110 protein-coding genes (1 of these 110 running past the window's edge) are annotated in these 110,712 nt (G+C 61.2%); 60 read left to right on the top strand and 50 right to left on the bottom strand.

Features of this window, described 5'->3' with window-relative positions; genetic code table 11:
* Positions 1 to 331, bottom strand: the 5' end (the start) of a protein-coding gene (locus ACMUVN_RS04675; RefSeq protein ID WP_063475057.1) for a D-alanine--D-alanine ligase family protein. Its footprint begins 758 nt before the window's first position; 331 of the gene's 1,089 nt are visible here — the first part of the coding sequence; it begins with the start codon at positions 329 to 331; its stop codon lies beyond the left edge, outside the window.
* Positions 332 to 364: 33 nt separating this feature from the next.
* Entirely contained in the window at positions 365 to 979 is a 615-nt protein-coding gene (locus ACMUVN_RS04680) for a C39 family peptidase (protein WP_063475056.1), read from the bottom strand.
* 175 nt (positions 980 to 1,154) lie between these two features.
* On the opposite strand from ACMUVN_RS04680, the gene ACMUVN_RS04685 reads away from it, so the two are divergent.
* Positions 1,155 to 2,045: a LysR substrate-binding domain-containing protein gene (locus tag ACMUVN_RS04685; RefSeq protein ID WP_132572022.1), complete on the top strand. Its 891-nt coding sequence runs from the start codon at positions 1,155 to 1,157 to the stop codon at positions 2,043 to 2,045.
* A 96-nt stretch (positions 2,046 to 2,141) separates the two neighbouring features.
* Here ACMUVN_RS04685 and ACMUVN_RS04690 read toward each other — a convergent pair whose 3' ends face one another.
* The gene (locus ACMUVN_RS04690; protein WP_127430945.1) at positions 2,142 to 3,185 is read right to left on the bottom strand and encodes a LacI family transcriptional regulator; all 1,044 of its coding nucleotides are present in this window, start codon (positions 3,183 to 3,185) and stop codon (positions 2,142 to 2,144) included.
* Positions 3,186 to 3,638: 453 nt separating this feature from the next.
* Between ACMUVN_RS04690 and ACMUVN_RS04695 the strand changes: the two genes are divergently transcribed.
* The 12 genes from ACMUVN_RS04695 (at position 3,639) to ACMUVN_RS04750 (ending at position 18,489) form a co-directional block, all read left to right on the top strand.
* Positions 3,639 to 4,874, top strand: a complete 1,236-nt coding sequence (locus ACMUVN_RS04695; protein WP_063475053.1) for an ABC transporter substrate-binding protein — start codon at positions 3,639 to 3,641, stop codon at positions 4,872 to 4,874.
* Positions 4,875 to 5,056: 182 nt separating this feature from the next.
* On the top strand, positions 5,057 to 5,962 hold the full coding sequence (locus ACMUVN_RS04700) for a carbohydrate ABC transporter permease (protein WP_097543698.1): 906 nt from the start codon (positions 5,057 to 5,059) through the stop codon (positions 5,960 to 5,962).
* Positions 5,955 to 6,899 carry a carbohydrate ABC transporter permease gene (locus tag ACMUVN_RS04705; RefSeq protein WP_047611637.1) on the top strand — a complete coding sequence of 315 codons (945 nt, stop codon included), beginning with the start codon at positions 5,955 to 5,957 and terminating at the stop codon, positions 6,897 to 6,899. The genes ACMUVN_RS04700 and ACMUVN_RS04705 overlap by 8 nt, the downstream gene beginning before the upstream one ends.
* Positions 6,900 to 6,903: 4 nt before the next feature.
* A complete protein-coding gene (locus ACMUVN_RS04710; protein WP_207910803.1) occupies positions 6,904 to 7,995 on the top strand; it encodes an ABC transporter ATP-binding protein in 1,092 nt (363 codons plus the stop codon).
* A gap of 125 nt (positions 7,996 to 8,120) precedes the next feature.
* Positions 8,121 to 10,583 (top strand): glycoside hydrolase family 2 protein, encoded by a 2,463-nt coding sequence (locus ACMUVN_RS04715; protein ID WP_132572019.1) that lies wholly within the window; start codon positions 8,121 to 8,123, stop codon positions 10,581 to 10,583.
* 37 nt (positions 10,584 to 10,620) lie between these two features.
* On the top strand, positions 10,621 to 11,382 hold the full coding sequence (locus tag ACMUVN_RS04720; RefSeq protein WP_132572016.1) for a sugar phosphate isomerase/epimerase family protein: 762 nt from the start codon (positions 10,621 to 10,623) through the stop codon (positions 11,380 to 11,382).
* Positions 11,383 to 11,390: 8 nt separating this feature from the next.
* Positions 11,391 to 12,524, top strand: a complete 1,134-nt coding sequence (locus tag ACMUVN_RS04725; RefSeq protein WP_063475050.1) for a Gfo/Idh/MocA family protein — start codon at positions 11,391 to 11,393, stop codon at positions 12,522 to 12,524.
* A 128-nt stretch (positions 12,525 to 12,652) separates the two neighbouring features.
* On the top strand, positions 12,653 to 13,684 hold the full coding sequence (gene mgrA, locus ACMUVN_RS04730; RefSeq protein WP_063475049.1) for an L-glyceraldehyde 3-phosphate reductase: 1,032 nt from the start codon (positions 12,653 to 12,655) through the stop codon (positions 13,682 to 13,684).
* 98 nt (positions 13,685 to 13,782) lie between these two features.
* Positions 13,783 to 15,396, top strand: a complete 1,614-nt coding sequence (locus ACMUVN_RS04735; RefSeq protein WP_132572013.1) for a glycoside hydrolase family 43 protein — start codon at positions 13,783 to 13,785, stop codon at positions 15,394 to 15,396.
* A gap of 559 nt (positions 15,397 to 15,955) precedes the next feature.
* On the top strand, positions 15,956 to 16,882 hold the full coding sequence (locus ACMUVN_RS04740; RefSeq protein WP_047610232.1) for an ABC transporter ATP-binding protein: 927 nt from the start codon (positions 15,956 to 15,958) through the stop codon (positions 16,880 to 16,882).
* Complete coding sequence (locus ACMUVN_RS04745) at positions 16,879 to 17,640, top strand: ABC transporter permease (RefSeq protein WP_047610230.1); 762 nt, start codon at positions 16,879 to 16,881, stop codon at positions 17,638 to 17,640. Before ACMUVN_RS04740 ends, ACMUVN_RS04745 begins: the two co-directional genes overlap by 4 nt.
* A 111-nt stretch (positions 17,641 to 17,751) precedes the next feature.
* A complete protein-coding gene (locus ACMUVN_RS04750; RefSeq protein WP_047610228.1) occupies positions 17,752 to 18,489 on the top strand; it encodes an SDR family oxidoreductase in 738 nt (245 codons plus the stop codon).
* On the opposite strand, the gene ACMUVN_RS04755 is transcribed toward ACMUVN_RS04750, so the two are convergent.
* Together ACMUVN_RS04755 and ACMUVN_RS04760 are read right to left on the bottom strand one after the other, a co-directional pair.
* Positions 18,452 to 19,375 (bottom strand): LysR family transcriptional regulator, encoded by a 924-nt coding sequence (locus ACMUVN_RS04755; protein ID WP_132572010.1) that lies wholly within the window; start codon positions 19,373 to 19,375, stop codon positions 18,452 to 18,454. The genes ACMUVN_RS04750 and ACMUVN_RS04755 overlap by 38 nt on opposite strands.
* Positions 19,376 to 19,501: 126 nt before the next feature.
* On the bottom strand, positions 19,502 to 19,939 hold the full coding sequence (locus ACMUVN_RS04760) for an EamA family transporter (RefSeq protein WP_047610224.1): 438 nt from the start codon (positions 19,937 to 19,939) through the stop codon (positions 19,502 to 19,504).
* A 492-nt stretch (positions 19,940 to 20,431) separates the two neighbouring features.
* On the opposite strand from ACMUVN_RS04760, the gene ACMUVN_RS04765 reads away from it, so the two are divergent.
* The gene (locus tag ACMUVN_RS04765; RefSeq protein ID WP_132572004.1) at positions 20,432 to 21,685 is read left to right on the top strand and encodes an MFS transporter; all 1,254 of its coding nucleotides are present in this window, start codon (positions 20,432 to 20,434) and stop codon (positions 21,683 to 21,685) included.
* A 17-nt stretch (positions 21,686 to 21,702) separates the two neighbouring features.
* Here ACMUVN_RS04765 and ACMUVN_RS04770 read toward each other — a convergent pair whose 3' ends face one another.
* From ACMUVN_RS04770 to ACMUVN_RS04780, 3 genes are read right to left on the bottom strand one after another with little or no spacing between them, the layout of a single operon-like run.
* A complete protein-coding gene (locus ACMUVN_RS04770) occupies positions 21,703 to 22,404 on the bottom strand; it encodes a TIGR02281 family clan AA aspartic protease (RefSeq protein ID WP_047610219.1) in 702 nt (233 codons plus the stop codon).
* Positions 22,401 to 22,619, bottom strand: coding sequence for a DUF1289 domain-containing protein (locus ACMUVN_RS04775; protein ID WP_097543691.1), 219 nt, complete (start codon positions 22,617 to 22,619; stop codon positions 22,401 to 22,403). The genes ACMUVN_RS04770 and ACMUVN_RS04775 overlap by 4 nt, the downstream gene beginning before the upstream one ends.
* An 18-nt stretch (positions 22,620 to 22,637) precedes the next feature.
* A complete protein-coding gene (locus tag ACMUVN_RS04780; protein ID WP_097543690.1) occupies positions 22,638 to 23,420 on the bottom strand; it encodes an adenosylcobinamide-GDP ribazoletransferase in 783 nt (260 codons plus the stop codon).
* Between the two features lie 155 nt (positions 23,421 to 23,575).
* On the opposite strand from ACMUVN_RS04780, the gene cobT reads away from it, so the two are divergent.
* Positions 23,576 to 24,592: a nicotinate-nucleotide--dimethylbenzimidazole phosphoribosyltransferase gene (cobT, locus tag ACMUVN_RS04785; RefSeq protein ID WP_047610212.1), complete on the top strand. Its 1,017-nt coding sequence runs from the start codon at positions 23,576 to 23,578 to the stop codon at positions 24,590 to 24,592.
* Between the two features lie 159 nt (positions 24,593 to 24,751).
* Positions 24,752 to 25,135, top strand: coding sequence for a diacylglycerol kinase (locus ACMUVN_RS04790; RefSeq protein ID WP_097543689.1), 384 nt, complete (start codon positions 24,752 to 24,754; stop codon positions 25,133 to 25,135).
* Position 25,136: 1 nt separating this feature from the next.
* On the opposite strand, the gene ACMUVN_RS04795 is transcribed toward ACMUVN_RS04790, so the two are convergent.
* Entirely contained in the window at positions 25,137 to 26,672 is a 1,536-nt protein-coding gene (locus tag ACMUVN_RS04795) for a sensor histidine kinase (protein ID WP_063475041.1), read from the bottom strand.
* Positions 26,673 to 26,778: 106 nt separating this feature from the next.
* Between ACMUVN_RS04795 and ACMUVN_RS04800 the strand changes: the two genes are divergently transcribed.
* The 5 genes from ACMUVN_RS04800 (at position 26,779) to ACMUVN_RS04820 (ending at position 31,631) form a co-directional block, all read left to right on the top strand.
* Positions 26,779 to 27,336, top strand: a complete 558-nt coding sequence (locus ACMUVN_RS04800) for a thermonuclease family protein (protein WP_097543688.1) — start codon at positions 26,779 to 26,781, stop codon at positions 27,334 to 27,336.
* A gap of 4 nt (positions 27,337 to 27,340) precedes the next feature.
* Positions 27,341 to 27,973 (top strand): uracil-DNA glycosylase family protein, encoded by a 633-nt coding sequence (locus ACMUVN_RS04805; protein WP_047610204.1) that lies wholly within the window; start codon positions 27,341 to 27,343, stop codon positions 27,971 to 27,973.
* A gap of 69 nt (positions 27,974 to 28,042) precedes the next feature.
* The gene (locus ACMUVN_RS04810; RefSeq protein WP_004678404.1) at positions 28,043 to 28,531 is read left to right on the top strand and encodes an Lrp/AsnC family transcriptional regulator; all 489 of its coding nucleotides are present in this window, start codon (positions 28,043 to 28,045) and stop codon (positions 28,529 to 28,531) included.
* A 731-nt stretch (positions 28,532 to 29,262) separates the two neighbouring features.
* Positions 29,263 to 30,285, top strand: a complete 1,023-nt coding sequence (locus ACMUVN_RS04815) for a porin (protein ID WP_047610200.1) — start codon at positions 29,263 to 29,265, stop codon at positions 30,283 to 30,285.
* Positions 30,286 to 30,734: 449 nt separating this feature from the next.
* Positions 30,735 to 31,631 carry a LysR substrate-binding domain-containing protein gene (locus ACMUVN_RS04820; RefSeq protein WP_047610198.1) on the top strand — a complete coding sequence of 299 codons (897 nt, stop codon included), beginning with the start codon at positions 30,735 to 30,737 and terminating at the stop codon, positions 31,629 to 31,631.
* Positions 31,632 to 31,666: 35 nt separating this feature from the next.
* Here ACMUVN_RS04820 and ACMUVN_RS04825 read toward each other — a convergent pair whose 3' ends face one another.
* A complete protein-coding gene (locus tag ACMUVN_RS04825; protein WP_047610196.1) occupies positions 31,667 to 32,350 on the bottom strand; it encodes a DNA alkylation repair protein in 684 nt (227 codons plus the stop codon).
* Positions 32,347 to 33,216 carry an NAD(P)-dependent oxidoreductase gene (locus ACMUVN_RS04830; protein WP_047610195.1) on the bottom strand — a complete coding sequence of 290 codons (870 nt, stop codon included), beginning with the start codon at positions 33,214 to 33,216 and terminating at the stop codon, positions 32,347 to 32,349. Before ACMUVN_RS04830 ends, ACMUVN_RS04825 begins: the two co-directional genes overlap by 4 nt.
* 162 nt (positions 33,217 to 33,378) lie before the next feature.
* On the opposite strand from ACMUVN_RS04830, the gene ACMUVN_RS04835 reads away from it, so the two are divergent.
* The 10 genes from ACMUVN_RS04835 to ACMUVN_RS04880 all read left to right on the top strand — a co-directional run bounded on the left by ACMUVN_RS04835 (position 33,379) and on the right by ACMUVN_RS04880 (position 40,436).
* On the top strand, positions 33,379 to 33,756 hold the full coding sequence (locus ACMUVN_RS04835; RefSeq protein WP_047610193.1) for a hypothetical protein: 378 nt from the start codon (positions 33,379 to 33,381) through the stop codon (positions 33,754 to 33,756).
* Between the two features lie 188 nt (positions 33,757 to 33,944).
* On the top strand, positions 33,945 to 34,910 hold the full coding sequence (locus ACMUVN_RS04840; protein WP_047610191.1) for an aliphatic sulfonate ABC transporter substrate-binding protein: 966 nt from the start codon (positions 33,945 to 33,947) through the stop codon (positions 34,908 to 34,910).
* Positions 34,911 to 35,272: 362 nt separating this feature from the next.
* A complete protein-coding gene (ssuD, locus tag ACMUVN_RS04845; protein WP_047610189.1) occupies positions 35,273 to 36,448 on the top strand; it encodes an FMNH2-dependent alkanesulfonate monooxygenase in 1,176 nt (391 codons plus the stop codon).
* 85 nt (positions 36,449 to 36,533) lie between these two features.
* A complete protein-coding gene (locus ACMUVN_RS04850) occupies positions 36,534 to 37,370 on the top strand; it encodes an ABC transporter permease subunit (RefSeq protein WP_047610188.1) in 837 nt (278 codons plus the stop codon).
* 10 nt (positions 37,371 to 37,380) lie between these two features.
* Positions 37,381 to 38,205: an ATP-binding cassette domain-containing protein gene (locus ACMUVN_RS04855; protein WP_132572001.1), complete on the top strand. Its 825-nt coding sequence runs from the start codon at positions 37,381 to 37,383 to the stop codon at positions 38,203 to 38,205.
* 247 nt (positions 38,206 to 38,452) lie between these two features.
* Positions 38,453 to 38,776 (top strand): ArsR/SmtB family transcription factor, encoded by a 324-nt coding sequence (locus tag ACMUVN_RS04860; protein WP_097543685.1) that lies wholly within the window; start codon positions 38,453 to 38,455, stop codon positions 38,774 to 38,776.
* Positions 38,773 to 39,183 carry an SRPBCC family protein gene (locus tag ACMUVN_RS04865; protein ID WP_047610183.1) on the top strand — a complete coding sequence of 137 codons (411 nt, stop codon included), beginning with the start codon at positions 38,773 to 38,775 and terminating at the stop codon, positions 39,181 to 39,183. The genes ACMUVN_RS04860 and ACMUVN_RS04865 overlap by 4 nt, the downstream gene beginning before the upstream one ends.
* Positions 39,184 to 39,242: 59 nt before the next feature.
* Complete coding sequence (locus ACMUVN_RS04870) at positions 39,243 to 39,464, top strand: hypothetical protein (RefSeq protein WP_047610181.1); 222 nt, start codon at positions 39,243 to 39,245, stop codon at positions 39,462 to 39,464.
* 11 nt (positions 39,465 to 39,475) lie between these two features.
* Positions 39,476 to 39,946 (top strand): DUF1801 domain-containing protein, encoded by a 471-nt coding sequence (locus tag ACMUVN_RS04875; RefSeq protein WP_047611631.1) that lies wholly within the window; start codon positions 39,476 to 39,478, stop codon positions 39,944 to 39,946.
* A gap of 34 nt (positions 39,947 to 39,980) precedes the next feature.
* On the top strand, positions 39,981 to 40,436 hold the full coding sequence (locus ACMUVN_RS04880; protein ID WP_063475037.1) for a DUF1801 domain-containing protein: 456 nt from the start codon (positions 39,981 to 39,983) through the stop codon (positions 40,434 to 40,436).
* 28 nt (positions 40,437 to 40,464) lie between these two features.
* Here ACMUVN_RS04880 and ACMUVN_RS04885 read toward each other — a convergent pair whose 3' ends face one another.
* The 4 genes from ACMUVN_RS04885 to ACMUVN_RS04900 form a co-directional block, all read right to left on the bottom strand.
* Positions 40,465 to 40,941, bottom strand: a complete 477-nt coding sequence (locus ACMUVN_RS04885) for an SRPBCC family protein (protein WP_047610179.1) — start codon at positions 40,939 to 40,941, stop codon at positions 40,465 to 40,467.
* Positions 40,938 to 41,279: an ArsR/SmtB family transcription factor gene (locus tag ACMUVN_RS04890; RefSeq protein WP_047610177.1), complete on the bottom strand. Its 342-nt coding sequence runs from the start codon at positions 41,277 to 41,279 to the stop codon at positions 40,938 to 40,940. Before ACMUVN_RS04890 ends, ACMUVN_RS04885 begins: the two co-directional genes overlap by 4 nt.
* Complete coding sequence (locus ACMUVN_RS04895; protein ID WP_047610174.1) at positions 41,276 to 41,962, bottom strand: glutathione S-transferase family protein; 687 nt, start codon at positions 41,960 to 41,962, stop codon at positions 41,276 to 41,278. The genes ACMUVN_RS04890 and ACMUVN_RS04895 overlap by 4 nt, the downstream gene beginning before the upstream one ends.
* A gap of 102 nt (positions 41,963 to 42,064) precedes the next feature.
* Positions 42,065 to 42,883, bottom strand: coding sequence for a methyltransferase domain-containing protein (locus tag ACMUVN_RS04900; RefSeq protein WP_132571998.1), 819 nt, complete (start codon positions 42,881 to 42,883; stop codon positions 42,065 to 42,067).
* A gap of 115 nt (positions 42,884 to 42,998) precedes the next feature.
* On the opposite strand from ACMUVN_RS04900, the gene ACMUVN_RS04905 reads away from it, so the two are divergent.
* A complete protein-coding gene (locus ACMUVN_RS04905) occupies positions 42,999 to 43,721 on the top strand; it encodes a DUF2270 domain-containing protein (RefSeq protein WP_063475036.1) in 723 nt (240 codons plus the stop codon).
* Positions 43,722 to 43,781: 60 nt separating this feature from the next.
* Here ACMUVN_RS04905 and ACMUVN_RS04910 read toward each other — a convergent pair whose 3' ends face one another.
* The 4 genes from ACMUVN_RS04910 to ACMUVN_RS04925 form a co-directional block, all read right to left on the bottom strand.
* Positions 43,782 to 44,048 (bottom strand): usg protein, encoded by a 267-nt coding sequence (locus tag ACMUVN_RS04910; protein ID WP_063475035.1) that lies wholly within the window; start codon positions 44,046 to 44,048, stop codon positions 43,782 to 43,784.
* 220 nt (positions 44,049 to 44,268) lie between these two features.
* Positions 44,269 to 45,099, bottom strand: coding sequence for an ABC transporter permease (locus ACMUVN_RS04915; protein WP_063475034.1), 831 nt, complete (start codon positions 45,097 to 45,099; stop codon positions 44,269 to 44,271).
* Positions 45,096 to 45,902: an ABC transporter permease gene (locus tag ACMUVN_RS04920; protein ID WP_047610168.1), complete on the bottom strand. Its 807-nt coding sequence runs from the start codon at positions 45,900 to 45,902 to the stop codon at positions 45,096 to 45,098. The genes ACMUVN_RS04915 and ACMUVN_RS04920 overlap by 4 nt, the downstream gene beginning before the upstream one ends.
* A 113-nt stretch (positions 45,903 to 46,015) precedes the next feature.
* Entirely contained in the window at positions 46,016 to 46,789 is a 774-nt protein-coding gene (locus tag ACMUVN_RS04925) for a transporter substrate-binding domain-containing protein (protein ID WP_047610166.1), read from the bottom strand.
* Between the two features lie 331 nt (positions 46,790 to 47,120).
* Here ACMUVN_RS04925 and ACMUVN_RS04930 point away from each other — a divergent pair, with 331 nt between their 5' ends.
* The gene (locus ACMUVN_RS04930; protein ID WP_127430941.1) at positions 47,121 to 49,313 is read left to right on the top strand and encodes an OmpA family protein; all 2,193 of its coding nucleotides are present in this window, start codon (positions 47,121 to 47,123) and stop codon (positions 49,311 to 49,313) included.
* A 166-nt stretch (positions 49,314 to 49,479) separates the two neighbouring features.
* Here ACMUVN_RS04930 and ACMUVN_RS04935 read toward each other — a convergent pair whose 3' ends face one another.
* The 11 genes from ACMUVN_RS04935 to ACMUVN_RS04985 all read right to left on the bottom strand — a co-directional run bounded on the left by ACMUVN_RS04935 (position 49,480) and on the right by ACMUVN_RS04985 (position 62,908).
* On the bottom strand, positions 49,480 to 50,568 hold the full coding sequence (locus ACMUVN_RS04935; protein WP_047610162.1) for an ABC transporter ATP-binding protein: 1,089 nt from the start codon (positions 50,566 to 50,568) through the stop codon (positions 49,480 to 49,482).
* Positions 50,569 to 50,685: 117 nt separating this feature from the next.
* A complete protein-coding gene (locus tag ACMUVN_RS04940) occupies positions 50,686 to 52,140 on the bottom strand; it encodes an ABC transporter substrate-binding protein (RefSeq protein WP_063475030.1) in 1,455 nt (484 codons plus the stop codon).
* Between the two features lie 44 nt (positions 52,141 to 52,184).
* Positions 52,185 to 53,213, bottom strand: a complete 1,029-nt coding sequence (locus ACMUVN_RS04945) for a carbohydrate ABC transporter permease (protein WP_018480741.1) — start codon at positions 53,211 to 53,213, stop codon at positions 52,185 to 52,187.
* Positions 53,210 to 54,085 carry a carbohydrate ABC transporter permease gene (locus ACMUVN_RS04950; RefSeq protein WP_028758823.1) on the bottom strand — a complete coding sequence of 292 codons (876 nt, stop codon included), beginning with the start codon at positions 54,083 to 54,085 and terminating at the stop codon, positions 53,210 to 53,212. The genes ACMUVN_RS04945 and ACMUVN_RS04950 overlap by 4 nt, the downstream gene beginning before the upstream one ends.
* Positions 54,082 to 55,014 (bottom strand): ribokinase, encoded by a 933-nt coding sequence (gene rbsK / locus ACMUVN_RS04955; protein WP_028758824.1) that lies wholly within the window; start codon positions 55,012 to 55,014, stop codon positions 54,082 to 54,084. Before rbsK ends, ACMUVN_RS04950 begins: the two co-directional genes overlap by 4 nt.
* A gap of 12 nt (positions 55,015 to 55,026) precedes the next feature.
* Complete coding sequence (locus tag ACMUVN_RS04960) at positions 55,027 to 55,482, bottom strand: RbsD/FucU family protein (protein WP_127430940.1); 456 nt, start codon at positions 55,480 to 55,482, stop codon at positions 55,027 to 55,029.
* 158 nt (positions 55,483 to 55,640) lie between these two features.
* On the bottom strand, positions 55,641 to 58,028 hold the full coding sequence (locus ACMUVN_RS04965) for an aldehyde dehydrogenase family protein (RefSeq protein ID WP_063475027.1): 2,388 nt from the start codon (positions 58,026 to 58,028) through the stop codon (positions 55,641 to 55,643).
* A 5-nt stretch (positions 58,029 to 58,033) separates the two neighbouring features.
* Positions 58,034 to 59,047 carry a deoxyribose-phosphate aldolase gene (deoC, locus tag ACMUVN_RS04970; RefSeq protein WP_063475026.1) on the bottom strand — a complete coding sequence of 338 codons (1,014 nt, stop codon included), beginning with the start codon at positions 59,045 to 59,047 and terminating at the stop codon, positions 58,034 to 58,036.
* A 179-nt stretch (positions 59,048 to 59,226) separates the two neighbouring features.
* Positions 59,227 to 59,949 (bottom strand): DeoR family transcriptional regulator, encoded by a 723-nt coding sequence (locus ACMUVN_RS04975; protein ID WP_028758701.1) that lies wholly within the window; start codon positions 59,947 to 59,949, stop codon positions 59,227 to 59,229.
* Positions 59,950 to 60,318: 369 nt separating this feature from the next.
* Positions 60,319 to 61,077, bottom strand: coding sequence for an alpha/beta fold hydrolase (locus tag ACMUVN_RS04980; protein WP_063475025.1), 759 nt, complete (start codon positions 61,075 to 61,077; stop codon positions 60,319 to 60,321).
* 55 nt (positions 61,078 to 61,132) lie between these two features.
* On the bottom strand, positions 61,133 to 62,908 hold the full coding sequence (locus tag ACMUVN_RS04985; RefSeq protein ID WP_132571992.1) for a cytochrome c biogenesis protein DipZ: 1,776 nt from the start codon (positions 62,906 to 62,908) through the stop codon (positions 61,133 to 61,135).
* Between the two features lie 357 nt (positions 62,909 to 63,265).
* Here ACMUVN_RS04985 and ACMUVN_RS04990 point away from each other — a divergent pair, with 357 nt between their 5' ends.
* The 6 genes from ACMUVN_RS04990 (at position 63,266) to maiA (ending at position 68,022) form a co-directional block, all read left to right on the top strand.
* Positions 63,266 to 64,312, top strand: a complete 1,047-nt coding sequence (locus ACMUVN_RS04990; RefSeq protein WP_047610147.1) for an alpha/beta fold hydrolase — start codon at positions 63,266 to 63,268, stop codon at positions 64,310 to 64,312.
* Positions 64,313 to 64,435: 123 nt separating this feature from the next.
* Positions 64,436 to 65,176: a response regulator gene (locus tag ACMUVN_RS04995; RefSeq protein ID WP_028758697.1), complete on the top strand. Its 741-nt coding sequence runs from the start codon at positions 64,436 to 64,438 to the stop codon at positions 65,174 to 65,176.
* Positions 65,173 to 66,495, top strand: coding sequence for an ATP-binding protein (locus ACMUVN_RS05000; RefSeq protein WP_047610146.1), 1,323 nt, complete (start codon positions 65,173 to 65,175; stop codon positions 66,493 to 66,495). Before ACMUVN_RS04995 ends, ACMUVN_RS05000 begins: the two co-directional genes overlap by 4 nt.
* 191 nt (positions 66,496 to 66,686) lie before the next feature.
* The gene (locus ACMUVN_RS05005; protein WP_028758695.1) at positions 66,687 to 67,103 is read left to right on the top strand and encodes an organic hydroperoxide resistance protein; all 417 of its coding nucleotides are present in this window, start codon (positions 66,687 to 66,689) and stop codon (positions 67,101 to 67,103) included.
* A gap of 102 nt (positions 67,104 to 67,205) precedes the next feature.
* Complete coding sequence (locus ACMUVN_RS05010) at positions 67,206 to 67,367, top strand: hypothetical protein (protein ID WP_164735947.1); 162 nt, start codon at positions 67,206 to 67,208, stop codon at positions 67,365 to 67,367.
* A 19-nt stretch (positions 67,368 to 67,386) separates the two neighbouring features.
* Positions 67,387 to 68,022, top strand: coding sequence for a maleylacetoacetate isomerase (gene maiA / locus ACMUVN_RS05015; RefSeq protein ID WP_047610141.1), 636 nt, complete (start codon positions 67,387 to 67,389; stop codon positions 68,020 to 68,022).
* A gap of 63 nt (positions 68,023 to 68,085) precedes the next feature.
* Here maiA and ACMUVN_RS05020 read toward each other — a convergent pair whose 3' ends face one another.
* A complete protein-coding gene (locus tag ACMUVN_RS05020) occupies positions 68,086 to 69,075 on the bottom strand; it encodes an aldo/keto reductase (protein ID WP_063475020.1) in 990 nt (329 codons plus the stop codon).
* A gap of 14 nt (positions 69,076 to 69,089) precedes the next feature.
* The gene (locus tag ACMUVN_RS05025; RefSeq protein WP_063475019.1) at positions 69,090 to 69,485 is read right to left on the bottom strand and encodes a cupin domain-containing protein; all 396 of its coding nucleotides are present in this window, start codon (positions 69,483 to 69,485) and stop codon (positions 69,090 to 69,092) included.
* Between the two features lie 133 nt (positions 69,486 to 69,618).
* Between ACMUVN_RS05025 and ACMUVN_RS05030 the strand changes: the two genes are divergently transcribed.
* The 3 genes from ACMUVN_RS05030 to ACMUVN_RS05040 all read left to right on the top strand — a co-directional run bounded on the left by ACMUVN_RS05030 (position 69,619) and on the right by ACMUVN_RS05040 (position 74,317).
* On the top strand, positions 69,619 to 70,512 hold the full coding sequence (locus ACMUVN_RS05030; protein WP_047610135.1) for a LysR family transcriptional regulator: 894 nt from the start codon (positions 69,619 to 69,621) through the stop codon (positions 70,510 to 70,512).
* Between the two features lie 153 nt (positions 70,513 to 70,665).
* Complete coding sequence (locus ACMUVN_RS05035) at positions 70,666 to 72,177, top strand: ATPase domain-containing protein (protein ID WP_097594323.1); 1,512 nt, start codon at positions 70,666 to 70,668, stop codon at positions 72,175 to 72,177.
* Positions 72,152 to 74,317: an ATP-binding protein gene (locus ACMUVN_RS05040; RefSeq protein WP_414814898.1), complete on the top strand. Its 2,166-nt coding sequence runs from the start codon at positions 72,152 to 72,154 to the stop codon at positions 74,315 to 74,317. Before ACMUVN_RS05035 ends, ACMUVN_RS05040 begins: the two co-directional genes overlap by 26 nt.
* Here ACMUVN_RS05040 and mobB read toward each other — a convergent pair.
* The 3 genes from mobB to ACMUVN_RS05055 are packed head-to-tail and all read right to left on the bottom strand — an operon-like array spanning position 74,249 to position 76,346.
* Positions 74,249 to 74,770, bottom strand: coding sequence for a molybdopterin-guanine dinucleotide biosynthesis protein B (gene mobB, locus ACMUVN_RS05045; protein ID WP_414814899.1), 522 nt, complete (start codon positions 74,768 to 74,770; stop codon positions 74,249 to 74,251). The two genes, ACMUVN_RS05040 and mobB, sit on opposite strands and share 69 nt — an antisense overlap.
* Positions 74,767 to 75,396 carry a molybdenum cofactor guanylyltransferase MobA gene (mobA, locus tag ACMUVN_RS05050; protein ID WP_097594426.1) on the bottom strand — a complete coding sequence of 210 codons (630 nt, stop codon included), beginning with the start codon at positions 75,394 to 75,396 and terminating at the stop codon, positions 74,767 to 74,769. The genes mobB and mobA overlap by 4 nt, the downstream gene beginning before the upstream one ends.
* A gap of 41 nt (positions 75,397 to 75,437) precedes the next feature.
* Positions 75,438 to 76,346: a DMT family transporter gene (locus ACMUVN_RS05055; RefSeq protein ID WP_097630988.1), complete on the bottom strand. Its 909-nt coding sequence runs from the start codon at positions 76,344 to 76,346 to the stop codon at positions 75,438 to 75,440.
* Positions 76,347 to 76,675: 329 nt separating this feature from the next.
* On the opposite strand from ACMUVN_RS05055, the gene ACMUVN_RS05060 reads away from it, so the two are divergent.
* On the top strand, positions 76,676 to 77,443 hold the full coding sequence (locus tag ACMUVN_RS05060) for an SDR family oxidoreductase (RefSeq protein WP_063475204.1): 768 nt from the start codon (positions 76,676 to 76,678) through the stop codon (positions 77,441 to 77,443).
* A 97-nt stretch (positions 77,444 to 77,540) separates the two neighbouring features.
* Here ACMUVN_RS05060 and ACMUVN_RS05065 read toward each other — a convergent pair whose 3' ends face one another.
* The 6 genes from ACMUVN_RS05065 to ACMUVN_RS05090 all read right to left on the bottom strand — a co-directional run bounded on the left by ACMUVN_RS05065 (position 77,541) and on the right by ACMUVN_RS05090 (position 83,012).
* Entirely contained in the window at positions 77,541 to 78,323 is a 783-nt protein-coding gene (locus ACMUVN_RS05065; protein ID WP_414814900.1) for an SDR family NAD(P)-dependent oxidoreductase, read from the bottom strand.
* A gap of 73 nt (positions 78,324 to 78,396) precedes the next feature.
* On the bottom strand, positions 78,397 to 78,579 hold the full coding sequence (locus tag ACMUVN_RS05070; RefSeq protein WP_047610125.1) for a hypothetical protein: 183 nt from the start codon (positions 78,577 to 78,579) through the stop codon (positions 78,397 to 78,399).
* Between the two features lie 32 nt (positions 78,580 to 78,611).
* Positions 78,612 to 79,400, bottom strand: coding sequence for an SDR family oxidoreductase (locus tag ACMUVN_RS05075; RefSeq protein ID WP_047610123.1), 789 nt, complete (start codon positions 79,398 to 79,400; stop codon positions 78,612 to 78,614).
* A gap of 78 nt (positions 79,401 to 79,478) precedes the next feature.
* A complete protein-coding gene (locus tag ACMUVN_RS05080) occupies positions 79,479 to 80,957 on the bottom strand; it encodes a sugar ABC transporter ATP-binding protein (RefSeq protein ID WP_414814901.1) in 1,479 nt (492 codons plus the stop codon).
* Positions 80,958 to 80,985: 28 nt separating this feature from the next.
* Complete coding sequence (locus ACMUVN_RS05085) at positions 80,986 to 81,915, bottom strand: sugar ABC transporter substrate-binding protein (protein ID WP_003579719.1); 930 nt, start codon at positions 81,913 to 81,915, stop codon at positions 80,986 to 80,988.
* Positions 81,916 to 82,031: 116 nt separating this feature from the next.
* Positions 82,032 to 83,012 carry an ABC transporter permease gene (locus ACMUVN_RS05090; protein ID WP_414814902.1) on the bottom strand — a complete coding sequence of 327 codons (981 nt, stop codon included), beginning with the start codon at positions 83,010 to 83,012 and terminating at the stop codon, positions 82,032 to 82,034.
* A 205-nt stretch (positions 83,013 to 83,217) separates the two neighbouring features.
* Between ACMUVN_RS05090 and ACMUVN_RS05095 the strand changes: the two genes are divergently transcribed.
* The 4 genes from ACMUVN_RS05095 to ACMUVN_RS05110 all read left to right on the top strand — a co-directional run bounded on the left by ACMUVN_RS05095 (position 83,218) and on the right by ACMUVN_RS05110 (position 87,491).
* Positions 83,218 to 84,027 (top strand): transketolase, encoded by an 810-nt coding sequence (locus tag ACMUVN_RS05095; RefSeq protein ID WP_047611614.1) that lies wholly within the window; start codon positions 83,218 to 83,220, stop codon positions 84,025 to 84,027.
* Positions 84,027 to 84,983: a transketolase family protein gene (locus tag ACMUVN_RS05100; protein WP_047610117.1), complete on the top strand. Its 957-nt coding sequence runs from the start codon at positions 84,027 to 84,029 to the stop codon at positions 84,981 to 84,983. The genes ACMUVN_RS05095 and ACMUVN_RS05100 overlap by 1 nt, the downstream gene beginning before the upstream one ends.
* A gap of 69 nt (positions 84,984 to 85,052) precedes the next feature.
* Complete coding sequence (locus ACMUVN_RS05105; RefSeq protein WP_132571978.1) at positions 85,053 to 86,519, top strand: FGGY-family carbohydrate kinase; 1,467 nt, start codon at positions 85,053 to 85,055, stop codon at positions 86,517 to 86,519.
* Between the two features lie 21 nt (positions 86,520 to 86,540).
* A complete protein-coding gene (locus tag ACMUVN_RS05110; RefSeq protein ID WP_047610113.1) occupies positions 86,541 to 87,491 on the top strand; it encodes a sugar-binding transcriptional regulator in 951 nt (316 codons plus the stop codon).
* 266 nt (positions 87,492 to 87,757) lie between these two features.
* Here the strand turns inward: ACMUVN_RS05110 and moaA are convergent, their stop codons facing one another.
* Complete coding sequence (gene moaA, locus ACMUVN_RS05115) at positions 87,758 to 88,804, bottom strand: GTP 3',8-cyclase MoaA (protein ID WP_047610111.1); 1,047 nt, start codon at positions 88,802 to 88,804, stop codon at positions 87,758 to 87,760.
* 136 nt (positions 88,805 to 88,940) lie between these two features.
* Between moaA and ACMUVN_RS05120 the strand changes: the two genes are divergently transcribed.
* Both ACMUVN_RS05120 and ACMUVN_RS05125 read left to right on the top strand, forming a co-directional pair.
* The gene (locus ACMUVN_RS05120; RefSeq protein WP_047611612.1) at positions 88,941 to 89,315 is read left to right on the top strand and encodes a gamma-butyrobetaine hydroxylase-like domain-containing protein; all 375 of its coding nucleotides are present in this window, start codon (positions 88,941 to 88,943) and stop codon (positions 89,313 to 89,315) included.
* A gap of 54 nt (positions 89,316 to 89,369) precedes the next feature.
* Positions 89,370 to 90,560: a low temperature requirement protein A gene (locus tag ACMUVN_RS05125; RefSeq protein WP_028759205.1), complete on the top strand. Its 1,191-nt coding sequence runs from the start codon at positions 89,370 to 89,372 to the stop codon at positions 90,558 to 90,560.
* 108 nt (positions 90,561 to 90,668) lie between these two features.
* Here ACMUVN_RS05125 and ACMUVN_RS05130 read toward each other — a convergent pair whose 3' ends face one another.
* Positions 90,669 to 91,136 (bottom strand): MarR family winged helix-turn-helix transcriptional regulator, encoded by a 468-nt coding sequence (locus tag ACMUVN_RS05130; RefSeq protein WP_028759204.1) that lies wholly within the window; start codon positions 91,134 to 91,136, stop codon positions 90,669 to 90,671.
* Between the two features lie 47 nt (positions 91,137 to 91,183).
* On the opposite strand from ACMUVN_RS05130, the gene ACMUVN_RS05135 reads away from it, so the two are divergent.
* Positions 91,184 to 92,164, top strand: coding sequence for an alpha/beta fold hydrolase (locus ACMUVN_RS05135; protein ID WP_132571975.1), 981 nt, complete (start codon positions 91,184 to 91,186; stop codon positions 92,162 to 92,164).
* Positions 92,165 to 92,200: 36 nt separating this feature from the next.
* Positions 92,201 to 92,812, top strand: coding sequence for a pyridoxamine 5'-phosphate oxidase family protein (locus ACMUVN_RS05140; protein ID WP_132571972.1), 612 nt, complete (start codon positions 92,201 to 92,203; stop codon positions 92,810 to 92,812).
* A 49-nt stretch (positions 92,813 to 92,861) separates the two neighbouring features.
* Here the strand turns inward: ACMUVN_RS05140 and ACMUVN_RS05145 are convergent, their stop codons facing one another.
* Positions 92,862 to 93,929 (bottom strand): GGDEF domain-containing protein, encoded by a 1,068-nt coding sequence (locus tag ACMUVN_RS05145; RefSeq protein ID WP_063475007.1) that lies wholly within the window; start codon positions 93,927 to 93,929, stop codon positions 92,862 to 92,864.
* A gap of 347 nt (positions 93,930 to 94,276) precedes the next feature.
* Between ACMUVN_RS05145 and ACMUVN_RS05150 the strand changes: the two genes are divergently transcribed.
* Positions 94,277 to 94,483, top strand: coding sequence for a hypothetical protein (locus tag ACMUVN_RS05150; RefSeq protein ID WP_063475006.1), 207 nt, complete (start codon positions 94,277 to 94,279; stop codon positions 94,481 to 94,483).
* A 26-nt stretch (positions 94,484 to 94,509) separates the two neighbouring features.
* On the opposite strand, the gene ACMUVN_RS05155 is transcribed toward ACMUVN_RS05150, so the two are convergent.
* Complete coding sequence (locus ACMUVN_RS05155) at positions 94,510 to 96,117, bottom strand: fumarate hydratase (RefSeq protein ID WP_097622377.1); 1,608 nt, start codon at positions 96,115 to 96,117, stop codon at positions 94,510 to 94,512.
* 246 nt (positions 96,118 to 96,363) lie between these two features.
* On the opposite strand from ACMUVN_RS05155, the gene ACMUVN_RS05160 reads away from it, so the two are divergent.
* Positions 96,364 to 97,191 (top strand): Ig-like domain-containing protein, encoded by an 828-nt coding sequence (locus ACMUVN_RS05160; protein ID WP_028758852.1) that lies wholly within the window; start codon positions 96,364 to 96,366, stop codon positions 97,189 to 97,191.
* A 186-nt stretch (positions 97,192 to 97,377) separates the two neighbouring features.
* Here the strand turns inward: ACMUVN_RS05160 and fumC are convergent, their stop codons facing one another.
* Entirely contained in the window at positions 97,378 to 98,769 is a 1,392-nt protein-coding gene (gene fumC, locus ACMUVN_RS05165) for a class II fumarate hydratase (RefSeq protein WP_063475004.1), read from the bottom strand.
* A gap of 61 nt (positions 98,770 to 98,830) precedes the next feature.
* Between fumC and ACMUVN_RS05170 the strand changes: the two genes are divergently transcribed.
* Positions 98,831 to 99,097: a hypothetical protein gene (locus ACMUVN_RS05170; protein ID WP_165932199.1), complete on the top strand. Its 267-nt coding sequence runs from the start codon at positions 98,831 to 98,833 to the stop codon at positions 99,095 to 99,097.
* 73 nt (positions 99,098 to 99,170) lie between these two features.
* Positions 99,171 to 101,081: a L,D-transpeptidase family protein gene (locus ACMUVN_RS05175; RefSeq protein WP_132571966.1), complete on the top strand. Its 1,911-nt coding sequence runs from the start codon at positions 99,171 to 99,173 to the stop codon at positions 101,079 to 101,081.
* A 143-nt stretch (positions 101,082 to 101,224) separates the two neighbouring features.
* Here ACMUVN_RS05175 and ACMUVN_RS05180 read toward each other — a convergent pair whose 3' ends face one another.
* Positions 101,225 to 101,941, bottom strand: coding sequence for an HAD family hydrolase (locus ACMUVN_RS05180; protein ID WP_207910802.1), 717 nt, complete (start codon positions 101,939 to 101,941; stop codon positions 101,225 to 101,227).
* A 246-nt stretch (positions 101,942 to 102,187) separates the two neighbouring features.
* Between ACMUVN_RS05180 and rpiA the strand changes: the two genes are divergently transcribed.
* The 3 genes from rpiA (at position 102,188) to ACMUVN_RS05195 (ending at position 103,845) form a co-directional block, all read left to right on the top strand.
* Entirely contained in the window at positions 102,188 to 102,886 is a 699-nt protein-coding gene (gene rpiA, locus ACMUVN_RS05185) for a ribose-5-phosphate isomerase RpiA (RefSeq protein ID WP_028758547.1), read from the top strand.
* A 15-nt stretch (positions 102,887 to 102,901) separates the two neighbouring features.
* Positions 102,902 to 103,465 carry a DUF2059 domain-containing protein gene (locus tag ACMUVN_RS05190; RefSeq protein WP_028758548.1) on the top strand — a complete coding sequence of 188 codons (564 nt, stop codon included), beginning with the start codon at positions 102,902 to 102,904 and terminating at the stop codon, positions 103,463 to 103,465.
* A 95-nt stretch (positions 103,466 to 103,560) separates the two neighbouring features.
* On the top strand, positions 103,561 to 103,845 hold the full coding sequence (locus ACMUVN_RS05195) for an acylphosphatase (protein WP_132571958.1): 285 nt from the start codon (positions 103,561 to 103,563) through the stop codon (positions 103,843 to 103,845).
* Between the two features lie 34 nt (positions 103,846 to 103,879).
* Here ACMUVN_RS05195 and ACMUVN_RS05200 read toward each other — a convergent pair whose 3' ends face one another.
* Positions 103,880 to 104,098, bottom strand: a complete 219-nt coding sequence (locus tag ACMUVN_RS05200) for a hypothetical protein (protein WP_047611608.1) — start codon at positions 104,096 to 104,098, stop codon at positions 103,880 to 103,882.
* Positions 104,099 to 104,368: 270 nt separating this feature from the next.
* On the opposite strand from ACMUVN_RS05200, the gene gor reads away from it, so the two are divergent.
* The gene (gene gor / locus ACMUVN_RS05205; protein WP_132571955.1) at positions 104,369 to 105,757 is read left to right on the top strand and encodes a glutathione-disulfide reductase; all 1,389 of its coding nucleotides are present in this window, start codon (positions 104,369 to 104,371) and stop codon (positions 105,755 to 105,757) included.
* 67 nt (positions 105,758 to 105,824) lie between these two features.
* Here the strand turns inward: gor and ACMUVN_RS05210 are convergent, their stop codons facing one another.
* Positions 105,825 to 107,108 (bottom strand): pilus assembly protein TadG-related protein, encoded by a 1,284-nt coding sequence (locus ACMUVN_RS05210; protein WP_063475001.1) that lies wholly within the window; start codon positions 107,106 to 107,108, stop codon positions 105,825 to 105,827.
* 218 nt (positions 107,109 to 107,326) lie between these two features.
* Between ACMUVN_RS05210 and ACMUVN_RS05215 the strand changes: the two genes are divergently transcribed.
* A complete protein-coding gene (locus ACMUVN_RS05215; RefSeq protein ID WP_097543663.1) occupies positions 107,327 to 108,700 on the top strand; it encodes a class II 3-deoxy-7-phosphoheptulonate synthase in 1,374 nt (457 codons plus the stop codon).
* Between the two features lie 74 nt (positions 108,701 to 108,774).
* On the opposite strand, the gene ACMUVN_RS05220 is transcribed toward ACMUVN_RS05215, so the two are convergent.
* The gene (locus ACMUVN_RS05220) at positions 108,775 to 110,613 is read right to left on the bottom strand and encodes an ABC transporter ATP-binding protein (protein WP_254957835.1); all 1,839 of its coding nucleotides are present in this window, start codon (positions 110,611 to 110,613) and stop codon (positions 108,775 to 108,777) included.
* Between the last annotated feature and the right edge of the window lie 99 nt (positions 110,614 to 110,712).

A 110,712-nucleotide genomic window follows, 5' to 3' on the forward strand; every position in this document is an offset into this window, starting at 1 on the left:
CTTCGCCATGCGGGCCGTGCAGCACCGGAAACAGGATATCGATCCTTGCCAACTCATGCGGCGCGCCATGGGCCGGCATTGCCAGCATCCGGCCCCGTCCGCCCGGCACGAGGCAGATTTCCGTTCCTGACGAAGGTGTCGCCAGCGTGTCGCCCTCAAAACTGCTCAGCAGCCATTGTCCATCGCGGGTGATGAAGATGGGCACGGCGTCGTATTTCTCGGGCTTGAGCGCTCCCATGACATTGGTTGCCGAGAGCACGGAGACCTCGTGCTCGGCCGAGCGGCCGCCGAAGAGCACGGCAATGCGCAGCCGGTTTGGGGAAGGGGTCATGAAAGCCTCCGAAACGATCTGGTGTTGAAAAGGTCAGGCGCTGACCGAAATGCCGCGCTTGGCGAAGAAGCGATCGAAGACGGCAGGCGGCAGCGTGACATCAGCCTGGCTCGCCGCGTCGTGGCCGGACGGGTTGTGGAAGCGGATTACCTCTTGCGAGGCCGCCGTTACCAGCACCAGATGCCCGCCCTTCGACGGTGGCTCGCGTTCCGGCCAGCGGATGCCCGAGTTCACCGATGCGATGAAAAAGCGCCGCTTCGACAGAAGCTCCGGAAGGGCCGATGTCTCGACGCCGGTCACCGTCTCCGCGCCAAGCCCGAAGTGTTCGGCGACGAATCGAACGAAGGGCGCGTAGATCAGCCCCTTGATCGAGGCGTCGATCTCGTCGACGACATAACCGCCGTGGCGAGTGCAGGCGCGAGCAAGCTCGAGGGTCGGGTGGATCTCGCCGCGCGCGGCAAGAATCATCTTCAGGCAGGCCATGCCGCAGACATTGACTGCCCAGCGCGCATATTCCTCGATCGTCGCGGCCCCCGATTGATGCCAGAGCGGGTCGCCGAGCAGGGCCTGTGGTCCCTCGGCAAGCACCGGCAGCGTCATGCCGGGTGTTTCCCATTGGCTGAAATAGGGCACGCCACTCTGCTGCATCCTGTCGATATCCCCGTGATTCACCTCATGAGATGGCTGGCAATCTTGGCTTTTTCGAGCCGATGCCCGCCTCCGAATCCGAGGGTAGGATGCGTTTTTCTGCAGGTCTACTTAATTAAAATAAGTATATAGATTAGAAAATATGGCTGATTGATACGATTGAAGGGAGCCGGATTTGGATTTTTTCCGATTGCGCACGCTTCGCGAGCTCTCACGCCGTGAGACGATGGCCGCGGTTGGCGATGCGCTCGGCATTTCGTCCTCGGCCGTTTCCCAGCAGATCGCCCAGTTGGAGGATGAAGTCGGAATTGCGCTGGTCGAGCGGCGTGGGCGAGGGGTGACGCTGACACCGGCCGGCCGGCGGCTGGTTGTGCATGCCGACCGGATATTCGCCGTTGTCGAGGAGGCCAAGACCGATATTGCCGAGCTGCAGAATATCGTCGCGGGGGACCTCAGGATCGCCGCTCAACCCTCGGCGGCGTCCTCCTTCATCCCGGCTGCGATGCGCCAACTGGCAAACGATCACCCGCATCTTGGCATGGTCATGACGACGATGGGACCTGCCGACGGGGTTGCAGCACTCAGATCCTGGCAGGCCGATATCGTCGTTGCCGACGACATCTCCTTCGATCCCCATACCTTGCAAGGCCCGTTCGATACGCTGTTCCTGTGCCGCGATCAGCTCTTCGTGCTGCTGCCCGCCGGCCACAGGCTGGAGAGCGAGCCCGTCATCGAACTCGGACAGTTGAGGGATGAACATTGGGCGCTCGACGTCGCCTCCAGCGCCTATTCCATGGCCATCCGCCAGGCCTGCCGCGATATCGGTTTCGAGCCTGTTATCAACGGCTTCAGCGACAGCTTCGAAGTGGTCTTCGCGCTTGTCGAGGCCGGCTGTTCGATTTCGGTGATGCCTGGACTGGCGCTTCGGGATTTCGGTGGATCGCTGGTCGTGAAGCCACTGTCGCCAGCCGTCTACCGCAACATCTATGCGATCACGCGGCACGGCGAGGGGCGCAATCCGAAGATTGCAGCGGTGCTTGATGCGTTGGTGACGGCCGTCGCGTGACGCCGCGTCGCGGGGTGTCTTTCGAGGCGCCGGCCTTTGGCTTACGCGTACAAGGATGCCGAGTGTCGGACGATGCCGCGCTCCATCCGCTGCCCCCTATCTCCCGCTCTCCGGCCAGGTCGGCTGACTGATGCTCTGCAGCAGCTCCGGTTCGACGCCGTCGATGCGGGCGATGACGGCTTTGGCCATTTCGCGGCCGGCTTGGCGCACGTCTTCCTGGGCGGTGATGATCTCGGGGCGGATCCAGTTGAGGATCGGCACCGATTGCTTGGAGACCATATCGAGGTCGCGGCCGAGCGCCTTGCCAGCGGCTTCAATGCCGGCATTGACGGCGATGGCTGCACTGCCGGCCGAACAGACGATGCCGTCCGGCGCATTGGCCGAGCGCATCATCACTTCGACGACGTCGCGGATGTCGGCGAGCGGGGCGTCGGTGTTGATGCGCAGCGGCACTTCCTCGGCGCCGTAATCGTGCAGGCCGGTCTGGAAGCCGATGCGGATATGGGCGTAGTAGGTGAGCTTGCTCGGCGGCTGCAGCAGGGCGATGCGGCGCCGGCCGCGCTTGACGAGCTTTTGCACCGCCTGATGGGCGAAGGCCTCGTTGTCGAAATCGTGGAAAGGGTGCGTGAGACCCGCATCGGTGCGCCCATGCGTGGCAAAGGGCATGCCGCGTTCGCTTAGCAGCCTGACGCGCGGATCGTCCGGCTCGATGCGCGAGATGATGACCCCGTCGGCCGAGCCGGTATCGAGGATATAGCGCACCGGCAGCATCGGGTCCTTGCTATGGGAATGCGGCGTGATGACGATATGATAGGGCGTTCCGGACAGTACCTCGGAGATACCGAAGACCATCTGGCTCGAGAAGCCCATGATCTCCTCGTCGATGCTGAGGACAAGGGCGATGACGTTGGTCTTGCCGGTGCGCAGGCGCACACCCGCCCTGTTCGGCTGGTAGCCCAGCTGGCGGGCGACCATGCGCACCCGCTCCTTGGTTTCCGCCCCAATGTCAGGCGCATCTTTCAGCGCGCGCGACACCGTGGTCACGCCAAGGCCGGTCATGAAGGCGATCGTCTTCAATGTCGGGCGCTCACGCGCTGCCGGCGTCGATGCCGTTTGCCCGAAATTTCCCTTGTTTTCCATCCCTTAGGCCTGCCTCGCGCGAATTGGTGTCGCTTATAGAGGCTTTTTCCAGCGCCGTAAGCCCGCCGCCTGCCAAAATCGCGCCTCCCTAAGGAATGCAATCTGTAACGATACAGTAGAAATGTCGAGTTCTTTTTCTTGTGTGCGCAGCAGCATTATAGCCATAGGTTGAATCGATGGTTTGTGGCTTGTTTTTCTGCAGTTGCGAAGGAGGTAATGCGAGAGGCGAGAATGTGTTATAAAATTTAATGTTTTCTATCAATGATATAAATCAATGACGCACATGCGAGAAAGCTTTGCTACATATCGATCCATGGAATGCATCGGTTCGGTGGAAAACAGGCAGAAGTAGCAATTTGGATGTTCGCGGAAAAATTTGCAGGCGGACAGTTGCGTGGAGAAATCGATTGATCTAAGTTTTTCCGGCAACGTTTCAGTGAGGGAGGAGAACTCATGAAAATCCGTATTATGGCAAGCCTGCTTGCCGCTTCGGTCGCGCTTCCGTTCGGCGCCGCCAACGCCACCGATCTCGAAGTCACCCATTGGTGGACTTCGGGCGGTGAATCCGCTGCCGTCGCCGAACTGGCCAAGGCATTCGACGCGACCGGCAACCACTGGGTCGACGGCGCTATCGCCGGTTCCGGCGGCACGGCCCGTCCGATCATGATCAGCCGCATCACCGGCGGCGACCCGATGGGCGCCACCCAGTTCAACCATGGCCGCCAGGCCGAGGAACTCGTTCAGGCCGGTCTGATGCGCGATCTGACCGACGTGGCGACCGCCGAGCACTGGAAGGACATCGTTCGTCCGTCGAGCCTGCTCGATTCCTGCACCATCGACGGCAAGATCTACTGCGCTCCGGTCAACATCCATTCCTGGCAGTGGTTGTGGCTTTCGAACGCCGCCTTCAAGAAGGCCGGCGTCGAAGTTCCGAAGAACTGGGACGAGTTCGTTGCCGCCGCTCCGGCGCTCGAAAAGGCCGGCATCATTCCGCTCGCCGTCGGCGGTCAGCCGTGGCAGGCGACTGGCGCCTTCGACGTGCTGATGGTTGCGGTCGCGGGCAAGGATACCTTCAACAAGGTCTTCAAGGACAAGGATGCGGAAGTTGCCGCCGGTCCTGAAATCGCCAAGGTGTTCAAGGCAGCCGACGATGCACGGCGCATGGCCAAAGGCAGCAACGTCCAGGACTGGAACCAGGCGACCAACCTCGTCATCACCGGCAAGGCCGGGGGCCAGATCATGGGTGACTGGGCGCAGGGTGAATTCGCGCTCGCCGGTCAGAAGGCCGGTACCGACTATACCTGCCTGCCGGGCCTCGGCGTGAACGAGATCATCTCGACCGGTGGCGACGCCTTCTACTTCCCGCTGCTGAAGGATGAGGAAAAGTCCAAGGCTCAGGCTGTGCTTGCCAAGACCCTGCTCGATCCCAAGACCCAGGTTGCCTTCAACCTGAAGAAGGGCTCGCTGCCGGTTCGCGGCGACGTCGATCTCGCCGCCGCCAACGACTGCATGAAGAAGGGTCTCGACATTCTGGCCAAGGGCAACGTGATCCAAGGCACCGACCAGCTGCTTTCGGCAGACAGCCAGAAGCAGAAGGAAGATCTCTTCTCCGAATTCTTCGCCAACCCATCGATGACGCCGGAAGACGCTCAGAAGCGTTTCGCCGGGATCATCGCTTCTGCTGACTGATCAGCAGATTCGCTGCCTTGCGATCCGGCTCTTGGTGAGCCGGATCGTTCCGGGCGATCGGTGATGGTCCGGTCCGCAGCGAGGTTTCTCCGGTATCTTCAGCAGGTTTCGGAGGTGGGGACGACAGGTGGCGCTTTGCTGTTCTGTCACGGGTCGCAGTCGCGATTTGAGGAGAAGTGTTCATGACGGGTCAAGCGAAAGCAGGCCGGCCAAACAAGTTACTGCGCAATCTGAATGCAAAGATTGCGTCCATCCCGATGATCCTGACAGCGCTGGTGATCTTTGTCGGCGGCACGTTCTGGACGGTGTTTTATTCCTTCACCAATTCCAAACTCCTTCCGCGGTTGAGCTTTGTCGGCATCGATCAGTACGAGCGCCTCTGGGCGGCACCCCGCTGGGTGACGGCGATCCAGAATCTGGCTGTCTATGGCATCCTCTCGCTGATCTTCAGCCTGGTCATCGGTTTCATGCTCGCCGCACTGATGGACCAGAAGATCCGTTTCGAAAACACCTTCCGCACCATCTTCCTCTATCCCTTTGCGCTGTCCTTCATCGTGACGGGCCTCGTCTGGCAATGGGTTCTGAATCCCGATTTCGGCATTCAGGCGGTGGTGCGCTCGGTCGGCTGGACGAGTTTCACCTTCAATCCGCTCTATACGCCTGAAATCGTCATCTACGGCATTCTGATCGCGGCGCTGTGGCAGGGAACGGGTCTCGTCATGTGCCTGATGCTTGCCGGCCTGCGTGGGATCGACGAGGACATCTGGAAAGCGGCGCGCGTGGACGGTATTCCGATGTGGAAGACCTATCTCTTCATCGTCATCCCGATGATGCGGCCGGTGTTCATCACGACGATCGTCATCATCGCCTCCGGCATCGTCAAGGTCTACGACCTTGTGGTCGCTCAGACGTCGGGCGGACCGGGTATTTCTTCGGAAGTGCCGGCGAAATATGTCTACGACTACATGTTCCAGGCGCAGAACCTGGGGCAGGGCTTTGCCGCCTCGACCATGATGCTCGTCACTGTCGCGATCATCATCGTTCCGTGGGCCTATCTGGAATTTGGTGGAGGGCGCAAGCGTGGCTAATATAGAAGCTCTCAACACCGTTGCTGCCGGCATCGACGCCGTTGCCCCGAAGCTTGGCGACGGCCCCAGCGGCCCGAGGCCGCGCCCGGCGCTGTCGGCGCGCAACATCATGCTCTACGGTACGCTGATCGTCGCAGCACTTTATTATCTGCTGCCGCTCTATGTGATGGTCGTGACGTCGCTGAAGGGCATGCCGGAAATCCGTCTCGGCAACATCTTCTCGCCGCCGATGGAGATCACCTTCGAGCCCTGGGTGAAGGCCTGGGCGCAGGCCTGCACCGGGCTCAACTGCGATGGCCTGTCGCGCGGCTTCTGGAATTCGGTGCGCATCACGGTGCCGTCGGTCATCATCTCGATCGCGATTGCCTCGGTGAATGGCTATGCGCTGGCCAACTGGCGCTTCCGGGGATCCGAGCTCTTCTTTTCGATCCTCATCATCGGGGCATTTATTCCCTATCAGGTGATGATCTATCCGATCGTCATTATCCTGCGCGAAATCGGCATTTACGGCACGCTGAGCGGCCTCGTCATCGTGCATTCGATTTTCGGCATGCCGATTTTGACGCTGCTCTTCCGAAACTACTTCGTGTCGCTGCCGGAGGAGCTGTTCAAGGCGGCGCGCGTCGACGGGGCCGGTTTCTGGCAAATCTTCCTGAAGATCATGCTGCCGATGTCGCTGCCGATCTTCGTCGTCGCGATGATCCTGCAGGTGACCGGCATCTGGAACGACTTCCTGTTCGGCGTGGTCTTCACCCGTCCGGATACTTATCCGATGACCGTGCAGCTCAACAACATCGTCAATTCCGTCCAGGGCGTGAAGGAATACAACGTCAACATGGCGGCAACGATTCTCACGGGTCTCGTGCCGCTCATCGTCTACTTCGTGTCGGGACGGCTTTTCGTCCGCGGCATCGCCGCTGGCGCAGTGAAGGGTTGATCTCATGAATATGAATGCAAGCGTCTCCATCAAGGATCTGTCCCTGAACTTCGGTGCGGTGAGCGTGCTGAAGGATCTCAACCTCGATATCAACGACGGCGAATTCCTCGTGCTGCTCGGCTCGTCCGGCTGCGGCAAGTCGACCTTGCTGAATTGCATCGCCGGCCTGCTCGACGCCTCGGAAGGGCAGATCTTCATCAAGGGCAAGAACGTTACCTGGGAAGAGCCGAAGGATCGCGGCATCGGCATGGTGTTCCAGTCCTATGCGCTCTATCCGCAGATGACCGTCGAGAAGAACCTGTCCTTCGGTCTTCGCGTCGCCAAGGTGCCACAGGCCGAGATCGACAAGCGCGTGGCGCGCGCCTCCGAAATCCTGCAGATCCAGCCGCTTTTGAAACGCAAGCCGGCCGAGCTTTCCGGCGGCCAGCGCCAGCGCGTGGCGATCGGCCGGGCGCTGGTGCGCGATGTCGACGTCTTCCTGTTCGACGAGCCGCTGTCCAACCTCGACGCCAAGCTCCGCTCGGAGCTGCGTGTCGAGATCAAGCGCCTGCACCAGTCGCTGAAGAACACGATGATCTACGTCACCCACGACCAGATCGAGGCGCTGACGCTTGCCGATCGCATCGCCATCATGAAGAGCGGCATCATCCAGCAGCTCGACGATCCGACGACGATCTACAACAGGCCGCGCAATCTCTTCGTCGCCGGCTTCATCGGCTCGCCTTCGATGAATTTCCTGCACGGCGAGCTGGTCAAGTCAGGCGACAGCATTGCCTTTTCTGCCAACGGCGTCATTTTCTCGCTCGCGGCTTACGACGCCAACGAGACGCTGCAGCCCGGCCGCAAGGTGGTGCTCGGCGTCCGTCCCGAACACATCAAGGTCAACGAGAATGCCGGCGGCGAAGAACATGACGCCACCGTCGATATCGAGGAGCCGATGGGCGCGGACAATCTGCTGTGGCTGAAACATGCCGGTCACACGATGTCGGTACGCGTCAACGGCGCGCGCCGCTTCAATGTCGGCGCCAAGGTGAAGCTCAGTTTCGACATGACGGTCGCCTCGGTCTTCGATGCGGAAACCGAGCTGCGTCTCTAGAGAACAATGCGGGCGGGGCCGAAATGGCGCCGCCCTATCTCCAATCGGCCGTCAGGCCAGCCAAATTCGGCCGCGGTCCGGCTTGTCCGGCGATCCCCAGGAGCGGTCCGATCGGGATACTACTAATGACATCCTTGCCGAAGAACGGTTTCAACATCGACCTTTCCGGTTCGTGGCAGCTTGCCTCCGTCGATGGCGAGATCCGCACTGCGATCATTCTGCCGGGCGACGTGCACACCGCGCTCCATCGCGCAAGCCTGATCCCCGATCCCTATTTCGGCCGCAACGAGGAAAAGGTGCAATGGGTCGCCGAGCGCGAATGGGCGGTCGAGCGCAGCTTCACGCTTCAGGAGGTCGAGGGCGACTGGTATCTCGATATCGATTATCTCGACACGGTCGCCAGCGTTCACGTCAACGGCTTCCTGGCGCTTGAGGCCGACAACAGTTTCCGCCGCTACCGGCCTGATGTCTCCAGCATGCTGAAAGCAGGCGACAACAGCATCCGCATCGTCTTTGCCTCCAGCGTCGCCGTCGCTGCTGCGCGGCAGAAGCAGCAGCCCTTCTACATTCCCTACAGCACCGGCAATTCGCCGATCCCCGACGGCAACATGCTGCGCAAGCCGCAATGCCATTTCGGCTGGGACTGGAACATCGCCATTGCGCCGCTCGGCCTTTACGGCACGATCGCGCTGAAAAAGCTCGAGACCGCGCGCATCGAGCATGTGGTCACCCGTCAGACCCACAACAATGACGGCTCGGTCGATCTCAAAGTGACCGCGACGCTGTTTTCCAAGGGGCCGAGCATTGCCCAGGTCTATTTCGAACTCGACGGCGAGCGCGTGCGCCTGGATGTCGGCGTCAACGGCGAGAGCCATGTCAACCACCTCTTCCATATCGACAATCCGCGCCTCTGGTGGCCTTCCGGCAGCGGCGAGCAGGCGCTCTACAGGCTGTCGGTCGAAACGTCGACGGATGAGGTGATCAAGCAGATCGGCCTTCGCACCGTCGAACTGATCACCACGCCGGATGCATCAGGCAGTCGCTTCGCTTTCAAGGTCAACGGCCATGAGATCTTCTGCCGCGGCGCCAACTGGATCCCGGCCGACGCGCTGTTTTCGCTGTCTTCGCCTGAGAAGACCGAGGATCTGCTGCAATCGGCCAAAGCCGCCAACATGAACATGATCCGCGTCTGGGGCGGCGGCTTCTACGAGCAGGATCATTTCTATGATCTCTGCGACCGGCTGGGTCTCATGGTCTGGCAGGACTTCATGTTCGCCTGCAACCTCTATCCCTCGACCGAGGACTTCCTCGACAATGTGACGATCGAGGTCGATTACCAGGTGCGCCGGCTCTCCTCGCATCCGTCGATCGTGCTCTGGTGCGGTGATAACGAGCTGGTGGGCGCACTCACCTGGTTCGAGGAATCCCGCAAGGATCGCGACCGCTATCTCGTCTCCTACGATCGCCTCAACCGCACCATTGAGCAAGCGGTGAAGAAGGCGCTGCCCGGCGCGCTCTGGTGGCCGTCGAGCCCGGCCTCCGGTTATCTCGATTTCGGCGATGCCTGGCATGCCGACGGATCCGGCGACATGCATTACTGGTCGGTCTGGCACGAGAACAAGTCGTTCGACAATTACCGTTCGGTGCGTCCGCGCTTCTGCTCGGAATTCGGCTTCCAGTCCTATACCTCGCTGCCCGTGATCAAGAGCTATGCCGAGGAGAAGGACATGAACGTCGCTTCTCCCGTGATGGAGCTGCACCAGAAGAATGCCGGCGGCAATGAGCGCATCGCCGGCACGATGTTCCGCTATTTCCGCTTTCCCAAGGATTTTCCGAACTTCGTCTATCTCTCCCAGATCCAGCAGGGACTCGCCATCAAGACGGCAGTGGAATACTGGCGGTCGCTCAAACCCCATTGCATGGGCACGATCTACTGGCAGCTCAATGACACCTGGCCGGTGGCCTCCTGGTCGAGCCTCGATTATGGCGGCCGCTGGAAGGCGATGCACTATCTCGTCAAGCGTTTCTTCCAGCCTGTCGCGGTCGCCGCCATTCCTTCCGACGACGGAAAGACGATCCGCTTCTCGCTGGTCAACGATACGCTTGCCGATGTCAGCATCGACCTTTCGATCTCGCTGCTGACGATGAAGGGCGAACGGCGGCACCTCAAGGACGTGCAGGCCATGTGCTCGCCGGATGCGGCGGTAACGGCCACGAGCATCGACGTCTCCGACATTCCCGACGGAACGCTGCTGGCCTGGCATTTCACCGCGTCGAACGGCACGGGCGGCGAGGGGCACTATGTCAACGGCACCTACAAGGCGCTGGAGCTGGAGCCCGCGGGGCTCACCGTCACCCACGAATATATCGAGGGGAATGGTTCGGTCGACATCAACGTCACCGCTGGGGGACTTGCGCTCTTCGTGATGATCGAGACCGAGACGGACGGCAAATATTCCGACAACGCCTTCGACCTTGCGGCCGGCGAGAGCCGCCGCATCACCTTTACCCCGGCACGGCCGCTTGATCGCGGCGCGCTTCCGGCGTTCCGGCTCTACGACCTGCATTCCTGCCAGTCGGCGGATTGATCTTGCAAGAATGGGCACGAGGCCCAAGGAGAACATGATGACGAAACTCAGCTACCAGCTTTATAGCGCCCGCAACTTCCAGCCCTATTCTGTGATTTTCGAAAAGCTCGGCAAGGCGGGTTATGCCGAAGTCGAAGGCTTCGGCGGCATTTACGCCGATCTCGACGATGCCGGGCTGAACAGCCTTCGCGCCGACCTCGACAAGAATGGCCTGGTCATGGCGACCGGCCATTTCAGCCCAGACTTCCTGGAGAAGGACGTTCAGAAGTCGCTGAACATTGCCAAGATCCTCGGCATGGATTCGATCTATGCGCCGCATCTGGCAGCTGACCAGCGGCCGTCTGACGCCGCCGGCTGGGTCGCCTTCGGCAAGCGCCTGCAGGAAATGAGCAGACCCTACAAGGATGCCGGTTACGAATTCGGCTGGCACAATCATGACTTCGAATTCTTCAAGCTGCAGGACGGCTCGCGGCCGATCGAGCGCATCTTCGAAGGCGCACCCGATATTTCCTGGGAGGCCGATATCGCCTGGGTCATCCGCGGCGGCGCCGATCCTTTCGCCTGGGTCGAGAAGCTCGGACCGCGCATCACCGCCGTGCACGTCAAGGACATCGCGCCGGCGGGCGAAGCGACGGATGAGGACGGCTGGGCCGATGTCGGGCATGGCAAGGTCGAGTGGGCGAAGCTGATCACGGCGCTGCGTGCCACAAGGGCGAAACACTTCGTCGTAGAACATGACAACCCCAAGGATATCGACCGCAACATCAGCCGCTCGATTGCATCCTTTCAGACTTATTGAGGCACATCATGACCAGGGAACTTGGCGTCGGCATCATTGGATGCGGCAACATCTCCACCACCTACTTTTCACTGGCACCGCTCTTCAAGGGGCTGAAGGTGCTCGCCTGCGCCGATATCAACGTGCAGGCCGCCGAGGCGCGCGCCAAGGAATATGGCGTCAAGGCGCAGACGATCGACGCGCTTCTTGCCAATGACGAGATCGACGTCGTCGTCAACCTGACGATCCCGGATGCTCATTTCCGGGTGTCGAAGGCGATCCTCGAGGCTGGGAAACACGTCTATTCGGAAAAGCCGCTAGTGCTTTCGCTCGAAGAGGGCGAGGAGCTTCGCCGCATCGCCAAGGAGAAGAAGCTTGCCGTCGGCTGCGCGCCCGACACCTTCCTCGGCGGCGCCCACCAACTCGCCCGCAAGTTCATCGACGACGGCGGCATCGGCCGGGTGACTTCGGGCGCCTGCTACGTCATGAGCCCCGGCATGGAGATGTGGCATCCGAACCCGGATTTCTTCTTCCTGCCGGGCGGCGGCCCGATCCTTGATCTCGGCCCCTATTACATCGCCAATCTGATCAATCTGATCGGCCCGGTGAAACGCGTCGGCGGCATGACCTCGATGGCGTCGCCGACCCGCACGATCACCAGCGAGCCGCGCAACGGCGAGATCATCCCCGTCAAGACGCCGACGACGATCCAGGCGCTGCTCGAATTCGTCAACGGCGCCACGGTGACGCTGACGGCGAGCTGGGACGTGTGGTCTCACCGCCATGCCAATATGGAGCTCTACGGCACCGATGGCTCGCTCTACGTACCGGACCCGAACTTCTTCGGCGGCGTCGTCGAGGCCAGTGGCCGCGACAAGGACATCAAGCCGCTGGAGGCTTGGGAGCATCCGTTCGGCAAGATCAACCAGGAAAACCCGAACGGCGCGCGCGCCAACTACCGCACCGCCGGCCTTGCCGACATGGTGTCGGCGCTGATCGAAGGGCGCGATGCGCGCTGCTCGCTCGACCGCACGCTGCACGGCGTCGACGTCATGACCTCGATCCTGAAATCGGGCGAGGAGGGCCGTTTCATCGACCTGACGACAACCTGCACGCAGCCGGCCGCCCTCGGTATCGAAGAAGCGCAGGCGCTCTTGAAGTAGGTCTGCGAAGCTCTATTGTCGGCGCGGGCGATGAGCCCGCGCCTTTTTACTTCGGTCGTTTGTTACGCGCGATTCCTGGGAAAAAGGCTGCATGCTTTTCCAGGAATTGCTTTTAAAGGATTGGGATCATGAGCTGGCAACCAGCCGCAGACCGCTATTCGAAAATGAAATATAACCGCACGGGCCGTTCCGGCCTGAAGCTGCCGGCCGTCTCGCTCGGCCTCTGGCACAATTTCGGCGGCGACACGTCGCACGACCGCAAGATCGATATGTGCCGCACGGCCTTCGACCTCGGCATCACCCATTTCGACCTCGCCAACAATTACGGCCCGCCGCCCGGCAGCGCCGAGACCGCCTTCGGCGAGATCCTGCGCACCGAATTTGCCGGGCTTCGTGACGAGCTGATCATTTCGTCGAAGGCCGGCTATGACATGTGGCCCGGACCCTATGGCGAATGGGGCAGCCGAAAGTACCTGATCGCCTCCTGCGACCAGAGCCTGAAGCGCATGGGCCTCGACTATGTAGACATCTTCTATTCGCATCGCTTCGATCCGGAGACGCCGCTGGAAGAGACCTGCGGCGCGCTCGACCATATCGTGCGCTCCGGCCGGGCGCTCTATGTCGGCATTTCCTCCTATAATTCGCAGCGCTCGCGCGAAGCCGCAAAGATCCTGCAGGAGCTTGGCACGCCGTGCCTGATCCACCAGCCGAGCTATTCGATGCTCAACCGCTGGGTCGAGGACGACAAGCTGCTCGATACGCTGGATGAGGTCGGCATGGGTTCGATCGTCTTCTCGCCGCTTGCCCAGGGCATGCTGTCGACGAAATATCTCGGCGGCATTCCGGAAGACAGCCGCGCGGCGCAGAACCACTTCCTCAAGCGCGATTTCATCCGCCCTTCGATCATCGACAATATCCGCAAGCTCAACGGGATCGCCGAAAAGCGCGGCCAGACGCTGGCGCAGATGGCGATCGCCTGGGTGCTGCGCGGCGGCCGCGTGACCTCGGCGCTGATCGGCGCCAGCCGCTCCTCGCAGATCGTCGATTGCGTCAAGGCGCTCGACAATCTCGAATTCACCGTAGAGGAACTTGCCGAGATCGACGTCTACGCCCGCGAGGCCGACATCAACCTCTGGGCCAAGTCGGCCGAACGCGCATAAATCAAGCCGGGCCCGGGGAGGAAACTCTTCCGGGCTCTTTTCTACTTTGATCTGATGTACGTGCAGCAAATAGCACCGATGCTCGGAGGAGACCGTCCATGATCCGCAATCCCATCCTGCCGGGGTTCAACCCCGATCCGTCGATCTGCCGCGTCGGCGCGGATTATTACATCGCCACCTCGACCTTCGAATGGTATCCCGGCGTGCAGATCCACCATTCGCGCGACCTGGTAAACTGGACGCTGGTGCGCCGGCCGTTGGAACGCAGGTCGCAGCTCGACATGCGCGGCAATCCCGATAGCTGCGGCATCTGGGCGCCGTGTCTTTCCTATGCCGACGGGCAGTTCTGGCTTGTTTATACCGACGTCAAGCGCTTCGACGGCAGCTTCAAGGACGCGCCGAACTACATCGTCACCGCACCTTCGATCGAGGCCGAATGGTCCGACCCCGTCTATGTCAATTCCTCAGGCTTCGATCCCTCGCTGTTTCACGACGATGACGGCCGCAAGTGGTTCATCAACATGCAGTGGAACCATCGCACCGAAAGCTACGGCGGCTCGCCGAAATCGCCGGCCTTCGACGGTATCCTGCTGCAGGAATGGGATCCGGCGACAAAGGCGTTGAAGGGGCCGATCAAGAACATCTTCGCCGGCAGCCCACTCGGCCTCGTCGAAGGCCCGCATCTCTTCAAACGCAACGGCTGGTATTATCTGACGACCGCCGAGGGCGGCACCGGCTACGACCACGCCGTCACCATGGCGCGGTCCCGCGATATTGACGGACCCTATGAGATGCATCCGAACATGCATCTGATCACCTCCAAGGACCACCCGGGCGCGGTGCTGCAGCGGGCAGGGCACGGGCAGTATGTCGAGACGCCCGACGGCGAGGCCTACCACACCCATCTCTGCGGCCGGCCGTTGCCGCCGAAGCGGCGCTGCACACTGGGGCGAGAGACAAGCCTGCAGAAATGCGTCTGGCGCGACGATGACTGGCTTTATCTCGAAAATGGCACCAGCGTACCTGATGTCGATGTACCCGGTCTCTTCGGCGCGACGCCTGTGGAAAAGCCGATGCGCAGCGAATACAGCTTCGACGGCGGCACGCTGCCTGGCGATTTTCAGTGGCTGCGCACGCCCGAGCCCGAGCGCATCTTCAACCTGACGGATCGTCCCGGCCATTTGCGCCTGATTGCGCGCGAAAGCATCGGTTCCTGGTTCGAACAGTCGCTGATCGCCCGCCGGCAGGAACACCACAGTTTCCGCGCCGAGACCGTGATCGAGTTCTCGCCCGACACCTATCAGCAGGTGGCGGGGCTGACGCATTACTACAACCGGCACAAGTTCCACGCCGTTGCCGTGACGCTGCACGAAACACTCGGCCGCTGCGTGACGATCCTCTCCTGCAACGGCGACTACCCGAACGGACGGCTGAGTTTTCCCGCCGACAGCGGCGTTTCGATTGCTGCCGAGGGCCGCGTCCAGCTCGCCATGGAAATCCGCGAGAACGACCTGCAGTTCTTCTGGCAGACCGAAGGCAAGGGCGCATGGCAGCCGATCGGCCCGGTCCTCGACGCCGGTGTGATTTCAGACGAGGGCGGACGCGGCGAACATGGCTCCTTCACCGGTGCTTTCGCCGGCGTATTTGCCTTCGATACGTCAGGCCGGGCGAAGAGTGCTGATTTCGACTGGTTTGTTTATGACGAGTTGTAAGGGCGAGCGACGATAGGACCGAATGCGCCGATCTCCAGCGAGGGGCAACAACGGGCAACCCACAAAAAGAAAGCCGGCGCAGGGCCGGCTTAAGACGAACACGGCTGGACAGGGATACTGGCCGGTTCCAAGCACTTCGTAACTGAACAATAACTTTCACTACATGCCGAGGCAGCCAAAAAGGGGCGCAACGAGAACGCCCGGAGACGGCTCCGCAAAGGGATGGGCGGCGGGGGCGGATGCCGGTGCTGGCCTCGGCTCTCTTATCGGGCATGAATATCACCGGATGATGACATCTGAGCCCGGCCGCTGCCTTTCTTTTCGCGAGGGGCGGTTCATCGCGAAGCCCGATGCCAACTAACCCCGCCCGCGCCAGCGGGCTGTCCGCGCCAGCGGATTGACAATGTCAGCGGGCGCCCTGTGTTAGTGGGCGCCTACGCTAACGGGCCAACTATGTTAGCAGTGCGCGAATGCAGTGTTCAGCGCTTAAGGATGTTAAAGCGTTACAAAGGGACTATATAGCGGCCGAGTAACTTCCGAGAATCCTCAAGAGTTCCGCATGGCCCCCATCATTTCCGTTCAGAACCTCACCAAGACCTACGCCAATGGGTTCGAGGCCCTGAAGGGCATCAATCTCGACGTCGAAAAGGGTGAGATCCTGGCGCTGCTCGGGCCAAACGGCGCGGGCAAGACGACGCTGATCTCGATTATCTGCGGCATCGCCAATCCGAGCGGCGGCCGGGTGTTGGTCGCCGGCCACGACGTCGTGAAGGATTTTCGCGCCACCCGCGGAATGATCGGGCTGGTGCCGCAGGAACTGACCACCGATCAGTTCGAGACGGTGTTCAATACCGTCAGCTTTTCGCGCGGTCTGCACGGCAAGAAAGCCAATCCTGCTCATATCGAGAGAGTGCTGCGCGCACTCTCGCTCTGGGACAAGAAGGACAATATGCTGCGCCAGCTCTCCGGCGGCATGAAGCGGCGAGTGCTGATCGCCAAGGCTCTCTCGCATGAGCCGGATATTCTTTTCCTCGACGAGCCGACCGCCGGCGTCGACGTGACGCTGCGCAAGGACATGTGGCATGTCGTCGAAGAGCTTCGGGCCTCCGGCGTCACCATCATCCTGACCACGCATTATATCGAAGAGGCCGAGGAAATTGCCGACCGCGTCGGCGTCATCAACGGCGGCGAATTGCTGCTCGTCGAGGACAAGGCGGCGCTGATGGCCAAGCTCGGTCGTAAGCAGCTCATCCTCGATCTCACTGAACCGCTCGACCGGCTGCCGGATTGTTTTGCCGGCAATGGATTGACGCTGGAGGCTGACGGCAACCGGCTGACTTATGATTTCGACACTGACAACGAGCAGGAAAGTATTGCGGCACTGCTGACCCGGCTCGGCGAGAACAATATCCATTTCAAGGATCTCTCGACGCGGCAAAGCTCGCTTGAGGACATCTTCGTGGCGCTGGTGGGAGCGGACAAATGAACGTCGAAGCCGTCAAATCGATCTATTTCTTCGAGATGGCGCGCACGCGCCGCACCCTGTTGCAGAGCGTCATCTCGCCCGTGATCTCGACATCTCTTTATTTCATCGTCTTCGGCGCCGCGGTCGGCTCGCGCATCCAGGAGGTGGAGGGCGTGTCCTACGGCGCCTTCATCACCCCCGGCTTGATCATGCTGACGTTGCTCGGCCAGTGCATCAGCAACGGCTCCTTCGGCATCTATTTCCCGAAATTCACCGGCACGATCTACGAGGTGCTTTCGGCGCCGGTGGCGATGACCGAGATTTTGCTCGGATATGTCGGGGCGGCGGCAACCAAGGGAATGATTATCGGCTTCATTATCCTCCTGACCGCCAATCTTTTCGTCGACGTCAGGATCGAGCATCCCTTCATGATGATTCTGTTCTTCCTACTGACGGCGATCACCTTCAGCCTGTTCGGCTTCATGATCGGCATCTGGGCCGGCAATTTCGAACAGCTGAACCTTATTCCCATGCTGGTCGTGCCGCCGCTCACCTTCCTCGGCGGCAGCTTCTATTCGGTCAGCATGCTGCCGCCTTTCTGGCAGGCGGTCAGCCACCTCAACCCGGTGCTCTATCTCGTCAGCGGTTTCCGCTGGAGCTTTTACGGGATCGCCGATGTCAATCCGGCGATCAGCCTGGCGATGATCACGGTCTTCCTGGGCATCTGCTTGGGAACGCTCGCCTGGATATTCAAGACGGGGTATCGGCTGCGCAACTGACCGTTTTCCTGAATGACATCATCGGATTTTCCGATGATGTTATCGATTTCTTCCGTTTTTCTTCCGTTTTGGCCTGGGGCATCTGCTGGTCAGCCAAGAAGGAGACGGCAGATGACGGATATCAGGATCGAAGGCGCGAAGATCATTATTGTTGGCGGCAGTTCCGGCATGGGACTGGCGCTTGCTGCACGCTTACTTGAGGAGGGAGCGTCGGTGACGATCGCGGGACGTAGCGCCGACAGGCTTGCGGCGGCGCGGCGCGATCTCGGCGATCACCCTGGATTGGCGACGCTTGCCGTCGATATATCGCGAGAGGAAGAGGTAGCGGCGCTTTTCCGCAATAGCGATCCCGTTGACCATATCGTCAGCACCGCCGCTGACATCGAAGGCGCCTACCAGTTGCTGCCGTCGATCGAACTTGCGGCGGCACAACGTGTGGTCGAGAGCAAGTTCTATGGGCCGTTGCTGCTGGCGAAATACGGTGCGCCCCTCCTGCCGCTATCAGGATCGATTACTTATACATCGGGCGTTGCGGCCTATCGGCCGGCGGCGCGGGGATCGGTCGTCGCAGCGGTTAACGCTGCGCTCGAAGGCCTGGTCAGGGCGTTGGCGATCGAGCTGGCGCCGATCCGCGTCAACGCCGTGTCGCCGGGATGGGTGGACACGCCGATTTGGAGCTTGGTTGCCGGCGACGCCAAGCAGGCGACGCTTGAGGCCATGGCACAACGCCTGCCAGCCGGGCGTGTCGGCAGGCCCGCGGATATTGCCGATGCGATCCGCTTCCTGATCGGCAACGGCTTCACCACAGGCACTATCCTGCACGTTGAAGGCGGACATCGGCTGGTTTGAGGGGCTGAAGGTTGTCGGACGCTGATGACAGCAAGAGAGAAAGCGCCGGCGGCTGAACGCGCCGGCGGCGCCACACCATGATCAGCGAAGCGGCAGGTGGATTGCCCGGCCATGGCAGTTCGACGACGTCGTCGCGTGTTGCCGCATGGCCGAGCGCAAGGCGTGGCACAAGGCCGTAACCAGTGCCGGATGCAACGAGTCGGATGATCGTGGCGATGCTGTCGGCCTCAGTGACGATCGGTGGCGTGGCGATGCCGGCGTCGGCAAAGGCGGTCTCGAACAGGTGACGGTAGACGCAGCCGGTTTCGGTGGCGACGAAGGGCGCGTTCTTCAGTGCGGCGAGGCTTGCGGGTGGTCGGGCTTGCAAATCGCGGCCGGCAATCAGCGCCAACTGTTCGCTGCAGATGCGGCGCGTCAAGAAGCGTTCGTCCTGATGCCCGCGATCGAAGGTGAAGGCGACATCGATCGAGCCCTGCTGCAACTGCGCAACCAATTCGCCGCTGCCGCCGACCTTGAGCTTGAGGCCGACGTCTGGGTTCTTCTTGCGAAAGAGTGATAGCCACGGCGCCAGCCTTTCGGCGGCGATGGTTTCGAGCGTACCCAAGGTGATGGACTGTCCAGCGCTGCCGGCTGCAGCACTGACGGCGGCCTTCGCCTCGTCGTTCAGCGCCAATATCTCTTCGGCATAGGCCTTGAGGACCGCGCCCGCCGGTGTCGGGACCACGCCCTGCCGCGAGCGGAGGAAGAGCTCTGCGCCCAATTCCTCTTCCAGAGCCTGTATCTGGTCGCTGAGGCTCGACTGAGCGAGATTGACCTCGGCGGCGGCGCGCGTCAGATTTTCGTGCCGGATCACCGCAAGGAATGTCTTCAATTGTCGCAGGTTCATGTTGGCTCCGTACGACGCGTGGAGGCGCCTTGACGCAGGATATCAACAAAGCAGAACGTGCTGCAATGCAGGTGCATTTGGCGACGAAGGCTTGTCTTTCCTGCTGCGTGTTGCGCCCGCTTCATCTCAGGCGCTGCTGACGAGCAGAGCGCCTGAGATGATCAGGACGGTACCGGCGGCGAGCCTCATTATGTTGACCTCGGAGGCTTCACCGAGAATGACGGCGCCGATTGCCAGCGTCACCAGCACGTTGCAGCTCCAGATCGGAGCGAGTTTCGAAACCGGGACGCCATAAGCAAAAAGCGCAAAGCTGATGAGGCCGGTGCCGACGGCGAAGCAGGCGCCCGCGATGGCGGCAAAACCGAGACCCTCGGCGGTCCAGGGGGCAGGGCGCCAGATCAGCGCGGCGAGCAGACCGGCGAGCGCGCAGACAGCGCCGAAGGCGATCAGATAGATGGCGGAGCCGGTAGCTGATGTGGCGCTCTGTTTCTGGAAGATGGCAGTGATGCCCCAGAAGAAAGCCGGCAGAACGCCGCCGATGACGATCGGCCAAAGTGAATTCATCGCGAAACTCCTGTCGCACCCATGGATTAAGGCCTCGCCCAAGGCGAAGGCCGGTCGAACATGCGGTGCCACCAGACTACAGCGCCGCGCGTCTTTCAGACGCGCAAAGGACGCTGTAGCACTTTGAATTGCTGCATAATTCCTGAAATCGATTCCGATTTCAGGAATTATGCACGGGAAGTTTCTTTTTGCTCTTTGTGGTCTTGTTGTTGCGCTTGAAGCTGACAGATCCGAACGCTGCCGTAAAGCCGCTCCGCCCGTCAAAAAGCGGCGCATTGACGGAGTGCGAATTACTCTCTAGCTGTAGCGGCCATGAAGATCGCAATGGTTCTTGTCGTGGTGATAGAGCGCATGGGCAGGATGGTGTAACCATCCGGCAAACAGCCCCATGCGCGGAAATCGAGCTCCTGACGGGGCTTTTTTTATGCCCTGAATTTGGGCTGCGCCTCGTCAGATTTCCCCCGACATCTCGCTGACAAGACGGGCAAGACCATGACTCGCGACAATGCTGTTCAGAACTCCAGCAGCCGCATGACCGACACGACGGTTGCGACATCGACCGCGGCGGCGCCCCGGCGCACGATCCTCCTCCTGCTCACGGCGCTCTCGGTATTGCCGGTGAACATATATCTGCCGGCGCTGCCGAACATCGCAGCCACGTTCCAAGCCGATTTCGCGCTCGTCAATCTGTCGGTTGCGGGCTATGCGATCGTCAACGCCCTGACGGAGATCGTCGCAGGCGCAATGTCGGATCGATATGGGCGCAGACCGGTCGCACTGGTCGCCGTCGCCATTTTCATCGTCGCCTCCGTCGGTTGCGCCCTTGCTCCAAATATCGGCATCTTCCTTCTGTTTCGCGCCATGCAAGCGTCCATCGCCGCATGTTTTTGTGTCGCCCTCGTCGTCATCAAGGAGACGGCGGGCGAAGGTCAGGCCGCCAACAGAATTGGTTACGCCGCCATGGGATGGGCAATTGCTCCCATGCTGGGTCCCACCTTCGGCGGAGCTTTGGACGAGTTGTTCGGATGGCGGTCGATTTTCGTCGCCCTTGCGCTGCTCGGGGCCGCCATCCTCGCGATCTCCATGCGCGAGCTCAAGGAGACCGCCGAACACAAATCGAGATCGAGAGGCAACCATCTCGCCTCCTATGGGCAGCTTCTGGGTTCGGCACGGTTCTGGGCCTATGCGCTGTGCATGGCCTGTTCGACGGGCACTCTCTATATTTTCCTGGGAGGAGCATCGTCGGCCGTTGGCGAGTCGGTCGGCGGATCAAGCGCAAAGCTCGGCTTCTACATGGGAATGATCCCTGCGGGGTTCATTCTGGGCAGCTATCTCGCTGGCCGCTTCACCGGGAACTCGCCGGGCACGACCCTTGTCATTGCGCGCCTGGTGACGTGTATGGGTCTATTGTTTGGGCTTATCTTCTCGATGTCGGGCGCCACCCACGTCCTTGCGTTCTTCGGACCCTGCATATTCATCGGCATCGGCAACGGATTGACCTTTCCCGCCGCCAATCTGGGTGTGATGTCCGTGCGCGGCAATCTCGCAGGCACCGCCGCGGGCCTTGCTGCCGCGATGTCGATTGGCGGCGGAGCACTCATCGCCTCGGTCGCCGGGCTGTTTCTCGGTGGGCCGGGCGCGGTTCACACGCTATTCGGCCTGTTGCTGATATCGGCTTCGCTCGCATTGTCGGCAGCGCTTTTCGCGGCACTCGTCGATCGGCGAACGGCTGACAACGGATCGTGAGCGCCTCGGCGCCGGGTTCAATCGCGCATGCGCAGTTCATCGGTCTGCATCTGCAGGGAGCCCAGCGTTTCCAGGAAGCTCATGCCGAGCAGGCTCTGGTCGAGCCGGCCGTCCTCGGCGACGCTGGCTGCGACATTGTTGCGGACGATCGGGCCGATCGCCACCTGGTCGAGCGTGACGGGTGCTGCGCGGCCGCGGCCGTTGGCGGTCATGACGGTCATGGAATAGGTGAGGCCGGAGAGGTCGATGCCGATCCGCTCGGCATCTTCGCGCGACAGCGCCACCATGCTGGCGCCGGTGTCGACGAGCATCTGGATCGTCTGGCCGTTGACAGCGACATCGGCTTCGAAATGGCCGTTCAGCAGCTTGTGCAGGATGATCTCCTGGCCGCCCTCGCTTGTCGTGACGACGACGGCGTGGCCGGGAACGAGGCCGGCGAGCAGCCTGTTGCCGACGCCGAGCGCCTCCTGGCGATAGAGATAGACGGTCGCGAGCGCCAGGATGATGACCAGCCAGATCATCATCTGGCGCATCGTTTCGCCGACACTGCGCCGGCTGGCCCAGATGCCGGCCGAAAGCATCAGCGCGATCGGCAACAGATAGACGACGCGGCCGAAGTCATCGCTCTGCAGGCCGAGGATATGGCCGCTGTCATTGTTGACGATCAACACGGCAAGGCCGATGCCGATCACGACGAGGAATACGGTCAAACGGATCATAAAGGCCGCTCCGACCGACTGGCGAGGCTTGTTTCCATATGGTTCGGCACCGCGGCGATGCCTGCAAGCCTTGCCGGCAGCAGCGCCATGATCCGTCTTCGCTCGGCGTCGGAGTAGGTCATCCAGCTGCCAATCTCCTGAAGAGTCCGGCCGCAGCCGGCGCAAAATCCGGCGGAGGGCTCCATGGAGCAGACGTGAATGCAGGGTGTTTGCATGAGCGATATATCGGAGTTTCAAAGAGCGGTGGCAAGAGCGCAAAGGGTGGCGATCTCGCAAATTTGCTGGGTTGCGCCGAGCGTATCGCCGGTGTGGCCGGCAAGCTTGCGGCGGATGAAAACGGTGAAGGAAAGCCCTGCGATCCCGGTGGCGAGCAGGCTTGCGACCAGCGGCCTCAGGCCGAAGGCAGGCCAGATCAGAAGCGCTGCGACGAGGCCGGCCGCGGCGAGCGCAAACTGCATCGCCGCCTCGTCCGGCTGTCCGGTCGAGGCAGCCACGCCATCGGCCTTTGCCGGTGCCAGCCGCTGCCAGTGCCAGGTGATGGCGCCGCGGCTCAGTGCCGCGACGGCGAGAATGGCAAGGGCGGCAGCGAGCGGCGAGGAATGTCGGGCGATGGCGGCAAGCGCGGCTGCGCGGATCGCGAAAGACAGGATCAATGCTATCGCGCCATAGGTGCCGATCCGGCTGTCCTTCATGATGAGGAGGCTCTGCTCGCGGCTCTTGCCGCCGCCGATGCCATCGGCCGTATCGGCCAGGCCGTCCTCGTGCAGCGCACCGGTGACGAGAGCCTGGACGGAAAGCGCGATCAGAGCTGCCATCAGCGGGTCGGCCCTGAGCCCCAAAAGCAGGAGGAGCGCGAGCCCGGGGGCGAAGCCGATGACCAGGCCGGCGAAGGGAAAGGCGCGCACCAGCCGGCCGAGCCTGCCGTCATAGCCTTTGAACAGCGATTGCGGCATCGGAATGCGGCTGAGGAAGGCGACGGCGCGGGCGGTGTCGACCGCATGGTCCTTGATCTTCATTCTGCTTCGTTCTGCCAGAGGTTTCGGCTTATGGTCGCGGCGGCGCTTTTGGAGTTGTTCGCCTCGTCCGCCCGCTTTAAGAGAGTTGCCACCCGCAAGGAAGCTGATTTGCGTGGAAAAGACAAGAATACCGGATTCATAGGAAAACCGCACAGATGAGCGTTTCAGGCCTGCCGTTCGACGATTTCCGTACCCTGCTTCGTGACCTGCCGGGCCCGGATGCCCGCGCGCTGGTGGCGGCGCGCGAACGCGACGCGCAACTGACCAAGCCGCCGGGCGCGCTTGGACGGCTTGAGGAGATCGCCTTCTGGCTTGCCGCCTGGACGGGCCGCACACCTGCCGTCAACCGGCCGCTGGTGGCGATCTTTGCCGGCAATCACGGCGTCACCAGACAGGGCATCACGCCCTTTCCGCCCGCGGTGACGCAGCAGATGGTCGAGAATTTTGCCGCCGGGGGGGCTGCGATCAACCAGATCTGCGTCGCCTATGATCTCGGGCTGAAAGTCTTCGATCTGGCGCTCGATTATCCCACCGGAGACATCACCGAAGAGGCCGCACTTTCCGAGCGCGATTGCGCCGCGACCATGGCCTTCGGCATGGAGGCGATCGCCGGCGGCACCGACCTGCTCTGCATCGGCGAGATGGGGATCGGCAATACGACGATTGCGGCGGCGATCAATTATGCGCTTTACGGCGGTTCGGCACGCGACTGGGTGGGACCCGGCACCGGTTCGGAAGGCGAGATGCTGGAGCGCAAGATCGCGGCGGTGGAAAAGGCGGTGGCGTTGCATAGCGACCATCTCGATGATCCGCTGGAGATCATGCGCCGGCTCGGCGGCCGCGAGATCGCGGCGATGGCCGGCGCCATTCTTGCCGCCCGCATGGAGCGCATTCCCGTGCTGATCGACGGTTATGTCGCAACCGCGGCGGCAGCGATCCTGAAGGCCGCCAATCCGTCCGCACTCGATCATTGCCTGATCGGCCATGTCTCCGGCGAGCCAGGACATCTGCGCGCAATTGAGATGCTCGGCAAAACGCCGCTTCTGGCGCTTGGCATGCGGCTCGGCGAAGGCACCGGTGCGGCGCTCGCCGCCGGTATCGTCAAGGCGGCCGCCGCCTGCCATTCCGGCATGGCGACCTTCGCCCAGGCGGGTGTGACCAACAAGCATTGAGGCCGCGGCCGGTGCCGCCGATCCCGCGGTCGGCGCGGCCGATCCGCCCGCCGTTGCTTGCGCCGCCCAAGGGGATTCGGTATTTGCGTATTCGCTCATCGAAGGGGAGACGGCAAGCTTTCCCGGGTCTGTGACGCAACGGCAAGAGGAGAGGGTGTCTTGACGAAGCCTGCGGTGACGAAAGAGACCGGATTTCGGCATTTTTTCGCCGCGGCCAGCTACTCCTGGGCGGGCTTCCTGCGGGTGCTGAAAGAGGCGGCCTTCCGCCAGGAGCTTGGTTTCTTCGTCGTTTCGATCACAGCGCTGGCGCTCGTTGGTGCAAGTGTCGGCGAGATCGTCGTCGCGGTGCTTCTGTTTCTCGCACTCTTTTCGATGGAGGCGATGAATACCGCCGTCGAAGAGGTGATCGACCGGATTTCGCCGGAGGTTTCCATCGTCGGCAAACATGCCAAGGATCTCGGCTCTTTCGCGGTAAGCTGCATGATCGCCGCCTGCTGCCTCTATCTCGGCTTCGTTCTCGGCAAGCACCTATTCTTTAGCTGATTCAGGCAAAACTCTTGCGCTTGCGCGCGACGGCCTGGGCCTCCTCGACGGCTGGCAGGCTCTGAAGCACGCGTTTGGCGGGCAGGATGGCGATGACCTCGGTGCCCTCGCGCAGCTTCGATTTCAGCAGGAACTGTCCGTCATGCTTGGCAAGGATCGCCTGGACGATCGGCAGGCCGAGACCGGTACCCTGTTCGGCGCTCTTGATGGCAATCGAGCCCTGGCCGAAGGCCGACAGGACGACGGGGATCTCCTCTTCCGGAATGCCGGGGCCGTTGTCCTTGATCGAGATGTACTGACCGCCGCCGGCCGTCCAGCCGACCTTGACATGGATCTCGCCACCCTGCGGCGTGAATTTGACGGCATTGGAGAGAAGGTTGAGCACCACCTGGCGCATCGATTTTTCATCCGCCCAGATGGCCGGCAGCTGCCGCTCGAACTGGTCCGAAATGGCAATATTCTTGCCGCGGGCGCGCAGCTGGACCATGCCGATGCAATCTTCGGTGATATCGAGAAGCGAGATCGCCTCCTCGCTCAGCTCGTATTTGCCGGCTTCGATGCGCGACAGGTCGAGAATCTCGTTGATCAGATCGAGCAGATGCTGGCCGGAGCGGTGGATATCGCCGGCATATTCCTTGTAGGTCGGATTGGCGAGCGGTCCCATGACTTCGGCCGACATCACCTCGGAGAATCCGAGGATGGCGTTGAGTGGGGTCCTCAGCTCGTGCGACATGGAGGCAAGGAAGCGGGACTTGGCGAGGTTCGCCTCTTCGGCGCGGCGGCGAGCCTCGTCCGACATCGATTTCGCCACCTCGAGCTCGGCGATCAGGTCGTCCTTTTCAGACTGGTAGGAGAGGATCCTGAGGTTCGACTTGAAGAGCCGGTCGCTGATATAGTTGAAGAAGACGAGAGTGGTGGTGAAGAGCCCCGTCAGGCTGATTTCGAGGAAGTCGCGCGACAGGCCGCTCTTGGCGGCGAGCGCCAGGACCGCCGGCGAGAAGGCGGCGAGCACGGCAGGCGTCAGCATGAAGTTCGACATCGCCGTGACGGAGAGCGCGATCAGCAGCGTGGCGCCCTTATAAAGAATGAAGCTCGACGGCTCGCAAGTGTCGCAGCCCTGCAGGGCGAAGACGGCCCAGCAGCAGCCGAGAAGGAACTGGCCGAGCAGCAGCATGCGGCGCCATTTGCGGGCGCTCTCGGGGGTGATTTCCTGCCGGCGCGCGCGCCGTGCGAGCAGGATATTGCCGGTGTGACAGGTGAGCGTCAGCAGCGCCCAGAAGAGCAATTGGGTGTTCTGGGTGAAATAGACGCCAAGCGCGGTGATGATGACAACAAACAGCGGCATGATCGTCGCGCCCTGCAGCATCGACGTCACATACATCTTGAGCACGTCACGGTCGAAGGAGGAATTGGACGCATGACCGGACTGAAGACGTTCGCGCGTTTGCCGCACGGCCTTGGAAACGGCCTTGTTGCGGTGGCTGCGCGACCTGTCGACGATGATCTTGTCGGTCGATGTGCTTACGCCGGTACTCATGTGCACGTTGAAACTTCATCCCAGGGTGGATAAGAGCTTAACCGGCAATTCTTAAGAAGATGTTTGCCATCTTTGCCAAGGATTTGTTTTTTAAGGAGGCAAAAGCGTGACACGGGGTCTGCGCCTGATTCGCGACGGCGTGACCGCTTTTGCCCTGCTGGTGCTCGTGGCGCTGATCGCCGCCAAGCTCAACGACGCAGCAAAGATCGAGCATATGGGTGCTTTCCACGCGGCCGACGGTGACAGTCTGACATTGGGAGCCGAACGTTTGCGCCTCGAAGGCATCGATGCGCCGGAACTCAATCAGAGCTGCCAGCGGGCAGGGAAGGCTTGGGCCTGCGGCCGGTCGGCGCGCGAGGCGCTGCAGGACATGATGCTGGCATCCGGAACGCTGTGCCAGGGCAGCCGGCGCGACCGCTACGACAGGCTGCTCGTCGTCTGCCGGAGCGAAGCGGACGGTGACATCAATGCCGCCATGGTGCGGCGGGGCATGGCCATCTCCTATGGCGGTTATGCTAAAGAAGAGGCCGAGGCGAAGGCTCGGAAGGCGGGCCTCTGGGCCGGGACCTTCGAGCGGCCGCGCGATGTGCGCGACCATGCGCGCCACAGTTCCGGTTTCGACGGCGTCCTGCGCTTCATCGGGCAGATTTCCGGATGGGAGTGAAGCCATGAACGATGAAGCCACGCTGGAGACGTTGCGGCGGGAGATCGCGTCCTGCCGAATCTGTCGTGACACGCCGGCGAAGGGGCCCGAATACCGGCTGCCGCACGAGCCGCGGCCGGTGGCGGTGATTTCGTCGAGCGCGCGCATCCTGATCGCCGGACAGGCGCCGGGACTTCGGGTGCATGAGAGCGGCCTGCCGTTCGACGATGCTTCCGGCGACCGGCTGCGGTCATGGCTCGGCGTTGACAGGGCAAGCTTCTACGACTGCGACCGATTCGCCATCGTTGGTATGGGCTTCTGTTTTCCTGGCTACGACGATAAGGGTGCCGATCTGCCGCCGCGGCGCGAATGCGCGCCGTTCTGGCGGCAAAGAGTGATCTCGGCCATGCCGCAGATCGAACTGGTGCTGGTCATCGGCCAATATGCGCAGGCCTGGCATATGACCGGTGAAAAGCGGGGCAATATGACCGAGACGGTGCGGGCGTGGCGTGACGGTCTTCTGTCCGGCCGATCGCCGACGGTGCTGCCGCTGCCGCATCCGAGCTGGCGTAACAGCGGGTGGCTGAAGCGCAATCCCTGGTTCGAGAAAGAATTGCTCCCGGTCTTGCAGGATCGGACGAAAAAGCTGCTTTCCTGAAACAAAATTCTTTTCGTCGCGCGGAATCGAGTTATACAAAGAAAATAATTCGAAAGGACTGTTGTGCGCATGGACCGCCTCGACCGAAAAATACTGCGTCTTCTGCAAGAAGATTCGACTCTTGCCGTTGCCGATCTCGCCAAGAAAGTGGGGCTCTCGACGACGCCATGCTGGCGGCGCATCCAGAAGATGGAAGAAGACGGCGTCATCAAGCGCCGAGTCGCCATCCTCGATCCGGAGAAGGTCAACACCAAGGTCACCGTCTTCGTGTCGATTCGCACTGCCACCCATTCGATCGAATGGTTGCGGCGCTTTTCCGAGGTGGTCGCCGAATTCCCCGAAGTGGTCGAATTCTACCGGATGAGCGGCGATGTCGACTATCTCCTGCGAGTCGTCGTGCCCGATATCGCCGCCTATGACGCCTTTTATAAGCGGATGATCGCCAAGATCGAGATTCGCGACGTCTCATCGGCCTTCGCGATGGAGCAGATCAAGTATTCGACGCAACTGCCGCTCGACTACATGATTCTCGAGAATGCCAAGTCCAACGAGGATTGAGTCTCCCGGCGCGATCGCCGATCGCGTGGGAAAGCGATAAGTTGCAACAAAGCGAGTCGTGCGGTCCGAGACCGCACGCGACATGCTCGATCGCACGCCGATTGCGGCCTGCTTGAGGCAGGCCCCGCCACATTTAAGTATACTCGCTCGGTAAGAGCTAAGAGTAAGACAATGTGGCTTCGGACTGCACAAAACCCCCAAAAATAGCAAAAAACGCCCAAATCGTGCTGGAATCCGCAAAATATATATAGCCTGGTAAGGATTGCGGAGTTATTATCCATCTCATCAGTGGGCGTTATGTCATTATTTCGTCGCATTGGTATCGAATTCGGAACACCATGTTCTAAGCCGCTGCCTTGTATGTGTTCATTAGCCGGCGGTAGAGTTTATGCGCTTCACCAGTGTGTTCGACGGGGGTCGAACGGTGGAGAATTTGACAAATGGGGCGTAGCGTTTGCGGCTTGCGATGGAGGATTTCCGTCGCGGAGCCGTTTGGTGTGTTTTCTTCCTAGATAATTGAAATTGTTGTATAAAAATCACGTCCCCAGGGAAAGTTGCTCAACGGAACCCATCTGGCGTGTATCGAGAATTGCTTGATCAAGCCTTGTATGTGATGACGGTTTGGCGGTTCGATCGATCCGCACGCCGAGATGGCTGTTCAAACTGGGCCGGCTTCAAATCGACTACCCGATTGGAAGCCAGCCCCGATCGACAAAGGAATGGATTGGTAAATGAACATCAGAATGGTTTTGCTTGCATCAGCAGCAGCATTTGCTGCATCGACGCCGGTTCTTGCAGCTGACGCTATTGTTGCTGCTGAGCCGGAACCGGTTGAATATGTTCGCGTCTGCGACGCTTACGGCACCGGCTACTTCTACATCCCGGGCACCGAAACCTGCCTCAAGATCGAAGGCTACATCCGTTTCCAGGTCAACGTTGGCGAAGATGTCGGCGGCGATTCGGACTGGGATGCCGTCACCCGCGGTCAGGTTCAGTTCACGGCCAAGAGCGACACCGAGTATGGTCCGCTGACCGGCGTCATCGTCATGCAGTTCAATGCTGACAACGCCACCGATCAGGAAGCTATTCTCGACTCCGCTTACCTCGACGTCGCGGGCTTCCGCGCCGGTCTCTTCTACAGCTGGTGGGACGATGGTCTCTCCGGCGAAACCGACGACATCGGTTCGGTTGTAACGCTCCACAACTCCATCCGCTATCAATATGAAAGCGGCACCTTCTACGCCGGCATCAGCGTCGACGAACTGGAAGATGGCGTTTACAAGGTTGGTGAAGAAGCCAACAACGTTGGCGTTGCTGTTGGTCTCGGCGGCACTGCCGGTGCGTTCAGCTACCAGATCACTGCCGGCTACGACGTCGACAATGAAGACGGTGCTGTCCGTGCAATGGGTACGGTTGACATCGGTCCCGGCACGCTCGGCCTCGCCGGCGTATACTCCACCGGCCCGAACTCCTACTACTCGACGGCTGAATGGGCTGTTGCTGCCGAATACGCAATCAAGGCAACCGACAAGCTCAAGATCACCCCGGCCGTTCAGTACTACGGCAACTACTTTGGCGGTTCCAAGGTTGTTCCGGATGACTTCGACGGTCTCGGCGATGCATGGAAGGTCGGTCTGACGGTTGATTACCAGATCGTCGACAACTTCTACGCCAAGGCTTCGGTTCAGTACCTCGATCCGGATGATGGCGACGACTCCACGACGGGCTACTTCCGTCTGCAGCGTTCGTTCTAATCCACTTGGTGGATGCTCCCGGTCTTCGGACCGGGAGCACTTAAATCAGTTTCTGATCCGAGTGACCTCCGATCAGCTACGGGGACGTGTCCGGTCTTCCCTGCCGGACCGTCCTTGCATTGTTTTTGGCGTGCAGTCTTCAACGCCGCCGATCACGATGGCCTTTCAGGTGAGCCGAACCGGCGCGTTGCGTATCGCAGGTCGGCATCCTGCCAGCCTTGTTTCCCGAGGCCCCCGTTTTTCCAATTTTTGAAATGAGCTGGTTCAGCCGATAGAAATACCGCACAGACGGCTGTCGATTGCTGTCCTGCTCGGCGTTGGTTGGCTTTGCCGCAACATGTCGTGAAAAGAAAGTCCAATGCCGACAATGTGATCACAGCTTTTTTGGAGAGAGGGTACAACCTTTGCAGGGGCTGGCCTTCATTCCTACTCTCGGATAGCTTGTGCTTATGGATGATCTCAACGATTATTATTATTTCGCCGCTGTCGTCTCCAGCGGCGGTTTTGCTTCTGCAAGTCGCGATCTCAAGATACCGCGTTCGAAACTGAGCAGGCGGGTCAGCCGGCTTGAGGACGGTCTTGGCGCAAGGCTTATAGAACGCTCGACCCGTCACTTCCGGGTGACAGAGATCGGCCAAGCTTTCTACGAAAGATGCCAGACCATCCTGCAGGAGGCCGATCGCGCCAAATCGCTCGTCAGCGAGGCTCAGTCCGACCCGCAAGGTGTGGTGCGGATGGCCTGTCCGCTCGGTCTCGTCGACATTTCGGTCGGGGGGATCCTGCCCGAATTCCTGGAACGTTATCCGAAGATCAAGCTGCAGATCATCGGCTCCGACCGGCGCGCCGACCTCATCAACGAACGGATCGACCTTGAGGTGAGGGCGACCAACGAGCCGGAGACGCAGACGAGCCTGACGATGCGCAAGCTCGACCGTATCAGGCGTATCCTGGTGGCAAGTCCCGCGCTCGTCGAGCGTACCGGTAGCTTGAATGGTGTGGATGATCTCGCCGATCTGCCGACGTTGGCGATGACGTCATGGGTGTCGTTCCATACCTGGGAATTGATCGGTCCAAATGACGTCAAACGAGTGATTCGGCATCAGCCGCGGCTCACCTGCCGCAGCATGACAGCCATCCTCGACGCGGCCCGTGCCGGCCTCGGCTTCGGGCTTTTGCTCGAGAGTGCCTGCGAGGCCGATCTCCGGGCGGGCAAACTGGTGCGGGTGCTGCCGGAATGGCAGTCGGAGGAGAGCCAGTTCTACATCGTCTTCACGACCGCCAAGGGCATGCCGCCGGCAGTCCGCGTGCTGATCGATTTCCTGGTCGAGAAATCCAGGCAGCATTGACGAAGAGGCGCGGCACCTTGGAGCCGGCCTCTGCCTTATTTCAGCCGCGCCAGCAGCTTTTCGCCGGCCAATTCCCTGACGGCATCCTTGCCGATCCAGCGGGCGGTCTTATCAGAGCTCTCCGCCAGGGTCGTTGCGAGCGCCAACGCCGGCGCATGGCAGGCGAGATTACGCTTGCCGATGCTGCGCAGCGCCCAATTCACCGCCTTGCGCACGAAGTTTCGTGGATCGCCGGAATGGACCTCGATCAGCGGCAACCAGGCAAGGATAGCCGCATCGGGCTCCTTCTTTCGATGGACGGCGGCACCTGATATCATGGCGAAGGCGGTGCGTCGGACGAATTCGCGCTCGTCGTCTGCGAAGTCCCGGACGAGGTCATCCAGCCGAGCCTCGACGAAGAGATCGGCGGCGCAATCGACGATTTCCCATGAGTCGAAATCATTGGCCCAATTTCGAGCCTCTTCCATCGTCAAGCGTTTCGGCTCGGCGGTGTAGAGGGCGAGCAGGCGGGCTTCGCGGATATCGCTTCGCCAGAGCTGCATCGCCCTGACGTGATCCTTCTTCGCCAGTCTGGCGACCGCCCTGATATCGGGATTGGAGATACCAAGGGCGCGGCCGGTGACGATACCAAAGCGCGCCATGGCGGCGACATTCTCCTCCGAGCGCAGCGTTTCGAGATGCGCGATCAATCCGGCCGCATCGGAGGAGGGGCCGATCATTTCTCGAGGCGGGCGAGCAGCGAGGATGTGTCCCAGCGATTGCCGCCCATCGCCTGAACGTCGCCATAAAACTGGTCGACGACGGCGGTGACAGGCAGCTTGGCGCCGTTGCGGCGAGCTTCGGTGAGCACGATGCCGAGATCCTTGCGCATCCAGTCGACCGCAAAGCCGAAATCATATTTGCCGGCGTTCATGGTCTTGTGGCGGTTTTCCATCTGCCAGGAGCCGGCTGCGCCCTTGGAGATCACCTCGACGACCTTTTCGATATCGAGGCCGGCGCGCTTGCCGAAATGCAGCGCTTCGGCAAGCCCCTGGACGAGGCCGGCGATGCAGATCTGGTTGACCATCTTGGTCAGCTGGCCCGAGCCTGCCGGCCCCATCAGACCGACCATGCGGGCATAGGCGTCGATCACAGGCCTGGCGCGTTCGAAGACGGCTTCGTCGCCGCCGCACATGACGGTCAGGACGCCGTTTTCAGCGCCGGCCTGGCCGCCGGAGACGGGAGCATCGATGAAATCGACGCCTCGTTCCTTTGCCGCCGCATAAAGTTCGCGGGCGACCTCGGCGCTGGCGGTGGTGTTGTCGATCAGCACCGAGCCTGGCTTCATACCGTGCAAGGCGCCGTTCTCGCCCGATGTCACCGATCGGAGATCTTCGTCATTGCCGACGCAAACGAAGACGAAATCGGCCCCAGTGGCAGCTTCTGCCGGGGTAGGGGCGGATTTGCCGGAGAATTTCTCGGCCCAGGCGGCGGCTTTTTCGGCAGTGCGATTGTAGACGGTAACATCGTGGCCGCCCTTCGTCTTCAGATGGCCTGCCATGGGAAACCCCATGACGCCGAGACCGATGAACGCGACTTTAGCCATATGTCCTATCCTTTTCCTCAAGTGCAGGCTTGAGGATTAACCGAAACGGCGGGAGCAGAAAAGCCCGTGAAGAAGGACTTGTTTCCGATTGGTGCATAGGAGGCTGGCCACCGTTCGGCCGAGCCCTAGATTGGGAAGAAGGCATTATGTTCCGAGGGTGACATGAGCGAAATTCCGACGATCAAGCCGCGGCGCAAAGGCCGCAGCGGAACGCAGGCGATGCTCATTCCATCGCAGCAGATGGTCGTAGAGCAGATTCGATCAGCGCCGGAAGGTGTGCTTACCGACATCGGCGTCCTCCGCCGCCGTCTCGCTGTCCAATACGGGGCGGATGCCTGTTGCCCGGTGACCGTGCAGCGGCATTTGCGTGCGATCGCCGAACTGTCCTTCGGTGCGCTGGAAAAGGACGAACCGGTTTCGACGCTCACGCCCTATTGGCGCATGGTCGATCCCGCAAGCCTGCTTGCCAAGCGCCTTGCCGGCGGCCCAACCTTCATCCGTGAGCGTCTGGCCGCCGAAGGCTGGGACGGGGTGGAATAGCAGCCGGCAAAGCGGACGCGCGAAAAAAATCCGCTTAACCGCGATATCCGGGCCGCAAAATTTCAGCAATGGCCGAATCTTGCAAATAAAATTGTCGATATAAATTATAGATTTCATCATCATGACACTCATCGCTGAAAGGTCGACCAGCCGAAAACAGGCTCGGCGCCATCAAAAAGGGGAAAGTCATGATTTCACGTCGACAAACTCTCGGGCTTTTCGCAGCAGCCGCGGCCACGGCAATTCTGCCAGCTGTCAGGCCGGCACGCGCTGCCGCCAGCGAGTTCCGTATCGGCTGGCAGAAGAACGGCGTGTTGGCGCTCGCCAAGCGTCGCAGCGCACTTGAGAAGCGGCTTGCCGATCGCGGCATTACCGTCAGCTGGTCGGAATTCACCTCCGGCCCGCCGCTGCTCGAAGCACTGGGCGCCGGCGCCCTCGATTTCGGCGCGACCGGCGATGTGCCGCCGCTCTTTGCCCAAGCGGCCGGCGGGCAGCTCTATTATGTCGGTCTCTACAAGGGTAGCCCGGCAGCCTCGGCCATCGTCGTGCGCAAGGATTCGCCGATCAAGACGCTTGAGGACCTCAAGGGTAAGAAGGTCGCCTTCAAGCGCGGCTCTAGCGCCCATAACGTAACCGTCAAGGTTTTGCGTAAGGCGGGCCTGAAGCCCGAAGATGTCGAGCAGCTCGACCTTTCGCCGCCGGATGCCGCCGCCTCCTTCAAGAATGGTAGCATCGATGCCTGGTCGATCTGGGATCCTTATCTGGCGATTGCCGAAGCCGATCCGGAGACGCGTATCCTGACGACCGCCGAAGGCATCGTCGACTCCTACAGTTTCTTCCTCGCCAACCGTGATTTCACCGACGCCAACGGGCAGGTGATCGTCGACGTGATCGACGAGCTTGCCAAGGTCGGCAAGTCGGCACAAAGCAATCTCGACGCGACGGTGAAGGAGCTTTCCGAGATCACCGGCGTGCCGGTTGAGGTGACGCGCGTGACATTGACGCGCAAGGGCGCCGACCTCGGCAGCGTCTCGACCATCACCGATGCCGCTGCCGCCTATCAGCAGTCGCTCGCCGATGAGTTCTACGGGCTCGGCATCCTGCCGAAGAAGCTTACGACCGGTGATATCGTCTGGCGTCCCAAGGCGAGCTGATTTTTCGCCGGGGGCCAAGTTTTTCGCGCGGCGACATGGAGTGGGCCTCCATGTCGCCGATCCGGAAAAATATTCTCCAAAACGGATTACAATAGCAAATTGATATTGTCGATCTAATTGGTGGTCTATGCCACTATTCTGGCGATCGGTGGGTGGGTGCCGGGAAGGTAGCCAGCCGATCGACAGGAATATTCAGATGCTCACGCACAGTCAGCCACCCGGCCTTCTCACGACCTGCGCCGCCACCGCGATCCTCCCAAGCATCCGTGCGGCGGCGCTGCGTAGGCAGACGGTTTGCGCTTGCCCGGGGGCCATCTCGACCGCGTGTTGATTTTCGAATTCGCAGCAAAGGACCGTCTTCCATGACCACCACCTCAAATCCCATCAATTTCCTCTGGTTCATCCCGACCTCAGGCGACGGCACCTATCTCGGCTCCTCCGAGCTCAACCGCGCGCCCGAGATCGGTTATCTCACGCAGATCGCCCAGGCCGTCGACCGGCTCGGCTATTCCGGCGTGCTGCTGCCGACTGGGGTTGCCTGCGAAGAATCCTTCGTGACGGCGGCAGCTCTTGCCGCCAAGACCGAGAAGCTGCAGTTCCTGGTGGCGATCCGCCCCGGCACGGCGTCTCCTGCCTACTATGCGCGTCTTGCGACGACGCTCGACCGCATCTCCAACGGCCGGCTGCTGCTCAACATCGTCGTCGGCGGCAGCCCGGCGGAGCTTGCCGGCGACGGCATCCATCTCGAGCATGACGAGCGCTATGCCCATGCCGAGGAGTTCTTCACCGTCTTCGAGGAATTGCTGGAAAAGGGAACGGCAAGCTTCGACGGCAAATACATCAAGGCGACCAATGCGCGCCTCGGCTTTCCTTCGGTGCAGAACCCGCGCCCGCCGCTTTATTTCGGCGGCTCGTCGGACGCCGGCATCGATTTCTCCGTCGGCCGTGTCGACAAATACCTGACCTGGGGCGAGCCGCCGGCACAGGTAGCCGAAAAGGTCGCCAAGGTGCGCAAGGCCGCCGGCGAGCGCGGTCGCGAGGTGAGCTTCGGCATCCGCCTGCACTTCATCGTGCGCGAAACCGATGAGGAGGCATGGGAGGCGGCCGAACGGCTGATCCGCCATCTCGACGACGATACGATTCGCGAGGCGCAGGAGCGCTTCGTCCACGAGTCCGACTCGGTCGGCCAGAAACGCATGGCCGCCCTTCATGGCGGGCGCCGCGATAAACTCGAAGTCTCGCCGAACCTCTGGGCCGGCGTCGGCCTGGTGCGCGCTGGTGCAGGCACCGCGCTTGTGGGGTCACCGAAGACGGTGGCCGCGCGCCTTCGCGAATATCAGGAGATCGGAATCGATACGGTGATCGGTTCCGGCTATCCGCATCTCGAAGAGGCCTATCGCGTCGCCGAGCTGCTTTTCCCCGAACTCGGCATCACCCGCGAGCAGCAGCGCCTGGGCTTCAACAATGAGTTCGGGCGCAAGCAGGTTTTCGCCGGCGGTAGCCATGGCGGCAATCTGAAAGTCGTCTCCGGTTCCTGAGTTCGACGAAGACGCAGAGCGCGACACCGTCGCAAGCCGTCTACGGCTTGCGGCGTCCTGTTCCCGAAAAGCGTGAGGACATTGCATGTCGACTTTCGATACTCCGTTCGTACGGTCTGTCGCTTCCGAAAAGGCCGCGAAGGCGGGTTTACGCCTGCCGTTGCCCGGCCTGGAGAAGCTGACGCCTTACCTAGTGCCGGTGGTGATCGTGGCCTTCTGGCAGCTTGCCTCCTCTGTCGGCTGGATCTCGTCGCGCATCATGCCGTCGCCGGCCGATGTCGGCCTCGCCTTCTGGTCGACGACGGTTTCCGGCCAGTTGCCGAACGACGTGCTGGTGAGCGCCGGCCGCGCCTTTGCCGGCCTTCTCGTCGGCGGCTCGATCGGTTTCCTGCTCGGCATTGCCAATGGCGTGTCGCGCATTTCCGAACAGCTGACCGATACAACACTGCAGATGCTGCGCACCATTCCGCACCTGGCGATGATCCCGCTCGTCATCCTGTGGTTCGGGATCGGCGAGGAATCGAAGCTCTTTTTGACCTCGCTCGGCGTGCTTTTCCCGGTTTATCTCAACACCTATCATGGAGTGCGCAATGTCGATCGCGACCTGATCGAGATGGGCAAGGTCTATGGCATGGGCAATTGGACGCTGTTCCGCAAGGTGATCTTTCCAGGCGCGCTGCCGTCGATCTTCGTCGGCTTGAGATATGCGCTGGGCATCATGTGGCTGACGCTGATCGTATCGGAATCGATCGCTGCATCGTCCGGCATCGGTCACATGGCCAACAATGCTCGCGAATTCATGATGACTGACGTCGTCGTGCTCGCCCTTGTCATCTATGCCGTGCTCGGCAAGCTTGCCGATGTCATCGCCCGGGCGCTGGAGAAGCGGACGCTCGCCTGGAACCCGGTCTATCAGAAATAGGAGAGACGCCATGACATCGATTGCGCATGAGCGTTTTCACGCTGCCGCCGACGAGCCGGCCTATGAATCTGCGGCGAAACGCATCGCCCCCGCGGGGGCGGCGGCGATCAGCCTGACGGGGCTTGAAAAGAGTTTTGGGACCAACCGCGTGTTGCGCGGCATCAACCTGCATATTCCGGCCGGCCAGTTCGTTGCCGTGATCGGCAAGAGCGGCTGCGGCAAGAGCACGCTGCTGCGCATCCTGATGGGCCTTGACGAGCCGAGCGCCGGCGAATTGCATTTCGGGGATGCCGAGGGCGCACAGGCGAGCCCGAATGCGCGCATCGTTTTCCAGGAGCCGCGGTTGCTGCCCTGGCTCAGCGTCGCCGACAATGTCGTGGTCGGGCTCGGTGACGGCATCGACCGACGGGCGGCGCTGAAGGCGACTGAGGCCGTGCTTGCCGAAGTCCAGCTTGGCGAGAAGACCGGCGAATGGCCGGCGCGGCTCTCCGGCGGTCAGCGGCAGCGTGTGGCGCTGGCACGGGCGCTGGTGAGCCGGCCGGGTGTGCTGGCGCTGGATGAGCCGCTCGGCGCGCTCGATGCGCTGACGCGGATCAGCATGCAGGAACTCATCAATCGCGTGTGGCGCGAACTCGGTTTCACCACTGTGCTCGTCACCCACGATGTCAGCGAAGCGGTGCATCTCGCCGATCGGGTCATCGTGCTCGACGAGGGGCGGATCGCGCTCGATCTTCCCATTCCCTATCCGCATCCGCGCCGGCATGGTAACCCCGACCTTGCCGAGCTCGAAGGCCGGCTGCTCGCCGCGATCCTCGGCACCGGCGGCGGTCATTGATCCCAGCGCTGTTCGCGAAGTTGCATGATCTCGGCATAAGCGAGGCGTGTCGACGCGAGCAGGCATGAGCGATGGCGAAATTGATAGGCGCATGGGTATGAGAAATCACTGTTCTCTGCCGAGGCATGCTGTTGCATGCGCGTAACTCACCAATAATGGCTCCCTCAAGTCGTCTTGCGCCAACTTGACTCACTCATACCTCTATGGCTATACGTATGACTCATAGCTATTGAGGTATGGATCGTAGATGTCGAACACTCAGGACATGCTCTTCAGAACGCTCGCCGACCCGACCCGGAGGGCGCTTTTCGAGCGGCTGTGCCGTGAAGGAGAAAAGACGGTCGGAGCTCTGACGGCGCGGGCAGGGGTCTCGCAACCAGTCGTTTCAAAACATCTCGGAATCCTGAAGCAGGCCGGATTGGTGCGCGACCGCCACGAAGGTCGCCAGACGCATTATAGTGCCCAGCTCGGTGCGCTGGCGCCACTGGTCGACTGGACAAGTGAGATGGCGGGCTTCTGGCAAAGCCGTTTCGACGCGCTCGAAGATTTGCTGAAGAGGATGGATCAATGACCTATATATCGACCGAAACACGTTCCGTCGTGATCGAACGGGAGATGCCTTTTCCCACGGACAAGATCTGGCGCGCGCTCACCCAGCCGCACCTGATCCAGGAGTGGCTGATGAAGAGTGACTTCAAACCGGTCGTCGACCACCGTTTCAACTTCAATGCCGATTGGGGCTCGGTCGACTGCCGGGTTCTGGAGGTCGAGCCGAACAAGACGCTCGCTTATAGCTGGGGCGCCTATGGCCTCGAAACCGTCGTCACCTGGACGCTCACGCCGACAGGCACGGGCACGCATCTGCGCATGGAACAGTCTGGTTTCCGGCCGGATCAGCGGCAGGCCTATGGAGGCGCCAGGAGCGGCTGGCCGCAGTTCTTCGAAAAGCTGGAGCAGGTTCTCGCGCGGACAGAGTGAGAGGCGCCCGCCCGGCAAGCAGCCCATCGTCAAGGCTCATTTCGAGGAGGAGGTCCCAATTGAACTGGAACAACTGGTTTCGGCAGATCCACCGATGGCTGTCCATTGCCTTTACGGTGGCGGTCATCGCCAATATCATCGCCATGGTGCGGGAGAAATCGTCCGTCTGGGTGGGCCTCTTGGCGCTGTTGCCGCTCACCTTGCTCCTGCTTACCGGTCTCTACTTGTTCGTCCTGCCATATGCCACCCGATGGCGCGGCGCGGGACGCAACGGCGGATAGGAGTGAAGGCGATGGCCGGCAAGACGTCCAAGACCGAAGCGAAGGTCACCAAGAAGGCAGCGGCCAAGCCGGCCACCGGGGAGCCGACGCTTCTCTCCGGCGGCAACCCTCAAATCGCCAAGGGTTACGGCGACGCTCCGGTGCAAGCCTATATCGCCGCCATGCCGGGCTGGAAAAGCGACGTCGGGCACCGCCTGGATGTGTTGATCACGCGCACGGTGCCCGGCGTATACAAGGCCGTCAAATGGAATTCGCCCCTTTACGGCATTGAAGGGCAGGGCTGGTTCCTCGGCGTTCATTGCTTCACGAAATACGTCAAGGTGGCTTTCTTCCGCGGCACGTCGCTGCATCCTCTGCCGCCCGGCCAATCCAAGCAGAAGGAAGTGCGCTACCTCGACATCCGCGAGAGCGACCAAATTGACGAAGCCCGGCTCGCCGCCTGGGTGGAGCAGGCCAGCCAATTGCCCGGCGAACGGATGTGAGCGGATGCCAGGCCGGCATCCAGCAACGACAACCATGAAGAAAGCGACAGCAGTCATGAAGAAGAGCGATTCCGGGGAAGGAAACGAGGGAGCCTCTCCCTCTCAGCTGATCGATGCGAGGATCGAGGAACTGCACGATTGGCGGGGCGAGATGCTTGCCCGCGTCCGCATGCTCATCCGGCAGGCCGAGCCCGCGGTGGTCGAGGAATGGAAGTGGAGAGGCGTTCCGGTGTGGGAGCGCGCCGGCATCATCTGCACCGGCGAGACCTATAAGAGCGTGGTGAAGCTGACCTTCGCCAAAGGCGCCTCGCTGGCGGATCCCTCAGGCCTCTTCAATTCCAGCCTTGACGGCAACGTCAGGCGCGCCATCGATTTTCATGAGGGCGACGAGATCGACGAGGAGGCGTTGAAGGCGCTCATTCGGAGTGCCGTCACACTCAACACTTCAACTCGCCCCGCCGGCTCGCGGAAGAAATCAAGCAACGCTTGACCCCTGGCAAGATCGCTGACATGCGATTTCAATGAATCGGGCTTTCCTCGCGCTCGAGGAAGAGTTCCAGATTGTCGAGGCCGATTTCGGTGCCCTGGAGGCGGGCACCGTTGTCGGCGTAGCCGTCAAGGAAGACCACCTGCTCAGTGAAGACCATTCTGGTTCCGCCGGGTTCGGCGTCGAAGACGACGGTGGTCAACGACGCGGAGATGCGGGTTTCCCCGAGCTTCATTTCATAGGCATAGATGATGCGGGTATCGGGTACGATATCGATGTAATGGGCGTCATAGGCGTGCAGAAGGCCGTCGGTATCGGCGACGTGGTTTCTTTCCGTGCCGCCGGGGCGGAAATCGAGCCGGTAGTCGAGCGGCACCCAGTCACCATGGCAGGCAAACCATTGGCGCTTGGCCTCCGGCGCCGACCAGGCGCGGAAGACGCGGGCAACCGGCGCTTTCAAATGGCGCTCGATGACGAGGGTGGCATGTTCGGCGGATCGTGTCGTCATTCGGGAAGGCCCTTTGTTTCATCGGCGAGAAATTGATCCAGCCTGTCGAAGGCGGTGGTCCAGCGGACCTTTCGCTGTTCCACCCAGCGTTCGACGGTGGCAAGCGCATCCTGCTGCAGGCGATAGGTTCGCACCCGGCCGGATTTTTCGGAGAGCACGAGGCCGCTCTCCTCCAGCACCTGCAGATGTTTCATCACCGTCGGCAAGGCAACCGCGAGCGGTGCGGCCAGTTCGGTAACGGAGGCCGGGCCGCGGCCGAGGCGATCGATCATGCCGCGGCGGCTGCGATCGGAAAGCGCATGGAACATACGGTCGAGATCCGCCTGGCTTTCGATCATCCCGCCGTATCCTGGAAGCGGACCGGCAGCCTGTCTTTGTAGGGGTAGAACTTGAAGTAGGGGCGGGCCTCTTCCAGAACCCTTGCAAAGGACGGGCGCGCTAGCAGTCGATCATAATAGGCGCGAAGGTTCGGCTGTTGCTGAGTGAAGGGGATCAGCGTCTCGGCATAGAAGAGAGCAGGCGCTGCGGCGCAATCAGCCATGGTGAGGGCGTCGCCTGATATCCATTGCTTGTCGGCGAGCTGCTTTTCGATCATCGCATAGGCGGTGGCGAGCGTCGCCTTGGCGGCGGCCACCTCGATTTCGTCAGCCGCTCCCTCGGGCCGCCGGCGATTGCTGACGAGCGTCTGCATCGGCGCCTGAACATAATGGTCGAAGAAGCGGTCCCAGAGGCGGACCTGGAGCGCCCGGTCGATCTCCGGCGGCAGCAGGCGAACGGGGCCGGGATAATATTGCTCGAGATATTCGATGATGATCGATGTCTCGGGAATGGTGCTGTCGCGCGCCTCGTCCCGGAGCAGCGGCATCTTGCCGATCGGCCAGAAACGGAAAAGATCGGCGCGTGAGGTCTCATCGGAAAGATCGACGATGCGATTTTCGAAGGGGGTGGCGTTTTCATAAAGCGCGATCAGCACTTTGTGGCAGAAGGAGGCGAGCGGATGCCCATAGAGCACGAGCGACATGCGGCAACCTTTCCTATCGTTGCGGTAAACTTTACCGATCGACTAACTATCAGATTGCGACGTCTCAGGCAATAGATACTTCGCCAATCGTGCAAGTATCCGTCAGCCGATATAGCGAGCGATGGCCAGATGGCCGGGTGTCGGCTGGCCGTCTTCCATACGCACGTTGATATCCGATATCTCGACGAGTTCGAAACCGGTGGCAGTCAGGCGTTCTCTTACATAGGCGTCGGCATGGGCGAAGCGCTGGTGCGGCCCGACCATGTAGGCGCGGCCGGCGAGGATTTCCTCGGGCAGGGTCTCCGAGGAGAAGATGAACAGGCCGCCCGGCGTCAGGTTCTCGGCGGCGCCGAAGAACAGCGGTTCGAGTGCGCCGAGATAGGGCAGCACGTCGGTGGCGGTGATGATGTCGAAGGCTTCCTCATCGTTGTCGTCGAGGAAATCCTCGACCTCGGCGACGAAGAGCGTCTCGTAAAGATCCTTCTCATGGGCGATCTCGACCATCTTCTCCGATAGATCGATGCCGGTCATGTCAGCGCAGAGATCGCGCAGTGCGCCGCCGGTGAGACCTGTGCCGCAGCCGAGATCGAGCAGTCGCTTGAACGGTCCGAGTTTCAGCGTCTGCAGTCGCTGGCGCACCAGCATCGGCACATGATAACCGAGCTGCTCGACGAGCACGTCCTCGAAAACCTCGGCATGCTGGTCGAACAAGGTCTCGACATAGGCGTCGGGCGCCCTGACCGGCGTCTCGCCGCGGCCCATCGCGGCGATGCGCACGGCCGCACCGCCGTGATCGTCGGGATCGATTGCCAAGACTTCCTCATAGGCTGCAACGGCCGCGTCGACATCGCCGGCCTTTTCCAGCGCCAGCGCCCGGTTATAGGCCTCGCCAAGGGCTTCTTCGTCGATCTTCTTTGCCATAGCAGTCCATCGTCCTTTTGTTTCAAGCATGCGTCTAAGGCTGCTTTCGATGTTTTGCAATGGCGCGCTTGCGGGCGCAGAATGGCTGAAAAGAAGACGAAGGGAGGAACGAGCCATGAAAATGAAGGAAGACAGGACGTCATTGGTACGGGAAGGAGAGGGCGCACGGCCTTTGCTGCCAAGTACACCAGGCGAGGTTACGAACACGCTCATTCATTATTACCGCGGTGAACTCGGACGGATGACAAGTTGGCGCGACCGCATCGACCGAACCTCCAACTGGGCGATCACCGTGGTCGCAGCACTGCTTTCGGTGTCGCTGTCGACGCCGACTTCGCATCATGGAGTGCTGCTGTTCGGGATGATGCTGGTGACGCTGCTGCTGATGATCGAGGCGCGGCGTTACCGCTTCTTCGATATCTACCGTGCCCGCATTCGCCAGATCGAGCGCTGCTATTTCGCCGAGATTCTGGCGCCGGAGGCCGGGGCCGGCGGCGAATGGGCGATGGTGGTCGCCCGTAGCCTGCGCAAACCGCGCTTCCTGCTCAGCTATCAGGAGGCGATGCACCGCCGGCTCAAACGCAATTACGGCTGGATGTATTTCATCCTGTTGCTCGCCTGGTGCCTGAAGATCTCGACGCCGAAACTGCAGACGGAGGGCATGCCGGCGCTGCAGGCGCAGTCATGGGCCTATGTCATCGACAATGCCGTGCTCGGGCCGGTTCCCGGCCTTGCGGTCATTGCCATTGTCGTCGCCTTCTATCTCGGCATGCTCGCTTTCGCGCTTCGCCCGGATCGCGACGAAGGCGAATTCGGCCATGGCGAGGCGCATGTCTGACGCGGTCATAACATGCCGCCCGAACCGCTCACACTTTTCGGCATCCTGCTGCAGAGCCGATCAGTGCAGGATGAACTCGCCCTTCAGCGCCCGCCACTCGGTTGCCGAGATCAGCTTGCGGTGGATGTAGCGCACCGAATGCAGCGGCCCGTCGAGCTTCTCTTCCCAGAATTTCAGGAAGCCGCGCATTTCGGGAAAATCGGGGGCGAGGTCGTAGTCCTGCCAGACATAGGTCTGCAGGATCGCCGGGTGGTCCGGCAGGTGGTAGAGGATCTGGGCGGTCGTCAGACCGTAGCCCTGCAATTGTCTTTCCATGTCCTTGTGCATCGCATTCCACTTCTTCTTGTTCCCACTCGCGCGCTTATTAGCGCTACGTGATATGGAAACATGCGAGTGGTTAATGAAATCTTTACAGATACTTCATAAAAGGACAATTTATTTTTTATATCAATGACTTGGCAGCATCATACCGAGAGTGCTGCCAAATCGGCTTTGTCTCATGCACGCGCTTATCCCAAAACTGCGACATGCGTTTCGGCGTCACGCATCAGCGCTTGAGATGCCGGGTCAGGCGGCGTTCGATCCAGGCCCAGAGATGGCGTAAGGCCTCGACGATGACGAGATAGAAGATCGCCGCCCAGAGATAGGTCTGGTAGTCGAAGGTGCGGGAGAAGGCGTAGCGGGTTTCGCCCATCAGGTCGAGGACGGTAATGATGGCGACGACCGCCGAGCCCTTGATCAGAAGGATGATCTCGTTGCCATAAGGGCGAAGCGCGACGATGAGAGCCTGTGGCAGGATGATTTTCCGGAAAGCGATGAACTTGTGGATTCCGAGTGCGGCGGCCGCCTCGTGCTGGCCATGCGATACGCTTTCGATCGCGCCGCGCAGAATTTCGGCCTGATAGGCCGCGGTATTGATGGTCATGGCAAAGAGGCCGCAGTACCAGGCATCGCGGAAGAACCACCAGATGCCGACGGCCTCAAGCTGCGGCCGGAATATGCCGAGGCCGTAATAGACCAGGAACAGTTGGGCAAGCAGCGGCGTGCCGCGGAAGAAATAGATGTAGCTGTAGGCCAGCGCATTCAGTACCCGGTTCTTCGACATGCGCGCCACGGCAAGCGGCAGCGACAGGATGGCGCCGCAGATGACGGAAATGAAAACGAGGCTCAGCGTTATCCAGAGACCATGGAGGTAGCGCGGACCGTAACGGGTGAATTTTTCCGGATCCCAGCCATTGACGACGGAAAAGACAAGAAGCGCCGCCAGCAGAGCCCAGACGGCGACGAAGATATAGCCGGCCATGCGCGCCGGCGTCATCGGTTTCATCACCTCGCGGGGCGCGGGCTGCGGTGGAATCAGCGTTTCGGCATAGCTCATCGACTGATCTCCGAACGCTTGGCCCAACGCTCGACGTAGACGAGCAGGAAGGAGGAGAGGATGGCGAGCACCAGATAGAGGCAACAGGCCAGGCCATAGAAGAAGAAGGGTTCCTTGGTCACGCGCACGGCGACACTCGTCTGGCGGAGGATATCGGCAAGGCTGATGATCGAGACGTAGGAGGTGTCTTTCAGCAGCACCATCCAGAGGTTCGTCAGGCCCGGCAGCGCGATGCGCACGAGTTGCGGCAGGATGACCAGGCGCAGCGTGCGGCCGCGATGCAGGCCGAGCGAATCTCCCGCCTCATATTGTCCCTTGGGAATGGCGCGGAAGGCCGAGAGCAGCACCTCCGAACAGTAGGCGGAGAAGACGACCGAAAGCGCGATGACACCGGCGAGGAAGGCATTGATCTCGACGGGCGGCCCGTCATAGCCGACGAAGGTCAGCAGAGACTGGATGAGCATCTGCATGCCGTAGTAGATGATGAAGAGCGTCAGAAGCTCCGGCAGGCCACGGAAGATCGTCGTGTAGATACCGGCCGCCAGCCGCAGCGACTTTTCCTCCGACTGCTGGCCGAGCGCCACCAGGAAGCCGATGACGAGGCCGATCGGCAGGGTGACGATCGCCACCGAAATCGTGACCTGCAGGCCAAGCGCGATCTCATCGCCCCAGCCGGTATCGCCACAGGCAAGAATCGTCGACTGACCCAACCAGGTAAAGATGCCAACGGGTCCGCATAGCGGATCGAAAATGTGCACAATCCAGCTCCAGAAGGAGCCGAGCGCGGAAAATAATCCGCCCATGCGTAAATTCCCCTCACGGCTTTTGCCGTTTTGATCTTGCCATCTTTGTCAAACAAAAATGGCGGAAGAGCAAGCCTTCCGCCATTACCTTCCTCGGCCAGATACCGAATTTCTTATTCGCCGTAAACGTCGAAGTCGAAGTACTTGTCCTGGATCTTCTTGTATTCACCGCTGGCGCGGATCGCGGCGATCGCCGTGTTCAGCTTTTCCTTGAGCGGATCGCCCTGACGGATGGCGATGCCTGCGCCGTTGCCGTTGATTTCCTTGTCGACCGGCAGCGTCGTCAGGATCTTGCAGCAGGCGCCGGCGTCGGACTTGACCCATTCGGAGAGAACGACGACGTCGTCGATGACGGCATCGACACGGCCACTGGCAACGTCCAGCTTGTATTCATCAGCCGTCGGGTAGAGCTTCAGCTCGGTGTCGGCGAGATGCTTCTCGGCATAGTTGGCGTGAGTCGTCGAGGTCTGCGCGCCGATCACCTTGCCCTTCAGGCCGGCGACATCCGCTATCGTCGAATCCTTCGGCACGGCGATTGCCGGCGGGGTGTTGTAGTACTTGTTGGAGAAGTCGACGAGCTTCAGACGCTCCGGTGTGATCGACATGGAGGAAACGATCATGTCGAACTTCTTGGCGTTGAGCGCCGGGATGATGCCATCCCAGTCGGTGCTGACGAAGGTACATTCCGCCTTCATCTCGGCGCAGAGCGCCTTGGCAATGTCGATGTCAAAACCCTGGATCGTGCCGCTGGCATCGACGAATTCGAAGGGCGGATAGGTCGAATCGGTGCCGATCACATACTTCTCGCCATCGGCCATGGCCGAGCCGGCAAAAAGGGACATCGCCGCGATCGAGGCTGCCGCGAAAATACGGGTGGAGATATGCATGAGGATCCTCTCTGTTGGTAGCCGTCGCTCCTTTTTCTCTTGGGCTGACGGCCGCAGTTCAACGGTGCTGAGACCGCCTTGCGGCGATAATCAGACTTTTTTTCATGGAATTGCAACACAAATCCCACCGCAATTGGGCGGTGCAAATAGCGGGCGAGATGAACGTCGGCAGACTGCAACATTCACGCGAGGTTAATCCCGACCTCCCTAGAACCGGAACAAATCGGCGGCTCGGCGATTGCCATTCCGCCGTTTCGCCTCAATGCGAAGCTAGGGGCGGAACCAGGGCCTTGCGGCCTTCAAGAAGCTCAAACAGGATCGAGGAAACCCGATGGGCATGAAATCAAGATTGTTCGCGAGCGCGGCTTTTCCGCTGCTTTCTCTTTCGCTGGCGCTGCAGCCGGCATCGGCGATGGCGGCCGTACGCGACGTTGCGACGCAGGCCGCGGCCGTGCGGCAGGTCGAGCCGGGTAGCTTCGAGGTGGCGCAGGATGCGCCTTCCGAGGAGGAGTTGCTGAAGAAGAAAAAGCACAAGGGACAGGGGGAAGCCCCGGCCGAACAGGCGCCGGCCGCCGAGAAGCCGGCGCAGCAGGAAGCGCCCGCCGAAAAGCCGAAGGCCGAGCGGAAGGAAGCACCTGAACCCAAGGCAGAGCCGGAAGCGCCGAAGGCGGAGGCACCGAAGGAGGCGCCCGCGGAGCAGCCTGAAAGCAAGCCCGAGCGGAAAGCCAAACAGCAGGCCCAGCCCGAGGCAAAGCCAGAGGCCGCGCCGCAGCAGGAAGAGCAGCCGGTAACGCAGGAAAAGCCGAAGAAGCCGAAGAAGCAGGAGACGCAGCAGGCCGAGCCGGAGGCTCAGCCTCAGCCCGAACAGCAGCCGGCAGCAAAGGAAGCTCAGCCGGAAACGGAACAGGCACAACCTGAAGCCAAGCCGGAAGGCGGCAAGCGGGAGAAGGGGCAGGATGAGGCCCAGGGCAAAGATAAAGGCAAGGGCAAGGCTGAGACTGCCGCTCCCGAGGCGGTGACACCGACCGAAGAACAGGCCAAGCCCGAAGCGAAGCCAGAGATGAAACCCGCAGCCGAGGCGCCTGCCAAGCAGAAGCCGACAAAGGGCGAGACTGCAACACCTGCAGAAAATGCCCCTGCGGCTAAGACGACCGAAGACAAGGCGGCAGCACCGGAAGCCGCGCCGGCCGAGAAGCCGAAGGACGGCACGGCGGCAAAGCCCGCCGGCGAGCAGCCCGCCGGCGCCCCGCCGGCCGCGCCCGCGACTGACACTGCCCAGCCGCAGCCGGACGCCAGCGGTGGCCAGCAGGTGGAGCAGGCTATTCCGGCACCGGAAAAGGTTTCGCCCGAGGAACTGGAGCGCCGCAAGAAGATCGCTGCAGATCCGGCCAAGAGCAATGAGACCGTCGTTCTGCCGGTCGAGAACGGCGCAGCCGTGCTCGACAGCGACAAGGATGCCGACCGCAGCAAGGGCCGCGAAGGCCGCCGCGACCGCGACCGGCAGCGCGCCGACAGCCAGGAAGTGAAGGTGCCGACCTCAGATGCCGATGCGCAGGCTGCCACCGGCGGCCAGGCGACGGCGCCGGTCAAGCTCGAGGCGGTGACCCGCGAGAAGGGCAGGAAGCTCGATGAGCGGCCGCAATTCGTCCGTCCCGACGGCGCGCGCTTCGACGACCGCGGCGACGACGACAGCCGGGTGATCATCCAGTACGACAACAGGACGATCGTGCGCGGCGACGACGACCGGCGCTTCCTGCGCGACGGCGAGCGGCCGAGCTACGAGGAGCTTTCAGGCGACCGCTACCGTGAGACGATCACGCGGCCGGAAGGCTACCGCATCGTGACGATCCGCAACCGCTACGGCGACATCATCCAGCGGTCGCGCGTCGACGCCCGTGGGCGCGAGGACGTGCTCTATTATTCGCAGGACCTCTATGACGATCCGGACCGCGACTATTTCGAGGATCCGGGCGCCGACCTGCCGCCGATGCGGCTGCGCGTACCGCTCAGCGACTACATCATCGACACGCGCAGCGACCCGAACCGGGACTATTACGAGTTCCTGAGCGAGCCGCCAGTCGAGCCTGTGGAACGTGTCTACTCGCTTGATGAGGTGAAGTATTCGGCCCGTATCCGCGACAAGGTGCGCCGCATCGACCTCGACACGATCACCTTCGCGACCGGTAGCGCCGAGATTCCGATGACCCAGGCGCGCACGTTGCGCAAGGTCGCCGACGCGATCAGCCAGGTGCTCCAGAAGGATCCGAGCGAGACCTTCCTGATCGAGGGGCATACCGATGCTGTTGGCTCAGACCAGAGCAACCTCCTCCTGTCCGACCAGCGGGCGGAATCGGTCGCCAACGTGCTCACCGACGTCTACGGCATCGCGCCGGAGAACCTCGCGACGCAGGGTTATGGTGAGCAGTATCTGAAGGTCAACACGTCGGGCCCCGAGCAGGAAAACCGCCGCGTCACCATTCGCCGCGTCACCCCGTTGGTCCGCCCGGTCGCGGCCAACAGGTAATGATGTTGCCCCTCTCCAGTTCCGGAGAGGGGCATTTCTCCTTTTGCGCGACGCGCTTTCGCGCCTATGCAGCGCTGCCAATGCCACGCATCTTTGAATTCATACCGAGCAGATCGCGATCTCCGCATGTCCTTTGATGGATCGCTGTATAGGGTCGCGGTGGTTCTTAGCCGACCGTGTCTCCGGTACTTTTAAGGAAGAAGTGCATTTTTTGGGGATCAATTGGAACGCTGATCCTGTCATCCGGGCCAACGCGCGAGGATGCGTCGATTTGGGCAGTAAAGGCTGCTGACCCGACCTTGCCGATCGCCAGTGTGTATGGACCGAGGGGCTCGATATCGGCGACATGGAGGCTCACAGTCGAAGCGTTTGGATCCCTGACCATCGTATGTTCCGGTCGGATTCCGAGAACCACGGACTGTCCCACTGCCGCCGAAAGGCGCTCGGCTCTTTGCGCAGGAATCGCAATGTCGACGTCACCCTCGGCTTGGAAGGCAATTCCACCGGAGGTTTGCACAAGTCGGCCCTCGATGAAATTCATGCTGGGCGAGCCGATGAAGGCAGCGACAAAGAGGTTCTTCGGGGATTCATATAGGGTGATCGGATCAGCGGCCTGCTCGATCCGCCCTTGATTCATAACCACGACCCGATCTGCCATCGTCATCGCCTCTACCTGATCGTGCGTAACGTAGACGATCGTGGTTTTAAGTCGGCGGTGTAAGAGCTTGATTTCTGTTCGCATTTCAATGCGCAATTTAGCGTCGAGGTTGGACAATGGTTCGTCGAACAGGAACACATCCGGCTGGCGGACAATCGCCCGGCCAATCGCCACACGTTGGCGTTGACCACCCGAAAGCGCGTTCGGCTTGCGTTTCAAATAGGCACCGAGATTGAGAATGCGCGCCGCATTTGCAACGGCGGCATCGATGTCCTGCTTCGGCGTTCCGCGCACCTTCATGCCGTAGCCGATGTTTTCGGCGACTGTCATATGCGGATAGAGCGCATAATTCTGAAACACCATCGAGCAATTGCGCAGACCCGGACGCAGCGCCGTAACGTCGCGCTCGCCGATCCGGATTTCCCCTGATGTCGTCTGTTCCAGCCCCGCGATCATCCGCAGGGTGGTTGTCTTCCCGCAGCCGGACGGCCCCACGAGAACCACGAATTCCTTGTCGGCAATTGCCAGATCGAGCGGAGGGATGACCTCAACGCTGCCAAAGGATTTGGTGACCTGATCCAAACGCACCTGGGACATGCTGTAACCTTTTCACGAGAATTCCATCGCCAGTTCTAAGCGGCGATCGTCTCCGTCTTCTTTCAACGATGCCTGATCCCATCCCGGCACCGCCGGGATGGGATGTTGCGGATGGGTTTATTTTGCAGGCAGGCCCATCGACGAACGATAGGCTGCCAGTTGCTTGTCGCGGCCAAACTCGTCCGTCAGCTTGTTCCATCCGGCAGCCACGGTATCCAGCGCCTGCTGCGGCGTCACTTCTCCTGCCAATGCCTTGGAAAGCTCGATCTCAAGAATTTCCGTATAGGAGAAATAGCCCGGCAGGCGCATGTCGAGCGCCGTGTTCTTGGCGGTTACCGCGTCCTTCTGGCTTCCAAGATATTCCTTTGCCTCACGCTCGGTGAATATCTTCGACCACAACGCCGTATTTGTCGTGTGCGATAGACGATAAGGATTGACGCCTGTGCCGCCGGTGATCGCCGCCTGACCGGAAACTGCCGGGCTCGTCAGGAACTGGATATAGTTCCAAGCCGCCTCCTGGTTCTTGGAAGACGACGGTACGGCTGCCTGCCAACCGCCGAAGGCCATGAAAGAGGTCTGGACGACGTGGTCGAACTTATCCCACTTCTTGGTCTTGTAGTTCCAGATTTCGTCCGATCCCGGCAGTGATGCCGAGCCGACGCTACCGGCAACCTTCGACTGCTTCGGATCGGCGGCAATGACGCCGGTATCGCCCCAGCCGATCGACTCGGCGACCTGGCCTCCGGCAAAGGCCGCGTTCACTTCGCCGAACGAGAAGTTCAGCGCATTTGGCGGGGCCAGTTTCGACGCGCGAATATATTCCTCCAGACCGCGCACCCAGCCCGGATTGTTGACCTGCGCATCCATCGTGTCGGGATCGAAGAACATGCCGCCGGGATTGTCGGGATGGCTGGTGTATCCGGCGACGTGACTGAACAGGAACCAGAATTGCTGGCCACCACGGCGAAAGGCTTCCGCCGTGCCCCAGAGGCCCTTGTCCGGCTGCTGGAAGAACTCGGCGATGTCGAGATATTCCTTCCAGGTTTTCGGCGGCGCGAGATCATGACCATACTTTGCCTTGAAGGCCTTCTGGTTGTCGGCGTTCTCGAAAAGGTCGATGCGGTAGGTATAGGTATGCGCGTCACCGTCCATGGTCTGTGACAGCACTTTGCCGTTCCAGACCATCAGTTGCTCGCGGTAAACCGGAGCGATGTCGTCCCAATCGGCACCCGATTGCATCGCCTTGGGCATTTCCGAGAGAAAATCGGTGAAGTCCGGCGCCCAGGCTGGCGCGAAGGCGACCACGTCGAACGTGTCTTCGCCCGAAGTCAGCGAGGTGACGATCTTGGGATAGAGTTCCGACCACGGAAATTCCACCACATTAACCTTGCCGCAGGTCTTTTCCTCCCAGCCCTTGGCCGCGAGTTGCAGCGCAGAGGCGATATAAGGTCCCGTCTGCGTCGTGGCAGTCAGCGTGACACCGGTGTAGTCCGGTTCGCATGCGAGCGCGGATGTCGTGCCCGTTCCAGCAAGCAGTACCGCTGCCGTTGAACTCAGTAGTAATCTTCTCATGTTTTCCTCCCCGGAATTAAACAATGACTAGGGTTGTCGGACGGTCACTTTATTGCTCCCAAAAGCAGGCCGGACCGCATCAGCCTGCTCAAAATGCCCGCCATGACGACCATGGGTATGATCGCGACCAGGGCGGCTGCCGATATCGACCACCACTCGTCGCCGCGCTGGCTGTTTTGCCCTGCGACGAGAATGGGAAGGGTCTGCCATTTGGAACTGGTCAGGAAGAGCGCGAACAGGAACTCGTTCCAGACGAAGGCGAGGGTGATCATGAATGTCGCGATCAGGCCCGGCTTGGACATGGGCAGGACGATACCGAAGAAAATTCTCCACGACGGCACATTGTCGACCATCGCCGCCTCTTCGACTTCAACCGGCAGTGCCGCAAAGAAATCGCGCATCAGCCAGATCACGATCGGCAGTGAGAAGGCGACATAGGCGAAGGTGAGGCCTGTATAGGTGTCGACCAGCTTGAACCCCAACTTGCCCATTTCCGTATACATCAGGAACAAGGCAAAGGCGGCGACGATCGGCGGAAACATGCGCTGGCTCACAAACCAGAAGACGATATCATCATTGCCGAGGAGTGGCCCCGGAAGCTTGATACGGCTGGAGCCGATGGCGAGCGCAAGCGCTGCAACAAAAGCAAAGATCAGCGATATAGCCTGCCCGTAGCCCAGCACATGGCGGCCGAGCAGATATCCGCCGAAGGCAACGACGACGAAAATCACGCCGGACAGCAGCTTGACCTCGAAGGTGAAGCGCACCAGCGCATAGGCGGCCATCGATCCGATGAAGGTGGCCAGCACCGATGCGGACAGCCCGACGATCGTCGAGGCGATGAAGGTGTTGTAGAACTGGCCGCGTGCGCCCGACAGAAGCTCGCTCCAGGCTGTCAGCGTTGGGTCGAAGTCGACAAATGGAATATAGGTCGGCCCGCCGACGACGCCGAGCGGCGACTTGAACGAGGTGATCGCGACCCAGTAAAGCGGAAAGAAGGTGAAGGCCAGCCAGAGCAGGCAGCCTGCAAGCGCCCACCAGCGGCCGGATCCCTTGAGGTCACGCACGCTCATTTGTGCTTCTCCAGATAGGGCTTCAGGATGGCGAGATAGACCAGCCCGATCACGGTGATGACGATTAGGAACAGGAAGGACAGGGCGGAAGTGTAGCCGAGGTTGAACTTCTTGAAGCCCTCCTGATACGCGAACAAGGTGAGCGTTTCCGTGGAAATGCCAGGCCCTCCACCTGTCATGACGAACACCGTATCGATGATCTTGTAGCTTTCGATGAGGCGGATGAAGACCACAGCCACCGAAATCGGCAGCATCATCGGGAAGGTGATCCCCCAGAACTGCTGCCAGGGGCTGGCATTTTCAAGCGCGGCAGCCTCGTAGACGTCCTCCGGCAGGGTTTGCAGCCCGGCAAGCAGCATCAGGATGACGAAGGGTGTCCACTGCCACACTTCGACGGAAATGATGGCGCCGATAGCCCATCTGGTCTGCGTCAGAAACGGCAGATTGGGAAAGCCGAAGGCGGTCATCAACTCATTGAGCGGGCCCATCGTGGGATTGAGGATCTGGCGGGCGATGAGTGCAACGGCAACGGGCGCCACCAGCATCGGCACCAGGAAGCTCACCCGGAACAAACCTTCGCCAGGCACCCGGCGGTTGAGCGCCAGCGCCACGGAAAATCCGATGACATATTGCAGCGTCACCGCGACAAAAGCGATGATCGTCGTCGTCCAGGCGACATTCCAGAAGCGCGGATTCTGAAGCAGTTCCATATAGTTGCCGAAGCCGACGAAATGCGCGGGGATCGGCGGCACGAGCCGCAGGCTCATGAAGCTGGTGGTCAGCGAATAGATCAGCGGAAAGATCGAGATCACCAGCACGATCAGCAGTGCCGGCCAGATGAAGACGTGCTTGATCGGATCGTTGCGGGTCATGCCGCGCCTCCTTGCCGGAGAAGCGCCTCGATTTCCTCGATCTTCGGCATTGCAGGCGCGGTACCCCGCCGCGTCACCGCGATACCGGCGGTCGCGCAGCCGAAACGCACGGCCTCGACCGGAGTAGCGCCCCGCGAGAGTGCCGCCGAGAAGCCACCGACAAATGCGTCGCCGGCGCCTGTGGTATCAATGACTGCTCCCGACGAGACGGCCGGAACATGAACCGATTGCCCCGCCGTATGGTACAACACGCCGCGACCACCCAGCGTGATCAGCGCGGCTTTCACGCCCTTGGCAAGAAAGGCGTCGCCAGCCCGTCTGGCCTCGTCGAGCGTGTCGAGCGGAAAGCCGACGATAGCGGCTGCCTCGGTTTCGTTTGGCACGATATAGTCGCAGAGCGGATAGATCGTGTCCGGAAACGGCTCTGCCGGCGCCGGATTGAAAACTGTGGTCACGCCGGCCGCATGGGCGATTTCGAGGGCGCGCTGCGCCGCTTCGGCCGGTTGTTCGAGCTGGGTGACGAAAACCGCCGATTGCTCGATGGTTTCGCGTGCCGCCTCGACATCACCAACGCCGATGGTGCCCGCGGCACCTGGATAGACGATAATCGCATTGTCGCCGTTACCGTCATTGACGTAGATGAAGGCAGCGCCGGTCGGCATATCGTCCATCTGGACAACCTTCGGCGTCACGCCCGCTTCCGCATAGGTCTTCAGCGCCATATCGCCGAACGTGTCGCGGCCGATCTTCGAGATGAAGGAGACTGTTCCCCCGGCGCGGGCTGCGGCGACAGCCTGGTTGGATCCCTTGCCGCCCGGGCCCACTGCAAAACCGGTCCCGGTGATTGTCTCGCCAATGTTTGGCATGCGCTTGGCCAGATAGGCCGTATCGGCGACGAAAATCCCGAGGATCGAAACACCCACCTTCATTATCGTTTCCCTTCAAACGGCTTCCGGCGGAATCACGCCTTTGGTGAACAGGAAGCAGCCGTAGAAGCGGTTTTCGCCCGTGGTGATGACGCAATAAGCCTTTTTGGCTTCCTCATAGAAGGCGAAACGCTCGATGCCATACATCGGCGCCGGCTTGCCCTCGGCGCTGTCGATGACGGCCTGGACTTCCTCCTGCACTGGAGGGATCTCGTCCGGCGCGCCCATGATTTCCATTCGCCCGGCAGACGGCTGCAGCGGCGTATCCAGCGGCATCACCGAAAGAATAGCCTCGATGGCGCGGGCAGCGGACACATTGTCTATCCGCAACAGCTTGCCGAGCACCGTTTGCCGGGCAATCGAATCCGAAGGGAAATTGGTGTCGGAAACAACGACCGTGTCGCCATGCCCCATGGACCGGAGCGCGTGCAGCACATCCGCGTTCAGAGCCGGATCGATATTCTTCAGCATGGAAGTCCTCCCTTAATTGCACTATTTCGCGGCTCGTCGTGCCGCGGAACAGACCCCACAATCGCAGCTCCGTTACAGCTCTGCGATTCCCTCAAATTCCGTTGTTCTCGCCTGCCGGTGCGGTTCTCCTCCCGCCCGGATGACTAGAGCTGGAGCCCTTATTCTCCGTAGGGTATCCAGATATTCTTCACATCCACAGCGCGGCGAAGGTATAGCGCGCCCTCGGCAGCGGCTCGGTCCATCCAGTCCGTCGCCTTGCCATTGTCCACGAAGGTTCGCTTGAGATTGCCCGAAGACAGCTTCTCCACCGTCGTCGACAATTCCGCGGAGCCGAAGGCCCACAACGCATCAACGTCGTTGTGGGCGGCAAGGATCTTTGCCAGTTCCATCGCCGACCCGGTGACGATATTGACGACACCGGCAGGCACATCCGACGTTTCCAGAACGGAATAGAAATCCGTCGCCGAAAGCGGGAAGGGCTCGCTCGGCACCGCGACGACACGATTGCCGGTGGCAATCAACGGCGCAACCAGACTGATAAAGCCGAGCAGCGGCGCTTCCGGCGGGCAAATGACGCCTACGACGCCGATGGCTTCCGGCATGGCCAGGGCAACGCCGCGAAGCGGCGGCTGGTGAATGCCGCCTTCATATTTGTCCGCCCAGGCTGCGTAGGTGAAGAGGCGCGAAATCGCGGCGTCGACCTCGGCATTTGCATTGGCTGCGGACGCTCCGGTCATCGCTGTTATCCGCGAGGCGAACTCATCGGCGCGACCATTGAGGTTTTCGGCGATGTAATAGAGGATCTGAGCGCGGTTATGCGTGGTGGCATTCGACCAGGCGGAGGCGGCCTGTGCGGCAACCACGGCATTGCGGATGTCCTTGCGGTTGCCCTCGCCGACCTCTCCGACCGCCTTGCCTTTGGGGGAGGCGATGACACGGGAATAATTGCCGTCCGGGCGCGCCTGCTTGCCGCCGATGAAGAGCTTTGCCGTCCGGTCGATGGTTGGCAGGGCAAAATCGCCGGCAACCGGCTTCACTTGCGAAAGTGCGGGCATTGCTGCGCGCGCCTTGCGACCGACCCAAGCCTTCGGCTTCAGATATTCGTAGCAACCTTCCCGTCCGCCTTCACGGCCGAACCCGGACTCGCGCTTGCCACCAAAACCGACGGCGGCGTCAAAAAGATTGGTGGCATTCACCCAGACCACGCCGGCTGCGAGCTTTGCCGCAACGTTCAGCGCCAAGCCGATCGTCTCACTCCAGACACTGGCGGCGAGGCCGTAGCGGGTATGATTGGCAAGCTGGACGGCTTCTTCCGGTGTGCGGAAAGTCATGGAGACCGCAACCGGCCCGAAGATTTCCTCGGTCGCGACGATCGATGTCGGCTGCACGCCGCTGAGAAGCGTCGGCGGGTAGAAGCTGCCGCCTTTCGGCAGGTCGATCTTCGCCTGATGCAGCGTCGCGCCTTCTGAAACTCCCTTTTTCACCAGGGTTTCGATACGCGTCAATTGCACGGGTGCGATGATCGCACCCATATCGATGCACTTGTCCAAAGGCTGACCGACCCGCAATGTCTGCATGCGGCGCTTCAGCCGCTCATGGAAAAGATCGGCAATGCCTTCCTGGACCAGAAGCCGCGAACCCGCGCAGCAAACCTGCCCCTGGTTGAACCAGATCGCGTCGACCACGCCTTCCACGGCGCCGTCGATATCGGCGTCGTCAAAAACGACGAAAGGTGACTTGCCGCCGAGTTCCAGCGTCAATGATTTGCCGCTGCCTGCGGTACGCTCGCGAATAACGCGCCCGACTTCGGTCGATCCGGTAAAGGCAATTTTGTCGATATCCTCATGCCCGACGAGCAGCGCGCCGGTTTCGCCTTCTCCCGTCACGATATTGAGCACGCCCGGCGGAAGGCCCGCCGCAGATGCCAGTTCGGCAAAGAGAAGCGCCGTCAGCGACGTGAATTCGGCAGGTTTCAGGATGACGGTATTGCCGAGCGCCAAAGCCGGCGCCACTTTCCAGGCCAGCATAAGGAACGGGAAATTCCAGGGGATAATCTGGCCGACGACGCCCACCGGCACATGGTCGGCGAATTCCGTGTCCTGGATTTGCGCCCATCCGGCGTGATGATAGAAATGACGGGCTGCCAGCGGCACGTCGAGATCGCGGGTTTCGCGGATCGGCTTGCCGTTGTCGATGGCCTCGACCACAGCAATCAGACGTGCATGGCGCTGGATCATCCGGGCAAGTGCATAGAGATGGCGCGCCCGCGCGTGGCCCGGCAATCGCGCCCATGACGCCTGCGCCTTGCGGGCCGCAGCAACCGCGTTGTCCACATCCGCCGCACCGCCGTTGGCGAGCTTCGCCAGGACCTTGCCGGTGGCTGGCTCGAACGTGTCGAAACTCTTGCCCGATACCGAGGGCACGAACGCGCCATTGATGAAGTGACCGAAACCGGAAGCGTGGCGCGCCAGCCAGTCGCGCGCTTCGATATCGGATTCAGGGGCAGGGCCGTAGGACATTTCGTCGAAATACTTGGCAACAGTCATCTGGATCATCCAATCGGGTGTCTGTTGAGGGCCGAATAGGCACCGGTGACATGATGCTCCAGCTGCCGTTCGATATCAGCAAGCAAGCTCGATGCACCGATGCGGAAGAGATCGGGCTCCAGCCATTCTCGCCCCAGTTCATCCTTCATCAGGAACTGGTAGTTTAACACGTCCTTCGCCGCGGAAATGCCACCGGCCGGCTTGTAGCCGATCTTGATGCCGGTGCGCTCGTAATAGGCGCGGATCGCCCGCAGCATGGTCAATGTCACGGCCAGCGTCGCATTGACGCCTTCCTTGCCGGTCGAGGTCTTGATGAAATCGGCGCCTGCCATCATGCAGACCAGCGAGGCCCTGGCGACATTGCGCAACGTCTTCAGGTCGCCGGTCGCCAGAATGGCCTTGACATGCGCATCACCGCAGGCGGCGCGGTATTCTTTCATTTCCTCGTAGAGTGCCGTCCAGTTGCCGGTCAGCACATGCTCGCGGGTGATGACGATGTCGATTTCCTTGGCGCCATCGGCAACCGATGCCTCGATTTCCTTGACCTTGAGGTGGTGCGGGCTGAGGCCGGCGGGGAAACCGGTCGAAACCGCTGCGACCGGAATGCCGGAATCGCCGAGCGCCTCGACGGCTGTTGCAACAAAACGATGGTAGACGCAGATGGCGCCGGTCGTGATCGAACGGCCGCTCATGCCAAGCGAATCGAGAAGGTCGGCGCGTACCGGATTCATCGCCTTCGCGCACAACCGCTTGACGCGCTCGGGGGTATCGTCGCCGTTCAACGTCGTCAGATCGATGCAGGTAACCGCCTTCAGGAGCCAAGCCGCCTGTGCGTCTTTTTTGACAGTCCGGCGTCCGGGAAGCGAGGCTATGCGGCGCTCGGTGGCAGACAGGTTGACCCTAGCATCGAGAACCCAAGAGAGATCGAGTTCCATGCCGGCATTGCGCGGCCGGTTATGGGTGCGCTCCGGCGATTGCGAGGGGGCGTTTGCCGCATTGTGAACAGCAACGGTTTCCAAACAGAATCCTCCCGGGCAGAGTGTGAAGATCCTGTTGCTCTCTGTGCAGATGCACGCAGCGAAAGACGGTCTTCACAATCAACGAAAATGTTAGTTTTTTTTCATTGTTTGTGAGAGTTGCATCACCTGGCTGTCGCGTCAAGTTAGATTTCGACAGGCGCAGAAAAAATGCGGATTTGTCAGTCGAAATCGCTCATGCCGTTTTCGGTAATGACCGCATCGAACGCCTTCATCTCGCTGAAAAAGGCTGGCTTCAGCTTGCCGATCTTGCTGCTGTCGGCGAGAAGAATATTCTTCCGTGCGCGGGACATCGCCTTTTTCTTGATCTCCGCTTCGTGGAAATGCGCGCATGTCGCGCCACGCCGGGCATCGATACCGGCTGCAGAAAGGAATGCCACGTTGATCACCAGCGAATCGAGCATTTCCAGCCCCGAGGCACCGGAAAAGCTTGCCGATGCGGGGTGATAGAGACCGCCGAGCATAACAAGGCGAACGTTGGGTTTTCGCGTCAGACGATCGGCGACGTTCAGCGCGTAACAGATCGCCGTTATATGAATCTTGTCTGGGAGAAGATCGACCAGATAGGGCAAGGTGGTGCCGCAATCGAAAAAAACGGTATCGTCATCGTGAATGTAATCAATGGCTTGTGTGCAGATCTGTCGTTTTGCCGCGGCATGGCTGTCGGCTGCCCTGGAAATTTCATAGGCATCGTTCTCCGCTTCGACAGCCGGAACGATATGGCCGCCCAGGAACGCGAACTGGCCTGCATTGGCGCTGACATCACGCCGAACCGTCATTTCCGAGACGCCCAGGATCTCGGCAGCATTCTTGATGTGCAGAATGCGATGTTGTGAAAGGGCCTCGGATAAGACTGCGATGCGCCGGCCCCTGCGACTATCCATATCGCGCGTCTCCCTTATCGTTTACACTGGAATAGTGTTCTGACGAAAATTTAACAAGGACTGCCATTCTCGAGTCTCGTTCGGCCGTGGATCTGCGATTCGGCATTTGCGCCGAGACACAGTTTCTGCACCAGCCGGTTGCGCCCGACATGGCATATCGCTTCAATTTTATAGGGAACCTCCTCAATTTGAAATGAGAATTTGTGATTGATCTTCCATTTTTTGATGGAATAGTCACAAAACTGTATAAATGGCGCCGACTTGGCCGCGGGAGCGGGTCCCGGCCGGCAGGGCGCGCCTCCGGTCGGGCGGACGCCCGACCGGAGGCATCATCCTCGCGACTGCTTAGGAACATTTCCTGGCTGCGCGCTACTTGCCGGCTTGTCTTGCCGCCTTTTCGATCGCATCGGCGACCTTTTCCGCTTGGGAGGCGAAGACGGCGTGGCTGGCCTTGATTTCGGTCACTTCGCTGCCGGCGCGTTTTGCCATGTCACGCTCCAGATCGGGGTTGATGGAGCGATCCTCGGTGGCGACGATCGACCAGCTTTTTTTTGTTCGCCATGCCGGCTGGGTGATCTTGGCCGAGAAAGCCTGCTTCGAGGCGAAGACCTGCGACCTTGCCATGAAATCGGTTTCGGCTTGCGGAAGGTCTGCTGCGAAAGCCGCAGCGAAGGCGCCGGGATCGAGATAGAGATATTTGCCGTCCTTCGTTTCCTTGATATCCATGCTGCCGGCGGGCTTCGAGCTGGCGAGGCTGAGCAGGCTTTCGCCCTTGTCGGGCTGGAAGGCGGCGACATAGACGAGCCCGGCGACATTGGGATCATTGCCCGCTTCGGTGATAACCATGCCGCCATAGCTGTGGCCGATGAGTAGGCTTGGTCCTTGCTGCAAGTCGAGAACGCGCTTGGTCGCCGCCACATCGTCCTCGAGCGAGGTGATGGGCTGCTGGACGATGGTGACGTTGAAGCCGCGTTTTTCGAGAATGTCGGTCGCCCTACGCCATCCCGAGCCGTCGGCCAGCGCGCCGTGGACGATCACGATGTTTTTCACCTCGGCAGCCTCTGCCGCGAATGCGATGACGGTGGTGGCAAATGCAAGCGCTGCGGTGAACATAAGACGTCTATTCATGACTATTACTCCTGTGGGTCAATGTTAAGGGTCGGGATATTGATGCGTCCCGGGTTCAGCCGAATGTGAAAGCGTAGGCTTGCACCCCGGGATCGAGGAAGCTGATTTCGAAATTGCGGGCGACGACCGGGCCGGACTGGCGGACAAGCTGGTAAAGCCTGGTCGCGGTCACCGTGCCGTTGCCGTCGGCATCGATGTCTGCGCCGTGGTCAGGCCCCGGCGCCTTGCCGTCGATCTTCACCTGGAAGCGGATCGGCTTGCCGTCGGCGCCAGGCCCGAGAACGAGATGCAGATCGCGGGCGCTGAAGCGATAAGTGATGCCGCCGCCCGGCTGATCAAGGGTCGCCTGATCCGGGCCGACGATCCAGGCTCCGGAGAGGCCCCATTCGTTGAGGCCCGGTTCGCCGATCGTATGATTTTGCGCCACGTCGGCCTGCAGCCCTTCCGCAGAGGCGAAGTTCGCCGCCTGTTCGTAGCCGAGATAGGTCTCGCCGGAGCGGATGTTGCGGAGATCAGGGCCGGCTTCCACGCCCTTGGCATCCGGCGTGACCGGCGCGCTTGCCGTCGTCTGGCTGCCGGCCTCACGCAACAGGTCCTGAATGGCCTTTTCGGTCCTGTCGTAATTGCCTTCGCCGAAATGGTGGTAACGAATCTGGCCCTTGGCATCGATCAGATAGGCGGCAGGCCAGTAGCTGTTCTGGAAGGCGCGCCAGATTTTGTAATCATTGTCGATCGCAACGGGATAGCCGATCTTGAAATCGTCGATTGCGCTTTTGACGTTGTCGATCTTCTTCTCGAAGGCAAATTCCGGGGCGTGGACGCCGATCACCACGAGGCCCTGGTTGGCATATTTTTCCGCCCAGGCCCTGACATAGGGGATGGTGCGAATGCAGTTGATGCAGGAATAGGTCCAGAAGTCGACGAGAACCACTTTGCCCCGCAACTGCTCTGATGTCAGCGGCTTCGAGTTCAGCCATTCGACCGCGCCGTCGAGCGAAGGCGCGTCACCTTCGACGGGCAGATCGCTGCGGAAGGGCTTCTTCGTATCGGCGGCGGCGATCACCATGTCTTTGCTCGCCAGCTCGGAGGATGCGCCACTCAGCGGCCTTGCATGCAACCTGTTGAGCACGGCCTGTTCCAGCGATGCGGTGCTGGCGTAGGAGAGCCGGGCGAGCAGGCTGGTATCGAGGCCGAGCGCGATGACGGCGACACCCGCCAGCACGGCAGCGCCGAGCCCTTGACGAATCCGGTCGCCGAGGCCGAGAGAGCGCTTCATGGCGGTGAATATCCTGCCGCCGACCAGCAAGGCGGCGGCAAGGGACGTTGCAGCACCGGCGGCATAGGCGATCAGCAGGAAGGTCGTCTGCAGATTGGCGCCCTGCAAGGCCGCCCCCGTCAGAACGAGGCCGAGGATCGGTCCGGCGCAGGGGGCCCAGAGCAGACCGGTGGCGATGCCGAGAATGAGCGCGCTCTTTGCCGTCGGGGCGGCGCGTCCGCCGCCGCTGGCATTTAGCAGGTTGTTTCCAAGGTCGACGACCGGCCGGGCAAGCGTGCTTGCGAAGCGTGGTGAAAGCAGGCTCAGGCCAAAGAGCCCAAGCAGGACGATCGCGGCAAGGCGGCCATATTCATTGGCGCGAATGGCCCAGCTGCCGCCGACTGCGGCAAGCGTGGCAACCAGCGCGAATGTGGCGGCCATGCCCGCCAGCATGGGCAGCGTGCTCCTGACGAAGGGCTGTCCGGCACGGGCAAAGACGAAGGGGAGGATGGGGAGGATGCAGGGGCTGAGGATCGTCAGCACGCCTCCGAGATAGGCAATGATCAGAAGTGTCATCATCGTTTCCTTTGAAACCGATTGATCGGGCTCTGGACGGCGATGGGGCCCGAACCAGCAACGGCGGGGATATGGCCGGGCGGACGTATCCTCGATGTGTCCGGTTTCGCGGGGAAATGTACCGAACTATTGCGGTCGCGGCGGGCGATACAAAGCGATACAAACTGCCGCCCAGCGATGGGCTGTGGCGAAAGCGCCGGGGCCGGCGCGAGGCTTTGCTCGGTCGGCGCGATTGTATCAGAATGTATCCCGGCGGCCGAAAGCTACATCCGCATGCAAAACCGACGGCTTGCGACATATGAGGGATACAAGCGCAACCTCATTTCAGCACCGTGATCCATTCGACAGGAGAGACCGATGTCAGAGCAAATCAATCATCACCGCCGCCGCTTCTTCGGCATGACGGCCGTCGCCCTTGCGGCGGTCGAGTTCGGCGTGGCCGGCAAGGCCGCCGCTCAATCAGCGCCCGCCGCATCCGTGCCTGACGTCAAGGTGGGAACCCACACGTCCTTCGAAGCGCTGAAGCAGGTGAAAGCCGGCGTGCTCGATATCGGTTATGCCGAGGCGGGGAAGGCGGACGGTCCTGTCGTGCTGCTGCTGCATGGCTGGCCCTATGACATCTATAGTTTCGTCGATGTCGCACCGCTGCTTGCCTCGGCAGGCTACAGGGTGATCGTGCCCTATCTGCGCGGTTACGGCACGACCCGCTTCCTGGACGACCAGACGCCGCGCAACGGCCAGCCGTCAGCGCTCGCCGCCGATATGATCGCGCTGCTCGATGCGCTCGATATCGAGAAGGCGGTCATTGCCGGCTATGACTGGGGCGGGCGGACCGCCAACATCATGGCGGCGCTCTGGCCGGAGCGTTGCAAGGCGATGGTCTCGGTGAGCGGCTACCTGATCGGCAGCCAGGAGGCCAACAAGAAGCCGCTGCCGCCGAAGGCCGAACTTGCCTGGTGGTATCAGTTCTATTTCGCCACCGAACGCGGCCGTCTGGGTTACGAGAGCAACACCCATGATTTCGCAAAGCTTATCTGGCAGACGGCTTCGCCGAAGTGGAACTTCGACGATGTCACATTCGGCAGATCGGCCGCCGCCTTCGACAACCCCGACCACGTCGCCATCGTCATTCACAATTATCGCTGGCGCCTGGGGCTTGTCGAAGGCGAGGCCAAGTACGATGCCTATGAACAGACGCTTGCGGGAGCGCCTGTCATTTCCGTACCGACGATCACCATGGAGGGCGATGCAAACGGTGCACCGCATCCGGAGCCTTCCGCCTATGCCGGAAAGTTCTCCGGCAGATACGAGCATCGCACGATCGGCGGCGGCATCGGCCATAACCTGCCTCAGGAGGCGCCGCAGGCCTTCGCGCAGGCTGTCATAGACGTCGATCGCTTCTAAGTCGACGGTATCGTGCCGCAGGGCCTCGTTGCTCCGGCCGGCGGAATATGCGTAGGTCGCGTCAACCGCTTCGATATCGAGGCGGCGGGCGCGGCCGCCTTTACGGGTGAGGAACCGGGAAATATGGATCATGTCGATCACATCCTGATTGTCGATGACGATCGCGAAATCCGCGAGCTGGTCTCGGGCTATCTGCAGAAGAACGGTCTCAGGACGAGCGTTGCCGCCGACGGGCGCCAGATGCGCAGTTTTATCGAGGCCAATGCCGTCGACCTGATCGTGCTCGATGTTATGATGCCGGGCGACGATGGGCTGGTGCTGTGCCGCGAACTGCGTGCCGGCCGGCACAAGGCGATCCCGATCCTGATGCTGACGGCCCGCACCGATGAGATGGACCGGATCCTCGGCCTGGAGATGGGCGCCGACGACTATCTTGCCAAACCGTTTGCAGCGCGCGAGTTGCTCGCCCGCATCAAGGCGGTGCTGCGGCGGACGCGCATGCTGCCGCCCAATCTGCAGATCAGCGAGGCCGGACAGTTGCTGACCTTCGGCGACTGGCGGCTCGATACGGTCGCCCGGCATCTTCTCGACAAGGAGGGGACCGCGATTGCGCTTAGCGGCGCCGAATACCGTCTGCTTCGCGTCTTCATCGACCATCCGCAGCGGGTGCTCAATCGCGACCAGCTTCTGAGTCTTACACAGGGCCGCGACGCCGATCTCTTCGATCGCTCGATCGATCTCCTGGTCAGCCGGCTGCGTCAGCGGCTGGGCGACGACGCACGCGAGCCGACCTACATCAAGACGGTGCGCAGCGAAGGTTATGTGTTTTCAGTTCCGGTCGAAATCTCGGAGCTGCGCCAATGAAGTCGGTGGTCCCTTTGCGCTCGGGTTTGGCTTGGCCGAGCACGTTGCGCTCGCGGATATTTCTGATCCTGCTGATTGGCTTGGCTGTGGCCTACGGGCTGTCCTTCAGCGTTCTTTATATGGAGCGCTATATGTCGGCCAAGGCCGTGATGCTCGGCACGCTGGAAAACGACGTTGCGACGTCGATTGCCGTTCTCGACCGACTTCCGCCAGGCGAACGTGGCGATCTGCTGGATCGGCTGAGCCGCGGCAACTACCGTTTCGTGCTCGGACCCGGCCTTGCCGGCGTGCCTGACACGTCAAGCAAGGGCGCCGAGATATCAGGCAAGATCGAGGAGGCGATCGGGCACCGCTTTCCGATCCGTATCGAACGGATTCCTGGCGATGTGAACCGGTTGCAGGCGCATCTGACGCTCAGCGACGGAAGCCCGTTGACGATCGACGTCACGCCGAAGGGGGTCATGCCGATCGCCGCGTGGTTGCCCTATGTCTTCGTCATCCAGATGGCGCTGCTCATTCTTTGTACCTGGTTTGCGGTTCGTCAGGTTATCCGACCGCTCGGCGCGCTTGCTGCCGCCGCCGATGCCCTCGACCCGAACAAGGATGGTCCGGCCTTGAGCGAGGCGGGGCCGAGCGAGGTCGCGCATGCGGCAAGGGCGTTCAACGCGATGCGGGAGAGGATTGCCCATTACCTCGAAGAGCGCGTCCAGATCCTGGCGGCAATCTCGCATGACCTGCAGACGCCGATCACTCGCATGCGGCTGCGCGCCGACATGGCGGAGGATTCGCCGGAGAAAAACAAGCTGGTGCATGATCTCGGCGAGATCCAGCGTCTCGTCCAGGACGGGATTGCCTATGCGCGCAGCGCGCATGGCGACGGCGAGAAGAACGCCCGCATCGATCTCGCCTCGTTCATCGACAGCATAGCCTATGACTATCAGGATACCGGAAAGGCCGTCACCGTCGTCGGGCTGGTTCACGGCGCCGCCTTCACCAAGCCGCATGCGCTTCGCCGAATCCTGTCGAACTTCATCGACAATGCGCTGAAGTTCGCCGGCGCTGCCGAGATCAGCGTCGAGCGCAGCGCCGAGAACGATATCGTCATCACAGTCATGGATCGCGGGCCGGGAATTCCGGACGATCTGCTGGAAGCCGCCATGCAGCCTTTCTTCCGGTTGGAACAATCCCGCAACCGGGAAACCGGCGGCACCGGTCTCGGTCTTGCCATCGCCCAGCAGCTGACGGCCAAGATCGGCGGGTCGCTCCGGCTCTACAATCGCGCCGACGGCGGACTGGCGGCGGAAGTCACCATCCATTGACATCGGCAGCCGCCGCAAAATTTCGCGATGTTTGTATGTAAAGATGTCCTCGATATCGGATGCTACGTTTTGTGACATTTCGGGCGATTTCGGAAACATGGCGGATATATCCGTCGGTCAAAACACACTCCGTCAACCCGGCCGCGCAGCGCGGCCAGTCGCCTGAAGCGACGCAACACAAGGAGTGTTCCATGACAAAGATCGACAAGGTTCTCTATACCGGCAAGACCCATACGACGGGCGGGCGCGACGGCGCTTCGCACAGCGACGACGGCCAGCTGGATATCAAGCTTTCGCCTCCGGGCAGCAACCGGGCCGGCACCAATCCCGAACAGCTTTTCGCCGCCGGCTGGTCTGCCTGCTTCATCGGCGCGATCGGCTTTGCCGCGGCCAATCAAAAGGTCAGGCTCCCCGCCGATCTCGCCGTCGACACCGAGGTCGATTTGGGAACGGCCGATGGCGGCTATTTCCTGCAGGCCCGTCTCAAGGTCAGCCTGCCAGGGATCGAAGCGGATGTGGCAAGAGCGCTCATTGAAGAGGCGCACCAGACCTGCCCTTACTCGAAGGCCACGCGCGGCAATATCCATGTCGAATTGAGCGTTGCCTGACGAATGCATTGCCCGCCGAAGGCCATTGGCCGCGGCGGGCAAAGGACAGCAGCCGAAAGCAAACACGACGAGGCCGACCGGGCCTCGTCGTTGGAGGATCTGATGAGATTGATGATCATCTGCATTCTGGGAGCGGCGGTCTTCGCCGCGCCCTGCATCTACGACGTAAGCTCGCAGGAGCCTTCGCCGCTTGCGGGCCTCGTGACGGCAGCATCCGCAGCGTCGTCTTCCGGGGCGCCGCGGCCGTTCCAACCCCTCTTTTAGGTCACTAGGGAGAAGACCCGTGAAGCTCTATCAGAATGAAATTTCCTCGGCGACGTCGAGAGTCCGTATCGCGCTCGCCCTCAAGGGATTGACGGCGGAAACACTGCCGGTGACCATCCTCGGCGAAAATGCCGAGAGCCGGCAGGCCGGATATCGCAGCGTCAATCCGCAGGGGCTGGTCCCGGCCTTGCTGACGGATAGCGGCGTCCTCATCACCCAGTCGCTGGCGATCGTCGAATATCTCGACGAGATTCAGCCCGAACCGGCGCTGCTGCCTGGAACGGCGGAGGACAAGGCGCTGGCGCGGTCGATCGCGCTTGCGATCGCCGCCGAGATCCATGCGCTGCTGCCGCCGCGGATCGGCCTGCATCTCGGCAAGACCTTCCAGGCGGATGCCGATGCCGTTGCCGCCTGGAATCGTCATTGGGTCGGCGAGGGAATGGCCGCGATCGAGACGATGATCGCCGGCCGCAGGCAGGGGGCTTTCGCCGTTGGGGATCAGCCGTGTGTTGCCGATATCTTCCTTTTTCCGCAGGCGATCAGCGCCCGGCGTATGGGCTTCGATCTCGCCCAATGGCCAAATATCGCGGAGATTGTCGCTCGGCTGGAAGCGATACCGGCCTTCCAGGAGAACGCGCCGGCACCGAGACGATGATGCGATCGACGAAGAAGCGGCCGCAAATGACTGCGGTCGCTCCTTTTACATCGTTGGCGGCCCTCAGCGATTGACCCTTGCCTGCAGATGCGCGGGATAACGATCGCCTTCCACCTTGATGGTGGCGAGCGCGCTTTCGATGCTGCCAAGATCCTCGGCCGTCAGTTCGACCTCGGCGGCCTGAATGTTCTCCTCGAGACGATGCAGCTTGGTGGTGCCGGGGATCGGCACGATCCAGGGTTTTTGTGCCAGCAACCATGCCAGGGCGACCTGGGCGGCGGTTGCCTTCTTGTGGGCGGCGATGTCCGCGAGCAGATCGACGAGTGCCTGGTTGGCCTTGCGCGCTTCCTGGGAAAAGCGCGGCACGATGTTGCGGAAGTCCTTGCTGTCGAAGGTCGTCGTTTCGCTGATCGCGCCGGTGAGGAAGCCCTTGCCGAGCGGGCTGAAGGGCACGAAACCGATGCCGAGTTCTTCGAGCACCGGCAGGATTTCCTGCTCGGGTTCGCGCCACCACAGCGAATATTCACTCTGCAGTGCCGCCACCGGCTGGATCGCATGGGCGCGACGGATCGTCTGGGCGCCTGCTTCCGAGAGGCCGAAATGCCTGACCTTGCCCTCGGCGATCAGCGCCTTGACCGTGCCGGCCACATCTTCGATCGGGACATCGGGGTCGACACGATGCTGATAGAAGAGGTCGATGACATCGGTCTTCAAACGCTTCAGCGCCTGGTCAGCAACCGCGCGGATCTGTTCCGGCCGGCTGTTCATGCCGCTCTGGCCGCCATTGGCATCGAAGTTGAAACCGAATTTCGTGGCGATCACCACCTCGCTGCGGAAAGGCGCCAGGGCCTCTCCCAGAAGCTCTTCGTTCTGATAGGGGCCATAGGCCTCGGCCGTGTCGAAGAAGGTCACGCCGCGTTCGAACGCGCGGCGGATCAGCGCGATCGCCTCCGGAATCGCTGTCGCCGGGCCATAACCATAACTCAGCCCCATGCAGCCGAGACCGATGGCCGAGACTTGAAGTCCGCTCTTTCCGAGTTCACGTTTCTGCATTGCCGTTTCCTTTTCTAACCCTGGTACTGCGTGTCGGTGACGTGTTCCATCCAGTCGACGACCTTGCCGTCGAGCTGTTCCTGGATGGCGATATGGGTCATCGCCGTGGTCGGCGATGCGCCGTGCCAATGACGTTCACCCGGGGCGAAGCTGACGACGTCGCCGTCGCGGATCTCCTCGATGGGGCAACCTTCGCGCTGCACACGACCGCAGCCCGACGTGACGATCAGCGTCTGGCCGAGTGGATGGGTGTGCCAAGCGGTGCGGGCGCCGGGCTCGAAGGTGACGCTGGCGCCAGCCGCGCGTGCGGGGCTGGTCACGGCAAACAGCGGGTCGACACGCACATTGCCGGTGAACCAGTCGGCCGGTCCCTTGGCCGAAGGCTGCGAACCGCTTCGCTTTATATCCATCCTTGTCTTCCTTTCGATGTCGGGCTTTTGATGTCGAATGGACGTGTCCACTCGCGTAACAAGATATTTAGGGCGTGCGCCTGGTTGCGATTAGATGGTATAAACGGCAAGAACCCATGAGGATTTTTCATAAATGTCACGCCCTGCCGTCAACGATCTCATCGCTTTCCTCGCCGTTGCGCGTGCACAGAGCTTCACCAAGGCGGCGGGCAAGCTGGGTGTGTCGCAGTCGGCGCTCAGCCACACCATCCGCGGGCTCGAGGAGCGGCTTGGATTGCGATTGCTGACACGCACGACACGCAGCGTCTCACCGACGGAGGCGGGTGAACGGCTGCTCGTCTCCATCGGACCGCGGCTCGATGAGATCGAGAGCGAACTGGCTGCCTTGAGCGCGTTCCGGGAGAAGCCGGCGGGCACCATCCGCATCAATGCCGGAGAGCACGCGGCCGATGCCGTCCTTTGGCCCGCCCTGGAAAAGCTGCTGCCCGATTATCCCGATATCAATGTGGAGATCATCGTCGACTACGGCCTCACCGACATCGTCGCGGAGCGTTACGATGCCGGGGTGCGGCTCGGAGAGCAGGTGGCGAAGGACATGATCGCGGTGCGCGTCGGCCCCGACATGCGCATGGCCGTGGTCGGCACTCCCGCTTATTTCACCACCAGGCCGAAGCCGCTGACGCCGCAGGATCTTACGGATCACAATTGCATCAATCTGCGTCTGCCGACCTATGGCGGCGTCTATGCATGGGAGTTCGAGAAGGACGGGCGCGAGCTCAGGGTTCGCGTCGAGGGCCAGCTGGTTTTCAACAATATAGCCCTGCGGCTGAGCGCCGTGCTGGCCGGTCTCGGGCTGGCCTACATGCCGGAGAACCTGGTCGAGGGGCATCTTGCCGATGGACGGCTGGTGCGGGTCCTCGAGGACTGGTGCCTGCCGTTTTCCGGCTACCATCTCTACTACCCAAGCCGTCGGCACACGTCACCGGCATTCGCCCTCGTCGTCGATGCGCTTCGTTATCGAGGATAGAGGCCCATCATTCGAGCTGCGCGAACCGGCAGATATCCGAGCCATGGAGACGTTCAATCGATCGGCTCTTGCCGGAAGCGAAGTCATGCCTGCAGCGATTTGACATTCCATCACTCGCCACTAATTCACACTTGAGATCGAAGGAAACAGTGAATGAATACTGCGGCACCTGCCACGAAAGCCCGGACCGGTGTGTCCGGTTTGGACACAGTTCTGGCGGGAGGCCTTTCCACGGGCCACGTGTTTCTCCTGGAGGGAAATCCAGGAGCGGGCAAAACGACCATCGCGCTGCAGTTTCTGATCGAAGGTGCACGGCTCGGCGAGCAGGGGCTTTACATCACCCTTTCAGAAACCGAGAGCGAACTCCGGGCCGGCGCCGCATCGCATGGCATGGTGATCGACGGCAATATCGAGGTCTTCGAGGTCGTGCCTCCGGAAAGCCTGTTGGATGCCGACCAGCAGCAGAGCCTGCTTTATTCATCGGACCTAGAACTTGGAGAGACGACAAAGGAAATCTTTGCCGCTTTCGAGAGGATCAAGCCACGTCGCGTGGTTCTCGACAGCCTGTCGGAGATAAGGCTGCTCGCACAAAGCTCGCTGCGCTACCGCCGGCAGATCCTCGCGCTCAAACACTATTTTGCCCGACAGGGGGCGACAGTCCTTCTGCTCGACGATCTGACGTCCGACGTGCTCGACAAGACGGTGCACAGCGTCGTGCACGGTGTCATCCATCTTGAGGAACTGGCGCCGAACTACGGCTCCGAACGCCGACGTCTGAGGGTCATGAAATACCGCGGGCAGGCCTTCCGCGGCGGCTATCATGATTTCATCATCCAGACCGGTGGCGTGATCGTGTTTCCGCGTCTCGTCGCTGCCGAACACAGGTCGAGCTATGTCCGCGATCAGATTTCCTGTGATATTGCGGAGCTGGATCTTCTTCTCGGCGGCGGCCTCGAGCGGGGTTCCAGTACCCTGATCCTCGGTCCTGCCGGCACAGGCAAGAGCACCTTCTCGTTTCAATTTCTGATGGCGGCGGTGGCGCGCGGAGAGAAAGTGGCGGCCTTCATTTTCGACGAAGAGCTAGGCCTGCTCTTCGCGCGGCTGAAAGCGCTCGGAATGGATCTCGAAGCCATGAGGGATGCGGGTCTTATCCACATCGAACAGCTCGATGCCGCCGAACTGTCGCCGGGCGAATTTGCTGATCGCGTGCGCAAGTGCGTCGACAAGTCGGATGCGAAAACCGTCATCATCGACAGTATCAACGGTTATCAGGCTTCGATGCCGGATGAAAATTCGCTGATCCTTCATATGCATGAGCTGCTGCAATATCTGAACAGGCAAGGCGCCAATACCTTCCTGACCGTTGCGCAGCACGGGCTGGTTGGCGACATGAAGGCTCCCGTCGACGTCACCTATCTCGCCGATACCGTCATTCTGCTGCGCTATTTCGAGGCTGCGGGTAAGGTGCGTCGGGCAGTCTCCGTGATCAAGAAGAGGACCGGCTTTCACGAGGATACCATCCGCGAGTACCGCATCGACGCTTCCGGCTTGAGATTCGGCGATCCTCTCATCGGATTCCAGGGCGTGCTTCGCGGCGTTCCCGAATTTATCGCGCCCTTGGCGCCGCTCCTGTCGACCAATGGCGGGGATAGCGGCAATTCCTAATTCCAGCAAACCGAAAGCATTGATCTACGCCCCCGCCGGTCGCGATGCCTGGGTGGCGAGATCGCTGGTCGATGAGGCCGGATTGACATCGATTGCCGCCGCCGACCTGTCTATGTTCGCGTCATCGCTCAGCGATGACATCGCGCTTGGTGTGCTGACGGAAGAGGCCGTTCGCTCGAGCGATCTCAAGCCGATCGCCGCCTGGGTCTCGGCCCAGCCGAGCTGGTCAGACCTGCCGTTCATCGTGCTCACCATACGTGGCGGCGGGCCTGAACGAAATCCGGCCGCTGCCAGGCTTTCCGAGGTTCTGGGCAATGTCACCTTCCTGGAAAGGCCGTTCCATGCGACCTCCTTCATTAGCGTTGCCCGGACCGCGTTGAAGGGGCGCCTGCGCCAATATGAAGCGCGCGCCCGGCTCGAGGCTCTCAGCGAAGGAGAACGACGGTTGCAGACGGCGCTCGCCGCCGGTCGTCTCGGGGCCTGGGAGCTGGAGCTGTCCTCGATGGCCTTGTTCGCCTCGGCGACCTGCAAAGCGGTCTTCGGTCGAGCGCCGGATGATGAGGTTACGCGTGACGATCTGATTGCGAGCATCCACCCCGACGACCGGGACATTGTGTTGGCACGCCTGCGCCGGACGATCGACACCGGACTCGATTATTCGATCGAGCACAGAACGATCTGGCCGGATGGATCACTGCATTGGACCGAGGTCCATGCGCAGCTCTACACCGACAGATATGGTTCCGCCAGAAAGCTCGTCGGGGTCTGCTCCGATACCACTGCCCGCAAGACCATCGAGGAAAATCTGCGACGACTCAATGAAAACCTCGAGGAGCGCGTGAGGGAACGGACCAGGGAGGTCAACGCCGCTCACCAGACCCTGCTCGAGGAAGTCGCCCAGCGTGAAAGAGCCGAGGAGCAGCTTCGCCAATCGCAGAAGATGGAAGCGATCGGTCAGCTGACCGGCGGCGTCGCCCACGATTTCAACAACCTGCTGATGGTCGTTCTCGGAAATCTGGAGCTGCTCGGCAAGCACGCGGCCGGAGATGCCAAAGCGACGCGTCTGATCGACGGGGCGCTTCAGGGGGCGCGGCGCGGGGCGGCGCTGACGCAGCGGCTGCTGGCTTTTGCCAGGCAGCAGGATCTGCAGGTCAAGCCCGTCGATCTGGCCGAGCTGGTCTCCGGCATGAACGACCTGTTGCGGCGCTCGGTCGGATCCTCGATCAGCATCGAAACCATGTTGCCGGCGACCCTGCCGCCGGCGCTGGTCGATGCGAACCAGCTCGAATTGGCGCTGCTCAACCTTGCGGTCAACGCCCGTGATGCGATGCCGGATGGGGGGACGCTGTCTATTTCGCTGCGCCAGGAACAGGTTGGCGGCAATAACGGCGATCTCGGCGAGGGGACCTATCTGGTGTTGGCGGTGGCCGACAGCGGCACCGGCATGGACGCGGAGACGCTGAAGAAGGCGGTCGATCCGTTTTTCTCGACCAAGGAGATCGGAAAGGGCACGGGCCTCGGCTTATCGATGATCCACGGGCTTGCGGTCCAGCTCAATGGCGCACTTGTTCTGACAAGCGAGCTTGGGGTGGGGACAACAGCCGAATTGTGGCTCCCGGCCACCGAACGACGCCCCGAGCGGCCGGCCGAGGCGGAGCTGCCCGTCGCGCAAGCCGCATCCAGACTGAAGATCCTTCTGGTCGATGACGATGCCTTGATTGCGATGAGTTCGGTCGACATGCTTGAAGATCTGGGCCATGAGGTCATCGAAGCAAATTCAGGCTTGCAGGCGCTGGAGTTGATCAGGAGCGGTCAGCATTTCGACTTGATCATCACCGACTATTCGATGCCTGGTATGACCGGCGCACAGCTCGCTCAGGCCGCGCGGGACATTCATCCGGCGGTGCCGATCGTCCTGGCGACAGGTTACGCCGATCTTCCCGCCGGCACCGATATCGATCTTCCGAGATTGGGAAAGCCCTACAATCAGGCTCAACTTGCCAAGGAAATCGCCAAGGCGATGGCAGGCGAAACGGCTCCGACGCTCAGATCCGGCAGTGACGCAGCTGTCTTAGAGCCTCGCCTGTCCAAGGCCGACGATGTCAGCGATGAAATCGGCGATGGCGCCTGTGTCGTCTAGATCGAAGACCGGCAGGGTCGCATCCGTGACGGCGTGATCGGCGGCGATGGCGCAGATATGGGGATCGCTCGGCGCCAGCGGTTCACGATTGGCGGCCTCCAGGCGGCGGGCCTCGATCTTCGGGATCGGCTCGCGCTTGTAGCCTTCGATCAGCACCAGATCGCAGGGTGCGAGGCGGGCGAGGATTTCCTCGAACTCGGGTTCGGGGGCGCCGCGCAGCTCGTGCATGATGGCGTAGCGGGTGCCGGAGACGATGGTGACTTCATGGGCGCCGGCCTGGCGATGGCGATAACTGTCGGCTCCGACCTTGTCGATGTCGAAATCGTGATGGGCGTGCTTGATCGTCGAGATCCTGTAGCCGCGGCGGGTGAACTCCATCACCAGCCGGACCGCGAGCCCCGTCTTGCCTGAATTCTTCCAGCCGGCGATGCCGAAGATTTTCGGTGCGGTCATGCGTGAAGGGCCTCCAGCCAGCGTTCCGCCTCGACGAGATCGTCAGGCGTATTGATGTTGAAGAAGGGATCGAGCAGGCTGGCGCGGGTCGGATGCAGCGGGAACGCCACTTCCGTAACGTCATGCCGCAACAGGAAGTCGCGCACGCGGCGCTTCTCGTCGGTGGCGATCCAGGCTTCGAGATCAGCGGCCAGCGTCACCGGCCAGAGGCCGAAGACGGGATGGCTGCGGCCCTCGGAGGCGGCAATGGCGATCTGCGACGGGCGTTCGATCGCTGCCGCCAGCCGGGCGACGAGATCGGCCGGGAAGAACGGGCAATCCACCGAGACGGTGACGACATGGCTGATCGAGGGAAGGCCGGCGGCATAGACCATGGCCGCATGGATGCCGGCCATCGGCCCGGCCTTGCCGGGAAAACGGTCGGAAACGACAGGCACATCCTCGGCGGCGGCATCGGCGTTGACGGCAACGAGCAAGGTCTGTTGCGAGAGGCGGGTCAGCGCATGGCGGAGCAGGCTCTCGGTCCCGAGCATCACGCCCGCCTTGTCGCGGCCCATGCGCTGCGAGCGGCCGCCGGCCAGCACGACGCCTGCTATGTCGGATCTGTCCAGCGAGAATTCAGCCATCATCCTTCCTCAGCCATCATTTGTCTCAGCCATCATTTGTCTCAGACTGGCGCGCGCGGGGCGGATTCCTGCGCGATCGGCGATACGCGGCGCTTGGCCTCACGATAGAACGTATAGAGGCCGGAGGCGATGACGATCGCAGCGCCGATAAGCGTCCAGCTATCAGGCACTTCGGCGAAGAAGAAGACGCCGAGCAGGGAGGAGAAGATCAGGCTGGTATAGCGGAACGGCGCCACGAAGGAGATTTCGCCGGTGCGCATGGCAAGGATGACCGACTGGTAGCCGACGAGCACCAGCACCGAGGCGAGCGCCAGATGCCCGAGCGCGGTGGCGCTGACCGGTTGCCAGCCGCCGAGCACCGGGATCAGCAGCGCGCCGAAGAAGGAGGCAGACATGGCGGTGATGACGGTTATCATCAGCGAGGGAATTTCCGGGCTGATGCTCCGGGTGGCGAGATCGCGGCCGGCCGTCGTCAGCACCGCAGCGACGCAGAGGACGGCGGCGGGGGTGAATCCATCGGGGCCGGGACGGATGATGATCATCACGCCAATGAGGCCGACGAGGATCGCCGACCAGCGCCGCCAGCCGACCGGCTCGCCGAAGAAGAGCGCCGCACCGAAGGTGACGACCAAAGGCAGCGACTGCAGGATCGCCGAGGCATTGGCGATCGGCATCATGCCGAGCGCGGTGATATAGGTCACGGCGGAGAGCGTCTCGCAGATGATCCTGAAGATGATCATCGGCTGCAGCATGATGCGCCAGGAGCGCAGCGCGCCCATTTTCCAGGCAATCAGATAGACGAGCAGGCTGGTGAAGAGGCCGCGCAGAAACATGATCTCGCCGGCGTTCATATAGGCGATCACCGATTTGGACAGAGCGTCGCTTGCAGAAAAGCCGGCCATCGCCATGGTCATATAGATGGCGCCCTCAGTATTGCGTGACCGCGGCATGAAGAGATTCCCGTTACCTGTGCGCCCCTTTTAGTCGCGAAGATGCATCAAGGGAATCGGATGAATGTCACACCAGGCATAAATCGATGATGCGGTGCACAATGGCGCTGATGTCAACGCAGGCGTGTGGGCGGAAGTCCCGGCAAATCCACGTTTTTTAAGTTGAATTCCGATATTTCCGACGCCGCAATCAAGGCGTCGATGGGGAATGCCATCGCGCCTGCCGGTTCGCCTCATCGGCGTTTTTCTCTTCCTGCGCGGGAAACGGGTGGCTGTATCGCCTGATGTTTGAGCATCTCGGTTATCGCAACAATCCAGGAGAAACCGATATGACACTTCTCAACGACAAGATCGCCATCATCACCGGCGCAAGCTCCGGCATCGGCCGCGCGGCGGCGAAACTCTTTGCGCGGGAAGGCGCCAAGCTCGTGGTCACCGGCCGCCGACAGGACGCGCTTGATGCCGTCATCACCGAAATCGAGGCGAAGGGCGGACAGGCGGTCGCCATATCGGGCGATGTCAGGGACGAGGCGCTGCAGGCACGGCTCGTCGAGACGGCAGTCTCGCGTTTCGGCCGGCTCGACATCGCCTTCAACAATGCCGGCATCCTCGGCGAGATGGGACCGGTCGCCGGGCTATCGCTGGAGGGCTGGCGCGAGACGATCGAGACCAATCTGACGGCAGCCTTCCTCGGCGCCAAGCACCAGTCGGCGGCGATGGGAAAAAGCGGCGGATCGCTGATCTTCACCTCGACTTTCGTCGGCCACACCGTCGGCATGCCCGGCATGGCCGCTTATGCGGCGAGCAAGGCGGGACTGATCGGCTTCGTGCAGGTGCTCGCCGCCGAACTCGGCAGGCAGAAGATCCGCGCCAACGCCCTGCTGCCCGGCGGCACCGACACACCCGCCAGCATCACCAACGCACCGGACGCGACACCCGAGGTGCTCGCCTTCGTGGAGGGGCTGCATGCGCTGAAACGCATGGCGCAGCCCGAAGAGATCGCCAAAGCCGCGCTGTTCCTCGCCTCCGACATGTCGAGCTTCGTGACCGGCACGGCGATGCTAGCGGATGGCGGGGTGTCGATCAGCCGAACATAGGTGGGGCGAGGGGCGGGGATCGGCAGTGTATGAGGTCGAGCCACCCGCCCTCGAAGGACGGGGCTGGCCGCCATGGCACCGTCGCCTCCGAGAGGGCTCAGGACATGATCAAACCACCGTCGACATTGATCGTCTGGCCGGTGATGTAGGCGGCGTCGTCGCTGGCGAGGAAGGTGACCAGGCCGGCGACGTCTTCTCCGGAGCCGGCCCGCTTCATTGGGATGCCCTCGACCCATTCCTTCATCAGCTCGCCGGGGGCGTAGTTGCCGAGCAGCTTACCCCAGGCCTGGTCGTTATAGGCCCACATATCGGTTTCGATGATGCCGGGGCAGAAGGCGTTGACGGTGATCTTCTCGGTCGCGACTTCCTTGGCCAGGCTCTGGGTGATGCCGACGACGCCCATTTTCGAGGCTGCATAATGCGGGGTATAGATGAAGCCGTCGCGGGCCTGGCCGGAGGCGGTGTTGATGATGCGGCCGCCGCGCTTGTGCTTGCGCATTCTTGATATCGCCTCCTGGGCGCAGAGGAAGACGCCCTTGGTGTTGACCGCCATCACCTTGTCCCACTCGTTTTCGGTCAGATCCTCGATGCGGGCAATGGTGATGACGCCGGCATTTTGAATTGAAATGTCGACCGTATCGAAGGCGTGTTCGGCAGCGTCATAGAGAGCCTTCACGCTCGCCTTGTCCGTGACATCGCCCACGAAAGAGATCGCCTTGCCGCCTTCGGCTCTGATCTGCTCGGCGACCCCATGCACCGAATCTTCGTTTGCGGAGATGACGAGGTTGGCGCCTTCTTTCGCAAACCGCCTGGCGATCGCCGCTCCGATGCCGCGGCTACCCCCGGTAATGACGACAGTCTTTTGCTCAAAGCGTTTCATGCTCTTTCCTTCCCGGTATCCTGACATAAACACCAAATCTGGGCGCGTTCTACCCTGCGATCATTATTGAAACTCAAGCGGCCGCCCGAGAGAATTTCGGCGAATTCAGGTGGTCTTGAGCGGCGATGGCGACGCCCAAGCCCTCCGCCCGTGCAATCGGCGTGAAGGGCGGGCAGACGACGATATTGCACGCCGTCATGCCCGTTGGTCCCTTCAGCGCCTCGATCTCAGCCAGGGAGGGAGCGAGACCGTTCATTTTTCAGCGGCGGCATTGCGCTTCTCATCGCATCACCAGCAGCAGAAACCGCCGTCGACGAGAAGATCGACGCCGGTCACGTAGCTGGCTGCATTCGACAGCAGGAACACCGCGGGACCCACCATCTCGTCGACCGTGGCCATACGCTGCATCGGCGTCTGCTCTTCAAAGAGCTTGGTCTGATGAACCATCTCGGGACGGGTATTCATGGGCGTTGCCGTGTATCCGGGGGAGATGGTGTTGACGCGGATGCCGCGGTCGACCCATTCCATCGCCATAGACTTCGACATATGGATCACGCCCGCCTTGGAGGCGTTATAATGCGCTTGGCTCAGCCCCCGGTTTACGATCACACCGGACATGGAAGCGATGTTGACGATGGAGCCGCGTCCATTCTTCAGCATGGCGCGGGCCTCCGCCTGGCAGGAAAGGAATACGCCTTTCAGGTTGATATCCATCAACGTCTGATACTGGTCCTCCTCCATCTCTTCCGCCGCGTTGGCGTTAGCAATGCCCGCAGCGTTGACTGCAAGCGTCAATGCGCCGAGATCTGCTTCGGTATGTGCGACTGCCTCTCCAAGGGACGATTTGCTCGTGACGTCAGCCGCGATCTGGATCGAACGGCGGCCGGCGGCGCGAATATATTCGGCCGTCCTGGCCAGTCCGTCGTCGGTTCGACGGTCGAGCAGCGCCACGTCGGCGCCGCATTGCGCAAGGCCGATGGCAATGCGCTGCCCAATGCCGCTCCCGGCTCCGGTAACGATGGCAACCTGGCCGCTGAGATCGAAAAGTTTCGGGGCGTTCAGAGTGATGTCGGACACCGCTCTTCCTTTCTCTGTCTGTTTTGTTTTCACGCAATTCCTGACGCAAAACCGCTGCACACTTTTGCTGGAATTGCTTTAGATGGTGGCTAGCTCCATGACCGAAACGTCATTCGCCTCGTCACGATTGAGAATGCCTGCCTGTTTGCCTTGGGCAAGCACGAGAATGCGATTGGACACTCCGAGAACCTCCTCGAGGTCCGAGCTTACGACGATGACCGCCACGCCCCGTTTGGCAAGATTGACGATGATGTCGTAGATGCCCGCTCGGGCGCCGACGTCGATGCCTCTCGTCGGTTCGTCGAGTACGACGACCTTCGGATCGCGCATCAGCCATTTCGCGATGACGACCTTCTGCTGGTTGCCGCCGGACAGGTCCGAGGCATATTGCTCAGCACGGCCTTTTACGCCGAACTTGGTGACTGCCTTCTCCGCAAACGAGCGCTTGACGTGCGGCGTAATCCAACGCCCGCCCAGCTTGTCGAGATTGGCGTAGATAATGTTCTCGCTGATCCGGTGCCCGATAACGAGACCTTGCTCCTTGCGGTCTTCCGGGACCATCACGATGCCCTTGGCGATCGCGTCCGCCGGATCGCGCAGCCTGAGTTCTTCGCCTTCCAGCTTCATCGAACCCGCACTGATTGGGTCCGCGCCCGAAATGGCGCGGACAAGTTCCGTGCGGCCGGCGCCGACCAATCCGGCGATCCCGAGAATTTCCCCGGCCCGCACTTCGAAGGTAACGTCACGGAACGAATTATCAGGCGAGCTCAGCCCGGACACCTGGAGTACCGGACGGTCTGTCGGAACCGGCAGAGTAGGGAACAAGCGGTCAAGCGGGCGTCCGACCATGCTCTCGACAATCGTTCGCACCGGGGTCGCGCTATCGGAGAATTCCTGCACGCGCTCGCCATCGCGAAGGACGACGATCCGGTCGGTTATTTTTTTGATCTCTTCCATGCGGTGGGAAATGTAGACAATGCCGACGCCCTCTGACCGAAGCTTTCTAACCTGTTCGAAGAGAGCCTCCGTCTCCGCGCCACCAAGGGCCGCGGTCGGTTCGTCCAGGATCAGGAGCTTTGCATTGAGAGCCAAGGCCTTGGCGATTTCGATGAGTTGTTGATTTGCAGTGGAAAGGCCGGCGACCTTCCGCGTTGCGGGTATGTGAAGGTTCAGGCGAGCGAGCTGCTCCTGGGCGCGGCGAACCATTTGGCCGCGGTCGACGACGCCGTTCTTCATCGGCCAGCGTCCGATGAAGACGTTTTCCGCGATCGACAGCTGCGGCAGCAGCTGCAGCTCCTGATGGATCAGGACAACGCCCTTGTCGATCGCTTCCCTCGGGGAGGCTGGGGCATAAGGCTGCCCCAGCCATGTCATTGATCCTTCGGACGGTGTGCGGGACCCGGCGATGATGCCGGATAGTGTCGACTTGCCCGCTCCGTTTTCACCGAGAAGTGCAACCACTTCACCGGGATAGACGTCCAAACTGACATTCTTCAGAACCTGCAGTGGCCCATACCACTTGGATATGCCCCTCAGGGAAAGAACTGGATCAGTCATGGCACACCTCCTCAAGACCTCGACTTCATTACGGATGGTTGGCAATGAAGCCGGCGACGTTTTCCTTGGTCGTCAGCGTGGCATCCAGGAGCTGGACCGGCGGCACCTTCTCTCCGGCGACAAGCTTGGCGGCGTTTTCAACCGCATCGCGGCCCATCTTCTGCGTCTGCTGGGTCGCAGTGACGTTGAAGACGCCCTTGCTGAGGGCTTCGAGAGCTGCGGTGTCGCCATCGAAGCCGCCAACCACGATCTTCTGGGACGGATTGGCGACCTTGATCGCCTGCGCGGCGCCAAGGGCGAGACCGTCGGCCTGGGCGAACACGATTGAAACGTCCGGATTGGCCTGCAGCATGTTCTGCATGATCTGGAAGCCTTCGTCCTGGCTCCAGATGTTCGAGAACTGCTCGGCGACAACCTTGACATCGGGGTATGCCTTGAGAGATTCAGCGCAGCCCTTCGAACGATCGACTTCCGGCGTCGTGCCCTTCTGGCCGTGGATGATGACCATCTTGCCCTTGCCGCCGGCTTCCTTCAGGATGTAGTCGCAGACCGCCTTGGCAGACGCGACGGAATCCGTTGCAAGGAAGGTGTCGCCGGGTGCTCCCTCGGCGTTGCGGTCAACGTTCACGACCGGAATGCCAGCGCTTTTCGCGAGTTTGACCGGAACGGTCGCAGCGGCCGCACCTGCCGGAATGTAGATCAGCGCGTCGATTTTCTGGGTCAGGAGATCCTGGATCTGATTGACCTGCGTCGGCCCGTCGCCCTTTGCGTCGACGGTGATGACTTCGATGCCGCGCTTCTTGGCTTCGGCTTCGACCGATTGCTTGATCTGGTTGAAGAAGTTTGCCTGAAGGTTGGCAACGGCCAGGCCGAGCTTCTTCAGTTCCGCCGCGTGTACGGGGCCGAGCGTGAGGCCGAGCAGTGCAGCAGACGCGAGCATGGTGCGCGCAATTTTCATTGTATTTCCTCCGTTGTTTGATGGAACCCTCGGGTATGTCCTCCCCCTCGGGGTATTGATCCGCCCCAAACTCTTGGAACGGAATTCCGGGCCGCCGACGCGGCGGACCCCGTTCGTCAGGCGCGACGCCGACGAATGGTCTCCGCGCCGACCGCGAGCACGATGACGATGCCGATGATCACCTGCTGCAGGAACGGCGAAACGTTGAGAAGATTGAGCCCGTTGCGAAGGACGCCGATGATAAGAACACCGATAAGCGTTCCCCCGATACCGCCTGCGCCGCCCGAGAGCGAGGTCCCGCCGATGACGACCGCGGCGATGGTGTCCAACTCATAGCCCAGACCGCTGGACGGCTGGACGGAATCCAGCCTGGCCGCAAGTACGATGCCTGCGAGCCCCGCAAGGACTGAACTTACGATGTAGACGCCAATCGTCACGAGCGGGACGTTGATGCCCGCCAGCCGAGCGACTTCCGGATTTCCGCCCACCGCGTAGAGCATGCGGCCTTCGGACCGGAAGTGCAGGAAAAGCCAGGCCGCAAGAACAACCGCAAGCATGAGAAACACGGTGGCTGTCAACACGCCGAAATGGCGATCTATCGCCAGCATCATGAACCAGTCGGGGAAGCCCACGATCTGCTGGCCGTCCGTGATCATATTTGCGACGCCGCGAGCCGCCGACATCATCGCAAGAGTGGCAATAAACGCCGGAACCCTGAACTGCGTCACCAGAAGTCCGACGATCAGCCCCGAAATCCCCGAGGCGATCAGAGCAAGAACGATCCCGACCGGCAGCGGCAGGCCGGCGACATTCGCGGTCCAGCCCATGACCATCATCGCCAGAGCGAGTGCCGAGCCGACGGAGAGGTCGATGCCGCCGATCAGAATGACGAATGTCATTCCGACGGCCATGATGCCGAGAACAGTGATCTGATCGAGGATGTTGAGGCCATTCCGAACCGAAAGAAACGTGTCGGTGCTGAAGCTCAGAAAGATGCAAAGCGCCAGCAGCCCCACGAGCGGCCCGGTGGCTCCCTTGAGCTTGCTCAACCAGGCGCCGGACGAAAGCCCGTTTTCATTGATATCGAGCGCCACCATTGTTCCTCCCTATGCCTAGGCTACCAGTTAGTTCATTCGAAGAATAAATATTCACGCATGCTGGAAAATTCATTAACAAGTTGCTTTCCTGCTGTCAACAGGGTTTATGGACTTCGGGCGGCCGGTGTGCCGCTCAAAGGGCTTGACTAATCGGCTTCTTGTGCAAGAATATTGATAAATGAATATTTATGCACATGAGGAATCCATGAATACGATAGAACTCGAGCGGGTCGCTCGCGAGATTCGATTGCGCGATCTCCAGGCGGTCTTTGAAGCGGGCGCCGGCCATATTGGCGGGGAAATGTCGGTCATCGACATTTTGACAGCCCTCTATTTTCGTGTGCTGAATGTTTGGCCCGATCAGCCGAAGCACCCCGACCGCGACAGGTTCGTTCTTTCGAAGGGGCATACTGCATGCGCTCTGTATGTGACGCTCGCAAAACGCGGCTTCATTCCGGAGGACGAGATATCCACCTTTCTGCAGCCGCATTCGAGGCTGAACGGACATCCAAATTGCAACAAGGTTCCTGGCGTCGAAACGAATACCGGGCCGCTCGGCCACGGTCTTCCTGTCGCAATAGGAATGGCGAAAGCCGCCAAGCTCTCGGGCGCGAAATATCACACCTACGTCGTCACCGGCGACGGTGAGATGCAGGAAGGCTCCAACTGGGAAGCGATCATGGCGGCCGCGCAGTTCAAGCTCGATAACTTGACGCTGGTCATCGACCACAACAGGTTCCAGCAGGGCGCAGCCCTAGCTGAAACCAACGATCTCGCGCCGCTTCGTCCGAAGCTTGAAGCTTTCGATTGGGAGGTCACCGAGATCGACGGCAACAATATGAGCGAAGTCGTTTCGGCCCTCGAACACCGGGGATCGAGACCGCATTGCATCGTGGCCCATACCAACAAGGGGCATGGAATCTCGTTCATGCAGGACCGGGTCGACTGGCACCACAAGGTGCCAAACAAGGAACAATACGAAATCGCATTGGCAGAATTGTCGGAGGCATTGTAATGAACGCGCCAATACACGCACCCAAGCTCTACGATTGCCGCGACGCATTCGCCTCTACGCTTGAGCGGCTGGCAGCCGAAAACGAAACGATCGTCGCCGTCTGCAACGACTCCGTCGGTTCCTCCAAGCTCGGCGGCTTCAAGGCGAAGTTTGGGGAGCGCCTCGTCAATGTCGGTATCGCCGAGCAGAACATGGTCGGAGTTGGAGCAGGCCTCGCCAACGGCGGACGCCTTCCGTTCGTCTGCGCCGCCGCTCCGTTTCTAACGGGACGGTCGCTGGAGCAAATCAAGGCCGATATTTCGTATTCGAACGCCAACGTCAAACTGGTCGGCATTTCTTCCGGGATGGCGTATGGCGAACTCGGCCCGACCCATCACTCGATCGAAGACTTCGCCTGGACGCGGGTTCTGCCTAATCTTCCGGTCATTGCGCCTTGTGACCGCATCGAAACAGCTGCTGCGGTGGAGTGGGCCGCGGCCTACAACGGCCCCTGTTTCCTGCGCCTGTCTCGCGTCGGTGTGCCCGATCTGCTCCCGGAGGGTCACAAGTTCGAACTTGGCAAGGCAAACCTCCTTCGCCAGGGTTCTGACGTCACCCTTATCGCAAACGGTACTTTGACCCATCGAATTCTGAAGGCTGCCGAGATCCTCGCAGAACGCGGCATCAACGCCAGGGTGCTCAACCTTGCAACGGTTCGTCCGATCGACGAGGACGCCATCATCGCTGCGGCGAAGGAAACCGGAGCGATCGTCACAGCCGAAGAGCATTCGATTTTTGGCGGTCTCGGGTCCGCGGTAGCAGAAGTGGTGGTCGACAATGCTCCGGTTCCGATGAAACGTCTCGGCGTTCCCGGCGTCTACGCTCCAACCGGTTCGGCGGAGTTTCTGCTCGACGAATTCGGGATGGCGCCGTCCGCGATCGCCGACGCCGCGCAGTCGCTGATCAGGCGCAAGTAACTGGGATCACGTGATCGGCCGGGACGCTTATTTGCCGTCCCGGCTGCCGTCTGATCCGAGGAGGATAGAATGCGGGCAATTCTGGCAATTGACCAGGGCACCACCAATTCGAAGGCAGTTGTCGTTTCCGAAAAGGGAGAAATTGTCGGCAGAGGTTCGGCTCCAGTCGGCATCGCCTATCCGAAGCCGGGCTGGGTCGAACAAGACCCACGCCGGCTCTTTGCATCCGTCTGCGAGGCGATCGACGCCTGCCTGAAGGCCGCTCCCGACGTGGTTATCGAGGCCGTGGCGATTTCCAATCAGCGCGAGTCGGTCACGGCCTGGGACGCCGAAACGGGAGAAGCACTTGGACCGGTGGTGAGCTGGCAGTGCCGTCGAACGGCACAGGATTGCGAACGTCTCATTGCCGAAGGCCACCTTGATCGCGTGCAGGCGCTCACCGGCCTGCCACTGGATCCGATGTTCCCGGGTTCGAAATTCCGATGGCTGCTCGACCGTATGCCGGCCGGGCGATCGGTGCGGCTGGGAACGATCGACAGTTGGCTCGTGCACTGCCTGACGGGTGGGCGCCGGCATGTCTGCGATGCTTCCAATGCCGCCAGGAGCCAGTTGTTCGATCTCCAGGAGCAGAGATGGAGCGAGGAACTGGGCGAGATTTTCGGCGTCGATATCGCACTCCTGCCCGAGGTGCTCGACAGTTCCGCCGAATTCGGCAGGACGCAAGGATTGCCAGGCGTGCCGGATGGAACGCCCATAATGGCCGCGATCGGAGACAGCCATGCTGCGCTGTTCGGTCATGGCGCATTCAAGCCGGGTGATGGCAAGGTAACCTTTGGAACCGGCTCTTCGGTGATGACGACGCTTGCGCGATTTATTCCCCCACGCAACGGCATCACAACGACCGTGGCATGGCGTATCAAGGGAAAGCCGACTTTCGCTTTCGAAGGCAATATTCTCGTTTGCGCTGCCAGTCTCCCCTGGATGGCAGGCATTCTCGGCCTTTCGGACGTGGCGGCCCTTGTCGAACTTGCGGCAAGCGCCGAACCGGGCGGGCCGGGCTTCGTGCCAGCATTCGTGGGATTGGGCGCGCCCTATTGGAACTCCGACGCCCGTGCCCTGTTCTCCCAGATCAATTTCAATACGACACGTGCGCAAATGGCGCGGTCGGTAACCGATTCGATCGCCTTCCAGGTGCACGACGTGATCGCAGCCATGCGAGCGCAAAGCGGCGGCGAGCTCGGGGCCCTCTATGTCGATGGCGGACCGAGCCAGAACCGGTTCCTGATGCAGTGTGTCTCGAACCTCATCGAACATCCCGTGATCCAATGTGAAGCACCCGAGGCGTCGGCTTTGGGAGCTGCATATCTCGCGGGTCTCTCACTTGGCTTGTGGAGCGATCTCCCTGTTATCGCAGAGCTGCCCCGCAGCTCACAGATCATTGACCCGGAACCCGTGGATCGAGCGGTGCTTCTGGATAGCTGGAATGATGCACTTGCCCGCTCGACGTCACGCATTACAACGGCTAATGATGAATAAAAATTCACTCCAGGATTAGCGATGACTCGCCTCAACGAACTCCGCCTCATCTCAAGGGTCGCCCAGATGTACCACTTGGAGGGACGGCGACAGGCGGAGATCGCACAGCACCTTCGCCTGTCGCAGGCGACGGTGTCGCGCATGCTCAAGCGCGCCGAGGCTGAAGATATTGTGCGAACCAGCGTGACACCCCCCGCCGGCACCTACAGTGAGCTCGAGGGCGCTCTTCGCGAGAAATATGATTTGCCGGAGGCGATCGTCGTCGAGTGCACGGAAGATCGGGACGGAGCCATCATGGCCCGTATCGGAGAGGCAGCGGCTCATCTCCTGGAGGTGACGCTTGCGCCAGGGGAGATCATCGGCGTTTCGAGTTGGAGCCAGACTATCTCCAAGATGGTCGAGAACATTCATCCCCTGAAGAGCGCTCAGGCGAAATACGTCGTCCAGACCCTTGGAGGCATGGGCGATCCTTCAGTGCAGACGCATGCGACGCAGCTTACCACGCGGCTTGCACGGCTGACTGGCGCTGAACCGAAACTGCTCCCTGTGCAGGGCGTTACGACGTCCAGAGAGGCAAAGCTTCTGATGCAGGCCGACCCGTTCGTCCGCGAGACGATGGATCTGTTCGGCAGCATAACGCTTGCGATCGTCGGAATCGGGGCAGTCGAACCGTCCGAACTTCTCGCACGGTCCGGCAACATCTTTTCGTCTCGCGAACTGTCCGATCTCGCGGAAGCGGGAGCCGTCGGCGACATCTCGCTTCGCTTCTTCGATAGAAACGGCAAGCCGGTCAAGACACCCCTGGATGATCGGGTCATAGGGCTTCCACTTGAGGATCTCGAACGGGTGGATCGGGTCATTGCTCTTGCCGGCGGGACCAAAAAGACGGACGCTATCGCCGGTGCGCTCCGCGTGGGCGTCATCGACATGCTTGTTACGGACAAGTTTACCGCGCAGCGATTGATCGACTGACAGGGCGGAGAGAAGCGCAGCGCCTGGTCGAGGTCGTGGATGGCGACCAGCATGATCATACCTTTGGTGCGGGCCAGACGGTGCCCGGATATCAACCCTTCCTCCCTCATTCCTGTGCTCGTCACAGGAATCCAGCCACGGCGCGTCGGCGCCGTGAATGCCCCCCTACAGCAAGTGCGTTTTCCGCGCCCAAGGACTTGGGCGCACTGGATTCCTGTGACGAGCACAGGAATGAGGGCGGGTGGGGTGCGTACCACCCCTATTTTTCACCCACCGGTGACACTCATATGCCGGGCCACGGCCGGGCGGTTATGCGTGCGGTCGATGATGAAGTCGTGGCCTTTGGGTTTGCGGGTGATGGCCTCGTCGATGGCGGCGTGGAGGAGGGCGTCGCCTTCGGTGGCGCGCAGGGCTGCGCGCAGATCGGCGGCGTCGTTCTGGCCGAGGCACATATAGAGCGTACCGGTGCAGGTGAGGCGCACACGGTTGCAGCTCTCGCAGAAATTATGGGTCATCGGTGTGATGAAGCCGAGGCGGCCGCCGGTTTCTTCGACCCGGACATAACGCGCCGGGCCGCCGGTCTGGTAGTCGATGTCGGCAAGGGTGAACTGCTCCTCGAGATCGGCGCGCAGTTTCGAGAGCGGCAGGTACTGGTCGGTGCGGTCTTCCTCGATCTCGCCCATCGGCATGGTTTCGATGACGGTCAAATCCATGCCGCGGCCATGGGCGAAGCGCAGAAGCTCCGGCATCTCGGCATCGTTGAAATCCTTCAGCGCCACGGCGTTGAGTTTGATCTTCAGCCCTGCCTTTTGAGCTGCGTCGATGCCTTCCATGACTTTGGCGAAATCGCCCCAGCGGGTGATCTTGCGGAACTTGTCGGGATCGAGCGTATCGAGCGAGACGTTGATGCGGCGCACGCCGCAATCATAAAGCTCCTCGGCGTGGCGGGAAAGCTGCGAGCCGTTGGTCGTCAGCGTCAACTCGTCGAGGCCGGAACCGATCTTCTGGCCGAGCTGGCGCACCAGATACATGATGTTCTTGCGCACCAGGGGCTCGCCGCCGGTCAGCCTGATCTTGCTGACACCCTTGGCGATGAAGGCGGAACAGAGCCGGTCGAGCTCTTCCAGCGTCAGGAGATCCTTCTTCGGCAGGAAGGTCATATTCTCAGCCATGCAATAGGTGCAGCGGAAATCGCAGCGGTCGGTGACGGAGACGCGGAGATAGGTGACCGCCCGCCCGAAGGGGTCGATCATAGGGTGCGCACCTGCCACCAGCGGCGATGCATTGCCTATCGTTCCAACTCTAGTGTTCACCTGTATCTCCGTACTCCAGTCAATGTGGGCATATGCTATTGTCGCGTCAAGGGAAACAGGTCGCGTGCGCATGCCAATTTCAGCTTGCGCTGAAAAAGATCAGCGCCTACTCCTCGCATGAGAAGAGGACAAAATGATGAGCGATATCTGGCCAACGGAACTCCGCGTCTCGAAAGACCGGCAGCGGCTGGTGGTGACCTTCAACGACGGTCAGAGTTTCGACCTGTCGGCCGAGCTCCTGCGCGTGCTGTCGCCCTCGGCCGAGGTTCAGGGCCACGGGCCGGGGCAGAAGGTGACGGTATCAGGCAAACGCAATGTCGCGATCATCTCGATGATGCCGACCGGCAATTACGCAGTCCGCATCGGCTTCGACGACATGCACGATACCGGCATCTACACCTGGACCTATCTGCGCGAACTCGGCGAACGGGGCGCTGAGCTGTTTTCGGCCTACGAGGACGAGCTGAAGGAAAAGGGCATGAACCGCGACACGGCCGAAAAGCCGCGCTGACGGGCGCCGTTATCACTCTCAATCCACGCATAATTCCAGCCATCGGGGGGCCATATGGCGAAGACGAACGGAAAGAACTGGCTGCGCGCCAAAGGGAGTGCTGCCGGCAGCAAGGTGACCTTCCTCGAACTGTTCTTCGACCTGGTCTTCGTCTTTTCGATCTCGCAGCTTTCGCATGCGCTCGCCGCCCACTACACGCCGCTCGGCGCCGCCGAGGCAGCGCTGATGACCTTCGCCGTCTGGTGGGTGTGGATCTTCACCGCCTGGGTGACGAACTGGCTCGATCCGGACAAGATGCCGGTGCGCGGCATGCTGGTGGCGCTGATGATGCTCGGTCTGCTGCTGTCTGCCTCGATTCCCGAGGCCTTCGGCGACAAGGGGCTGTTGTTTGCCGGCGCCTATGTGGCCATGCAGGTCGGGCGCTCGCTGTTCACGACCTATGCGATGACGCGCGTCGATCGCGCCAACACATTGAATTTCGTCCGCATCACCACCTGGCTGGTGGTTGCCGGGGTCTTCTGGATCGCCGGCGGGCTGCTCGAGCACGAGGCCCGGCTGATCGCCTGGGTGATCGCGCTTACGATCGAATATATCGGGCCGGCCGCGGGCTTTGCCGTGCCGGGGCTCGGCCGCTCGACGGCGCGGGATTGGGACGTTTCCGGTGCGCATATGGCCGAGCGCTGCGCGCTCTTCGTCATCATCTGCCTCGGCGAAGCGATCCTCGTTTCCGGACGCACCTTTTCGGAGCTGCCGTTTTCGGGGCTGACCAGCATTGTCTTCGTCACCGCCTTCATCGGCACGGTCGCCATGTGGTGGCTGTATTTCCGCTTCGGCCACGGCCGTGCTGCCCACCGCATCGAACATGAAGAGACGCCGGGCAGCTTGGCGCGGCAGGCCTTCACCTATGGGCATATTCCGATCCTTGCCGGCATCATCGTCCATGCGGTGGCCGTTGAGTTCATGTTCTCGCATCCGCATGAGACCGGCGATCTCGGCATCGCCGCGGCGGTGCTCGGCGGCTCCGGCCTGTTCCTGATCGGCAATCTCTGGTTCAAGGGCGCGACCAGCGGGCAGTTGCCGTTGTCGCATCTGGCCGGGCTGGTGCTTGTGATCCTGCTTGCCTTCGCAGCCCCCTTCATCGAGGTCTATTTGCTGGGCATTCTGGCGACGCTGGTGCTGATCATCGTTGCTGCCTGGGAGTACCGCTCGCTGGCCGGCACGACGGCAGCACCGACGCTGCATTGATCATCAAGCGCTCGCATCGAACTTGGTTCATGCGAGGCGCTTTAGGTCTTGGTTTTATGCATGTCGTCCTGCCAAAACCGCTGCACACTTCGGGCGACATGCATTCGTCTAATCGTCGTCGCGCAACTCTTTGAGCAGCATGGCGATGATGCGCTCCATCGAGGTGGCGGTCGCCATGCATTGCTCGATCGGCTCTTCCGAGAGCGTGCGCTCGATGAGATCGGTCTGGATCGCCATCGCTGCCTCAGTCAGCTTCCGGCCCTCCGGCGTCAAATGAAGGCGCAGCACGCGCTTGTCGCGCTCGTCGCCGCGTCGTTCGATCAGCCGGCGGTGTTCCATCTGCGGCAGCAGCATGCTCATGTTCGAGCGGCCGACCAGCAGCTTGCGCGCCAGCTCCTGCTGCGAGATTCCTTCGAAACGATAGATGTTGACCAGGATATCGAGGTGCGGCGGCTTGATGTCGAGATCGGCAAGCGAGCGGGACAGCGTTTGCTGCATCAGCTGACAGGCACGCGCCACCGCGATCCAGCTGCGAAAACGCGGATGATCCCAGGGAAGGGATTGATTTTTGTTCATCGTTGTACTTTATTGTTCAGTGTTGAACAGTCTTTTGGAATCTCACTATGGCAAACTTTGCGCTTGACGTCACCCGCCTCGCGTTTTCGGCCCTTCAGGCAGTTTCGGCTGACCTGGCAGGCAGAGCGGCATTCCAGCTGTTCTGCCGGACGCCATCGCCAATCCCGAAGGGAGCCAAGGCGAAGATGACGCATGCAGCGGGAGCGGCCCGGCTTGCCGGCGCCGAACACTTCACCCTCAAGCTTGCAGGCGGGCGAGGGGCGCATGCCTATCGGCTGAACGGCGGGGCGAGGGGCAAGCGCAAACGCTATCTAGTGACGCATGGCTGGGGATCGAGCGCCGCCTATATGGCAGAGCTCGTCTCGATGCTTGCGGCATCAGGCGCCGAGGTCGTGGCGCTCGATTTTCCCGGCCACGGCCGTTCGGGCGGACGGTTCCTGCATATGGGGCTGGCGGTCGAGACGATCGCGGCGGCGGAGGCGCGTTTCGGCGCCTTCGATGCGGCAATCGGTCATTCCTTCGGCGGTGCGGCGCTGATGGTGTCGGCGGCAGGCTTGCTGCCTGGCGTGGCGCCTCTAACCGGCGAGCGCCTGGCGCTGATCGGCGCGCCCAGCGAAATGGGCTGGCTGTTTACCGATTTCGGCGGGATGATCGGCCTTCGCCCGGCAGCGCAGGCGGCGCTGGGGAATGAGGTTTACCGTGTCACCGGACGGAGACTGGAGGATTTCGACGCCGGGGAGGCGGCCGGCGCGATCGGCCGGCCGGTGCTCGTCATCCATGCCGAGGATGACAAGGAGGTGTCGTCTCTCCATGCCAGGCGCTATGGCGCGGCCGGAAAGAGCGTCCGGCTTTACTGGGCGAACGGCTTCGGTCACCGGCGCATCATCGGCGCCGCGCCGGTTCTTGCGGCGATCGCGGCGTTTCTCGATGGCGATCGGGACGTGGGTGATGCGGCGGACGAAAGCATCAAAAAAGATGCAGAGATCATTCCGTTTTTTGAGCTTCCGGCAAGGCGCGCGGCATTGTAGCGTCCGTCCTGATATCAAGCCGCGGCGGGACGCCTCATGAAAATCATCAGCAGCATCGAAGAGCTCAACACGATCTATGGCGCCGGGCTTTCGCCGGCCTCGGTCGGCAAGGTGACGAAGCAATTGACCCCGCTTTATCGGGAGATGATCGAGATCTCACCTTTCGCGGCGCTTGCGACAGTCGGCCCCGAGGGTCTCGACTGTTCGCCGCGCGGCGATCTCGGTGGCGTCGTGCGCGTCGTCGACGACGAGACGCTGCATTTGCCGGACTGGCGCGGCAACAACCGCGTCGATTCACTTTCCAACATCGTGCGCGATCCACGTCTGGCGTTGATGTTCCTGATTCCCGGCTCCAATACGACGATGCGCATCAACGGCCGCGGTGTCGTCTCCGACGATGGGACGCTGCTTTCGAGCTTCGAAATGGACGGCAAACACCCGCGCACCGTCGTGGTGATTTCGATTGATGAGGTCTATTTCCAATGCGCGCGCGCCGTGATGCGGGCCGAGCTCTGGAATGGAGAGCACTTCGCCGATCCGGCGAAGCTGCCGACGCCCGGGCAGATGCTGAAGGCGGCGGTCGGCGATTTCGATCAGGAAACCTACGACCGGGAATGGCCGGGGCGGGCGGCGAAGACGATGTGGTAAAGCCGCCGTCACCGTATGGTGACAGCGTGCACACGGTGCGGAATTCCCGTCAGGTCTTGTAGATCAGCCAGCTCTTGGTGAAATCCTTCTGCATGCCGTCCTGATAGAGGATGGTGCAGTTGCGGCCGGCATTCTTGGCGCCGTAAAGCGCGATGTCGGTCTTGCTGTAGAGTTCGCCGGCATCGTCGGCGCTTGAGGCCATGCAGATGCCGATCGAGACGGTGACCGGACCGTAATTCACCCGCGTGCGGGAATTCTTGAAGGGCGTCGTCTCCAGGGTGCGGCGAATGCGCTCGGCGATTGCGATGACTTCCTCGGGCGTGTTGCCGTCGATGATGAGGGCGAATTCCTCGCCGCCGGTGCGGGCGACGAAGATGTCGCGGCGGACATTACTGCGGATGACGGAGGCGACGGTGGCGAGCACCTTGTCACCGACCGGATGGCCGTAGGTGTCATTGATCTTCTTGAAATTGTCGATGTCGCAAAGCAACAGCGCCGTCACCGGCCGCATGCCCGGATTGTCGAAGACGGCGGCGAGGCGGTCGTCGAAGGCGCGGCGGTTGGAAAGGCGCGTCAGCGAGTCGGTGTTGGCGATGCGCTTGTATTCGTCGAGTTCCTTGCGGACCTGGTCCATTTCCTGCGAGCGCTGGACGACATCCTCAACGGTGCGTTCGCCATGCGCCATGGTGTCGCCGGTCGCCTGGCTGAGGAGATCGATGGCGTTTTCGATCAGTTCGACGCTGGCATTGCTCTTGGACGTGATGCGCTTGTGGGTCTCGCCGAGCAGCCTGGTATAGCTTTCGAGCGAGTTCTGCTCCTGCCTGAGGATGCGCAACAGGCCGTCGAGTTCGCCAGCAAGACGCGTATGAGCGTCGTCGAAGATGCGGGCGGGACTGTGGGTGAAATGCTGCGCGCCGAGCGCATCGAGTTCGGCCTGGGTCACCTGGCTGCCGAGCGCAGCAAGTTCGCGGGTGAGCGCCGGGTTGGACCCGATATAGGCCTCATAGAAGAGTTCGTAATTGCGCGGTATCGGCGCAACGCCCATGGAGCGCATGGCATAGGTGATTTGACCCGCAACATCGGGAACCGGCACCTTGGGCGCGACAGCCGTATTCATCCGGCGAACTCCTCATATATTCAAAGGCAATATTCTGTTTGTTAGCTTAAATTTCTTGGGAAAAGATTAAAGCGATATATACCAAAGATTACATACGACAAATGCCCGATGGGTCAATACTTCGATCAGGCCTATGATTCTCCACGGAAAAACGTATCTTCGACGGGACAATGCATACCCGCTTTGCGGGAGCGGTGTCTAAAAAACTTACAGTTCTTCTTTGCGTGGAATCGTATTCATCTTGTCGACAGTTGGTTTTGGCCGTTTCGTATTTTGGTCCCGGCATTTCGGGGCGACATTTTCTGGCAGTGGACGCGATCGCAACGCGCAGACCGGGACGTGAGATCATGGAATCGCGCCCTCATGTTTCTTTCGCAATTCTGACCTTCACCGCCGTCGCGGCTGGCGCCCTGCTGCTGGAGCACACCGGCTTCTTCGCCGGTGCTTTCCGCAGGGAGATTCTGGCAAGGGTCGATGCCGGGGATGTGGTCAGTATCAGCGAGGCGGTGACGGCGCCGAACATCAGGGCATCGAATAAGGCGTCGGCGCGATAAAGCAGGCTGCAACGCAGCCCGCCCGGTCAGCCCAAATTCAGTTCCTGGAAAAAGTCATTGCCCTTGTCGTCGATGACGATGAAGGCGGGGAAGTCTTCGACTTCGATCTTCCAGACCGCTTCCATGCCGAGTTCGGGATATTCGAAGACTTCGACCTTGCGGATACAGTCCTGGGCAAGACGGGCGGCGGGGCCGCCGATCGAACCCAGGTAGAATCCGCCGTGTTTCTTGCAGGCCTCGCGCACGGCGCGCGACCGGTTGCCCTTGGCGAGCATCACCATCGAGCCGCCGAAGGACTGGAACTGGTCGACGTAACTGTCCATCCGGCCGGCCGTCGTCGGGCCGAAGGAGCCGGAGGCGTAGCCGGCAGGCGTCTTGGCCGGGCCGGCATAATAGACGGGGTGGTTCTTCAGGTAATCGGGCATGCCTTCGCCCTTTTCCAGCCGTTCGCGGATCTTGGCATGGGCAAGATCGCGGGCAACGATGATGGTGCCGGTCAAGGACAGGCGCGTCTTGACGGGATGCCGGGAGAGTTCGGCAAGCACCTCGGCCATCGGCCGGTTGAGATCGATGCGCACCGTCGATTCCGACAGTTTCGCCTCGTCGATCTCGGGCATGTATTTCGACGGATCGCTTTCCAACTGCTCGATGAAGATGCCGTCGCGGGTGATGCGACCCTTGGCCTGGCGGTCGGCGGAACAGGAGACACCGAGCCCGATCGGCAGCGACGCGCCGTGGCGGGGCAGGCGGATGACACGCACGTCGTGACAGAAATACTTGCCGCCGAACTGGGCGCCGACGCCCATCTGCTGCGTCAGCTTATGGATTTCCTTCTCCATCTCGATGTCGCGGAAGGCATGGCCGCTCTCGGAACCTTCGGTTGGCAGCGCGTCGAGATAGCGGGTGGAGGCGAGCTTGACGGTTTTCAGGTTCATCTCGGCCGACGTGCCGCCGATGACGATCGCCAGATGGTAGGGGGGACATGCTGCCGTCCCTAACGTCAGGATCTTCTCCTTAAGGAAGTCGATCATCCGGTCATGCGTCAGCAGCGAGGGCGTGCCTTGGTAGAGAAAGGTCTTGTTGGCCGAGCCGCCGCCCTTGGCGACAAAGAGGAATTCATAGGCGTCGGTGCCTTCCTCATAAATGTCGATCTGGGCCGGGAGGTTATTCCTGGTATTCTTCTCCTCGAACATCTTGATGGGCGCGAGCTGCGAATATCGCAGGTTCTTCTTCTCGTAGGCATCCATGACACCGCGGGCCAACGCTGCACTATCCTCGCCCTCGGTCCAGACCCTGCGGCCCTTCTTGCCCATAATGATCGCCGTGCCGGTATCCTGGCACATAGGCAGCACGCCGCCGGCGGCGATATTGGCGTTCTTCAGCAGATCGTAGGCGACGAAACGATCATTGTCCGTCGCTTCCGGGTCATCGAGAATCGCGGCGAGCTGCTTCAGGTGGCCGGGGCGCAGCAGGTGGTTGATATCTGCAAAGGCGGTTTCGGCCAGCAGGCGGATGCCTTCCGGCTCGACGGTCAGAATCTCCTGGCCCTTGAACGTATCGACCGAGACATGGTCGCCGCTGATCTTGCGGTAGGGGGTGGCATCCTTGCCGAGCGGGAAGAGATCGTCAGCCATCGAAGTGACCTTTCTGGTAGGGCGTCGCTAAATTGGAACCGGTCTAAATCCGCTGCAGGGCAAATGCAATCGGGATACGGTCGCAGTCCCGCCGGTCGAGGCCATGGTCGCATATGTTTTCGCTGCCGGCGCGTAACGAGGTGAAATAGCGAGAAAGGCACGAGCTTCCGTTAGAGACGACTCAAAGTTGCCTTCGGTTCGCAGCCAGTCCATATTCCCGGCCGCGTTAACTTGCTGGAGCTTCCGATGACGAATGCAAAGCCAACTGCTAACGACGACCTCCGCATTTTCTTCGAGCACGATTGGATCCGAGGGGACTTGCTCCCCAATGACAGCGATCCCGAGGGATCGACGCTTTATCTTCGCTTTTTCGACGGTGTGCGCGTCGACGCGAAACATGGGCTCGCCCAGGAAACGATCATAAGAGGGGACTATGGAACCTTCACCGTGCGGCCGGACGGCCATTTCGAGTACGAGCTGGATTTTACGCTCGACGTGGTGAAGAACCTGCGGGCGCACGAACAACTGATCGAAGAAATCCGCTACAAGATCTCCGATGGCGCAGGCGGCACGGATGTCGGGGTTCTGACGCTCGCGATCGACGGCGTCAATGAAGAGGACAAATATCACGAAGTCCTCGATTTCGACGATATGGGCGTCACATCAAGGGCAGATAATTTCTTCCTCCCTGACTATCGGGGCTTTGCGCTCTCTGTGAACGGCAGTCATGAACTGACGCTTCTGAACGGTTATGTCTATGATACCATCCCGGGCGTCGACGCCATCACCGAGGATGGTTTCAGCGACACCGTTCTAGCCCCGGGTTCGGCGCCCGTCGTCTTGAAAATGCTCGATGGCGGTGAGTTCACCTTTCAGAGCGTTTCCATCGCCGAATTGTCGGCATCGCCCTTTCACCTGACGCTCACCGCGCTGAACGACGGCTTGATCGTCTATCAGCAGGAACTTGAGGTCACCGGCCCCAATCTCGAGGTCAATCTCGAAGACATCGAAGAAATCCGGTTCGACTTCATGGGCAATTCTGTCGTTATGGACAATTTTTCGCTGTTGGTTTGACGTTTCCCAGGTTTGCCGTGAGTTGCTCCCCCGGCAGGGCAGGCATGCGAATGCGGGGTTTTGTCCGCGTTGGCAGGAGATTTTCGGACGGCGCTCCACGCATCCTCACTCATTCTTGTGACATCGCTCGGGCAAAGCCCGAGGAAGGGAATGAGTGAGGGGAGCGGACAGGCCTTCTCAACCGTCCTACTTCGGCCCAATCATCGTTTCCGGCCGCACGATCGCGTCATACTCCTCCGATGTCACCAAGCCGCTCGCAAGTGCCTCTTCCTTCAGCGTCGTGCCGTTCTTGTGCGCCGTCTTGGCGATCTTGGCCGCCGCGTCGTAGCCGATCTTCGGGGCGAGTGCGGTCACCAACATCAGCGAGCGTTCGAGGCCGGCCTTGATATTGTCCTCGCGCGCCTCGATGCCGACGACACAATTGTCGGTGAAGGAGACGGCGGCGTCGGCGAGCAATTGCACCGACTGCAGGAAATTATAGGCCATCATCGGATTGTAGACGTTGAGCTCGAAATGGCCCTGGCTGTCGGCGAAGGTCAGCGCCGCGTTGTTGCCGAAGATATGAATGCAGACCTGGGTCAGCGCCTCGCACTGGGTCGGATTGACCTTGCCGGGCATGATCGAGGAACCGGGCTCGTTTTCCGGCAGTGCCAGCTCGCCAAGGCCGGCGCGCGGGCCGGAACCGAGCAGGCGGATGTCGTTGGCGATCTTGAAGAGAGCGGCAGCCGCCGCATTGATGGCGCCATGGGAAAAGACCATGCTGTCATGCGAGGCGAGCGCCTCGAATTTGTTCGGCGCGGTGACGAAGGGCATGCCTGTGATGGCGGCGATCTCTTCGGCGACCTTTTCGGCAAAACCCACCGGCGCGTTGAGGCCGGTACCAACGGCAGTACCGCCCTGGGCCAGTTCGCTGAGGCCGGGCAGGGTCATTTCGATGCGCTTGATGGCGGAGCCGACCTGGGCGGCGTAACCCGAAAACTCCTGGCCGAGCGTCAGCGGCGTCGCGTCCTGGGTGTGGGTGCGTCCGATCTTGATGATGTGGCTGAATTCGGTGACCTTCATGTCGAGGGCGGCATGAAGGTGCTTGAGGGAGGGTAGCAGCTGGTGCGCAATCCGTTCGGCGCAGGCAATGTGCATCGCCGTCGGATAGGTGTCGTTCGACGACTGGCTCATATTGACGTGATCGTTCGGATGCACCGGCTTCTTGGAACCCATGACGCCGCCAAGCATTTCTATTGCGCGATTGGAGATCACTTCATTGGCATTCATATTGGACTGCGTGCCCGAACCGGTCTGCCAGACCACCAGCGGAAAATGCTCGTCGAGCTTGCCGTCGATCACTTCCTGGGCGGCATCGACAATGGCTTGGCCGAGGGCAGGATCGAGCTGGCCGAGCGACATGTTGGCGCGGGCGGCCGCCTGCTTGACGATGCCGAGCGCCCGCACGATCGACAGCGGCTGCTTTTCCCAGCCGATCTTGAAATTGCCGAGCGAACGCTCGGCCTGGGCGCCCCAATATCGGTCGGCGGCGACCTCGATCGGGCCAAAAGTATCGGTTTCGGTGCGGGTTGCGGTCATCGGCCTTGCCTTCCCTTTACATGCTGTTTTCGGGCATCTTCGAAAGATGAGGTCTTATAGGTTGGAAAGTCCGACAAGAAAACCGGATGCCGTGCGAAATATTGAAGATGACAGTCATGTTTGCGCGGGCTTTTCGGCGTGCCTTTTAGGCCACTTCGGAAATTTTATGCGTCCGGGCGTTTTTGCCCCACTGGTCTGCAGCCGAAAATTCGGTAAAAAATTAACTAATAATTTCATAATTTTGTGTGAACTGCTGCACGGCGCCGTGCAGGACCTCCGTCACACAAAATTGAGTCCGCCGGCGCTGGCGGCGCAGGCCGGTTTCTGATCAATGAGGCCCTACGCTGCTTGAGTTTCGCGGGATTTGATCTGAGAACAGCATGACCGGGACTGGAAGATATATGACGTTCGTTTTGAAAAGCGCGGCATCCGCATTGGCAATTTCCTGCGGCATAGCAGTGATGAGTGCCGCACCCGCGCATGCTTACACACTGATGGACATGCTGCGCGGCGACAGGCAGCGGAGCCAGAGCACCATCTTCATGGATCAGGCGCCCGGCCGACCGGTGCCGCGCGGCGCCGTCGGGGGGTCGCTCGGCGGGCTCGACCCGGAAGCGCCGCTGCCGAAGGTGAGCGGTCCGCGTTATTATACTTATAAAACCGAGACGCTGCAGCTCGTCGATACCGGCAAGTTCGCCGATCCCGTCGTCACCGGCGCGGTCGCCGATGTTTCGGCAAGCGGCGATGCCGGCGCCGAACCTGCGGTGCAGCGGCGTTTCCTGGCGCAGGCCAAGGTGCGCGCCAATGCCGACGTCGCAAAAGCGCTCGAAGCCTATTATGGCGACAGCCGCAATCCGCTCGTCTGGGTCGAAGGCAACCAGATCAACGACCGCGCGAAGGCGGCGATGACGGCACTTGCCGATGCGGCCTCCGTCGGTCTCGACCCTGCCGACTACGCCGTCCAGACGCCGGCGATCGACCCGGCCAATCCCGATCCCGCCTTCCGCGACCGGGCGCTGACGCAGTTCGAGCTAGAACTCTCCGCCAAGGTCCTTGCCTTCGTGCAGGACACGGAGCGCGGCCGCATCGATCCGAACAAGATCTCCGGCTATCACGACTTCCAGCGCAAGGTCGTTAACCTGACGCCGGTGCTGAAGCTTGCCCGCATGAGCCCCAATGTCGGTGCCTATATCGCCAACCGCTCTCCCGACAGTCCGCAGTTCCAGGCGTTGAAGACGGAGCTTGCAAAGCGTCGCGCCGCTGACGGCGGCAACGAGGAACAGATCGTCGTTTCGCTCGACAAGCTGCTGAGACCCGGCGACAGCTCGCCCGAGATCGCCAATATCGTCAAGGCGATCGGCAAGCACGGTTCCGAGACGCTGAGGACGGATCACGCGGCAACGCTTGCTGCTTACGCAGGCGGCATCGACTATTCGCCTGACATCGTTGCGCTGGTCGAGGATTTCCAGAAGGAGCGCGGCTTGAAGGCCGATGGCGTCATCGGCCAGGCGACGGTGCGCGCCATGACCGGCGGCGACACCAATGCCTCGAAGATCGACAAGCTGGTCGTCGCCATGGAGCAGGCGCGCTGGCTGCCGGAGGATCTCGGTTCCCGCTACGTCATGATCAACCAGCCGGCCTACATGGCCTACTACCACAATGACGGCAAGGAACAGCTGTCGATGCGCGTGGTGGTCGGCGGCAAGAACAACCAGACCTATTTCTTCGATGACGAGATCGAGACGGTGGAGTTCAACCCGTTCTGGGGCGTGCCGCAATCGATCATCATCAATGAGATGCTGCCGAAGCTGCGCTCGGACCCGAACTATCTCGACCAGCTCGGCTACGAGGTCGAGGTGAACGGCCATGCCGTCGCCTCATCCAGCGTCGACTGGTACGGCTCGACCGACAACGTCTCGGTGCGCCAGCCGCCGAGCAGCGACAATGCGCTCGGCGAACTGAAGATCCTGTTCCCGAACAGCCACGCGATCTACATGCACGACACGCCGTCGAAGAGCTTCTTCAAGCGCGATATGCGGGCTCTCAGCCACGGTTGCGTGCGCCTTGCCAATCCGCGTGCGATGGCGGCCGCCGTGCTCGGCACGACGGTTGACGACGTCGCCAAGCAGATCGCCAGTGGGCAGAACCATGCTGTGCGCGTGCCGCAGAGGATCCCGGTCTACGTCTCCTACTTCACCGCCTGGCCGAACAAGGACGGTGTGGTGGAATATTTTGACGACGTCTACGGCCGCGACGCCTATGTCGACAAGGCCTTCGACGCGACGACCAAGGCGCGTGGGGCGCAGATTTGACCTAGGTTTCTATCGGTATTTTGGCGGGCGGTCTTCGGGCCGCCCGTTTTGTTTTGGCGGTGAGCACGGAAACAAAGTCAAAGTAGAGAGGGCGTGCCGTGTTGCACTCCCCTCTGGAGGAATGGCGGAGGCGAGCGATCGCCTCAGACCGCAACCTTCGCCGCGAAATCGCGGATCAGCATCTCGACCAGTTCCGTCGTCAGCTCATCGAAATGGGTGATGATGTGGTCCGGTCCCAGCGTGTTCACCGGCACGTCGGAATAACCGAACGGCACGGCAATCGACGGAACGCCAGCGTTTCCGGCGACGGCGATGTCGTTGACGCTATCGCCGATCATCACGGCGCGGGCGATGTCGCCGCCGGCGCGGTCGATGGTGCCGGTGAGGTGGCGGGCGTCGGGTTTTCGGTATTCGAAGGTGTCGCCGCCGGTGATGGCGTCGAAATATCGGGTGAGCTCAAGCTTGCCGAGCAGACCGAGCGCCAGGCTTTCCATCTTGTTGGTGCAGACGGCGAGTCGGTAACCCTGTGATTTGAGCCGGTCCATGGCGGCGACCAGGCCGGGATAGGGCTGGGTACGGCCGGGCATGTTGCCGGCATAATGGGCGACGAAGCGCTCGACCAGCGGCGGCAGAACATCGCTTTCAAGCGGATGGCCGCGCAGCCGGCAGGCGCGCTCGATCATCACGCGCGCGCCCTGACCGACGAGGTGGGTGAGATCGTCATAGCTGACGGGTTCGAGGTCGAGGGCTGCGATCGTATGGTTCAGACTCTCGACCAGATCCACATGGGTGTCGAGAAGTGTGCCGTCGAGATCGAAGACGACAAGCGCCGGGCGAGTGGGGGCAGGGGTCAAGGGCATGTCTCTTTGAGGGATGGATCGTCCTGAGATACAAAGGATCGTCCCGGGGAGCGACGGGGTCGCCCCGGGAACGACAGCTCGTTCCTGGGGTAGGCGATCGCGCGGCGGAAAGCAACGTCCAGCAATGGTCGGGAGGGCCGCAGGCATCTGTTTCGGCTTTTCATTTTCCGTGATGATTTTGACTTTCGTTTGCCAGGCGAGCCGTGTAAACAGCACATCCAACGCAATAATCGGAGCTGGCGGCGCATGGATGCCCGCGAAATGAAGATCAAGGCCGCCGAGGCCGCACTCGCTCATGTCGAAAGCGGGATGCGTCTCGGGATCGGCACCGGCAGCACGGCGGAGGAATTCGTTCGGCTGCTGGCAGAGAAGGTCGCTGGCGGCTTCAAAGTCGAAGGCGTTCCGACGTCGGAAAGGACCGCGCGGCTTTGCGTCGAACTCGGCGTACCGCTGAAGTCGCTTGACGAACTGCCGGCACTCGACCTGACGATCGATGGCGCCGACGAGGTCGATGCGGGGCTGAGACTGATCAAGGGCGGCGGCGGCGCGCTGCTGCGTGAAAAGATCGTCGCGGCCGCCTCCGAGCGAATGATCGTCATTGCCGACGAGAGCAAGCTGGTCGAGACGCTCGGCGCCTTCGCGCTGCCGATCGAGGTCAATCCGTTTGGGCTCGTCTCGACGCGGATCGCAATTGAGAAGGTCGCGGCCCGGCTTGGTCTTTCTGGTGAACTTAATCTGCGCCAGTCCGGTGACGGAGAGTTTACCACCGATGGCGGCCATCACATCATCGATGCATCTTTTGGCCGCATTCCTGATGCAGAGGCGCTTTCGAGCGAGCTGAATTCCATACCCGGCGTCGTTGAACACGGGCTCTTTATCAATATGGCGGCACTTGCGATCATTGCCGGTCCTGCGGGTGTGCGCACACTGCAGGCAAACAGATAACAGGAGCATATACTCATGATGAACATTGCAGGTCTTGGCCGTTTCGCCGCTGCGACCGTCGTTCTTTCCGGGCTTGCCTTCGGCTCTGCCGTCAAGGCGCAGGAGGTCTCCGAGGAGCAGCTGAAGGCGTCTCGCGCCGCGATCGACGCCATCGGCGCCACTGCCCAGTTCGACAACATCCTGCCTGGTCTCGCCGAGCGCCTGAAGGCCGGGCTGATCCAGGATTCGCCGAACTACCAGGACGTTATTTCCTCGACGGTCGACGCGCAGGCGCTGAAGCTGGCGCCGCGCCGTGGTGATCTGGAGAAGGAAGCAGCACTCACCTATGCCAAGACCTTTACCGTCGACGAGCTGAAGGCGATCGCCGATTTCTATAATTCCGACGTCGGCAAGAAGCTGCTGCGCGACGGCCCTGTCGCCTCGCGCGAGACGGCGAAGGCTGCCGACATCTGGGCGCAGGGCATTTCCCGCGATCTGGAAAAGCAGAGCAACGCCGAGCTTTCCAAGGTCATCAAGGCGCCGCCGCCGGCAACCGACAGCCCGGCCGCTCCGGCTCCCGCACCGGCAGCCCAGCAGTAAAGCCTGTCCCACCAAACTTGCGAAAGCCCGGCATCGTCCGGGCTTTTTTGCTATGATGCGGCAAATGCCGCCGGCGAGGTTTCAGGTGACTGCAGATGTGCGATCATGACAAGGCTGTCCGAGTGCGGATATCCGGCAAGGTCCAGGGTGTCGGTTTTCGCATGTGGACGCGCGATGAGGCGGTGCTCCTCGGTCTGACCGGCTGGGTACGCAATGAACAGGACGGGACCGTCGTCGCGTTGATCGCGGGACCGGATATCGCCATCGCGACAATGATCGAACGTCTCAGGCGGGGACCCGCGGGAGCGTCGGTTTCAGGCGTCGAAACGGAAGCAGCTAAACTCGAGACGACGCTGGCGGATTTCCGGATCACCCGCTGACAACGGCGATATCTGAAGAATACTTCCTGGCCGCTCAGCCCCAAGCATCCGAGTTCTTTGCCAGTTGCCACACACCCGTCTCATCCGGTTCCACGCGCTTGTTGCCGCGATAGAAGATCGGCAGCCCTGTTTTCTTGTCCATCGCGAACCGGCTTGGCGTAAATTTCTCATTCTCGTGGCCCTGGGTGGCGAGCCCGAGCGCTTCCTTGAATTTGCCGGCCTTGCACAGGTTGGCGAAGAGAGTCTGATCCATCTTTTGCTCCGGCATGCTTTCTATATCCCGTGGATTGCCTGCCAGCCCGAGGCGGCCGGGTCAACCGTAAACCGTGGCCGGGTCAACCGCAAACGGTGACGGGGTCAACCGCAAACGGTGACGGGATCAACCGTAACGGTGACCGGATTGACCATTTGCCGCGAAGATTCGGCGATGGGAACGGGATGACGCAGGAGCGGGCTTTTGTTTTCGTGACGATCGCCCCTATATCAGGAACATCCTTCCTGCGATTCCCTCCCGGAGCTCCTCATGTCTTCCTACGACTACGACCTTTTCGTCATCGGCGGCGGTTCCGGAGGCGTGCGCGGCGCGCGTGTCGCTGCCTCGCTCGGCAAGAAAGTGGCGATCGCCGAGGAATACCGCTATGGCGGCACCTGCGTCATCCGCGGCTGCGTGCCGAAGAAGCTTTTCGTCTATGCCTCGCAGTTCCACGAGCATTTCGAGGATGCGGCGGGCTTCGGCTGGACGGTCGGCGAGAGCAGCTTCGACTGGAAGAAGCTGGTGGCGGCCAAGGATGTCGAAATCGCCCGGTTGGAAGGTCTCTACAAGAAGGGGCTCGCCGGCGCCAATGCCGAGATCCTGGAAACGCGCGCCGAACTCGTCGATGCCCATACGGTGCGGCTGCTGAAGACTGGACAGACGGTGACCGCAAAGACGATCGTGATTGCCACCGGCGGACGGCCGAACCCGCATGCGGCCCTTCCCGGTCACGAGCTCTGCATCTCCTCCAACGAGGCCTTTCATCTCGAAGAACTGCCGAAATCGATCGTGATCGCTGGCGGCGGCTATATCGCCGTCGAATTCGCCAATATCTTCCATGGGCTTGGCGTCGAGACGACGCTGATCTATCGCGGTGCCGAGATCCTGTCGCGCTTCGACGAGGATCTGAGACGCGGGCTGCACGAGGCAATGGTCGCCAAGGGCATCCGTATCCTCTGCCACGACATGCTGCAGAAGGTTTCGAAGGGTGAGGACGGCGGCCTCATTCTGGAGACACTGAACAGCGGCACGCTGCAGGCCGGCGTCGTCATGTTGGCGCTCGGGCGCGATCCGAATACGGAAGGCCTCGGTCTGGAGGCGGCCGGTGTCGCCGTCGACGAACGCGGCGCCGTTATCGTCGATGAATATTCCCGCACCAATGTCGAAAACATCTATGCGCTCGGTGATGTCACCAATCGGGTACAGCTGACGCCGGTGGCGATCCACGAGGCGATGTGCTTCATCGAAACCGAATACAAGAACAATCCGACCCGGCCGGACTACGAGCTGATCCCGACCGCCGTCTTCTCACAGCCGGAGATCGGCACCGTCGGTCTTTCGGAAGAGGAGGCGGGCAAACGTTATGGCGAACTCGAAGTCTATCGCGCGCAGTTCCGGCCGCTGAAGGCCACACTGTCCGGCCGGGCCGAGCGGATGATCATGAAGCTGATCGTCGATGCGGCGAGCCGCAAGGTCGTCGGCGCTCATATCCTCGGCCACGATGCCGGCGAAATGGCACAGTTGCTCGGCATCACGCTGAAGGCTGGCTGCACCAAGGACGATTTCGACCGGACGATGGCTCTGCATCCGACGGCCGCCGAAGAGCTCGTCACCATGTATGCGCCGAGCTATCGGATCCGCGACGGCAAGCGGCTTTAGGCCGCGAGGGGCCTTAGCCCTGCATGTCGTCGACCCGGAGCCAAGGCACACTTCCGGGCGGCATGGATTAGCTGGTGATGCGGGGAGCGCGGATGACCTTGAGGAAGAGCGCTTTCATCGCATCGGCGATACCTTGGGTCGGCGTCACCTCGAAATAGAGGCCGGGCGAGGCACATGCCTGCATCTTCGTCGGAATCTCGCTCTGGAAGGGACTGATCCATTTGTTGTACCAGTCGTTGGTCGGCAGCGGCAAATAGGTGGTGTAGAGCACGGCGATCTTGACGCCGCGATCCTTCAGCGGTTTGCAGAAGGAGGTGTCGATCGGTTCCTGACAGCGGCCGCCGGTGGTCTTCTTGGTGCATGTCGACGGCTTGTAGCTGTCGCCGACGCCATCGGAAACGAAGAAGAGGATCTTTTCAGGGCTGATATTCGACGTGCCGTCACCGGCCGGATCGATGATGGTATTCATCTGCGTCAGGGCGCTGTCGAAGCTGGTGAGCTGGTCCTGGTTGTAGTTCTGGTAGGGAATGGTCATCAGGTCGACGGCGTCGGTGTAATTCTTCACCTTCGTCAGATCGGAGGTTGGGCTGGAGATCGTCGTCAGCTTGGCGTCCTCAGCCTTGGTGCCGAATGTATAGACGCCCATGCGGAATTGGTCGCTGCTGACGCGTTCGGTCTTGGCCGTATCGGTCAGCGCCTGGGTTGCCTGGCGCACGACGTCGATGCGCATGGCGACGCCGAGGCTCTTGGCGATGGTGTAGTTGTTGGTGCTCTGGTCCATCTGATGGCAGGCGAAGGCGCAGCCTGTTTTAGCCTGCAGCTTGGAAACATCGGTCGCGGTGGCGCCGACGCCCATGGACGGCGTGTTGTCGAGCAGGATGTAGAAATCCATGAAAGCGGCGGTTTGATATTCCGCCGTCGCGGCGCCCGAGATCGTGATCGAGTCCCGACCGAGGATGCGCATGAAGGTGGTGGGCACGGTCGCGCTGAAGGAAACCTTCGAATTCAGCTTGTTGGCGGTCTTGGTGACGTCGATGCCGAGATCGACGTGAACGTCGGTCAGCTCCCCGGACATCTGGGACATGAAGATGTTGCGGGCATCGTCCTTGCCGAGCGAGATCGTGCCGTTGCCGCTCATCGTCATGGCGGCGGCGACCGCGCCGGATTTTTCGGCGATCGAACCGACGGCGGCGGCGTCGGCGGCGGCGAAAAGCTGTGTCCTCAGGCTGAGCGCGTGGGCGAAATCAACCGCCATGCCGGCAGCACCGAAGAGCGGCACCGCCAGCAGCGCCGTCATGATGCCGAAATTGCCCGAGCGGTCCGATATGAAACCGGACGGAAGGATCGCCATGCCATTTCCTCGATGTTGAAACTCTCACCGGTTCTACATGGAAAGTCTAAAATATGGGGAAATCGACATGGTATATGCTGGTTTAACTGGAGAATGGCGGGCGGCGGCGGCGAGGCGACAACTGTCGGCGAATGGTCTTTGCAAGATTGACCTAAAGGTCTATAAGCCGCCGCATATTGAGGGCATCCTAAGGTATGGATGTGAGTGAGGTGAGTGAGATGGCAGAGAATTGGACCCCGAGCAGCTGGCGGCAGAAACCGATCCTGCAGGTTCCCGAATATCCCGACGCAGCCGCTTTGGCGGCAACGGAGGCCCAGCTCGCCAGCTATCCGCCGCTCGTCTTTGCCGGCGAGGCGCGCCGCCTGAAGAAGCATCTCGCCAATGTCGCCGAAGGCAACGGCTTCCTGCTGCAGGGTGGCGACTGTGCCGAGAGCTTCGCCGAACACGGCGCCGACAATATCCGCGACTTCTTCCGCGCCTTTCTGCAGATGGCTGTCGTGCTGACCTTCGGCGCGCAGCTGCCGGTGGTCAAGGTCGGCCGCATCGCCGGCCAGTTCGCCAAGCCGCGTTCCTCGAATGTCGAGAAGCAGGGCGACGTAACCTTGCCGGCCTATCGGGGTGACATCATCAACGGCATCGAGTTCACCGAGGAGTCGCGCATTCCGAACCCGGAGCGCCAGGCCATGGCCTACCGGCAGTCGGCTGCGACGCTGAACCTTCTGCGCGCCTTCGCGATGGGCGGCTACGCCAATCTCGAAAACGTGCATCAGTGGATGCTCGGCTTCGTCAAGGACAGCCCGCAGGGCGAGCGCTACCGCAAGCTTGCCGACCGCATCAGCGAAACCATGGATTTCATGAAGGCGATCGGCATCACCTCGGAAAACCAGCCGGCGCTGCGTGAAACCGATTTCTTCACCAGCCACGAGGCACTGCTGCTCGGTTACGAGGAGGCGCTGACCCGCGTCGATTCCACCTCTGGTGACTGGTATGCAACGTCGGGCCACATGATCTGGATCGGTGACCGCACGCGCCAGGCCGACCATGCGCATGTCGAATATTGCCGCGGCATCAAGAACCCGATCGGTCTGAAATGCGGTCCGTCGCTACAGGCCGACGATCTGTTGCAGCTGATCGATATTCTAAATCCGGCTAATGAGGCCGGGCGCCTGACGCTGATTTGCCGCTTCGGCCACGAAAAGGTTGCCGAGAGCCTGCCGAAGCTTATCCGCGCCGTCGAGCGCGAAGGCCGCAAGGTCGTCTGGTCCTGCGACCCGATGCACGGCAATACAATCACGCTCAACAACTACAAGACCCGGCCCTTCGAGCGGATCCTGTCGGAAGTCGAAAGCTTCTTCCAGATCCACCGCGCCGAAGGCTCGCATCCCGGCGGCATCCATGTCGAGATGACCGGGAAGGACGTGACCGAGTGCACCGGCGGCGCCCGCGCCGTCACGGCCGATGATCTGCAGGATCGCTACCACACCCATTGCGACCCGCGTCTCAACTCCGACCAGGCGCTCGAGCTCGCCTTCCTGCTTGCCGAGCGCATGAAGGGCGGCCGCGACGAGAAGCGCCTGGTTGCCAACGGCTGATATCAGCCCGAAACGGATGAAGAAAAGCCCGGCCGATGCCGGGCTTTTTTATTGCTGTGCTTAGGGATGGCGGCTCAGATGCTGGCCTGGATACTGTGCAGGCCGGCATAGACGCCGCCTTGCGCCATCAAGTCGTCATGGGTGCCCTGTTCGACGATGCCGTCAGCCGTCAGGACCAGGATGCGGTCAGCATGGCGGACGGTCGAAAGACGATGGGCGATGACCAGGGTGGTTCGACCATTTGCCAGGCTGAGCAGCGCCTGCTGCACCGCCCGTTCGCTCTCGTTGTCGAGCGCGCTGGTCGCCTCGTCGAAGATCAGTATCTCCGGATCTTTGAGGAAGGCGCGGGCGATGGTAATGCGCTGGCGCTGGCCGCCCGAGAGCTTGACGCCGCGTTGGCCGATATCGGTGTCGTAGCCTTGGGGCAGGGCCATGATGAAGTCGTGCGCATTGGCGGTGCGCGCCGCCGCCTCTAGTTCGGCGTCGGTGGCGTCGGGCCGGCCGTAACGCAGGTTTTCCGCCACGGTACCGGCAAAGAGGTAGACATCCTGCTGCACCACGCCGACATGGCGGCGGAGCGAGGCCAGCGTCACCTCGCGGATATCGGTGCCGTCGATGCGGATCGCCCCGGCCTCGACATCGTAGAAGCGTGGTATGAGCGCACAAAGCGTGCTCTTGCCGACCCCCGAGGGGCCGACCAGGGCAACGAACTCTCCGGGCGCGATGGTCAGCGACAGCCGTTCGAGGACGCGCGGACCATCGGACTCGTAGCCGAAGGCAACATCGGAAAAGCTGATCTCGCCCTTTGGCGCCGCCATTGGACGGGCGGCCGGCTGATCCGTGATATCGGGGGCGATCTCCAGGATCTCCATGGCCCTGATGAAGCCGGTGTAACCCTCCTGCCAGAGGCGTACGAAATTGGCGAGCCGCTGCACCGGATCGACCAGCACAGCGACGCAGAGCAGGAAGGTCAGCATATCGGGAACGGTCAGCTCCGCCGTCAAAATGCGCAGGCCGCCGACGATGATCACCAATATGGTAATGAGCTGGGCGAAGGTTTCGGTGCCGACCGAGAACCAGGCCTCGCTGCGGTAGCCTTCGGCGCGGCTTTGCAGGAAGCGCCGGTTCTGCTCGGCGAAGCGTTCGCGCTCCAGCGCCTCGTTGGCGAAGGACTGGACAACGCGGATGCCGGCGAGGGCATCCTCGACGCGCTCGTTGACGGCGGCGATCTGCCGTTTGCTGGCCTCGAGCGCGCGGTTCATGCGCCGGTTGAAATAGAGCGCATAGGCCACCGCCACCGGAGTGAGCAGCAGGATGATGCCTGCCAATGGCGGATCGATGAAGAACAACACCAGCATGGCCCCGCCATATTTGAGCACGGCGATGGAAAGATCCTCAGGACCATGGTGAAAGAGTTCGCCCAGCCACAGGCTATCATTGGTGATGCGGCTCATCAGCTGACCGGTGCGCTGGCGGTCGTAAAAGCTGAACGAGAGCTTCTGGCAATGCTCGAACAGTTCCTGCCGCACCGTGGCCTCGATGCGGGCGCCCATGACGTGGCCGCGATAGTCGACGAAGAAGATCGCAGCGATCTGGACCGCCAGAACCGCCAGCATGATGCCGCCCATCGCCAGGATCTGTGCGAAGGCCTGCGGTGCCTCGGGCAGAGCCAGAAGCCTGCTGGTGACGATGTTGGCGCAGAGCGGCAAGGCGACAGCGGTGCCGGCGACGAGGATGGCGCAAAGCAGATCCGCGAGCAGCAAAGGCAGATGCGGACGGTAGTAAGAGAGGAATTTGCGCATGCGCGACCAACGCCGGCCGCGGTCGGCGGCACTGGAATCGTCACGGAAAAGGTTCAGGAAGGAGTTATGGCGTCGCGAGCTTTTCCTCGCGCGAGAGAACGAAATATTCATGAAGCTGAATGTCCTTGTGGGGGATTTTTCCTTTCTGTTTGGACAGGGTCGCTCTCATGTCAGTCTCCCGGGGGTCGAGTGAATTGGACCTTAAGTATC

Source organism: Rhizobium sp. IY2, assembly GCF_047532935.1.
Taxonomy (GTDB): Bacteria; Pseudomonadota; Alphaproteobacteria; order Rhizobiales; family Rhizobiaceae; genus Rhizobium; species Rhizobium anhuiense.

Excerpts from the sequence above, each read along its gene's own strand:
- ACMUVN_RS04710 (WP_207910803.1), top strand. The coding sequence starts at position 6,904 with ATGAATATGAATGCAAGCGTCTCCATCAAGGATCTGTCCCTGAACTTC.
- ACMUVN_RS04745 (WP_047610230.1), top strand. The coding sequence starts at position 16,879 with ATGAACGTCGAAGCCGTCAAATCGATCTATTTCTTCGAGATGGCGCGC.
- ACMUVN_RS04995 (WP_028758697.1), top strand. The coding sequence starts at position 64,436 with ATGGATCATGTCGATCACATCCTGATTGTCGATGACGATCGCGAAATC.
- ACMUVN_RS04975 (WP_028758701.1), bottom strand. The coding sequence starts at position 59,949 with ATGGATAGTCGCAGGGGCCGGCGCATCGCAGTCTTATCCGAGGCCCTT.
- ACMUVN_RS04855 (WP_132572001.1), top strand. The coding sequence starts at position 37,381 with ATGACATCGATTGCGCATGAGCGTTTTCACGCTGCCGCCGACGAGCCG.
- ACMUVN_RS04915 (WP_063475034.1), bottom strand. The coding sequence starts at position 45,099 with ATGAGCTATGCCGAAACGCTGATTCCACCGCAGCCCGCGCCCCGCGAG.
- ACMUVN_RS04960 (WP_127430940.1), bottom strand. The coding sequence starts at position 55,482 with ATGCTGAAGAATATCGATCCGGCTCTGAACGCGGATGTGCTGCACGCG.
- ACMUVN_RS04965 (WP_063475027.1), bottom strand. The coding sequence starts at position 58,028 with ATGACTGTTGCCAAGTATTTCGACGAAATGTCCTACGGCCCTGCCCCT.
- ACMUVN_RS05020 (WP_063475020.1), bottom strand. The coding sequence starts at position 69,075 with ATGCAGAAACGTGAACTCGGAAAGAGCGGACTTCAAGTCTCGGCCATC.
- ACMUVN_RS04930 (WP_127430941.1), top strand. The coding sequence starts at position 47,121 with ATGGGCATGAAATCAAGATTGTTCGCGAGCGCGGCTTTTCCGCTGCTT.
- ACMUVN_RS04980 (WP_063475025.1), bottom strand. The coding sequence starts at position 61,077 with ATGAATAGACGTCTTATGTTCACCGCAGCGCTTGCATTTGCCACCACC.
- ACMUVN_RS04935 (WP_047610162.1), bottom strand. The coding sequence starts at position 50,568 with ATGTCCCAGGTGCGTTTGGATCAGGTCACCAAATCCTTTGGCAGCGTT.
- ACMUVN_RS05025 (WP_063475019.1), bottom strand. The coding sequence starts at position 69,485 with ATGGATATAAAGCGAAGCGGTTCGCAGCCTTCGGCCAAGGGACCGGCC.
- ACMUVN_RS05210 (WP_063475001.1), bottom strand. The coding sequence starts at position 107,108 with ATGGCGATCCTTCCGTCCGGTTTCATATCGGACCGCTCGGGCAATTTC.
- ACMUVN_RS04795 (WP_063475041.1), bottom strand. The coding sequence starts at position 26,672 with ATGAGTACCGGCGTAAGCACATCGACCGACAAGATCATCGTCGACAGG.
- ACMUVN_RS04910 (WP_063475035.1), bottom strand. The coding sequence starts at position 44,048 with ATGCACAAGGACATGGAAAGACAATTGCAGGGCTACGGTCTGACGACC.
- ACMUVN_RS05055 (WP_097630988.1), bottom strand. The coding sequence starts at position 76,346 with ATGCCGCGGTCACGCAATACTGAGGGCGCCATCTATATGACCATGGCG.
- ACMUVN_RS04760 (WP_047610224.1), bottom strand. The coding sequence starts at position 19,939 with ATGAATTCACTTTGGCCGATCGTCATCGGCGGCGTTCTGCCGGCTTTC.
- ACMUVN_RS04740 (WP_047610232.1), top strand. The coding sequence starts at position 15,956 with ATGGCCCCCATCATTTCCGTTCAGAACCTCACCAAGACCTACGCCAAT.
- ACMUVN_RS04840 (WP_047610191.1), top strand. The coding sequence starts at position 33,945 with ATGATTTCACGTCGACAAACTCTCGGGCTTTTCGCAGCAGCCGCGGCC.
- ACMUVN_RS05125 (WP_028759205.1), top strand. The coding sequence starts at position 89,370 with ATGGCGAAGACGAACGGAAAGAACTGGCTGCGCGCCAAAGGGAGTGCT.
- ACMUVN_RS04865 (WP_047610183.1), top strand. The coding sequence starts at position 38,773 with ATGACCTATATATCGACCGAAACACGTTCCGTCGTGATCGAACGGGAG.
- ACMUVN_RS05150 (WP_063475006.1), top strand. The coding sequence starts at position 94,277 with ATGGAATCGCGCCCTCATGTTTCTTTCGCAATTCTGACCTTCACCGCC.
- ACMUVN_RS05095 (WP_047611614.1), top strand. The coding sequence starts at position 83,218 with ATGAATACGATAGAACTCGAGCGGGTCGCTCGCGAGATTCGATTGCGC.
- ACMUVN_RS05195 (WP_132571958.1), top strand. The coding sequence starts at position 103,561 with ATGTGCGATCATGACAAGGCTGTCCGAGTGCGGATATCCGGCAAGGTC.
- ACMUVN_RS05110 (WP_047610113.1), top strand. The coding sequence starts at position 86,541 with ATGACTCGCCTCAACGAACTCCGCCTCATCTCAAGGGTCGCCCAGATG.
- ACMUVN_RS04950 (WP_028758823.1), bottom strand. The coding sequence starts at position 54,085 with ATGACCCGCAACGATCCGATCAAGCACGTCTTCATCTGGCCGGCACTG.
- ACMUVN_RS05010 (WP_164735947.1), top strand. The coding sequence starts at position 67,206 with ATGAGATTGATGATCATCTGCATTCTGGGAGCGGCGGTCTTCGCCGCG.
- ACMUVN_RS05135 (WP_132571975.1), top strand. The coding sequence starts at position 91,184 with ATGGCAAACTTTGCGCTTGACGTCACCCGCCTCGCGTTTTCGGCCCTT.
- ACMUVN_RS04755 (WP_132572010.1), bottom strand. The coding sequence starts at position 19,375 with ATGAACCTGCGACAATTGAAGACATTCCTTGCGGTGATCCGGCACGAA.
- ACMUVN_RS05145 (WP_063475007.1), bottom strand. The coding sequence starts at position 93,929 with ATGAATACGGCTGTCGCGCCCAAGGTGCCGGTTCCCGATGTTGCGGGT.
- ACMUVN_RS05040 (WP_414814898.1), top strand. The coding sequence starts at position 72,152 with ATGGCGGGGATAGCGGCAATTCCTAATTCCAGCAAACCGAAAGCATTG.
- ACMUVN_RS05035 (WP_097594323.1), top strand. The coding sequence starts at position 70,666 with ATGAATACTGCGGCACCTGCCACGAAAGCCCGGACCGGTGTGTCCGGT.
- fumC (WP_063475004.1), bottom strand. The coding sequence starts at position 98,769 with ATGACCGCAACCCGCACCGAAACCGATACTTTTGGCCCGATCGAGGTC.
- ACMUVN_RS04700 (WP_097543698.1), top strand. The coding sequence starts at position 5,057 with ATGACGGGTCAAGCGAAAGCAGGCCGGCCAAACAAGTTACTGCGCAAT.
- ACMUVN_RS04715 (WP_132572019.1), top strand. The coding sequence starts at position 8,121 with ATGACATCCTTGCCGAAGAACGGTTTCAACATCGACCTTTCCGGTTCG.
- ACMUVN_RS05005 (WP_028758695.1), top strand. The coding sequence starts at position 66,687 with ATGACAAAGATCGACAAGGTTCTCTATACCGGCAAGACCCATACGACG.
- ACMUVN_RS05180 (WP_207910802.1), bottom strand. The coding sequence starts at position 101,941 with ATGCCCTTGACCCCTGCCCCCACTCGCCCGGCGCTTGTCGTCTTCGAT.
- ACMUVN_RS04945 (WP_018480741.1), bottom strand. The coding sequence starts at position 53,213 with ATGAGCGTGCGTGACCTCAAGGGATCCGGCCGCTGGTGGGCGCTTGCA.
- ACMUVN_RS04850 (WP_047610188.1), top strand. The coding sequence starts at position 36,534 with ATGTCGACTTTCGATACTCCGTTCGTACGGTCTGTCGCTTCCGAAAAG.
- mgrA (WP_063475049.1), top strand. The coding sequence starts at position 12,653 with ATGAGCTGGCAACCAGCCGCAGACCGCTATTCGAAAATGAAATATAAC.
- ACMUVN_RS05120 (WP_047611612.1), top strand. The coding sequence starts at position 88,941 with ATGAGCGATATCTGGCCAACGGAACTCCGCGTCTCGAAAGACCGGCAG.
- ACMUVN_RS04990 (WP_047610147.1), top strand. The coding sequence starts at position 63,266 with ATGTCAGAGCAAATCAATCATCACCGCCGCCGCTTCTTCGGCATGACG.
- ACMUVN_RS05070 (WP_047610125.1), bottom strand. The coding sequence starts at position 78,579 with ATGAACGGTCTCGCTCCCTCCCTGGCTGAGATCGAGGCGCTGAAGGGA.
- ACMUVN_RS05065 (WP_414814900.1), bottom strand. The coding sequence starts at position 78,323 with ATGAAACGCTTTGAGCAAAAGACTGTCGTCATTACCGGGGGTAGCCGC.
- ACMUVN_RS05190 (WP_028758548.1), top strand. The coding sequence starts at position 102,902 with ATGATGAACATTGCAGGTCTTGGCCGTTTCGCCGCTGCGACCGTCGTT.
- ACMUVN_RS04880 (WP_063475037.1), top strand. The coding sequence starts at position 39,981 with ATGAAGAAAGCGACAGCAGTCATGAAGAAGAGCGATTCCGGGGAAGGA.
- rbsK (WP_028758824.1), bottom strand. The coding sequence starts at position 55,014 with ATGAAGGTGGGTGTTTCGATCCTCGGGATTTTCGTCGCCGATACGGCC.
- ACMUVN_RS04815 (WP_047610200.1), top strand. The coding sequence starts at position 29,263 with ATGAACATCAGAATGGTTTTGCTTGCATCAGCAGCAGCATTTGCTGCA.
- ACMUVN_RS04775 (WP_097543691.1), bottom strand. The coding sequence starts at position 22,619 with ATGCAAACACCCTGCATTCACGTCTGCTCCATGGAGCCCTCCGCCGGA.
- ACMUVN_RS04765 (WP_132572004.1), top strand. The coding sequence starts at position 20,432 with ATGACTCGCGACAATGCTGTTCAGAACTCCAGCAGCCGCATGACCGAC.
- gor (WP_132571955.1), top strand. The coding sequence starts at position 104,369 with ATGTCTTCCTACGACTACGACCTTTTCGTCATCGGCGGCGGTTCCGGA.
- ACMUVN_RS05090 (WP_414814902.1), bottom strand. The coding sequence starts at position 83,012 with ATGGTGGCGCTCGATATCAATGAAAACGGGCTTTCGTCCGGCGCCTGG.
- ACMUVN_RS04725 (WP_063475050.1), top strand. The coding sequence starts at position 11,391 with ATGACCAGGGAACTTGGCGTCGGCATCATTGGATGCGGCAACATCTCC.
- ACMUVN_RS04885 (WP_047610179.1), bottom strand. The coding sequence starts at position 40,941 with ATGACGACACGATCCGCCGAACATGCCACCCTCGTCATCGAGCGCCAT.
- ACMUVN_RS05220 (WP_254957835.1), bottom strand. The coding sequence starts at position 110,613 with ATGAATATTTCGTTCTCTCGCGCGAGGAAAAGCTCGCGACGCCATAAC.
- ACMUVN_RS05085 (WP_003579719.1), bottom strand. The coding sequence starts at position 81,915 with ATGAAAATTGCGCGCACCATGCTCGCGTCTGCTGCACTGCTCGGCCTC.
- ACMUVN_RS04920 (WP_047610168.1), bottom strand. The coding sequence starts at position 45,902 with ATGGGCGGATTATTTTCCGCGCTCGGCTCCTTCTGGAGCTGGATTGTG.
- ACMUVN_RS04940 (WP_063475030.1), bottom strand. The coding sequence starts at position 52,140 with ATGAGAAGATTACTACTGAGTTCAACGGCAGCGGTACTGCTTGCTGGA.
- ACMUVN_RS04825 (WP_047610196.1), bottom strand. The coding sequence starts at position 32,350 with ATGATCGGCCCCTCCTCCGATGCGGCCGGATTGATCGCGCATCTCGAA.
- mobB (WP_414814899.1), bottom strand. The coding sequence starts at position 74,770 with ATGACCGCACCGAAAATCTTCGGCATCGCCGGCTGGAAGAATTCAGGC.
- ACMUVN_RS04720 (WP_132572016.1), top strand. The coding sequence starts at position 10,621 with ATGACGAAACTCAGCTACCAGCTTTATAGCGCCCGCAACTTCCAGCCC.
- ACMUVN_RS05160 (WP_028758852.1), top strand. The coding sequence starts at position 96,364 with ATGACGAATGCAAAGCCAACTGCTAACGACGACCTCCGCATTTTCTTC.
- ACMUVN_RS04905 (WP_063475036.1), top strand. The coding sequence starts at position 42,999 with ATGAAAATGAAGGAAGACAGGACGTCATTGGTACGGGAAGGAGAGGGC.
- ACMUVN_RS04750 (WP_047610228.1), top strand. The coding sequence starts at position 17,752 with ATGACGGATATCAGGATCGAAGGCGCGAAGATCATTATTGTTGGCGGC.
- ACMUVN_RS04835 (WP_047610193.1), top strand. The coding sequence starts at position 33,379 with ATGAGCGAAATTCCGACGATCAAGCCGCGGCGCAAAGGCCGCAGCGGA.
- rpiA (WP_028758547.1), top strand. The coding sequence starts at position 102,188 with ATGGATGCCCGCGAAATGAAGATCAAGGCCGCCGAGGCCGCACTCGCT.
- ACMUVN_RS05080 (WP_414814901.1), bottom strand. The coding sequence starts at position 80,957 with ATGACTGATCCAGTTCTTTCCCTGAGGGGCATATCCAAGTGGTATGGG.
- ACMUVN_RS04810 (WP_004678404.1), top strand. The coding sequence starts at position 28,043 with ATGGACCGCCTCGACCGAAAAATACTGCGTCTTCTGCAAGAAGATTCG.
- ACMUVN_RS05130 (WP_028759204.1), bottom strand. The coding sequence starts at position 91,136 with ATGAACAAAAATCAATCCCTTCCCTGGGATCATCCGCGTTTTCGCAGC.
- ACMUVN_RS04860 (WP_097543685.1), top strand. The coding sequence starts at position 38,453 with ATGTCGAACACTCAGGACATGCTCTTCAGAACGCTCGCCGACCCGACC.
- ACMUVN_RS04770 (WP_047610219.1), bottom strand. The coding sequence starts at position 22,404 with ATGATCCGTTTGACCGTATTCCTCGTCGTGATCGGCATCGGCCTTGCC.
- ACMUVN_RS04805 (WP_047610204.1), top strand. The coding sequence starts at position 27,341 with ATGAACGATGAAGCCACGCTGGAGACGTTGCGGCGGGAGATCGCGTCC.
- ACMUVN_RS05000 (WP_047610146.1), top strand. The coding sequence starts at position 65,173 with ATGAAGTCGGTGGTCCCTTTGCGCTCGGGTTTGGCTTGGCCGAGCACG.
- ACMUVN_RS04925 (WP_047610166.1), bottom strand. The coding sequence starts at position 46,789 with ATGCATATCTCCACCCGTATTTTCGCGGCAGCCTCGATCGCGGCGATG.
- ACMUVN_RS04780 (WP_097543690.1), bottom strand. The coding sequence starts at position 23,420 with ATGAAGATCAAGGACCATGCGGTCGACACCGCCCGCGCCGTCGCCTTC.
- ACMUVN_RS04900 (WP_132571998.1), bottom strand. The coding sequence starts at position 42,883 with ATGGCAAAGAAGATCGACGAAGAAGCCCTTGGCGAGGCCTATAACCGG.
- ACMUVN_RS05030 (WP_047610135.1), top strand. The coding sequence starts at position 69,619 with ATGTCACGCCCTGCCGTCAACGATCTCATCGCTTTCCTCGCCGTTGCG.
- ACMUVN_RS05140 (WP_132571972.1), top strand. The coding sequence starts at position 92,201 with ATGAAAATCATCAGCAGCATCGAAGAGCTCAACACGATCTATGGCGCC.
- ACMUVN_RS04875 (WP_047611631.1), top strand. The coding sequence starts at position 39,476 with ATGGCCGGCAAGACGTCCAAGACCGAAGCGAAGGTCACCAAGAAGGCA.
- ACMUVN_RS05215 (WP_097543663.1), top strand. The coding sequence starts at position 107,327 with ATGGCAGAGAATTGGACCCCGAGCAGCTGGCGGCAGAAACCGATCCTG.
- ACMUVN_RS05060 (WP_063475204.1), top strand. The coding sequence starts at position 76,676 with ATGACACTTCTCAACGACAAGATCGCCATCATCACCGGCGCAAGCTCC.
- ACMUVN_RS04820 (WP_047610198.1), top strand. The coding sequence starts at position 30,735 with ATGGATGATCTCAACGATTATTATTATTTCGCCGCTGTCGTCTCCAGC.
- ACMUVN_RS05155 (WP_097622377.1), bottom strand. The coding sequence starts at position 96,117 with ATGGCTGACGATCTCTTCCCGCTCGGCAAGGATGCCACCCCCTACCGC.
- ACMUVN_RS04830 (WP_047610195.1), bottom strand. The coding sequence starts at position 33,216 with ATGGCTAAAGTCGCGTTCATCGGTCTCGGCGTCATGGGGTTTCCCATG.
- ACMUVN_RS04690 (WP_127430945.1), bottom strand. The coding sequence starts at position 3,185 with ATGGAAAACAAGGGAAATTTCGGGCAAACGGCATCGACGCCGGCAGCG.
- ACMUVN_RS04890 (WP_047610177.1), bottom strand. The coding sequence starts at position 41,279 with ATGATCGAAAGCCAGGCGGATCTCGACCGTATGTTCCATGCGCTTTCC.
- ACMUVN_RS05100 (WP_047610117.1), top strand. The coding sequence starts at position 84,027 with ATGAACGCGCCAATACACGCACCCAAGCTCTACGATTGCCGCGACGCA.
- ACMUVN_RS05175 (WP_132571966.1), top strand. The coding sequence starts at position 99,171 with ATGACGTTCGTTTTGAAAAGCGCGGCATCCGCATTGGCAATTTCCTGC.
- cobT (WP_047610212.1), top strand. The coding sequence starts at position 23,576 with ATGAGCGTTTCAGGCCTGCCGTTCGACGATTTCCGTACCCTGCTTCGT.
- ACMUVN_RS04735 (WP_132572013.1), top strand. The coding sequence starts at position 13,783 with ATGATCCGCAATCCCATCCTGCCGGGGTTCAACCCCGATCCGTCGATC.
- ACMUVN_RS04680 (WP_063475056.1), bottom strand. The coding sequence starts at position 979 with ATGCAGCAGAGTGGCGTGCCCTATTTCAGCCAATGGGAAACACCCGGC.
- ACMUVN_RS04985 (WP_132571992.1), bottom strand. The coding sequence starts at position 62,908 with ATGACACTTCTGATCATTGCCTATCTCGGAGGCGTGCTGACGATCCTC.
- ACMUVN_RS05105 (WP_132571978.1), top strand. The coding sequence starts at position 85,053 with ATGCGGGCAATTCTGGCAATTGACCAGGGCACCACCAATTCGAAGGCA.
- ACMUVN_RS04695 (WP_063475053.1), top strand. The coding sequence starts at position 3,639 with ATGAAAATCCGTATTATGGCAAGCCTGCTTGCCGCTTCGGTCGCGCTT.
- ssuD (WP_047610189.1), top strand. The coding sequence starts at position 35,273 with ATGACCACCACCTCAAATCCCATCAATTTCCTCTGGTTCATCCCGACC.
- ACMUVN_RS05200 (WP_047611608.1), bottom strand. The coding sequence starts at position 104,098 with ATGGATCAGACTCTCTTCGCCAACCTGTGCAAGGCCGGCAAATTCAAG.
- mobA (WP_097594426.1), bottom strand. The coding sequence starts at position 75,396 with ATGGCTGAATTCTCGCTGGACAGATCCGACATAGCAGGCGTCGTGCTG.
- ACMUVN_RS04895 (WP_047610174.1), bottom strand. The coding sequence starts at position 41,962 with ATGTCGCTCGTGCTCTATGGGCATCCGCTCGCCTCCTTCTGCCACAAA.